This window comes from Pseudomonas sp. Pdm06 (assembly GCF_014851795.1).
GTDB lineage: Bacteria > Pseudomonadota > Gammaproteobacteria > Pseudomonadales > Pseudomonadaceae > Aquipseudomonas > Aquipseudomonas fluorescens_AA.
In genome coordinates this window covers 230,686-346,028 of sequence record NZ_JACVAH010000002.1, presented here as the reverse complement: position 1 = coordinate 346,028, position 115,343 = coordinate 230,686, and the positions used below count along the sequence as shown (strand labels likewise).

Here is a 115,343-nt window from a genome sequence, read left to right as displayed (position 1 = left end):
TTATAAGTTCGGAGCCAGAGATGAAACGTGTTTTAGATAAAGTTGATGAGAAAATTTTGGAAGAACTCACCCGAAATGCACGGTTGGCCCACAACGACATTGCCGCGAAAGTTAATTTATCCAGAAACGCAGTCAGGCTTCGGATTGAGCGATTGGAGCGCGATGGTTATGTCCGGGGGTACACAATTATTAAAGGTGTACCCTCAGCTGATGTAGGGCCCATTAATGCGTTGATCTTTGTTTATCGTCAGGATCGTATGCGGGATTCAGAAGTTGTTCGCTCCGTCGGGGCAATGCCTGAAGTCATTTCCTGCAATGTGATGAGTGGTGACTTCGATATTGTGTTGACGGTTCAGGCGATGAATGCAGATCGCATCCACAGGGTATGGAGTGAGATTTCTGCGCTGCCGGGCGTCCTGAATACCGTGACATCTTTTGTGCTATCCAGTACAAAGTAGCAAGTTGTACCGTTATGCGAGCATTTTGCTCGTAACAATGTTCTGTTTGCCATATTCGTAAAGTTAAGTTGGCGGATTACTATCTCCGCACCACAACATAACAATGAGAATCCTGTCGTGACTGAATACAAAATTGCGTTGCTTGGTTTTGGTGGTGTTAACCGCGCACTGACTCAGCTTATTGCCGATAAGAATTCGCGCTGGGCCGATGAGTTAGGTTTCACGTTGAAGATTGTCGGTGTCAGTGACCTTTACCTCGGCTCAATCATTAACAAAGACGGCTTGGATGCTCATGAATTGGCTGCAGTACCTGCTGCTAAAGGCGGCTTCAGGACGCTACCCGGCGGTAGTGCTGAACCGGCGAACGAAACCGTCATCCGTTTCTCAGGTGCGGATATTGTGGCTGAAGCAACCTTCACCAATCCTGTGGATGGTGAGCCGGCTACTACCTTCTGCCGCTGGGCGTTGGAGAAGGGCGTCAGTGTCGTGACCACCAACAAAGGGCCCGTGGCGCTGCATGCGCAAAGCTTGAAGACGCTGGCCGATAGCGCCGGTGCCCGCTTTGAATTTGAAGGTTCTGTCATGAGCGGAACCCCGGTTATCCGTTTGGCCAAGGAGTCACTGGCAGGCTCGGAAATCACCGGCTTCAAAGGGATCCTCAACGGCACGTCAAACTTTGTCCTCTCCAGCATGGAGACGGGGTTGGACTTCTCGAGTGCTGTCGCAAAAGCCCAGGAGTTGGGTTATGCCGAAGCCGATCCAACAGCGGATGTAGAAGGGCACGATGTGCGCTTGAAGGTCGTCATCCTCGCCAATGAACTACTGGGCGCAAAACTCAAACCAAGCGATGTCTTGTGCAAAGGGATCTCTGAAATCACGGCCAAGGATATCGCCGAGGCAACGAAAGTGAATGCCCGTTGGAAGCTGATTGGCAGTGCAGAGAAACGGAGCGATGGCTCGATTTCGGCCTCGGTGAGTCCACAGCTATTGCCATCGAGCGACGCACTCTCAGCAGTGAGCGGAGCCACCAACGCAATCACGTTCAGTACCGCCATTCTCGGTCCCGTCACCGTAGTGGGGGCAGGGGCAGGTCGTTTTGAAACCGCCTTCGCATTGCTCGCCGATATCGTGAGCATTCACAACCACAAAACCACGTCAGGTAAGTAATCATGAATAGCTTGAGTCTCTCGCTCGCTGCTGATTATAAGGCCATTACGGTGCTCAGCCCGTTTGACGGCAGCAAGGTGGGTGAAGTGGCAGACATACCTGCATCATCAGCCACCACGATAGTCGACACCGCTATTTCGGGTGCTTTGATTGCCAAGGATCTGCCGCGACATGAACGCGCGCGCATATTGGAAAAAGCCGCAGGCTCAGTCGAGCGTGACAAGGACGCCTTTGCCAAACTGATCGTCGCGGAGTCGGGAAAAACACTGAAGCAGGCGCGAAAGGAGGTGTTGCGCTGCGTCAACACCTTGAAGTTGTCTGCCGAAGAAGCCAAGCGTAATGCCGGTGAAGTCATCCCTTTTGATGCCTATGTCGGGTCTGAATCCCGTCAGGGGTGGTTCACGCGTGAAGCGTTGGGCGTAATCGTCGCCATCACCCCTTACAACGACCCGCTTAATCTGGTTGCGCATAAATTGGGACCTGCCATCGCAGGGGGAAATGCGGTCGTTCTCAAACCGTCTGAGCTCACACCGCTGTCAGCGATCAAGTTGGTAGAGTGTTTGATTGATGCGGGCCTGCCTCCGGCTGTCGTCACAGTTGCTACAGGCGGCGCCGCGCTGGGCAAGGCTCTTGTGGCCCACCGTGCGGTGCGCATGGTGTCGTTCACGGGCGGCTTTGTCACCGGTGAGCAGATCGCTCGCACAGCCGGCCTCAAGAAGCTGGCGATGGATCTTGGCGGTAACGCACCGGTCATCGTAATGGCTGATTGTGATTTGGATGAAACAGTCGACTCATGCGTGTCGGGCGCCTTCTGGGCAGCGGGTCAAAACTGCATCGGTACTCAGCGGATCCTCATCGAGGCCCCACTCTACGAAGTCTTCAAAACGCGCTTTGTTGAACAGACCCGGCAGTTGATCGTCGGCAACCCTGCTGACGAGCAGACGGACGTGGGGCCGATGATTACCGAGGCGTCAGCCAAGCGTACCGAAGAGGTGGTCAATGACGCCATTGCCAAAGGCGCCACCTTGTTGTTTGGCAATACGCGCAACGGCTCGCTCTATTCACCGACCGTGCTGGAAGGTGTCGACCGCCATTGCAAGTTGTGGTGCGAAGAAGTGTTCAGCCCGGTAGTCATCCTCCAGAGCGTCGCTTCCCTGGATGAAGCATTGGCACTGGCTAACGAACCTGAATACAGCCTGCATGCTGGGATCTTCACCAGCAATCTGAAGGTTGCAATGACCGCCGCTAAACGACTGGAGGCGGGCGGGGTGATGATCAACGACTCTTCCGACTACCGCTTTGATGCAATGCCTTTTGGCGGCTTCAAGTACGGGAGCATGGGCCGTGAGGGCGTACGTTTCGCTTACGAAGACATGACGCAACCCAAGGTCGTTTGCATAAACGGCGTGAGTGGAAGCTAAACAGCTCGCTCGACTCAACAATGAACCACACAACAATAAAGAGGAAACGAAATGCGCCCCGACAAGCACAATCTTTCGACATTATCTGCAGCAACGCTGGCTGTTCATGGCGGCAATGTCGCGGATGTCACCAGTGGCGCCGTCCGTACGCCATTGGTCATGGCGAACTCCTATCTCTTGCCGGAAGATCCAGCGACCATGGACTGGTCGAGCCCGGACGGGCTCGTGTACACACGCAATCAAGGCCACAACCAGGTTTGCCTTGAGAAGAAACTCGCAGCCCTGGAGGGGTGTGAAGACGCGGTTGTATTCGCGACCGGTGTCGCTGCGTTGCATTCAGTATTTTTTTCATTCTTGAAAAGTGGTGATCACGTCATTGTCAGTGACATCACCTACCAGGCGGTCTGGCGGCTTTTCGCCGAACTGCTGCCTGAACGTTACGGCATTGAGGCAACCTTCGTAGACGTCGGTGACCTGGAATCGGTACGTAACGCCATTCGCCCCAATACCAAGCTGATCCACACTGAAACGATCGCCAACCCCACCACGAAAGTTGCGGACATTGCTGCATTGGCTGAGATTGCACACGCCCATGGCGCGCTGATCTCTGTGGATGCCACGTTCACACCCCCTCCATTTTTCCGTGCGAGTCAACACGGCGTCGACTTCGTCATTCACTCACTGACCAAGTACATCAATGGTCATGGTGATGCCATGGGCGGGGTGGTGATCGGCTCCAATCCGCTGATCAACAAGATCAAGAATGATGCATTGGTTGACCTCGGCGCGACCATTTCGCCGTTCAACGCGTGGATGATCATGCGCGGCTCGGTCACGTTGCCTCTACGCTTGAAGCAATTGTTGAACACGGCCGAAAAGTTGGCTCAGTTTCTGGACAGCGATGATCGGATTGCCTACGTCTACTACCCCGGTTTGCCCTCCCACCCACAGCATGAGTTGGCGCGCCGGCAATTTGCGGGAAAGGGCTATGGTGCGGTGATGGCATTTGCCGTAGAGGGTGACCCTGATACCCAGAACCGCTTTGTGTCGAACCTGCGCATCATCACGTCGGCCGTTTCATTAGGGCATGACGAATCGCTGATCGTGCACGTAGGTGCAGAGGGTCGAGGTGGCTTTGACAAGTACCCCGAAGAGTTCCGCCAATACGGTCATTTGCGTTTTTCTGTAGGACTGGAAGACCCAGAAGACTTGATCAAGGATATTACGTTCGCACTGGACGCAACATTCAAGTGATTTGAATACGGGCGCTAAGTAACCAGGGTTTGGTCAACCCGTCTTTACCCCCGTACTCGCGGGGGTCTTTTTAATAACGTTGGCATAGTAGTTGCACCTGGCGCGAACGGTATTTGCGTTTTTATAGTTTGGGAGTTACTCATGGCTTGGATGAGTTTGATCATTGCGGGTTTACTTGAAGTGATTTGGGCTTTTTCGATGAAACAATCTGAAGGGTTTACGCGATTAGTGCCAACGGTCATTACATTTATCACCGTGATTGCCAGTTTCGCGCTTTTATCCTTCTCGATGAAGAGCTTGCCGCTGGGTACGGCGTACAGCATCTGGACGGGGATCGGCGCTGTGGGGGCTTTTGCGGCGGGTATTTTCTTCATGGGTGAACCCGCCACGCTGTTGCGAATTGTAGCTGCCGTATTGATTGTCAGTGGTTTGCTAATGATGAAGCTGGTGTCTGCTTGAGGGACGAGCATTTTGCTCGTGATAACGTTCAATTTGCCATATTCGTAAAGTCGCCGTACTCAGGTAACGTTCAAGTCGAGACGCAGGTCTCGCTAAATAATAATGAGTGTCACGGTCAATGCTGTCAGATGTTTACTGCCCTTAATCAAACTACAATATCTAGGGATGTAATTATGATTTCGCTAAAGAAGCTGTATTTAGTAATGGGCTTGGCGCTGTGCACAAGTGCTGTGTCGGCCAAAGAATACTCCACCTTGCGTTTCGGCGTAGATGCCAATTACGCACCGTTTGAGTCCAAGGCCGCCGATGGTAGCCTCAAGGGATTTGATATTGATCTGGGCAACGCGATTTGCGCCAAGCTTTCAGTCAAATGCATCTGGGTGGAAAGCGATTTTGATGGCCTGATTCCAGGCCTCAGGGCCGGCAAGTTTGACGGCATCCTGTCATCCATGACTGTGACGGCCACTCGCGAAAAAGCCATTGATTTTTCAAACGAGCTTTTCTCCGGGTTCACGTCCTATGTGTTCAAGAAAGGTTCGGGTCTGAACACAGATGTGGCATCACTCAAAGGCAAAACAGTTGGCTATTTTCAAGGCAGTATCCAGGAAGCCTACGCCAAGGCCGTGCTGGACAAAGCTGGGGTAAAAATCCAGTCCTATCAGAACCAGGATCAGGTGTATTACGACCTGGTAGCGGGTCGGCTGGATGCATCCCTTCAGGATGCGCTTCAAGCCCAACTGGGTTTTATCACCTCACCTCAGGGCGCTGAATACGAAATGAGCCCGTCGGTAGAGAGCCCTTATCTTCCCTCCAAAACAGCCATCGGCATCGCCAAGGGCAATACAGAGCTTAAGGCCTTGCTGGATAAAGCGATCCAGGCCCTTCACGACGATGGGACCTATGATTCGATCCAGAAGCAGCATTTTGGCGATCTGAATCTTTACAGCGGCAAATAACCATCCGGCGCTCGTCCGCTGGATGGGCGTTTTCGCTATAGGTTGTTGATCATGTTCGAAACACTATTAGGCGCATTGGGGCTCTCCGCATTCAGCCTGCAAGGCTTCGGCCCGTTGCTGCTCGAAGGCGCCTGGATGACCGTCAAGCTGTCCCTGTCCGCCCTTGCGCTCAGCGTATTGCTCGGGCTGATTGGCGCCAGCGCCAAACTGTCCAGCCTCAAGCTCCTGCGCTTGCCGGCGCAGCTCTACACCACGCTGATTCGTGGGGTGCCCGATCTGGTACTGATGCTGTTGATTTTCTACAGCCTGCAAACCTGGCTGACGGTCATCACGGTGGCATTGGGCTGGGAGTACATCGAAATCAATCCCTTCGTTGCAGGAATCATCACCCTTGGTTTTATCTACGGGGCTTATTTCACCGAAACTTTCCGTGGCGCCATGCTGGCAGTACCCCGTGGGCAGGTTGAAGCGGCTACTGCTTACGGGTTAAGTCGCGCTCAACGTTTTCGCTTTGTGGTATTCCCGCAAATGATGCGGTTTGCCCTCCCGGGGCTGGGTAACAACTGGATGGTAATTCTCAAAGCCACCGCATTGGTGTCGATCATCGGTCTGGCTGATTTGGTAAAGGCTGCCCAGGACGCAGGAAAAAGCACCTACCAATTGTTCTTTTTCCTGGTGCTGGCTGCACTGACCTACCTGATCATCACCAGCATCTCCAACTTCGTCCTGCGCTGTCTGGAAAAACACTACGCCGCGGGTTCACGGGAGGCGGCGCGATGATTGAACTACTGCAGGAGTACTGGAGGTCATTCGTCTACAGCGATGGCCAGCAAATCACGGGTCTGGCCATGACATTGTGGTTACTCAGTGCATCGCTTTTCATCGGCTTTATCGTGTCTATTCCATTGTCCATCGCACGCGTGTCACCCAGGTTTTACGTACGCTGGCCGGTGCAATTTTATACCTACCTGTTCAGGGGGACACCGCTCTATATCCAACTGCTGATCTGCTACACGGGGATCTATAGCTTGGCGGCAATACGTGCTCAGCCTGTGTTGGATGCATTTTTCCGCGATGCAATGAACTGCACCATTCTTGCCTTCGCTTTGAACACGTGCGCTTACACCACTGAGATATTTGCCGGAGCCATTCGCAACATCGCCCATGGCGAGGTCGAGGCGGCAAAAGCCTATGGCCTCTCGGGATGGAAGCTCTACGCATTCGTGATCATGCCGTCAGCCTTGCGTCGCTCGCTGCCGTATTACAGCAACGAAGTGATCTTGATGCTGCACTCAACCACGGTGGCATTCACCGCCACGGTGCCGGACATTCTCAAAGTCGCCCGTGACGCGAATTCTGCGACCTTTTTAACCTTTCAATCGTTTGGGATTGCGGCGCTGATTTACCTGGCGGTGACCTTTGCGCTGGTCGGTTTGTTCCGAATTGCCGAACGTCATTGGTTGGCTTTCTTAGGGCCGACTCACTGAGTCCTGTATCTGACAGGGCCGCCCCCGAACTCTTAGAGGATGATTGCGAACATGTACAAATTGACAGTTGACGGGCTACACAAAAGTTACGGTACCCATGAAGTACTCAAGGGTGTTTCCCTGCAAGCCAAAACTGGCGATGTCATCAGCCTGATCGGCGCCAGTGGTTCGGGAAAGAGTACGTTCCTGCGCTGTATCAATTTTCTCGAAACACCCAACGACGGTGCCATGAGTTTGGATGGCAAACCAATTTGCATGGTTAAAAATCATGCTGGATTACGTGTGGCGGATGACCGTGAGCTGCAACGACTACGTACCCGCTTGGCCATGGTCTTCCAGCATTTCAACCTGTGGGGGCACATGACCGTGCTGGAAAACATCACCATTGCCCCGCGGCGGGTGCTAGGGGTCAGCAAAAAAGACGCAGAAGATCGTGCGCGGCGGTACTTGGATAAAGTCGGCTTGCCTGCCCGTGTTGCCGATCAGTTCCCTGCGTTTCTTTCCGGAGGTCAACAGCAGCGGGTAGCGATCGCCCGCGCCCTCGCCATGGAGCCCGAAGTCATGCTGTTCGACGAACCCACCTCGGCGCTTGACCCTGAGGTGGTGGGCGAGGTTCTCAAAGTCATCCAGGGCCTTGCTGAAGAGGGGCGCACCATGATCATGGTGACCCATGAAATGGGGTTTGCACGCAAAGTGTCGAACCAGTTGCTGTTTCTTCATCAAGGACTGGTTGAAGAGCAGGGTGGACCTGAAATTCTGGATAACCCCAGAAGCGAGCGCCTGCAGCAGTTTCTGTCCAATGGGCTTAAGTGAATGCCTTGGCTATGACCGGCGGAACAAAGAACCACGCGGCCCCTGAGTGTTTGGGACGCATCGACGCGGCCATCGTCGACGTACTGCGCAGCAATGGGCGCATCACTTATAAAAAACTCGCCTCACTGGTGCACTTGAGCGAGAGCCCTTGTCAGCAACGCGTTCGCAAGCTGGAGAGGCTGGGCGTCATCCGCGGTTACGGGGCATTCATTGACGAGCATAAGCTATCGCCCGGTTTGTCACTGGTGGTTCTAGTGACCTGGCTGGAGAGCACTGAACTGCACCTCGAGAAACTGCTGGCCTATCCACAATTGGCCGTCATCAAGCCTTCATCGACGCACCTTGGTATCGAATAACAATTACAACACTCCAAGCCTATGGATAAACCATGATGATTGCGAACCTGAAGTTCAGTCATAAGGTATTGCTTGCGGCATCATTCGTTGTTGTCGCAGCGTTTTCGCTTTTTACGCTTTACAACGACTCGATTCAACGCAAAACAATCCGCACGAACCTTGAAAACCATCTCGAGGAAATGAGCAAGATCACGGCTGCAAGCGTTCAGTCCTGGCTCTCTGGGCGGATACTTCTGGTTGATCATATTGCCCAGACGGTTGCCAATGATCCCGCGTCGCAACACATCACGCGGCTGCTGGAGCAGAGGTCGTTGCTCTCGACGTTTACCTTCACTTATCTAGGCAGTCGTGACGGTAGTTTCGTCATCCGGCCAAAGGACGACCTACCCGCTGATTACGATCCTCGCACCCGACCTTGGTATACGGACGCAATGACTGTCGGTGGGACCACGCTGACCGAGCCGTACCTGGACGTGACGACGGGCCAACTGATGATGACCATTGCAACGCCGGTCAGTCACGATGGCCAGGCGCTTGGGGTGGTAGGCGGGGACCTGACACTTGAGACGCTGTCGACCATAGTCCGCTCGCTCGACCTGGGTGGAATGGGCTATGCCTTTCTGGTCAACGCAGATGGCAGGGTGCTGGTTCATCCCGAAAAAGAACGGGTGATGAAGCAATTGAGCGATATTTACCCGCTGAACACGCCATCCCTTAGCTCTCATATCAGCGAGACGGAGCAGGACGGAAAACCTCAAGTTTTGATGTTCTCGCCGATCAAAGGACTGCCTTCGGTGAACTGGTATATCGGTTTGTCCATCGACAAAAGCGAAGCTTATGGCGCACTTGGTGATTTTCGCACTTCCGCCATTTTGGCGATGGTTATTGCCGTGGCGACCACGCTGCTTCTGCTGGGCCTGCTTATTCGCGTACTGATGCGGCCCCTGAGATTGATGGGTACAACCATGCGGGATATCGCCCAGGGAGAGGGTGACCTTACCCGCCGCTTGGGTGCGCACTCGAAAGATGAGTTCGGAGAATTGGCCGCAGACTTCAACCTTTTTGTGGAGCGCATCCAGCACTCAATACGTGAGGTGTCTTTTGCCACCGAGCATGTCAATGAAGTGGCCAGGCGCGTGACGCAGACCTCCAGCGCCTCCATATCAAACTCGGACGACCAGGCCAATCGCACCAACAGTATTGCCGCGGCAATTAATGAGCTGGGTGCGGCGGCCCAGGAAATCGCATGCAACGCGGGTGACGCCTCCCTTCAGGCGTCGGATGCCCGACGCCAGGCAGAGGATGGCCGCGCGGTAGTGACACAAACGATAAATGCCATGGACGAGCTATCAGGAAAGATCCGCACCTCATGCAGCAACATTGAGGCGCTGAATGGTAAGACGGAAAATATCGGGCGGATTCTTGAAGTCATCAAAGGCATTTCCGAACAAACCAACCTGCTGGCACTCAATGCTGCGATCGAGGCCGCGCGGGCGGGTGAAGCCGGGCGTGGTTTTGCTGTTGTGGCTGACGAAGTCCGTAGCCTGGCTTACCGCACTCAGACCTCAGCCCAGGAGATCCATACAATGATTGCAGAGCTTCAGATGGGGGCACGTGAGGCGGTACTCACCATGAAAGAAAGCGAACGCTACAGTAAGGACGGTGTGATTATCGCCAACCAGGCCGGTGAGCGGCTGGGCAGTGTCAGTCAGCGCATTGGCGAGATTGACGGAATCAACCAGTCGGTAGCGACAGCAACGGAAGAGCAAACTTCAGTTATCGATTCACTGAACATGGACATCACCGAGATCAAAACCCTCAACCAGGAAGGGGTGGAGAACCTGCAGGCCACACTGCTTGCTTGTGCCGATCTTGAACGACAAGCCACACGACTCAAACAGCTGGTGGATGGCTTTCGAACTTAGGCCATCCCCACAAGGGCCGGCATTAAGTCATGTGCGGGAAAACAACAGCTTCAAGCCTGCTGCTCCAAATACTAAGGCGAGGGTACCTTCGATCCATCGGCGCGCCCTGCGATAACCCCGAATCATTGGAGCTGTTGAGAAAACGATCGCATAGCTGCAGAAAATTGTGATGCTCAAAACGGCACAGCCCGCCAGGATGATTAAAACCGTCTCAGGCGTCGCTTGTGGTCCCAGCCCCAGTGTCATTGTTGCGATCCAACCCAGCAAAGCCTTTGGGTTGGTAAGGTGCATAAGCAAGCCGCGCTGGTAGAGGCCAAAGCCAGAAACGGTTGGTGCTGCGGCTAGCGCCTTCTGAATTCGCTCATCAGAGCTCAGAGCAGATCGCCCAGCTTTTACAGCAAGGAACAGCAAGTACGCTCCGCCGACTATCTTGAGTACGAAGAGTGCCTGTGCGAATTGGAGCAGAATGGCTGATACACCTGTAGCGGCCATTGCCCCCCAGAAGAAAGAACCACTGATGACTCCAGTTGCCAGCATCAGCGCAGGCTTTCTCCCTTGGTGCATGGCAACGCCCATGATTCGCATGTTGCTGGGGCCAGGGCTGGCAGCTCCCACAATGTAGGCTGTGAATACCAGCAGTAAGTGGTGCAGATCAAATGACATTGTTAGCCTCTGGAAGAATGCATGACAGCCAGTAGCTTAAGTGGTTCCAACGTGCACGTCATTCCATCAGTTGCCCAAATCTGACCCGTTCGCCTCTAGCTCTTCTCGGAAATTTTTTGTTCGGTTCAGCCTTTTCAGGCATAACGCTTACCCCAAAACAGACTGTCGGTGTTCAAGGGGGATGATTCAGCCCCTGCAGTTTTAAATCCTACAACCAACCCTTGATCTGCGCGCGCACAGCCTGGGTAGAAATACCGTAGCGATCGTGTAACGTCGGAAGCGCACCAACATCGAGAAACGTGTCCTGCAACACTATTTGTCTGAACGTCGGCGTAACCTGGTGTTAAAGGCTCTCAGGGTCGCCAAAAAACATTTTGACTTGGCTCTAGGGCAGTAGTTACAGCCTGAAAAAATAGAATTGTGCCCCCAGTTTTGCCCCCATTTGCACCGGGTGTGCGAGCGATCGCGAATGGCGATTTCTGAAGCGGGGCGGGGTGGACGTGACTGGTATTCAGTGCGCCTCCGTATATTGGATGACCAACCAGAATCCGGCAAATCCTTGGTGGTTCGATGAGTCGATATGCGAACTACTTAGCCCGCCGAGATGAGACATATGGTGTGACATCTCTGTCTTCTACCGCCTGAAGCTTGAAGTACTGCCCTTTGGCTTTCAGCGCATGGATGATGCGACATTGGGCATAAGCGGTGCCGTATGAGGTGCTCGGGCCTTGGATGTTGAGTACCAATTCCCCTCCGTAGCTTCGCTCGTACCTCAATTCTCTCAAGGCTCCCGCCGCTTCACCATTTGCCTCGGCGATCTCGATCACCAATTCCCTTAAGGCCGATTGGTCGGTGTCTGGTAGCTCAGCGGAAAACTTGACCTGGCGTTGGCTTTGAAAGCCTCCGCCACTGGCCGAGCCTATTCGGTTAAATGTGATGTGGGCGAGCAGGACTACTTCCATGGTCTGAACCTTCTATGTGAGTCTTACTTCTTTGTCGTAGGGGGCAGCGTCAAGGCCAAGTGCCCCCCTGGGTTCTTTCTAATTCGCACCCAACAATGATTTACCGATTGCGTTGTAGCGGTGCGATGAGAAGGCCCCAAAGCGTCTCGGCACCGCCTTCTTGGGAAAGCTTCTGGTCTTGCCGAGTGTGGAACGCCATGCCGAAGGTCTTCAGGTACATGGATTGGTCGTCCGTATTTACGGTGAGCGCCTCGTTGTACGAGCCGCCGCCAAACGAGTCTCCATGGCTGTAGTAGATACCGGCGCCCATCTGGCCGCCGGTGAACACTGCCGCTTTTGCAACGTCGTGGCCGTCCTTGTAGATATTCGCAGAAAAGCGATTTGCATCTATCTGACGGAACACCCCTTCATACCCTGAGTTGCGCGCTTGGAGCTCCAGCAACGAGTTCTCAAAATAGCGGGCGATGTACTCGAAGCTGTCGAGCAAGAAGCGGTCTTTGTCCAGCTGGGTGAAGCTCTTAGCCATTCGAAGGTTACTCGACCTAGGGCCAGCCGGGGCGATAAGGGAGGGCGCTGAACCTCCATTGAAATCGTTGCGTTCGGCTCGCGGAGCAGTGTTCGGTTGGCCACGGCTGCGTCGCTCGGCGGCCTTCCGAACCTCCTTCGCAACCTGCAAGAATGCTTCGTCCCGATCAGGCCAAAGGGTCACTGGCTTACCATCTTGGGGCGTACCAAGCAGCTTGCCGAAGGGGGCATGATGCCAATCGCATGGGCGAAGAATCACAGGAATGACAGTCGCTTCTTTAGCGGCATGGCGCTCCATCGCGCGAGCCATCTCGATGTTGTAGCAATAGTCGGAAGCGATGAAATCAGGGCTTACCAGCAACAGGATAATTTCGTCGCTGTTGATGTGATCATCAATGGCAGCATCGATCTCTTGGCCTGCTCCGATTCTGCGGTCGTGCCAAGTCTCAATGACGCCTTGGCGCTTGAGCATCGAAAGCTGCTTTTCCAACTGGTCGCGCAGCGCCTCGTCAGCATGGCAATAAGAAAAGAACACGTTCGGCAAAAGGGTCACTCCTACTCGGATAGGTGCGATGTCGATCTTACGGGCAGCTTGGCTGCGAAGTACAGACGTGGGCTGGCTTGACTGCTGATAGGATGCCCTTCAGTTGAACCTGTCAGCCAAAAAACAACGGTGCTCGAGTCGTGACATGGTGGTAGATCATTTGGGCTCGCTCGTAATGAATGATGTGCTTGCCGTGAGGCGTTGGCCACACGAACTGACGGATCTCAAGTGGCGCAAATGTAAAGGAAGGTGGAAGGCCTAGGCGTCTCTTAACCGCGCCGTCAGCACTGTTGCATTGCTCGCAGATGATGACGGGAGCAAATGTGGTGATCCGATGAGGTTCTCCAAGAAGCGGTTTTCGTACGTAAAGGTCGGTTCCATGGTCATGGTGAGTATGGAGACCTACAGCCCAGCCTTCTCGCCTATGCGGTTTGTTCGGGTAAAGCATCGTCCAACGTAGCAATTGGTATCGTGTCCGTTCGCAGCACGGGCATCGCCAATGATCATCAAGCTTCGCCCATAGCTGGTGGCAATGGGCGCCATCAAAGCTCAGGTATTCCTTCCAGCTAGGAATGCGCCGGAGCAGATTGCTATTCAGCGTTTTCTCTCTGTTAGCATTCTTGATTTTGGTACCGTCGCAGGCCAAACAGTAGCCATTGGCCGAAAACTCGGGCTTGCAGGGACAGAGGTTTTTGGTCATCAGAGCGTCTCAGTCTGTCGTTGGGTTAACCCCGTGATGACCGCGCGCCAGGCATTTGTGCCGGAGTTACTGGCAGCCACCATCATTTGTAGCTGCTAACGGTATGCGGGTCTCTGAGGGGCTCATCTGTCCACGCAAGGCCAATGCAGAACTTCAGGGTCAAGGAGGCGTAGCTGATCACTGCATGTACTCCTCCTGCACTCACATCATCAACTGCTAGGTAGCACCATACAAGCAGATCACCAATCATCGCCCCCAACGCAGCCCTACAGGCAGTCAGCAAGCTACCTCCTTCGTTGATGAAGAACGTGTGCACTTCCCGCGACCTTCCAATGAGATGAAAGGATCGAAACGTCACCCTAAGCGTGAAGATGCTGACGATAGCGAATGCTATGAGCAGGTACACGTAGTAAGCCATGAGCTCGGGGGGCAGTAGCGCGGTCACCAAAACGCTCACCTCTTCTGGTGAGGTGGTCAGGAGTGGCAGTGACCCGATGAAGAACGCATAAATCACCCTCCCTCGATGCCCGCTGCCAGAATCCAAACTTGTCCTAGGTTTTCAGCAGCAAACGCATGTACCCCATTTGAATCGTATTTGCATTAATTGGAATGCGTGAGGCGTCAGTACCTGGACAGCCGCTTCAGTCCTTCAAGCATTTGCTCCAGGTAGCTTTGCGACCCAAGTGCGAACCCTGCTGCCAGCAGCGGGGCCCTGTACTCTTCGGTCGCATATTCGTGAGCGAAGCGGTTGATGGTCTCTGAATGCCAGGAAAGCCGGCCCAATGCGATTCTCTTGAAATCGTGGTTTTTCACCGCATCCGCGAGCGATTCTTCACTGACTCCGCGTTGCTCGCAGAAGAACAGGAAACTGAAAAACTCAAACCGTTCGTAAAGCAGCCCGTGATCCTGCAGACCTGCGAAGTCAGGCGCCCACCGAGGCGCAAGACGGTCATGGAGTCGGTTGCACAAGGGGGTAAGAGCTCTACTTTGGTCTTCGAAGCTCCTCCATAATTCAAGCAGGCCATTGGCTCCCTCAACGTAGAACGGTGATAGATCAACTCCCACAGGGAAAGGCATTTCGCGCCGGTTGATAAGGGTCGTGTTAAACAGCTCGTTTAGCTCGCTCAGGCGATTGGCCCGTACAAGTCCCATGCCATACGCATAGGTAACAAGTGCTATCGGGTAACTCTTCAATGCAAGTCCAGCTACCCAGCCTGACTGCTCGACCTGAGACGCAGCGTGCAGGCCCTTGATCGCATCCAAAACGATCGAATGCTCAACACCTGCACCCCATCGCCCTAACACTGCACAAAGGCGTGCTAGTGGTTCGATGGCCGCTTCGTATATCTCAACCAGATCGGTAAAGTCCTTGGACGTGCTGCCCTGAGGTCGTTCTGTGAATAGAGGAGCCAGATGGCTGATCGCTTGATGAGCCTGGCTTGTCACTAAATCATCGAGCTGAATCCTGTGTTCGGGTCTGGCCATAAAGCGTTTGGCCATAGCGAGAGTCAGCTCGATGCCGGCTGGGTTCTGCAGGCGGGATTGCTGGATGGTTTCCAGTTTGAGGTTCAGCCCATCGAAGAAGGTGTCGGCATCCAGGCCCGTCACGACGTTGGCGCGCCGCTGAGTGATGAGCTCTTGGCCACGCTCGCTCAATTTTCCTCGCGAAAGCCAGTAGGTCGGGTAGCGACGGGAGGGCGCCCTCAAAAACGCCGCCCTCAGCGCATGATCCCACTCACCTGACCAGCCCGCGACGATCAGCCCAAACTCATCGATGATGCGGTCAAGCAACGTATTGAACGCTGGCGGATACTTGCCCAGCTCCCCATCGGTATTGAGGATCCTGGCATCCTTGTAATCACCATGGATCTTCAGGATGTAGCAGGACGCATGAGTGAGTGGCTCCGCTCCTCCGAGGGTGTCTTCTGAGCTGACGACAGTTGGCTCAACGCCGACATCGCGCAGTGCATTTTCCATGAGTCGGTCGAAGTTCGTCGTGATGATCACGCGCACATAACCCGCTTTGACCATCGCAGCGATCGCTCGATGTGCGGGGGTAGGCAGTTTAAGGCCATCCTCTAACTCGTCTTCGCTAGGTTCCAGAAAGCCTTGAATGATCGCTCGCCGTTCAGTCTGGGTTGTCGCCAGGCGTTCGAGCAACGTGGAGTAATTGGGCTGCTCTCCTGTTTGACCTACGTACCACGCGAGCCAATCTTCCTGTTCGCCGGCACCAGACGCTATGCCCCATCGTTTCACCAGCTCCATGGTGATTTCCCAGCCGGTCGGTATTCCCGCCGAGCGTGATACCCCCGAGCCAAGAAGCACTGCGTAGACGCCTTTGTTTTCAAACATTGAAAACGCGATTTGGGCTGTTGAATCACTGATGGCAGCAGTCATGCACATTCCTAAATTTCAGCGGGGAGGTGAGGTTTCTGCGCGAGCATCGGCTTATCTAAGAGTAGTCAGATCCGTGTCGGTCGGTGGCAGCGACGGTGGCTGGTGACGACTTGCTGCATCTCCAGCCAATCGACCTATTTGCGGTGCAAGATAAGCCCATGATTGTCGGCGCTGATGCGATTTTGACCCAGGTTGCTGATTTTGACTGACCCACACGCTGCCTCCGAAATCACCCGCAAGGTAATCATTTCTTGAGTACTCGGGTGGGTCAATGAATTCCGGTAGCCGGCGTCAGAATCGCATCAGCGCCAACAACTTATGGAATCTTGATACCCAACGCATTCAGCGATGCCGTATCCATCCGGCCATTCACGGTCAGCCCGCTGTCCATCTGAAAAGCCATCAACGCACCACGTGTCGCCTTGCCCATCACACCATCAATGGGGCCTTGGTAATACTGTCTCACCATCAGTGCGGTCTGCACACGGGTGACCAGGTTGCTTTTCTGCTCATTGGTCGCGCGGTTCTTTGAAGTGCTCGAACTTATCCCGCTGGTAGTGCCAGACGACTGATAAAGGCTGTTGCTGCTTGAGGTGCTGCTCGAAGAGCTCGGCGTGCTGTAGCTTCGGGTACTGGCAGCGGGTGGGCTGTAGTAGCGAGGTGCGCTATAGCCACCCGAGCCGCTGTAGTGAGAACTATGCGAGCTGTGGGACCGGTGTGAACTGTGCGAGCGATGTGCCGCATAGATGTTGACGGTGTCTGGCGCATTGAGCGTATCGGCAAATACCGGGGGCTGTAGCTTGTCGTTGGGTTGCCAGTTCGCATCGGCGAGCGACAGATGGCCCGCCTGTGCCAGGGTGGTACCTGCCATTGGCAGCAAGCTGATCCCACTGATCAGGACTTTCCAGCGGTCGAGCAATTTCACTGTGAGCTCCTTGCATAGGCGCTAAAGGCCTCGGTCGATAGTAGTTGTACGCCGCGGCTCTGCCAGCGGTCGGTTTGGGATTTGAAGAAGCCAGAGCAATGTTTGACGGCAGCGCATTGTTGGCAGGTATCGATGAACAGATTCTTCCAGTCCGAGATGCTCTGGCGGGCGAAACGCGAGAGGTGGGCCGGGATCAGGCACAGGGGCAAGTTGTAGATCGAAACCGGCACTCCGCGGTTAAACAGGAAATACACGGCCTGGCTCAACGACTCTTGATAGTCCAGCGGGTCAACCCATAGTTCTTCGTAGTTCTTCCTGGCCAGGCCGGTACTTTCGATACCCATTAGCGCAACATGCCGCACGAAGGGCAAGTTCCTGAACACGTAGTGGGCGAGCTCGGGCAAGCGTGGCGTGGTCAGGCGATTGAGCACCACGCGTATCTCGATGATCTGGTTGGCCCGCGCCAGGTTGTAAAGACCTTGCAGGGTTTCGCTGAACGCGCCTGGAGCCTGCACCACATGGTCATGGTCTTCGGCATTGTCGGCATACAGCGGGATGCCCCAGCTCAACTGAGGGTGGCCGATGGCAGAGAGCGCTGCGATCCAGCTCGGGTCTTGGAACAGACGCCCGTTGCTGAGCACATGAATGGATTTCTGCGGCAAAACGGCTCTGCACTTGGCCAGGATTTCGAGCAGACCGTCGCGATAAAGCGTTGGTTCTCCGCCGCTGATTCCCAGATTTTCCTCGCCCGGGTCCATCAGGTCGATCAGCCGTAGGTTCTCCTCGATGTGCCAACGGTCATCGATATCTTTGGGCGGCTGCGAGCACATCAGACAGAGGCTGTTGCAACGATCGGTCATGAACAGCAGGTTGCTGTCTGAGCCTCGTCGATAGAGCACTCGCACCATCGCGTTGCCTGGTGTGATGGCAATGACATCGCCGGGCTGCACGACATTCGCATCTTTAGGGGTGTGCAGGTGTGGCCGCGCGCTGTCGAAGTCGCCGATCAATGGCTCCGGGATCAGGAATCCACCCACTGGTAATGAGAGCAGATGCGGGCTCCGTAGCCGTTCTTCGTTTGGCAGCCAAAGCAGCAGGTCACCGAACTCAGCGCTTCCAGCACAAACAGCCAGGCCTTGTTCGATGAACTCATCCAGAGTGATGACCTTGAGCAGTTTCGGCTCATTCAGGTGATGGATTTCGAAGTGGGTATCTTTGCGCAGCATCGCCATCAGCCCCTGTAACCCGGGAACCGGACATCGTTGTAAGAGCGCCTGTTCAACCAAGACAGCAGCACCCTCTGCACGTTGTCGTCGCCATCGCAAAGCAGGCCGAAAAGATGCTTCAACAGCCCCATGTTCTTCTTGCAGAAGCTGCTGAACACTCGGTGTCCGATCGGGTCAGCTTGGCGGGCATAGTGTTCGACGGGGTCAGCACCACAGTACGGGACAAGTGCGCAATCGGAGCAGCCCGGCAGCGCCTCTGCTACACCACTGGCGAGCAACGCATTCATAACGGGCGATGCGAGTAATTCAGACAAGGGTTGCTGCACGGTGCCGAGCCTCAAGCCGTCTTCACCCATCTCCAGCAACATTCGGGCTTCGTCCGAGGGATAGACGTCACCGTCATAGTTGTAGACCAGCGCCGCAGTGCCTGCGCCAGCGGGGGAGCGCAGGTCTACATAGCCGGAGGAGAAGGGTGTCAGGATATTCTTCAGCAACAAGCTCGCATAACTCTCTGAGAGGTATACGCCCTGTTGGTTGATATGCAGCAAATAGGCCAGTGCCTTCTTGTAGAAGGCCAGGTATCGCTCAATAGGGTAATCAAGTCGATGGGCACTCTTGGTGGCAAATCCATAAGGGCTCAGAGGCCGAAGTGAGATGCTGGAGAAGCCCTGGCTTACATACTCATCGATGATCGCTTCAGGTTGTTCGAGGCTTCTTGAAGTCAGCGTGGTCAGCGCGGAAACTGCATCATGGCCAAGGCGCTCACGGACCCACTGGATGCCTTTTACAGTGCGTTCGTAGGAGTCTCGTGACGGGGTAGGGCGGTTGGCATTGTGCAAGGGCGCCGGCCCATCGAGCGAGGTCGAAAACTGGATGCGATTTTGTTCTGCGAAGTCGAGTATTTCCTCCGTCAGGTGGTGCAGCGTGGTGGTAATGACGAACTGGATATCCCGTTGTTCGACCACGTTCCGTTCAACGACCCATTCGACAATCTGGCGGACGCGCTCGAAGGCCAGAAGCGGTTCGCCACCCTGAAACTCCACAGTCAGGGCGGGAGCGTTCGATTCGAACAGGCGATCGACCGCCGCCTGTGCATCCGCTTCCGACAGGTCGTGGCCGGATCCGCCCAGAGGGGCCCGCGACACCTGGCAGTACTGGCAGGTGTGGTTGCAGCGCAATGTAACCACGAACAAGTGCAGTGCAGGGCCCTGGAAGAGGAAGTCTTTGCGGCTGCGATACTGCGCGGCCATTTCCGGGAACGGGTCGTGGCGACCTGGTTCGTAGATGAAGTGGCGGGCCAGCAGGTCCTTGTAAAAAGGCGTACTTGCTTGAACGTCGAAGTAACTGAGGGCTCGTAATTGCGCGTCGTTCACGTGCATGTACTCACCGGTATCGGAGGTGAGTAGGATGTCACGGTCTTGTCCCGTGTTCATGCGCATGAATCGAAAAGGCAGCAAGCGGTAGTGCTTGGCGTCTGTCGCAATCAGTGTCACTGGGAAATCCCACATCCAGCGAGCGCGGCTCGGGCCAGGATTTCACGTAACCCTGCTGTTTCGCGGTTGATATGGTCGCGCAGGGCGAAGTCGTTCAGGTGCTGGAGGATCAGTGAGTGAGCCTGCTCCGGGGAAAGCGTTAACCTTGCTTCAGCGGGGTGGGCCGTGAGGCTAATTTGATTGCCTTCAATACCGATCTGGATTGCGACAGTGTCGGCCAGTGAATAAGCGGCGCGTTGCACCACGCTGAGCGGGTAGGCTGAGATATCGAGCTTCAGCGTGACTGGCCATGTCATCGGAACCGCTCCTTAAAATCCGTTGGGAACGTGTGGATATTGCCGCTTTCCGAGGCATTATGCCATCATAATTTTTTACATTTGCACGCATCTATTCAGTGTGAATGCGAAGAATCATCAAATGTTCATCGGCTGCATGTTCACCGTTTCGCTGAAAATCTCAGGCCGGTATAGCAACTCGCAGAGAGTCCGGTGAGCTATCCTCATCAATAGCCTGCTTGGCCTTAGGTTGGGGGCATCCTTTTCAAACCATCCAAAGCATGTCCTCAGATGTGCCCCCAATGTAGCAATCCACCGGAAATGAATGGAGCTCCATGGTTTGTGGAAAGGCAGAAATGATCAGCCGAACAGCCTGCCAGACGACGTCTAAAGACTCTCAGGGTCACCAAAAAACATCTGAATCCGCGAACGCAACCAGCGCTCCCCAGGATCATTGTCCTGAGACCCCCGCCAGGCCATATGCAGTTCGAAGCTGCGCACCGGTATGGGTGGGTCTTCGGCGCGTACGCCACCGGCGGCGGTCAGCGCGTCGGCGGTGTAGTCGGGCACGGTGGCGATGATGTCGGTGCCCGACAACAGGGTGCTCAAGCCGTTGAACTGCGGCACGGCCAGCACCACATGACGTTTACGGTCGAGTTTTGCCAGCTCTTCATCGATGAAACCGCTCAAGTCCCCCGCAAAGGAGACCAGGGCGTGGGGGCGGGCGCAGAATTCGTCCAGGGTCAGTCGTCCCGGCGCAGTGTCGGCCCGCAACACTTTGGGCATGCTGCGCCGCAGGACCTTGCGCTTGGCGTTGGCCGGGAGGTCGTCGGTGTAGCTGACGCCGATGGAGATTTCACCGGACGCCAGCAGGCCCGGCATCAGGATGTAGTTGACCCGGCGCACCACCAGCACAATGCCCGGCGCTTCGGCCCGCAGGCGTTTGAGGAGCATGGGCAGCAGGGCGAATTCGGCGTCGTCCGACAGGCCGATGCGAAACACCGAGGTGCTGGTGGCCGGGTCGAATTCCGCGGCGCGGCTGACTGCCGTGGAAATCGAATCCAGGGCCGGAGAGAGCAGGGCGAAGATCTCGACCGCCCGGGCCGATGGTTCCATGCTGCGGCCGGTGCGCACGAACAGTGGGTCATCGAACAGGCTGCGCAGGCGCGACAGTGCGGCGCTGATGGCCGGCTGACCAAGAAACAGCTTCTCGGCCGCGCGAGTCACGCTGCGTTCATGCATCAACGTTTCGAACACGATCAACAGGTTCAGATCGACACGCCGCAGGTCATTACGATTCATCTGGGGTCCTGGCAGATTCGGTAAGCTTGACGTGAACGGCCATATGGGAACAATGGCCGGCATGAATCTTACGGGGAAAGGCTGGTACTCTGCACCGGCTAATTGAGTTTTCTTAGGATGACTCCTACAGGAGTGGTTGGTTTTTCTTGCTGCGGAATCAATGACAGGCATGTCGACTATTAATAGCCACTGATGGTCTTGGCCACAAAGCCCGGATAGAGTTCGTGGCATTAGAGGTTACTTTGACGAGGTTTGCGATGTCCCGCACGATCCGTTTTCACAAGTTTGGTGGTGCCGAGGTGCTCAAATGCGAAGAGCATGCGGCGGCTCTTCCTGCGCCAGGAGAAGTGCAGGTCCGCGTCGAAGCGATCGGCATCAGTTGGTACGACACCTTGTGGCGCCAGAACCTGGCGTCCTCCCAGGCACGCCTGCCATCGGGCCTGGGCCATGAAATGGCCGGCGTGGTCACGGCCGTCGGCGACGGCATCGATGACTTGGCCGTGGGCGACAAGGTTGCCAGCTTTCCGGCCGAAAGCCCGAACGACTATCCGGTGTACGGTGAAGTCATCGTGCTGCCCCGCACCGCGCTGACCCGTTATCCCGACGTGCTCAGCCCGATCGAAGCCGCCGTGCATTACACGCCGCTGCTGATCGCCTATTTCGCCTACATGGACCTGGCTCGGGTCAAACCGGGGCAATTCGCCCTGGTCACCGATGCCAGTCATTGCGCCGGCCCGTCCTTTGTCCAGTTGGGCAAGGCCTTGGGAGTGCGGGTGATTGCGGCCACCAAGACGGCCGACGAGCGTGAATACCTGCTGTCGTTGGGCGCCGAAAAAGTCATCGTGACAGAAGAGCAGGATTTGCTGATGCAAATCAACAAGCTCACCGATAACCGTGGCGTCGACGTGGTATTCGATGGCCTTGGCGGGCCGCAGATGTCGCTGTTGGGTGATGTGCTGGCGCCCCGTGGCAGCCTGGTGTTGTATGGCTTGCAGGGCGGCAACCAGACGCCGTTCCCGGCCTGCGCGGCGTTCCAGAAGAACATTCAGTTCTTCGTGCACTGCATCGGCAATTTTACCGGCAAGCCGGAACTGGGCATCGTCCAGGACCAAGTGGCATTGCAACGAGCGTTGCGCGATATCAATCAACTGACCGCCGATCGCGTGCTGTTGCCACTCAAGACTCGGGTCTTCCCGTTCTCCGAGTTTGTCGAAGCGCACCGGTACATGGGTGAATGCCCTTGCCGTGAGCGCGTTGCCCTTCAGGTCGTCGACCCCGCCTGATACCTGTCTTGCGCAAGAGTCATCGCCGGGCTCTTGCGCTGCTCCGGTTCGATCTCCATCCCTCCTTTCCCACGCACTGGCGCTTGACGGCGGCGCGCTCGTGCCTCGCAAGCCCCCTCAAGCAACCTGTCCCGGTTCGCTCGAAGCAGAAACGGTTTGCCGGTGAACATCTGAACTGGTTTTTGCCCTCAATCTGTATCTTCTAATCATTATTTAAGTCCTGATAATTGAACGCTGATTTCCATATCAAGGAAGAAGTCGTGGTGCGGTGTAACTTTTTCGAAGGCTTTCATCCTTCAAGGCGCATTCAAGGTACAGCGAGCGTTAATTGGCACGGGGCTATCTATCGATCCTGGAGAAAACAGGGTGGGGTAGAAGGTCAATTAAAGTTCGGCAAGTTCCTTATTTCTCGTACTCATTGTCTGTGGGACGTTGTCGGAATTCTCCTAGGACGTACTGATAGCCCGGTAAGGCCCCGTGTTTTCAGGGTTCCCAGCGGCGGTACCCAGGAGCATGGGGTGACTTTCTGCGTATGTATCAAATAATTACGACAAGCAATGCTTGGGCGTATTGCTAATACTCTTTGAGTACTAGAACGATTCATTCAGACCAACACGTCGCGCGGTCACGTTGGTGCGGGTGCGGCGCCGATAGTTGAATTTCAGGTAAATGGCTATGAGTGCAATTCATGAGCAGGCAATGACTCACGTATATCAACAGATACTGCAACGATTGTTGGGTTTTTATTCCAGGGCCGAACGGACCGCGTTGCAGCTTTTGATCCAGCGCTTGATTGTCGCCGCCGGAGGCATCGATCGGATTGGCGATTATCGTGTGTTGACGGTCCAGAACGGGAGCCGGGAGAGCTTTTATGTACTGACCGCTTTGCGGGCCGCCCAGTTGAGCATCGCCGGCCGGCATCCGGTGACCTTCGCCTTGCGCGTCGCCACGCCGCGCCTGAGCGAAACCACCCAGGCGACGCTGGAGAACATCCACCGCTGCTACAGCGCACTGTTTGTCTATGACGATCCCCGGGTCGAATTGCTGATGGCGGATAACCGCGAGGTGTTGCCATTCAATCACCGCCAGCCCTTGTCGGTGGCGGGGCACGAGGCCAATCGCATGGACCTGCTGGCCTTGGGGCACCTTCGTTCGGTCGACAGCCCCCTGGAAATCGGGAACGACGGTTACCTGGCGATGGCCGAATTCTATCGGCACATGGCCCGCTGGGAGTCTGGCGTGGATTCGATGGTCAGCAGCGATACGCCGCGCCAGCAAAAACAGTTCATTTCAGGCCTGCGTCGCGCGGCCCGCAAAATCGGTCTGCCGACCGACAATATCGGTTGTTTCGACAGCCTCTTCGCGCACCTCGATACCTTGAGCAGTGACCTCTACGAGCATTTCTACGGTCCCGAGCGCCTTGGCGCCTGGAAGCCCGAGGGGCATTTCGAGGCCTGCCGGCGGATGAGCCACATCGGCATCGACGACCTGATCGTCGACCGCCTGGAGGGCACCAACTGGCCGCTTTTCAACGAGTTCCTGCGGGTGCAGACCGACGGCCTCATGCCCTCGGCGATTGAAAACGAATACCTCAGCCCGCTGCTGTCGGCCCATTTGCACGGCCTGCAGGCCTGCTACGTACAAGGGCGCAGCTACGAAACGGGATACAGCGACTACGTGCAGCGGGCGATCATGATCATGCATCGCAAGCAACTGCCGGAGCACGCCTGCGAGCAGGCTCGGGCGATGTTCGGCTCACCTTCGTCGGTTCCCGAGCGCCGCGCCTACGCCGCCCTCGAAGCGCAAAAGGTCCTGGGGCTCAGCGAAACGCAACTGGTGTGCATGCTGTTCGCGCCATTCGTGGGGCAGGGCGAGGGCCTGGAACACTTCCTGCGCTGTTGCCACCCCGGCATGCTGGTGGCGATGCCGGACCTGCACAAGGCCATGCAGGGCGCGGCGGTCGCCGATCAGATCGCGCAATGGATGGTCGACGTCAGTGGCCTGCCCATCGACATCCTTGGCAAGCTGTATCGGGCGAGCGTCACGGTGCCGGAACAACCGGAAGCGGTTCCGGAAGCCGACCTGCAGCAGGCCCTCGACGACGTTGAGACCGTAGAAGCCGGGCAGGCCGCCGATGAGCCGCACGAACGCTCGGCAAGGCACTGAGGAACGAGGTTTGATGGACTCGTCTACCTTGTCCCTGGTCGTGATGCCCGGCGTTGCGGCCTGGCCGACTGCAACCTATTCGCCTGGCGTGATTCCATGAAAGGTTGCCGGGAGACAGACTTCGCCTACCAGGCGGTTTATCGCTACCTGACCACGTTGATCAACGAACTGGAGGTCGATGCGCGGGTACGCCTGCCTTCGTTGCGGCAATTGGCCGAGCGTCTGAACGTGTCGATATCGACCATCCAGTACGCTTATTCGTTGCTGGAGAAGGAAGGGCGGGTCTACTCGATCGCCAAGTCCGGTTATTACGCGCTGCCGGCGCCCAGCATGACGACCCTGGATGGCGGAGACGATTTGCTCGAGAGCGTGTACGTCAATGCCCGGCGGCCCGGCATGCTGGTGCTCAGCACGGACGAGCCGGCATCGATGCAGCCGTTGGACAGCCCGATGCTGTTGCTCGAGCGCGAGCTGCTGCGCCAGTACCCACGTTCCTCGCAGACGCCCTCGCAACCCTGGGGCGAGCTGGAACTGCGCACCGCGCTGGCGGCCCGCTACACCTCTTCGCCGGCCCGTTGCTGGAATGCCGATGACGTCTACATCGGCGCCGATCTGCGGGGTGTGCTGGAGATCCTGATCGCCGTGCTGGCACTCAGGGGCGCCACAGTACTGATCGAATCGCCCTGCGACTGGGCGGTGTTGCGCCTGCTGCAAGCCGCCGACATCAACATCATCGAGCTGCCACTGCTGGCCGGCGGGGAAATCGACATCGAGCAGTTGGAGCCACTGCTGGAGAGCGAAACGGTGCGCCTGGTGGTGCTGTCGTCAGTCCTGAACATGCCAACGGGCTCGCTGGTTCCTGAAGAGAACCGTCGTGCCATCGCCCAATTGCTGGAACGGCATGGCACCTGGGTGCTGGAGAACGACAGTCATACAGACCTGGCGTTCGAGGCCGGGGCGACGCCTTTCCGGGATTTGCTCGACCCGGATCGGTTGATCGTCTACTCCACGTTCGAGAAGACCATCGGCCCAGAGGCGCCATATGGCTACGTGTTGTCGCGCCAGATGACCCTGCACCTGCAACGACATTTCCTGCTGCGCGCGTTTCGTCTGTCGCCAATTCGCCAGAAAGCCATCGCCCGGCTGTACAGCAACGGGCGGATTGACCAGCATTTGCTGGTGTTGCGGCGCCTGCTGCGCGAAAGCGCAGTTTCGACCGCACAATTGCTGCGCGAGCGACTGGGCGATAGCCTGCAATGGTCAGCCCCCCAAGGTGGCGCGACGATCTGGATGCGCTCGACGCGACGAGTTGATTTGCGGCGGGTTTTCCATCGGCTGCTGGCCCAGCGGATCGTCATCGCACCGGGGGAGTTGTTCAGCCTTCATGGCCTGTACGGGCAACATATGCGCCTGACCCATGCGCTCAATGGGCCCCAGGACCTGGATGCCGCACTCTGCGCGCTGGCTGACGCCCTGAGGCTCGAACAATCGTAATCGGCGGCGATGGATCGAACCCGTCGCGCCATGGTCGAACTGTCAGTAAACTGCACCCCATTTCCCGAGCCACTCCACTCAGAGGTTTTGCATGACAGTCAGTCCATTTGCGGGCAAGCCGGCACCGGCAGAGTTGTTGATCGATATCCCGCGACTGGTGACGGCCTACTACACCGGCCGACCCGATGCCTCGGTTGCGACCCAGCGCGTGGCTTTCGGCACCTCCGGTCACCGTGGCAGCTCCTTCGACCTGGGCTTTAACGAGTGGCACGTGTTGGCAATCAGCCAAGCGATCTGCCTGTACCGCGAAGCCCAGGGCATTAACGGGCCGTTGTTCGTCGGTATCGATACCCACGCGCTGTCGACTCCGGCGGGCGCCAGCGCGCTGGAAGTCTTCGCGGCCAACGGTGTGACCGTCATGATCGCCGAGGGGGATGAATACACCCCGACGCCGGCGGTTTCCCACGCCATTCTCTGCTACAACCGTGGCCGCACCTCGGGCCTGGCGGACGGTATCGTCATCACGCCGTCCCACAACCCACCGCAAAGTGGCGGCTACAAGTACAACCCCACCAACGGCGGTCCGGCCGATACCCATATCACCAAGTGGATCGAAGCCAAGGCCAACGAACTGCTGGCCAACCAGCTCGCCGGCGTCAAGCGAGTCAGCTACGAGCAGGCCCTGAAAGCCGATACCACCCACCGTCACGACTATGTCAACACTTACGTGGCGGACCTGATCAATGTCATCGATTTCGATGCCATCCGCAGCGCCGGGTTGCACCTGGGCGTCGATCCGTTGGGCGGCGCGGGCGTGCGCTACTGGCCGGCCATTGCCGAGCATTACCGCCTGGACCTGGACGTGGTGAACACCCACGTGGATTCCACCTTCCGTTTCATGACCGTCGACTGGGATGGGCAGATCCGCATGGACCCATCTTCCAGCCATGCCATGCAAGGGTTGATTGGCCTGAAGGAGCGTTTCGACGTGGCCTTCGCCTGCGACCCGGACCATGACCGCCATGGCATCGTGACGCCGTCCGGCGGCCTGTTGGCGCCGAACAATTACCTGGCGGTGTCCATCGACTACCTGTTTCAGAATCGCCCGCAATGGCGCGCCGATGCTGGCGTGGGCAAGACAGTAGTCAGCAGCGGCCTGATTGATCGTGTCGCCAAGCGCCTGGGGCGCCGGCTCTATGAAGTGCCGGTGGGCTTCAAGTGGTTTGCCGACGGCCTGTTCGATGGCTCCCTGGGCTTTGGCGGCGAAGAAAGCGCCGGCGCTTCGTTCTTGCGCAAGGACGGCGGCGTCTGGAGCACCGACAAGGACGGCCTGATTCCGGCGTTGTTGGCGGCTGAAATGACGGCGCGCACCGGTCGCGACCCGAGCCAGGCCTACCGCGCCTTGACCGACGAACTGGGCGAACCGTTCTCGGTACGCGTCGATGCCAAGGCCAACCCGCAACAGAAGGCCCTGTTGAGCAAGCTGTCGCCGGATCAGGTGACGTCTACCGAACTGGCGGGTGAGAAAATCCAGAGCATCCTCAGCCATGCACCGGGCAATGACCAGGCCATCGGCGGCCTGAAGGTCATGACCGAAAACGGCTGGTTCGCGGCGCGTCCGTCGGGTACCGAGGATATCTACAAGATCTACGCCGAAAGTTTCATTGGCGATGCGCACCTCAAGCAACTGGTGGCCGAGGCGCAAACGTTGGTGGATGGGGCGATCACCAGCAAGTGATACATGTGATGTGAGCTTGTGACGAGGGAGCTTGCTCCCGCTGAGCTGCGCAGCAGTCCCGCTTTTTTGGCGGTCGCTGCGCAACCGAGCGGGAGCAAGCTCCCTCGCCACAAGAGCAGCAGTGCAGGGTTTAGGCGAGGTCCACGAGCACGATTTCGCTGTCTTCAATCGCGGTGACCCGCAACATCCGTTCATCTTCAATCGCAACACCGTCTCGAGCTTGTGCACGCAACCCATTGATTTCTATCAATCCTGTGGCCGGCACAAGATATGCTCGTCGTCCGGCGTCCAGCCGGTATTCCGCACTTTCACCCGCCTTGAGATTGGCCGCTACCAGTCGCGCGTCGGCGCGAATGCGCAGGCTCTGGTCGTCGCCGGCCTTGCCACTGGCCAAGGTCACGAAGCCTTCGCGCGAGTCCTTGGGAAACGGTTTGGCGCCCCACGACGGTGCCAGACCTTCTTCGTTGGGAATGATCCATATCTGGAAAATGCGCGTGGCCGTCGACTCCAGGTTGTACTCGCTGTGGGCGATCCCGGTGCCCGCGCTCATGACTTGTACGTCGCCAGCCTCCGTACGGCCCTTGTTGCCCAGGTTGTCCTGGTGGCTGATCGCGCCTTCGCGCACATAGGTGATGATTTCCATATCCCGATGGGGATGTTGAGGAAAACCGCTGCCGGGGGCGATGACGTCGTCGTTCCAGACGCGCAGGTTGCCCCAGTGCATGCGTTGCGGGTCGTAATACTCGGCGAACGAAAAATGGTGATGGGCATCCAGCCAGCCATGGTTGGCGGCGCCCAACGTGGCGAAGGGTCTGAGTTCGAGCATGTTCGTGTCCTTTTCGCTGAGCGAAAGCGATGGTTGATGGCGCTATTCTCGCGAAGGAATTCATCGATAAAAAGCGTAAAAAACGCGTCAAACCTATCGCCTAACTAGATATGAATTCGTGAGCCAACTTTCACTTCATCGCCTAAACCCATGACTTAAAAGCTTTTGGGTGGAACCTGGCGGCAAATCCAGACACCATAGCCGTCATGGTTCATGAACACCGGAGTCCCCAGCGTGTCGCAACACACTCCCGATCTTCCCCCCGAACTCCTACCCCTGGCCCAGATGCCGCTGCTCAAGCGCCTGGCCGCCCGGCTCTTCGGCCATGGTCTGACGCGTCTGCGCGCCCAGCACCGAGCGTCCTGGTTGCACGGCCAGGCCGACGGCTTCCGCAGTGGTCATACCGCCGGTTTCGACTATGGCTATAAGGAAGGCAGGGCCGAAGGGCTCGAGGAGGGCCGCCAGGTCCTGTTGATCCGTGATTCGCGCAACACAGAGCATCCGGCACCGCAGGTGGACGACTTGCTGTTCGATGACTGGCGCCTGCCGCTGACCACCGAGTTGAAGAAACGCATCAAGGCCGACGTGGCACGATTGCTGCCGGCGCATGCGCAACCGAGTGCCGCGCAATGGAAGATGATTTTCAGCGATACGCCGTCTACCTCGGTGGTCGCCGGGGCGGGTGCGGGCAAGTCGACGACCCTGGTGCTGCGCATTGTGTTGCTGTCCCACTACCTGGGCTTCGAACTGGACTCAATGACCGTGGTGACGTTTACCCGGGAATCGCGCAAGGACTTCATCCAGAAATTGATCGAGGTGTTTGCCCTGTGGGGGCGAACCGTCAGCCTCAAGGAAGCGCGCGATCTGGTGCGCACCTTCCATTCGCGTATCTTGCCCATGGTCCGCAGCCTGCCCGGGTTCGAGCGGCTCCAGGCCTTCGAGACCCTGAGTCATCGCGCCGAAGCGGACGACGACGCCCAAGGCAATCCCTTTGAGTTACGCATCAACGATGTCCAGCGCCAGCAACTCAACGCCTGTTATTACAACCTTTACCAGCGGGACGCGCGTTTCCGTGAGCTGATCCAGCCGTTGTCCCGCCATGCCCTGCAACTCAAGGAGCTGGAGCGCGATCACCCGGATGTGCAAAAACGGGTGGCCGTGACCGAACTGGCGGCCCAGCGCGACGAAGAATTGTGCGATGCCGTCGAAGACCTGTGGTTTCACGCCGGTGCCTGGCCAATCAAAGGGATCGAGCCAAAACGACAAACGTTCGAAATCAATGGTTCGACATTCCACTGCCATGGCTACGCGCCCTCACTGGATGCCTGGGTGATGCTGGGTTTCGATCCGCGGGAAGACGCCCGGCTCAGTCGTCCGGGTGCCAAGTTGAGTATCCGCGCGGAGTGGGCGGTAAAGCGCACTTTGTTTCAAGCTTTCTGCCGTAAGCCACTGATATGGCTTGAAAGTTATGAAGCGTCAAAACGTGTGGTGGCATCCATGGCCGGCGATGCCAGCGCCGGCCCCGGGTTCGACTATAAGGTCAAGGGTGAACTGGGTTCGGCGCCATTGTTGGACTGTTTTGTCGCGGCGGCAGGCTTTATCGAGAACCTTGGCCTGGACGTCCCGGACGCCGTGGGCCGGATGGCCTTTGCCCAGGATGACCCCGATCGGTATTTCTTCGAGGCGCTGAGCCGTTACTGGCGGGCATTCGAAGACCATTTGCTCGATCAATCGCCGCCGATCATGACCTATAACCGTATGTTCGCGCTGTTCAGCGAACATTCGCCGGAAAATTTCAAGTTGCTGGGTGATGCCTTGCTCAGGCCGCTATCGCACCTGATGATCGACGAGTTCCAGGACGTATCGCCACAGATCGTCTCCTGGCTTCGCGCCAGTCTTCGGGAGGTCCGCAGCCGTGGTCCTGCGCTGCACGTGGGGCGCGGTGCCCAGCGTTCTTCCTTGTTGTGTGTCGGGGACGATTGGCAATCGATCTATGGCTGGCGCGGCAGTTCGCCGAGCTACTTCATAGCATTCAACAAGCAATTCCCCTCACCGGCGACAACTCGGGTGATGCTCACCGACAACTACCGCAGCCACCAACACATCATCGACGCGGCCGAGCACATCGTGCGCGCCGCTGCGGCTATCCCAGGCAAAAAAGCCAAGGCCAGTGGCGTGCCCCGATCGCTGAGCCCGGTCAATGTGCTGGATCGAGACGACGAAGGGCTGGTCCAGCGACTGGAAGAGCACTATCGCAAGGGCGATTCTATCTTGATGCTATATCGAAAAAGTAGCGATAAGCTGTTGATAGAAAAGCATATTCAACCAACAGTTAATGTCGATTCTAGCTTGCCGTACGACGCCCGGCGGCTCAGGCAAATGACCTACCACAGCGCCAAGGGGCTCCAGGCGGATGCGGTGTTCTTGTTGGGCGACTGCCAGCACCTGAGCAGTTCGCCCTACAAGAATCAGGTCTATCGCATGGCTGGGTTAGGTCAGGATGGAGACGCCGAACCCTACGACACGGCGCAAAAAGACGAAATCCTGCGCCTGGCGTATGTGGGCATCACTCGTGCCGTGCAACATTGTTATTGGTACGTCGATGCGCAGGATGGACAGGCGGCCAATGCACCTAAGGCTTCAGATCGTATTGCAGCGGACAAGCCCTTTTTCGCTGACCATCGTCGTGCCCGCAAAGGATGAAGCGGGGGGGGGGGCAAAAGCGATCAGAGGCCATAGAAAAGCGGCGCCTTCCCTGGAGAGGAAGGCGCCGCTTTCAAATGATCAGTACTGTTCCCTGTCAGGAAGCGAACCGCCGCAAGCCTACCGGTGGCACAAACGCTTCCAGCTCGGCCTCCACGGCCTCGATTATTCGTTCCACATCCGGCGCATTCATCACTGTCGCGCAGGGGATCCCCGCAATGGCGATCATCGTCTCGCCGCTGGCACGGTCAAATAGCCGGGCAACCATACTGCCTGGCGCATCCATGCTCGCTTCGAATCCCATGGGATGGAAGTGCCAGCGCATCAACTGGCAAGCGTTGGGGAACGTAACCTTGCTGAAAGATCCTTTATTCATGTGTTGCCCACCTTCTTCAATCGAGCGCTTCCTTTTGCTCATGTCAGGAAGGAAGAGCCATCATGGCTCTACCAGTGAGAACTAAAAATAGCACCTGAAAATGAAGCTCATGTGGATTTTTTCAGTCCGTTTTGCGATTGGTTCACTTTTTTTGATTTGGATCACGACTTAAGCGGCGATGCTCAGAATGCCATCACACTTGGTTGGGCGTGTCCTCGACTTCGTTCAACCGCTCTGGCACGCGGTATTTCAAGGCGATGACCATGGCCAGGACCGCCATCGCCAGGGCGGCGGCGAAGGTGGTGTGCAGGCCGTTCGTCACGGCCTCGGGGCTGGCGCGGGTGATGTCATTTGTCGCCGCTGCGCTCGCAAACACCGCGCCGAGCACGCAGGCTCCAGTGAAGAAACCCAGGTTGCGCGACAAGTTGAGCAGCCCGGCGATGACGCCTCGCCTTTGGGCAGCCACATCAGCCATGACGGCCGTGTTGTTGGCGGTCTGGAAAAACGCATAGCCCAGGGTCGTTACCACGATGGCGCTGATGTAGCCGGCGATGCCAAGGGCAGGGGGAACCAGTGACAGCATTAGGCAGCCGAGGGCCATGGTCGCCAGGCCGGCGAACCGCATGGGTTGCACGCCGAACCGACCCGCCAGGCGTCCGCCAGGCACCCCGGCCAGCGCCGCGACGGTCGGCCCTGCCGCCAGCGTCAACCCGACGAAAGTCGCTGGCAGTCCGAGGGTGATGGACAAGTAAAAAGGCCCGACCAGCAGCGTCGCCATCATGATCGTTGCGACCAGGGCGCTCGTCGCCAGGCCCGAGACCAATGACTTGTCGCGAAACACTGCCAAGGGAATCAGTGGCGACACGGCCCGGGACTGGACCCGAACGAACAGCGCGCCGCCCACGAGCGCGGCCAGTAGCAGCGCAATGTTCAACCCGCCAATGCTCCCGCGCCCGGCGGTCATGGCCAAGGCATAAGCGGCGAGCGTCAACGCCAACAGCACCGTGCCGGTCATATCGAAACGAATCGTTTCCGCCTTCGACGGCACTTGCCGCACCGGTAGCGAGTACCACGCGAGCCATAACGTCAGCAGGCCGAGGGGGATGTTGACCAGGAACAAGGCCTGCCAGCCGAACCCACTGATGAGTAGGCCGCCAAAGGACGGCCCAAGGGCGGTGCCCACCGCCGACAGCGTTGCCAGCAGCCCCATGGCGCTGGCGGTTTTTTCCTGGGCGACCGTTTCGCCGACCAGGGCCAGGGTCAACGTCATCATGATGGCGGCCCCCAGGCCCTGCAGCGCCCGACCTGCAATCAGCAGCCAAAGCGAAGGCGCCAGGCCGCAAAGCAGCGAGGCCAAGGTGAACAAGGCGATGCCGGCCAACAGGAGCTTGCGACGGCCCATCAGGTCACCCAAGCGGCCGACGCTGACAATCAGCGTGGTCATGGCGAGCAGATAGGCCAGCACCACCCATTGGACCTGCCGGAAGGAGGTATCGAGGGCCTGGGCCAGCGTCGGCAGCGCCACGGCAGCCACACTGGCGCCCAGGGAGGCCAACAGCGTCGAGAGCGCAAGGCTGGCCAGGGCCCAACGAGGTGAAGAGAACCGGCTCGCGGGTGCGGTTGCCGGCCGGCTTGGTTGCGTGTGGATGGGCTTCATCGTCTCACCTGTATCCGTGGCGCTCGAAATGGCGCTGTCGGAACGTTACAACCAGGCATAACATGGCGGAAGACGCAGCGTTTGCAGGTTATAGCTGCACCAGACGCCATCTATTCGATTCGAGACTTCGCCATGTCTTCGCCTGATCTCAATCTACTCGTCACCCTCGATGTGCTGCTCTCGGAAGGCAGCGTGGCCCGCGCCGCCCGACGGCTGCGGCTCAGTCCATCGGCCATGAGCCGGGCACTGGCGCGATTGCGGGAAACCACCGGTGACCCGCTATTGGTTCGGGCCGGGCGAGGGCTGGTGCCGACACCCCGTGCGCTGGAGTTGCGTGAACAGGTCAGTCAGTTGGTGCAACAGGCTCAGGCGGTACTGCGCCCGGTGACGACGCCGGATCTTGGGCGCTTGAGCCGTACCTTCACACTGCGCACCCGCGAGGGGTTCGTGGAGAACTTTGCCATCGACCTGATCGCCCGGATTCACGAGCAAGCGCCGGGTGTGCGGTTGCGTTTCGTGGAAAAGACCGACCGGGACAGCACGGCGCTTCGCGAAGGCACCGTGGACCTGGAGACCGCCGTCGTGGACAAGGACACCAGCCCGGAGTTGCGAACCCAGGCGTTGTTCAGCGACCGCTTGATTGGCGTGGTGCGCATGGGGCACCCGCTGAGCCACGCGGCGGTGAGCGCCGCCGGCTATGCAGCGGGTGGGCATGTCGGGGTCTCGATGCGTGGGTTGGACCATGGCCTTATCGACCAGGCCCTGGCGGCGCTGAACCTGTCCCGGGAAATCGTCACCACCGTGCCAGGTTTTTCCTCGGCGCTGGGGCTGACCCGCTCCAGCGACTTGATCGCCAGCGTGCCTGAGCGCTACACCACCAGCCTGCGGACCGGTCTGCACAGTTTCGCGCTACCGTTCTCGGTGCCTGGGTTCACGATCGCCATGCTCTGGCATCCGCGAATGGACGCCGACCCCGTGCATCGCTGGTTTCGAGGCTGTTTGCGGGAAGTGTGCGCAAGTAAACCGTAGAGGTTTAGTAGATATTCATTAATAGCACTTCGCCGGCACTTAGTTGACGAAAGTGCGACACCGCCGGCTAATGACTAGTTATCGCTATTTAATATTTAAATAGAGTTTTGTCCGACAATCTGCAACTCGGGCAGTTGAGTGCGCGCACTAGCGAGGCAGAAACCTATTGTTTATGGGCGTTAAGGGGCAGGGCGTGAAATTGAACGAAAAAAATTGCTAGACGTTTGATTTCCAATTGTGTCAGGTTTCTTACGTCCTCATTGGGCGAGTGATAGGACGATCTCGCCAGAGATCGTCTGTCTGACTAAATTGTTCCATTTGCAAACAAGGAAGTGTGTTTATGTCGAAAGTCAAAAGCAGCGCTATCGATTCTGCCGAACAACTGCTCTGGGCGCCGCAACTGGCGGCTCCCAGTAATGCGTTCAACCAGATCAATAGTTTCAGCCACCAATACGACCGCGGCGGTAACCTGACCGTCAACGGCAAACCGTCGTACTCCGTCGACGAGGCGGCCACGCAGTTGCTGCGCGACGGCGCGGCTTACCAGGACCGGGACGGCAGCGGCAAGATCGAGCTGACCTATACCTTCCTGACGTCTGCCTCTTCCAGCACCATGAACAAACATGGGATCAGCGGCTTCAGCCAGTTCAGCGCCCAGCAGAAAGGCCAGGCCGCCCTGGCCATGCAATCCTGGGCGGACGTGGCCAATGTCACCTTCACCGAGAAAGCCAGCGGTGGCGACGGTCACATGACCTTCGGCAACTACAGCGGCGGCCAGGATGGCGCGGCGGCGTTCGCTTATCTGCCGGGGACCGGCGCCGGCTATGACGGGACGTCCTGGTACCTGATCAACAGCAGCTACACCCAGAACAAGAACCCGGACCTGAACAACTACGGCCGCCAGACCCTGACCCACGAAATCGGTCACACCCTCGGCCTGGCCCACCCGGGTGACTACAACGCCGGCGAAGGCAGTCCGACCTACGATGACGCCACCTATGGCCAGGACACCCGTGGCTACAGCGTCATGAGCTACTGGAGCGAAAGCAATACCGACCAGAACTTCAGCAAGGGCGGCGTCGAAGCCTACGCCTCGGGTCCGCTGATGGATGACATCGCGGCGATCCAGAAGCTCTACGGTGCCAACACCACGACCCGTACCGGCGACTCGACCTACGGTTTCAACTCCAACACCGGTCGCGATTTTCTCAGTGCCACTTCGTCGTCGGACAAAGTGGTGTTTTCGGTATGGGACGCGGGCGGCCGCGATACCCTGGATTTCTCCGGGTTCACCCAGAACCAGAAGATCAACCTCAATGACGCCTCGTTCTCTGACGTGGGTGGCATGGTGGGTAACGTGTCCATCGCCAAGGGCGCCGTCATCGAAAACGCTATCGGCGGCTCGGGCAGCGACCTGTTGATCGGCAACTCGGTGGCCAACGAGCTCAAGGGCGGTGCCGGCAACGATATCCTGTGGGGCGCCGGTGGGGCGGACAAGCTCTGGGGCGGCTCGGGTTCGGACACCTTCGTGTTCGCCGCCAGTTCCGATTCGCGGCCGGGGGCAACCGACCAGATCCTCGATTTCGTCAGCGGCCTGGACAAGATCGACCTGACCGGTATCACCAAGGGCGCGGGCCTGCATTTCGTCAGCGCCTTCACCGGTGCGGCGGGCGATGCGGTGCTGTCGACGTCGGGTGGCAACAGCCTGCTGTCGGTGGACTTCTCCGGGCACGGCGTGGCTGACTTCCTGGTCAGCACCGTTGGCCAGGCGGCGGCCTCGGATATCGTGGCGTAAGGCTAAACCCCTGTAGGCGCTGCCGCAGGCTGCGATCTTTCAAGTGGTAGGAGAAAGATCGCAGCCTCGCTTCGCGCGACGCGCCTACAGGAACCTGGCCAGGATCAAGCGAATGCGTAGAAAATCGATGCCCTGTAGCGTTCAGGCAACCGTCGGGTTGCTCGCTACGCTGATGATGTTTTGTGGAGAAGTCGCCATGGCGCGCAGCCTGTTGTTAGCAGAACCCTCGCAGTTGGCCGGTCAATGGCTGGCCGTTTTGTCGAGCCCGCAGGACACCGCGCAAAGCCAGGCGATGCAGGACAAACCGTCCAACACTTGCCTTGTCGAGCTCAAGGCAGACCAGACCCTCGGTGGGCAAACCGATTGCCTGGGGCACTGGTTGGGGGATGAGCCGGTTCGTTGGTTTACCGAGCCCGACGGTCTTTCCCTGATCGGCAAGCAAGACTCCAGGACGCACCTGGGGTTGCGTCAGGAACATCATTACCAAATCACCTTGAAGTCCGGTTTGATACTTAGGCTTGAACGAAATAAGTCCCAGGGTGCTCATTAACGAGTTAGTACAGTTGCGCAATGATCGAAACACGCTTGCTCAAACAGGCGTGCGTGTCGGTATGGACCGAATAAACAATCAAAGATTGGTCAGTTGAACTAACGGCCAGTTCGCTGGCGAAGCCAACAACAAGGAAGGTTCATGAACAAGGCAAGGAGCGCTGCCTCGGCGCCGCTGTTTAAAGCGCTGGGCGATTATAAAAGTATTCTGATCAGTGTCGGTTGTTTTACCGCGCTGATTAACGTCCTGATGCTCGCGCCTTCGATTTATATGCTGCAAGTGTATGACCGCGGGCTGTCATCACAGAACGAAACCACCCTGGTGATGTTGTCGCTGATGGTGGTGGGTTTCTTTGTGTTCATCGGGCTGCTGGAAATGGTGCGCAGCTTCGTGGTCATCCGCATTGGCAGCCAGTTGGAAAGACGCTTCAACCTTCAGGTGTACCGGGCCGCGTTCGAGCGCAATCTGCGCCAGGGTGAAGGCAACGCCGGGCAATCCCTGGGCGACCTCACGCATATTCGCCAATTCCTCACCGGCCCGGCGCTGTTCGCGTTCTTCGACGCGCCATGGTTTCCCGTCTATCTGCTGGTGATCTACCTGTTCAACGTGTGGCTCGGCGTGTTCGCGTCCGTCGGCACGCTGTTGTTGATTGGCTTGGCATGCCTGAACGAGGCCATGACCAAAAAAGCCTTGGGGCAGGCCAGCGTCTACTCGCAACAGTCCAGCCAATTGGCCACCAGCCATTTGCACAACGCCGAAACGATCCAGGCCATGGGCATGCTCGCGGCACTGCGCAGCCGCTGGTTTGCCGTGCACTCACGCTTTCTCGGCCTGCAAAACCAGGCCAGCGATACCGGCGCGGTGATCAGTTCCCTGAGCAAGACCCTGCGCCTGTGCCTGCAATCGCTGGTGCTGGGCCTGGGCGCGTTGCTGGTAATCAAGGGCGACATGACCGCCGGGATGATGATTGCCGGGTCGATCCTGATGGGACGGGTGTTGAGCCCCATCGATCAGTTGATTGCCGTGTGGAAGCAGTGGAGCGGCGCCAAGCTGGCTTACCGCCGTCTCGATGCGCTGTTGCAAGCGTTTGCGCCCCAGGACGACGGCATGACACTGCCAGCGCCCAAGGGCCAAGTGAGCTTTGAACACGTGAGTGCCGGCCCACCGGGGCAACGCAACGCGACATTGCAGCAGGTCAGCTTCAGCCTGGCCGCCGGGGATGTACTGGGCGTGCTGGGGGCGTCCGGTTCCGGCAAGTCCACCCTGGCCCGGGTATTGGTGGGCGTGTGGCCGACCCTCGCCGGGACGGTGCGCCTCGACGGGGCTGACATTCATCGCTGGAATCGCGACCAACTCGGCCCCCACATCGGCTATCTGCCTCAGGACATCGAACTGTTCAGCGGCAGCATCGCCGAGAACATCGCCCGGTTTCGCGATGCCGATCCGCAAAAAGTCGTCGCCGCCGCGCAACAGGCCGGGGTTCATGAGCTGATTCTGCGCCTGCCCCAGGGCTATGACACCGTGCTTGGGGAGGACGGCGTTGGCTTGTCCGGCGGGCAGAAGCAACGGGTTGCGCTGGCCCGGGCGATGTACGACCGACCGAGCCTGGTGGTGCTCGATGAGCCCAACTCCAATCTCGACACGGTTGGCGAGGCCGCGCTCGCCGGTGCCATTGCGCAGATGAAGGCCCAGGGTACCAGCGTCGTGCTGGTGACCCATCGTTCCTCGGCGCTGGCCCAGGCCGACAAACTGCTGGTGCTCAACGAAGGCCGGCTCCAGGCTTTCGGGCCTAGTCAGGAAGTACTGCGGGCGCTGTCCGGCCAATCGGAGACACCACAACGGGACCGTCCCCAGGCACCCCCCAACGGGCTGAGCATGAGTCGCCAGTACCAAGCTGCCAACAAACCGGGTGGCGCATGAGCAAGGAATGCCAGATGAACCTCGAACAGGCTCAAGACGTTGAACGTCCGGAGCGCGACGCCCGTTTCTTCACCCGTATGGGCTGGGTGCTGGCGTTGGTGGGTGCCGGCAGTTTTTTCACCTGGGCCAGCCTGGCGCCGTTGGACCAAGGTATCCCCGTGCAAGGCACCGTGGTGGTTTCAGGCAAGCGCAAGGCGGTGCAATCGATGAGCAGCGGTGTGGTCAGCCGGATCCTGGTGCGCGAAGGCGAGGCGGTGAAGCAGGGCCAGCCGCTGTTCCGCCTGGACCAGACCCAGGCGGCCGCCGATGTGCAATCGCTGCAGGCGCAGTACCGGATGACCTGGGCCAGCCTGGCGCGCTGGCAAAGCGAGCGGGACAACCTGCTGCAGGTGAGTTTCCCGGCGGAGCTGAGTCGCGATCCCGATCCACGCCTGGCCCTGGTGCTCGAAGGCCAGCGGCAGCTGTTCAGCAGTCGCCGCGAAGCCTTCGCCCGGGAGCAGGCGGCGTTGCGCGCCAGCATCGAGGGCGCCACGGCGCAATTGGCCGGCATGCGTCGGGCCCGCGGCGACTTGACCGCCCAGGCCGAATCCCTGCGTCTGCAACTGGGCAACCTGCAGCCCTTGGCGGACAACGGCTACATCCCGCGCAACCGCCTGTTGGACTATCAGCGCCAGTTGTCGCAGGTGCAGCAGGAACTGGCGCAGAACAGCGGCGAAAGCGGCCGGGTGGAGCAGGGGATCGTCGAGTCGCGCCTGAAGTTGCAGCAGCACAACGAGGAATACCAGAAAGAAGTGCGCAGTCAGTTGGCCGATGCCCAGCTCAAAAGCGAAACCCTGCAACAGCAACTGAAATCCGCAGGGTTCGAGTTGCAACACAGCGAAATCCTCGCCACCGCCGACGGCATCGCCGTGAACCTGGGCGTGCACACCGAAGGCGCAGTGGTGCGCCAGGGCGACACGTTGCTGGAAATCGTCCCCCAGGGCACGCGGCTGGAGGTGGAAGGGCACCTGCCGGTGCACCTGATCGACAAGGTCGGCCCGCATTTACCGGTGGACATCCTGTTTACCGCCTTCAACCAGAACCGTACGCCGCGGGTGCCGGGGGAAGTCAGCCTGATTTCCGCCGACCAGATGCTCGATGAGAAGACCGGCGCGCCGTATTACGTGCTGCGCAGCAGCGTCAGCGACGTGGCGATGGACAAGCTCAACGGCCTGGTGATCAAGCCCGGCATGCCGGCCGAAATGTTCGTACGTACCGGCGAGCGCTCGTTGCTCAACTACCTGTTCAAACCGCTGCTCGACCGAGCCGGCTCTGCGTTGACCGAAGAATAAGGATGTCTGGCGGTATGAAGCGTTTCTATTGGATGGCCGTGCTGGCCGTTTCCGTGTGCGGCAACGCCTGGGCCATGGGGCCCTTCGAGTTCTACGAGCAGGCCCTGCGCAATGACCCTATCTACCTGGGCGCGATCAAGGAACGCGATGCGGGCCTGGAAAACCGCGCCATTGGCCGTGCCGGGCTGTTGCCGCACTTGGGCTACAGCTACAACAAGGGCCGCAACCAATCCAAGGTCACCTACCTCAATGACCGTGGCGCCAGCCAGCATGACGATCGCAACTACAGCAGCTACGGCTCCAGCCTGACGTTGCAACAACCCTTGCTGGACTACGAAGCGTACGCGGCCTACCGAAAGGGTGTGGCCCAGGCATTGTTCGCCGACGAAAGTTTTCGGGACAAGAGCCAGGCGCTGTTGGTGCGGGTGCTGAGTCAGTACACCCAGGCACTGTTCGCCCAGGACCAGATCGACATTGCCCAGGCCAAGAAAAAGGCGTTCGAGCAGCAATTCCAGCAGAACGAGCAACTGTTTCGCCAGGGCGAAGGCACGCGCACCGACATCCTCGAGGCGCAGGCGCGCTATGAGCTGGCAATCGCCGAAGAAATCGAGGCGCGGGACGAGCAGGACGCCGCCTTGCGTGAGCTCGGCTCGCTGATAGGCGTCCCGGCCTTGGATATCGGCGACCTGGCGCCGTTGCACGACACCTTCCAGACCTTTGCCTTGCAGCCGGCCAGTTTCGACACCTGGCACGAACTGGCGGTGAGCAACAACCCCAGCCTGGCGTCCCAGCGCCAGGCGGTGGATGTGGCGCGCTTCGAGGTCGAACGCAACCGCGCCGGACACCTGCCCAAGGTCAGTGCCTACGCAACAATGCGCCAGAACGAATCGGAAAGTGGCAACACCTACAACCAGCGCTACGACACCAACACCATCGGCCTGGAAGTCAGCGTGCCGCTGTATGCGGGCGGCGGTGTCTCGGCGTCGACCCGCCAGGCCAGCCGCAACATGGAACAGGCCGAATACGAGCTGGAGGCCAAGACCCGCGAGACGCTGATCGAACTGCGCCGTCAGTTCAGCGCCTGCGTGTCGGGGATGAACAAACTGCGCGCCTACCAGAAAGCCCTCAGCTCCGCCGAAGCGCTGGTGGTATCGACCCGGCAAAGCATCCTCGGCGGCGAGCGGGTCAACCTCGACGCGCTCAATGCCGAGCAACAGCTCTACACCACTCGCCGCGACCTGGCCCAGGCCCGCTACGACTACCTCATGGCCTGGACCAAGTTGCATTACTACGCCGGCACCCTCGGCCCGCAGGACCTGGCGAAGGTGGATGAGGCGTTTGTGTCCCGGGCGCCCATTCAATGAGCTGTGGCGAGGGAGCTTGCTCCCGCTCGAGTGCGGAGCGCTCGCAGGCTTTTTTGGGGCCGCTGCGCAGCCCAGCGGGAACAAGCTCCCTCGCCACAAAGGCAAAGGCAAAGGCCAAGGTCAAAGCAAGCCACTAGGCCAGGACAGGTCCCATCAGGCCGCGCACCCCCAGGATTTTTGCAACAACTAAGGATGGTTCGTGATGAAAATCGATAACAAAAAACACCCCAGGCCGGCAGGTCGCCTGTTTCTGCTCAAGGCCCTCAACCACGCCATGCTCTGCGCACTGGCGACCTTGGGCACGGCCCAGGCGGCGCCTTATGTCGAGGGCGGCAGGGCGGGTGACCCGGACAGCTGGCACAGCGGCGAATTCAACGCCGAATGGGGGCTGGGTGCGATCAACGCGCAGCAGGCCTACGCCGCCGGATACACCGGCAAGGGCGTCAAGCTGGGGATCTTCGACCAGCCGGTCTACGCGGCCCACCCGGAGTTCTCCGGCACCGGCAAAGTCGTGACCTTGGTCACCAGCGGCATTCGTGAATACACCGATCCCTACATCCCGGTAAAGGCCGGTGATCCATTCCGCTACGACGGTTCACCCACCGTCGGCTCGGACGGTAAGCTGGGGTCCCATGGCACCCATGTCGGCGGGATCGCCGCCGGCAGTCGCGACGGCAGCCCGATGCACGGCGTGGCGTTCGATGCGCAGATCATCAGCGCTGACAACGGCGACCCGGGGCCCGAAGACGGTATCATCCGGGGCAACGATGGCGCGGTGTACAAGGCCGGTTGGGACGCGCTGATCGCCAGCGGCGCACGGATCATCAACAACAGCTGGGGCATTGGTATCACCGACCGCTTCGACCAGGGCGGTCGCGATCCGGCGTTCCCGCACTTCACCGTGCAGGATGCGCAACTTCAATTCGATCAGATCAAACCGCTGTTGGGCACCAAGCCCGGCGGCGCCTACGAGGGGGCCATCGCCGCGGCCCGCAGCGGGATCGTGACGATCTTCGCCGCTGGCAACGACTACAACCTCAATAATCCCGATGCCATCGCGGGCCTGGCGTACTTCGTCCCGGACATCGCGCCGAACTGGCTCACCGTGGCGGCGCTGCAGGTCAACCCGGACACCGCCAGCGCCGATCCGTACACCATCAGTACCTTCTCGTCGCGCTGCGGCTACACCGCCAGTTTCTGTGTGTCGGCACCGGGCACCCGGGTCTACAGCGCGGTGATCGGCGGTACCCGTGCCGACGACCTGACCGTGGGCTACGCCAACAAGAGCGGCACGTCCATGGCCGCGCCCCATGTCGCCGGCAGCGTGGCAGTGTTGATGGAGCGTTTCCCCTATATGACCGGCGCCCAGGTTGCGAGTGTGTTGCGTACCACCGCCACCGACATGGGCGCGCCGGGCGTCGATTCGCTGTACGGCTGGGGCATGATCAACCTCGGCAAGGCCATCGACGGTCCGTCTATGCTGGTGACCGAGCAGGACATCCCCGCGGAGTTTCGCATCGATGGCGCCTATGGTTCCGGTCAGTTCGTGGCGGACTTGCCGGGCATCGGCGCGATCATCGATGCCGGCAAACCCACGGAACGGCTGTGTAGCGGCATCCAATGTGGCCTGGACGTTTGGCGCAACGACATTGCCGGTCACGGCGGGCTGACCAAGGAAGGCATCGGCACCCTGGTGCTCACCGGCGAAAACACCTACAGCGGGCCGACCCTGGTCAATCAAGGGCGACTAGCGATCAATGGCTCGCTGGCGTCGGCGGTTACCGTCAACGACGGCGGTATCCTCGGCGGCAACGGGCGCATCGCCAGCCTGACCGCCAGCCGCGGCGGCAGCGTGGCGCCGGGCAACTCCATCGGCACCTTGCAAGTGGCCGGCGACGTGACGTTCCAACCCGGCTCGAACTACGCAGTGGAAGTCTCACCCACCTCCAGCGACCTGATCGTGGCGGGTGGCAAGGCGTCCGTTGACGGGGCGACGGTGTCGCTGTCCTTGGAAAACAGCCCGACACTGCTGACGGCTGGCGAAGTGAAAAGCCTGTTGGGCAGGCAGTTCGATATCTTGCAGGCCGCTGGTGGCATTGATGGGCGTTTCGCTGAAGTCTTGCCCAACTACGCGTTTCTGGGGGGCGATCTGGCGTACAGCGCCAGCGGCATTCAACTGGCGGTCGAGCGTAACGACGCGTCATTTGCCAGCCTCGGCTTGACGCCCAACCAGCGCTCCGTGGCCACTGCCGCCGAGCGATTGGGCGCTGGCAACGGGTTGTACGAGGCCTTGCTGCTGGCACCCAGCGCCGCCGTGGCACAGCAGGCGTTCCAGCAGTTGTCCGGTGAAATCCATCCGGCCATCGGCACGCTGCTGATCAATGACAGCCGTCAATTGCGCGACGCCGTGGGTGATCGCCTGCGCCAGGGCGCGCTTTACGACGCCGGTACGCCGACCGATGCCAGCAGCAATGCCTGGTTCAAGGTGCTGGGGGCTTGGGGCAAGAACGAGGGTGGGCATGATCAAGCCAGTACCACCAGCTCCATCGGTGGATTGCTGGCCGGTGTCGATGGCCTGATCGGCGACCAGACACGCCTGGGCTTCGTCACTGGCTACAGCGACAGCTCGTTGAGCATGGGCGATGGCACCCATTCTTCGGCCAAGGCCGACAGCTATCACCTGGGTGTCTATGTGGGGCATGAGATCGACGCGCTGCGCCTGACCGTCGGCGGCGCCCACAGTTGGCATCGCATCGACGTCAAGCGTGACCTGCAATGGGGCGACGTCAATGGCCGGGAAAAAACCAAGCGCGATGCCCGGACCACCCAGCTCTTCACCGAAGCGGCGTATCGCCTGGACGGGCAAGCGGTGGCCCTGGAACCGTTCGCCAACCTGGCTTATGTGCACTTGGACAGCGACAGCTTCCATGAGAAAGGCGACAACGCCGCCCTGCACGGTGGCGACGACCGCCGCGATGCCGTGCTCTCGACCCTGGGCCTGCGGGCCAGCCACACCCTGGCGCTGTCGGATCAACAGCAACTGCAACTGTCCGGCTCCCTCGGCTGGCAGCACAACCTGAGCCATACCACGTCCGAACAGGACCTGGCCTTCGCCGGCAGCAGCAATACCTTCGCGGTGCAGAGCGTGTCCATGGACCGTAACGCCGCCGTGGTTGGCGCCCGTGCCGGGCTCGCAGTCGCCAAGGATGTGCGGGTCAATCTGGACTACAACGGCCTAATCGGCTCCCGGGATAAAACCCACGGCGTGGGCCTGACCCTGGATTGGCAGTTCTGACCAAGAAGAAGGGCTGGACATACCCCTGTGGCGAGAGAGCTTGCTCCCGCTGGAGTGCGAAGCGCTCCCCAGGGCGGCTGCTACGCACCCGAGCGGGAGCAAGCTCCCTCGCCACAAAAACTGTACCTCCCGGTTCTAGCATTCCAACAACAAAAAGAGAGCAACAACCATGGGTATCTACGACTACAAGAACCTCGGCACCACCGAATCCAAGGCATTGGTCAGCGACGCAATGGCGATCATGCTGTACTCCTACCACAACCTCGACCACGGCTTTGCCGCCGGGTACCAGCACAACGGTTTCGGTGCCGGCCTGCCGGCGACCCTGGTCACCGCATTGCTGGGGGGCACCGACTCCCAAGGGGTGATTCCCGGTGTGCCGTGGAACCCTGATTCGGAAAAACTGGCCCTGGAGGCGGTGCAGAAGGCAGGTTGGACGCCCATCAGCGCCACGCAATTGGGCTACGCCGGCAAGGTGGATGGCCGCGGGACGTTTTTTGGTGAGAAAACCGGCTACACCACCGCCCAGGTCGAGATCCTCGGCAAGTACGACAGCGCGGGTCACCTGCAGGAAATCGGTGTGTCGTTTCGCGGCACCAGCGGCCCTCGGGAAAACCTGATTGGCGATTCCATTGGCGACGTGATCAACGACCTGATGGCCGCCCTAGGCCCAAAGGACTATGCGAAAAACTACGCCGGCGAAGCCTTTGGCAACCTGCTGGGGGACGTCGCGAAGTTTGCCCAGGCCCATGGCCTGACGGGCGCGGACGTGCTGGTCAGCGGCCACAGCCTGGGCGGTCTGGCGGTCAACAGCCTGGCGGACTTGAGCGCCAGCCAATGGTCGGGGTTCTACGCCGATGCCAACTACATCGCCTACGCTTCGCCGACCCAGAGCGGTACCGACAAGGTCTTGAACATCGGTTACGAGAACGATCCGGTGTTCCGCGCCCTGGACGGTTCGACGTTCAACCTCGCGTCGGTGGGCGTGCACGATGGGCAACAGGAGTCGGCCACCAACAACATCGTCAGCTTCAACGACCACTACGCTTCGGCGGCATGGAACGTCTTGCCGTTCTCCATCCTCAACATCCCCACCTGGATTTCCCACCTGCCCAGCGGCTACAGCGATGGCATGGGCCGGATCATGGGCTCGGCGTTCTACGACCTCACCGAAAAAGACTCCACCATTATCGTCGCCAACCTGTCAGACCCCGCCCGGGCCAATACCTGGGTGCAGGACCTCAACCGCAACGCTCAAACCCATACCGGCAGCACGTTCATCATCGGCAGCGACAGCAACGACCTGATCCAGGGCGGCCAGGGCAACGACTATCTGGAAGGCCGCGCCGGCAACGACACCTTTCGCGATGGCGGTGGTTACAACGTGATACTGGGCGGGCAGGGCAGCAACAGCCTGCAACTGCAGCAGTCGGTGAAGGATTTCAGTTTCGCCCATGACGGAGTTGGGACGCTGTACCTGCGCGATGCCCATGGCGGGATCAGCATCACCCGCGACATCGGCACGCTGGTCAGTAAGGAGTCCGGGTTGTTCTGGGGGTTGCTCAAGGATGAGGTGAGCCACGGCGTCACCGTCAATGGCCTGGTGGCGGGCGGCAACCTGACGGCGTATGCGTCTTCGGTCAAGGGCAGTGCGGCCAACGACACCTTGGTGGCAAGCGCGAAGGGTGACTGGCTGTTCGGCCAGGACGGCAACGATGTGCTGGTGGGCGGCGCGGGTAACGACACCTTCGTCGGCGGTGTGGGCAACGACCTGATGCAATCGGGCGGTGGCAGCGACACCTTTCTGTTCAATGGTGCGTTCGGCCAGGATCGGATCAGCGGTTATGAGGCGGGGGACAAACTGGTGTTCCTCGGCGTACCCGGTGCCGGGGCAGGGCATGACTACAGTGAGCACCTCTCACAAGTGGGCAATGACACGCTGCTCAAGGTCGGTGACAGCTCCGTGACCCTGGTGGGGGTTGGTATCGGTCAGGTTGGCGGCGAAGGGATCGTGTTCGCCTGAGATCGCTATCGCGAGCAAGCCCGCTCCCACAGTGGTTCACAGGCGTACGCAGGATTTGTGTTCACCGCCGGACTTTGTGGGAGCGGGCTTGCTAGCGATGGCCGCCTGCCAGGCGAGTCACTGGAAATCAGTCTTCCTTGCGAATGGTCGCCACATCATCGGCGCGGACACGGACTTTCCTGCCGGAAATATCCTCGAATTCGTAGAAGCCGTCGGCGGTACGGGTGTTAGGGGTGTCCTTGGTCAAATACTGGGTACCGTTTTGCAAGGTCACTACCGTGGGCGACGCGCAGCCAGCCAGAGCCATAAATGCCACGGCGACCAGGGGTACGCCCAGAAACCTGATGTTCATAACCATAACCTCTCAATCAAAAGGACACGGAGCAACTGATTCGACCGCGCCATCACATTAGCTAACCGCCATTGGTCTCGCTTGCCGTAGGAAAGTTCATCGCTAGGTGAAGGATTTCACGTTAAATATAGGAGACCGTTCATCTTTTGCGGTTGCCTGAGTGGTTTACAGCTGTTATCTGTATGCATAACCAGTATCTCCGACACCCTTGGCGTTTCTTCCCGTGGCAACCCGTTCTCTCGACGATCCGTATTACTACCTGAACAACTTCCAGCAAGTGCTCGCGTGGTTGAGCCAGCGTTATGCGGACGTGCTCAGCCACGAAGAGCAGCGCTTCATCGACGATTTCGCAGCGCTGCCCCGTGCTTCCCAAGGCTTGTTGGTGCGGATGGTGATGCGCAAGGGGCTGCGGTTTCGTCATAGCAAGCTGAGTTACCCGGAAATCGGCGACATTGGCGCCGCCGTCGCGCCGCTATTGGCCTTGGGATGGGTCGAGGAACAGGCCCCCATCGGGCTCGTTGAACTGTTCGACGTGCTGCTCAAGGCGGAAATCCTTCTGTGCCTGGGGCACCTGATCGAACACCCCAAGGCGAAAAAGGCCGAATGGCTCCAGGCCCTGGATAATCACCCCAGCCCGCTCCAGCCTTTTCGTACCTGGTGTCCGGAGCTTGACGAGCGCCTGTACAGCCTGACGATCATGCCTCTGTGCGACAGGCTGCGCTTGATGTTCTTTGGCAACCTCTACCAGGATTGGTCGGAATTCGTCCTGGCGGACCTGGGCATCTTCACCTACGAAACCGTTGAGTTCAGCGCCGAGTCACGGGGCTTGCGCAGTCGTGACGACGTCGATGCCTGTCTGTTCCTGCACGACTGCCAGCAGCGCTTCGAAGCCGGCGAGCCCCTGGAAGATATCGTCGCCCAGGTCAACGAACTGTCCTTGGAGAATCCGTGGCTGGAGCGACGCCAGGGCAAGTTGTTGTTCCAGATCGGCCAGCATGGCGAGCGTATCGGCGATTTCGCCTTGGCTTTGTGCATCTATCGCGATTGCACCTACCCGGGCGCGCGGCTGCGGATGGTCCGGGTATTGGAGCGAATCGGCGAGTATGCCCTGGCCCTTGAACTGGGCGAGGCGGCGGCGCAGACACCACAGAGCGCTGCCGAAACCCAGGCCTTGCTTCGGATCGTGCCTCGCCTGCGGCGCAAGCAGGGCGGCCCGCCAGTGCCACGGGTCATGGCCCGGGAAGTGGAGCGCCTTGAACTGCATCTGCCGCGCGTCGATCCGGGCCTGTCGGTGGAATACCACGTCCAGGCCCACCTGCACGATGAAACCGCGCCGGTGCATTACGTCGAGAACAGCCTGATCAATTCACTGTTCGGCCTGCTGTGCTGGCCGGCGATCTTCGCGCCGTTGCCGGGCGCGTTTTTCCACCCGTTCCAGCGCGGGCCGGTCGACCTGCTCAATGAAGATTTCCACGCCCGTCGCGCCGAGTTGTTCGCGGCCTGCCTGGCAGAGTTGGACGATGGCCGCTATCGGCAGACCATCGGGCGTCGTTACATTGAAAAATGGGGCGTGCAATCGCCTTTCGTGTTCTGGGGCGCGTTGTCCGAGCCCTTGCTGGAACAGGCCCTCGATTGCTTGCCGGCCGAGCACCTCAAGCACTGGTTCCAGCGGCTGCTGCTGGACATCAAGGCCAACCGCGCCGGCATGCCGGACCTGATCCAGTTCTGGCCGCAACACAAGACTTACCGCATGATCGAAGTCAAAGGCCCCGGTGACCGCCTGCAAGACAACCAACTGCGTTGGCTGGAGTTCTGTCATGAGCACCAGATGCCCGTCGCCGTTTGTTATGTGCAATGGGCAGAGTCTGCCATCGCGAGCGAGCTCGCTCCCACAGAAGACGAGCCACCCCAGATCATCGGTGGGAGCGAGCTTGCTCGCGATGGGCGCACATGAGCCCGACACCCAGTTACAGCATCGCCGTGCGGGCGCTGTGTGAGTTCACCGCCAAGGTGGGCGACCTCGACCTGCGCTTCACCCCCTCGCCGACAGCCCTGGAAGGCATCGCCGGCCATCGCACCGTTGCCTCGCGGCGCACCGAAGGTTATCAGGCTGAAGTGGCCCTCGAAGGTCACTACCAGACATTGACGGTCAAAGGCCGGGCCGACGGCTACGACCCGGTCCGCCAGTGCCTTGAAGAGGTGAAGACCTATCGGGGCGACCTGAGCAAGCAGCCGGCCAACCATCGCCAGTTGCATTGGGCCCAGGCGAAAATCTATGGCTGGCTGATGTGCCAAAAGCTGCAGTTGCCGCACATCGACGTGGCCCTGGTGTATTTCGACATCGTCAGCGAAAAGGAAACCTGCCTCACCCAACGCTTCGAGGCGGCCCAGTTGCAAGCCTTCTTCGAAGCACAATGCGCGCTGTTCCTGGCCTGGGCCGAGCAGGAAATGGCCCATCGGCAGGCGCGTAACCTCGGCGCGCAGGCCCTGGTCTTTCCCCATGCGGGTTTCAGGCCCGGGCAACGGCACTTGGCCGAATCGGTGTTCAAGGCAATCAGTACCGGCCGCTGCCTGATGGCCCAGGCGCCCACCGGCATCGGCAAGACCGTCGGCACCTTGTTCCCGATGCTCAAGGCGTTGGCGCCGCAACAACTGGACAAGGTGTACTTTCTCACGGCGAAAACCCCGGGGCGCAAGCTGGCCCTGGATGCGGCACGCGTGATTACCCGCAGCGCGCCGTCGATGCCGCTGCGGGTGCTGGAAATGATCGCCCGGGACAAGGCCTGCGAACACCCGGACAACGCCTGCCATGGCGAATCCTGTCCGCTGGCCCGAGGTTTCTATGACCGCCTGCCGGGCGCCCGGGCGGCGGCAAGCCAGGTCTGCTTGCTGGATCAGGCGGCATTGCGCGACATTGCATTGGCCCATGAGGTGTGCCCGTATTACCTCAGCCAGGAAATGGCCCGTTGGGCCGACGTGGTGGTGGCCGACTACAACTATTACTTCGACTTCAGCGCCTTGCTCTTTGGCCTGGCCCAGGCCAATGGCTGGACAGTCGCGACCCTGGTGGACGAGGCCCATAACCTGGTGGAACGCGGACGGCAGATGTACAGCGCGACCCTTGACCAGGCCACGTTGAGCAGCGTGCGCAAAACCGCCCCCGAACCGCTGAAGAAATCCCTGGAGCGGGTCAATCGCCAGTGGAACGCCTTGCATACGCCCCAGGTAGCGGCCTATCAGGCCTATGAAAAACTGCCGGAAAAGTTGCTCCAGGCCTTGGCCACCTGCACCACCGCCATCGGCGATTACCTCAACGATCACCCCCAGGGCCTGGACAGCGGCTTGCAGGCGTTCTACTTCGACGCCTTGCAGTTTGGCCGGGTGGCGGAAGCCTTCGACGAGCACTTTCTGTTCGACATCCACAAGCGCGAACTCGGCCGCCAGCGCAGCCTGTCGACGCTGTGCCTGCGCAACGTGGTGCCGGCCGCGTTCCTGCGGCCCAGGCTGACGGCGGCCCGCAGCACCGTGCTGTTTTCCGCGACCCTGAGCCCTCGACATTACTACGCAGACTTGCTGGGAACGCCGGGCGATACGGTGTGGATCGATGTCGAATCGCCGTTCAAGGCCGAGCAGTTGGACGTACAGGTGGTCAGCCGCATCTCCACCCGCTTTGCCCATCGCCAGGCGTCCCTGGAGCCGATTGTCACGTTGATGGCCCGCCAGTTCAGCGAGCGCCCGGGCAACTACCTGGCCTTTTTCAGCAGCTTCGATTACTTGCAGCAAGTGGCCGGGCTATTTGCCGAGCGGCACCCGCAGATCGCCCTCTGGACGCAATCGCGGGGCATGGGCGAAGCGCCCCGGCAGGCGTTTCTCGAACGATTCATGGAACACAGCCAAGGCATTGGCTTTGTGGTGCTGGGTGGCGCGTTCGGCGAGGGCATCGACTTGCCGGGTTCACGCCTGATCGGTGCGTTCATCGCGACCTTGGGGCTGGCGCAGTTCAACCCGGTCAATGAGCAGATGAAGCAACGCATGGCGGCGATCTTCGGCGATGGCTATGACTACACTTACCTGTATCCCGGATTGCAGAAGGTCGTACAGGCGGCAGGCCGCGTGATCCGCACCCAACAGGATCGCGGGGTGGTGATGCTGATCGATGATCGGTTTGGCGAGGCCAGGGTGCAGCACCTATTGCCGCGCTGGTGGTCAGTTACCCAAGAGGCCCACAAATCCCCTTGTGGGAGCGAGCTTGCTCGCGATGGCAGACTGTCAGCCTGCATTGATGCAAACTGATCCACCGCTATCGCGAGCAAGCTCGCTCCCACAGGGTGGAAGGCTTGAGGATTTTTCCTGGCGCCTGACTTGTTCCATAATCCGTAAAAATCCACACGGATGCCCCGGCCAGATGCTCGATAATGCCCCCAAGACCCCGCTCATGAACGAAGAACAGCGTTTTCGCCTGCTCATCGACGCGGTGGTCGACTACGCCATCTACATGACCGACCCTTCGGGCATCATCACCAGTTGGAACTCCGGGGCCAGGCGTTTCAAGGGCTACGAGGAAGCCGAGATCCTCGGTCAGCATTTTTCCCGTTTCTACACCGACCAGGACCGCGCCGCCGGCCTGCCGCAACGGGCGCTGGACACGGCCGTGCAGGAGGGGCGTTTCGAGGGCGAGGGCTGGCGGGTGCGCAAGGACGGCACGCTGTTCTGGTCCCATGTGGTGATCGACCCGATCATCGACAGCCAGAGTGGTACCTTGCTCGGCTTCGCCAAGATCACCCGCGACCTGACCGACCGCAAGATGGCCGAGGAAACCCTCAAGCAAAGCGAGCAGCAGTTTCGCCTGCTGGTGCAAAGCGTCACCGACTACGCCATCTACATGCTCGACCCACAAGGTCAGGTCACCAACTGGAACCTGGGGGCGCAGCGGATCAAGGGGTATCTTCCGGTGGAAGCCATCGGCCGGCATTTCTCGATGTTCTACACCCCCGAGGATCGCGATGCCGGCGAGCCGCAGCGCGCGTTGAGCATCGCCGCCAGCGAAGGGCGTTTCGAGAAAAAGGGCTGGCGCATGCGCAAGGATGGCACGCGCTTCATGGCCCACGTGGTCATCGATGCGATTCGCAGCGATACCGGCACGCTGCTGGGGTTTGCCAAGATCACCCGCGACATCACCGATGCCACCCAGGCCCAGCTGGCCCTTGAACAGGCCCGCGAGGCGTTGTTTCAATCCCAGAAACTGCAAGCCATCGGTCAGCTTACCGGCGGTATTGCCCATGATTTCAATAACTTGTTGACGGTCATTCTTGGCAACCTGGAAATCGTGCGCAAGCGCATGCCCAGCGAGCCGAAACTCACTCAGTTGCTGGACAATGCGACCCAAGGCGCGCTGCGCGGTGTTTCGCTGACCCAACGCATGCTGGCGTTTGCCCGGCGGCAGAAACTGACCTACGAATCGGTCGAGCTGTCGGCCCTGGTACAGGGCATCAGCGGCCTGCTGCAAAGCTCCCTGGGCCCGTCGATACACATCCAGACCCGTTTCGCCGAGACGCTGTCGCCGGTGCTGGCCGATGTCAATCAACTGGAACTGGCGATTCTAAACCTGGCGACCAACGCCCGGGACGCCATGCCCCATGGCGGCCAGATCGTCATTGCCGCCGAGGAGCGGCAAGGGGCTGATGCCGGGCCGGACCAGCCGATGGCCCCCGGACGCTACATCTGCCTGGCGATGACCGATGAAGGCGAGGGCATGGACGACGCCACGCTGGCCTCGGCCGTGGACCCATTTTTCACCACCAAGGGCGTCGGCAAGGGCACGGGGTTGGGGCTGTCCATGGTGCATGGCCTGGCGGAACAGTTGGGTGGCCGCCTGATACTCAAAAGCCAGAAAGGCCTGGGGACCACCGCCGAATTGTGGTTGCCAGTGGCCGGCGATGCGGCCCCTGGCAAAGCGGCGATCGAAGAGGCGCCGCCGCCGGTCCACGAGTTGAAAGTGCTGGTGGTCGACGATGACAGCCTGGTGTTGACCAGCACTCGCTTGTTGATCGAAGACCTGGGGCATCGGGTTCTTTGCGCCCCATCGGGGGCTCAGGCGCTGGAGCTGTACGAGCGCAACCCGGACATCGATCTGGTGATCACCGACATGGCCATGCCGCAGATGGACGGCGCGCAGTTGGCGAAATTGTTGCGCGACCGCCAACCGACCTTGCCCATCATCCTGGCCACCGGCTATGCCGAACGCCTGGAAGGTTTCGCCACGCAACTGCCTCGGTTGATCAAGCCATTCAAGCAGATTGACCTGATGCAGATCATTGGGCAGACGATGAAGTAAACAGGAATGCAAGGCCCGGCTCCTGTGGCAACGGAGCTGTGTAGGAGCTGTCGAGTGCAACGAGGCTGCGATCTTTCCCCAGACACTTGAGTCCCAAGCGAAAGATCAAAAGATCGCAGCCTTCGGCAGCTCCTACAGCACAAGAGCAGGCGCTTATGGCGCCTATTCAGTGTTCTTCTTGAACCCACGCAAATTCATCGCACACAAGCAAAACTGCAACACGATCAATGCATACGCATGGGTATGCAGCCCCCAGACCACCCATAGAATATTGCTCGCGATAAAACAACTGAATCCCGCCACCCTGCGGCGGGGTTGGCGTGAGCCGATCAACCAGGCGGCCAGCACCGTGACGAGCATCGCCGGCCATTGCACCCATCCCAGATAATCCACGCAGCGGTCCTCTAGCCCTTTACACATTAAAGACCTTGGCGGTCGGGCAGCGTTTCCTCGGACTTCGCTGCACCTGTGGTCCATTGGCTTGAACTTGCCGCGTGCCGGGTTCTTCTAATGAGTCCGAATCATCATCGAGGCACCGCCTGCGCAATGCCCAGAATACTCACCGGGCCTACCCCGGAAGAAGAACTGACGGAACACAACGCCAAACTGTTCGGCTCGCCCAAGGAGCGACTGGACTTCTATCGCCGGGAGATCCAATACGAAACCAGCATCCTGGCCAATCGAACCGATGCTTACCTGGCGGCCCAATCCTTCCTGGTGATCGCCTTTGCCTCGTGCATGGCCAACCTGAACCCGGAGTGGGGCAAGTTGTTCACGCTGATCGTGCCGCCATTCCTGGCCTTGTTGGGATTCCTGAGTTCGCTCAATGCCTGGCCGGGCATCAAGGCGGCCTACGAGATCATCGATCACTGGCATTTCAAGCAGAGCGAACTGTTGCGCGCCGAACCCTTGATGGGCCTGGCCTATGACGAATCGCCGCTGTTCAGCGAGCGGGAGTCGACCCACAAGGGCTACCGCAAGTCGTTGCTGTTTTCGTTGCGTACCCCTTGGATCTTCGCCACCTTCTGGGTATTGCTGGGGGCGTACTCGGTCTATATCCAGCTGAGCAATCCAGGCGGTTGAGGCACACTCGCCTCAACTCGACTGCTTACGGCGCTCATACCATGCCAACGTGGGCTGGGTGGTGACGCCATGCACCAGAATGCTCAGGGCCACCACCGACAACGTGAGGTCGATGCACAGTTGCGCCACCGCTGGCGGCAGGTCATGGTTCAGGGCGAAGAACAGATAAAACAGGCTGCCGATCCCGCGAATGCCAAACCAGCCGATCAGCAGCCGTTGCGGTCCGTCGAGCAATCGCCGCCAGGGCACCACCAGCACACTCAGCGGGCGAATCACGAAAAACAGCAGGGCACCGATCGCCACGGCTCGCCAGTCCCAATGGCTGGCCAGCACGACCCCCAGCAGGGTCACCAGGAACACTTCCATCGACCGCTCCACCAAGCTGCCGAACGCCAGCATGTCGCTCATCATCACCCCAGCGGCCAATTGACCATCGTCCAGCGTCTCGGTATCGCCCACAACGGCCTGTCGGGGCTCGACGGTTTCGTGGCCCACCACCGGCTGCACCAGGTGTTCTGCCGGTAGCGCCCCTTCATCAGTGGATTGGACCTCGGCCTGACGCAGCCCCAGGCCGGCGGCGAACACCGAGAGAAAACCATAGCCCTGGATCCACTCGGCCACGACATAGGCCAGGGCAATCAGCGCCAGGGCCAGGTAATCGTTGGGGGACAAGGTGCTGTCGGCATTCCTGATGCGCATCGACAAGGTCAGCTTGCCGATGCCGCGGCCCATCCAGTAGCCGACCAGCAACCCGGCCGGCACGGCCCAGAGGACGTTGCGCAGCAGCCATTCACCGAGAAAACCGCTGCCGTCCTCACGCAACATCAACAAGCCGAGGATCACAAAGGGAAACGCCGTACCGTCGTTCAGTCCCGCCTCACCTGACAGGCCAAACCGCACCCGGTCGTCATCCCGGGCATCGTTGACCTGCACCAGCGCCGCCAGTACCGGGTCGGTGGGCGCCAGCATCGCGCCGATCAGCATCGACACGCCCCAACCCAGGCCCAACAGATAGTGCAACGCCAGGCACAGGCCGGCGATGCACAGGATCATCACCGGCCCGGCCAGCCCATAGGCCACGCGCCAGGTACGGTCCTTGAGGGGCAGGCGCAACTTGAGGCCGCTGACGAACAGCGAAAACACCACCGCGATTTCCGTGAGGTGTTCCATCCAGACCGACGAGTCGCTGATGTCCAGCTTCAGCACGTCCAGCCCCAGCGGCCCGATGGCGACTCCCAGCACCAGGCACATCGCCGAGGTGGTGACCGGCATCCAGCGCAGATAAGAGGAGGTCAGGGCCAGGGTCAGCAACACCGCGCCGAGCACCGCTACCCATACTGTGAACGTCATCGTTGCTCCTTGGATAGCGACTGGTGGCTCTCAGTATTCGAGGCCCGGAGCGAAGCGAGGGTTCCCACCAAAGCAGCAGGCCTCCGTTTATCCGCCTGCCATTTAATCCAACGGAATTTTTCGCCGTTCCCCGCGCTCTGCAACAGAAGAGACGTTCTGATTCAGCGTCCGCCAAGAACCCGAGAGGCCCTTATGACTGCGCTGACACCCCTCCAATCCCAGCCGGCCACCGTGCACCCCGTCATCCATAATGGACAGGTGCGCCAATGCTATGAACGGCTGTTCCAGGGCCCCGACGATGCCGACAAGCAAGCCGTCGCCCAAGCGTTCCTCCAGCAATGCATCGCCAAAGCCGAGGCGCTCCCCCAGGAGATGCCCTCTGATCCCACGGCGCTGCAGGCCTGGGTCGAACAACACAGCGCCGGCGTGGCCCGGCAATACGCTGACTACCTGGAGCGGCGCAAGAACGGCGGCCCGCGGGAGTTTTTCAGCGGCAAGGCCCATGCCCTGTACTTCATTCAGGCCGTGGCCCCGACCAAACGGGTGGACGGTGCCTGGCTGTATGGCGTGGTCAAGCACTGGCACGACCACCGTTTCGAAGGGTTGCTGTGCACCTACCTGGAAGAACTGGGGGACGGTCATCCCGCGCAAAACCATGTGGTGCTGTATCGCAAGTTGCTCGCCGAACACGACCTGTCGGACGCCCCGGACATCGACGACGATCTGTATCTGCAAGGCGCCGTGCAACTGGCCCTGGGCTATGCCGGCGACGAGTACCTGCCGGAGGTCATCGGCTACAACCTGGGCTACGAGCAATTGCCCCTGCATCTGTTGATCAGCGCCTATGAGCTGAGCGAACTGGACATCGATCCGTACTATTTCACCCTCCACGTCACCATCGACAACGCCAGCACCGGCCATGCCCACAAGGCCGTGCAAGCGCTGCTGCAACTGATGCCGATGGAAGCGGACCGCGAGGCCTTCTGGCAGCGAGTCACGCTGGGCTATCGCCTCAACGACCTGGGGCAGGGTAGCCGGGCCATCATCGGCTCGTTCGACCTGGAGCGCGAAGTGCTGGACATGCTCGAACGCAAACGCCCATTCGGTCAGCACATGCATTCCGATTACTGCAAATTCGAAGGCAAGACCGTCAACCAGTGGCTCTCGGCGCCGGGCCAGTTGGAGGGGTTCCTGACGGCCATGCAGAACAAAGGCTGGATCAAGCGCCATGAAGACCCGCAACACAGTCGCTTCTGGACGCTGATCGACGGCGCAGGCGCGGCCATGTTCGGGGTCTTCAGCCCCTACGAAAAACAGCTGCTGCATGACTGGATCGCCGGTGACTGGCTGGACGAGGGCGTGAAGTCCGGCGCCCGGCGTGCTCCGGTTGCGGCTTGCGCCCCCGCGACGCCGATGGATGATCCCGATGTGCAAAACCTGCAACAGGCGCTGCAAGGCCGCACGCCGGACGAGCAGATGCAAGTCCTGATGCCCTGGCTCTGTGCCCGCTGCCACAGTCATCCGGCCGGGTTGCTGGCGACTCGCCGGTTCATCGAACTCAAGTCCGCACTTCGCTAGGGAGCCCTGCATGAATGAAGAAGAACGCCTGTCCGAGCCGGATCTTGCATTGCTGCAACTGGGCCGACGCCTGCAAGCCGACGGCTATCGTTTCATCACCCCGACCCCGTTGACCCATGAACGGGTCAACCAGCGTCCCGGTAATGAACGCGCCAAGACCTTGCGGGACGTGTTCGGCTGGTCGCGGCCATTTGCGCCGGGGCTGATCAGCACCGACGAACAGCGGCAACTGCAAGACGCCCAAGTGCTGGAAGCACACGACGGCTTGTTGCGTAGCCGGGTGCGCTGGTCGAGTCTGGATGGCTTGCTGTTTGCCCATTCGCAGTTTCCCACGCAAGCCAGCGATGCGGTGTTCTTCGGCCCTGACAGCTATCGTTTCGCCCAACTGATCCATACTCACCTGCAACAGAACTTCACGGCCGTGCAGCGCGCCGTGGACATTGGTTGCGGCGCGGGTGTCGGGGCCATCGTGATTGCCCGCGCCCGTCGTGAAGCGCAAGTGCTGGCCGTGGACATCAACCCCCAAGCCCTGCGCCTGAGCGCCGTGAACGCCGCGCTGGCGGAGGTGGCCAACGTCGAGGTCGCCCGCAGCGACGTGTTGCAGGACGTGCCAGGCCAGTTCGACCTGATCGTCGCCAACCCGCCGTACATGGCCGACCCCTCCGAGCGCGCCTACCGCCATGGCGGCGGCACACTGGGCGCCGGGCTGTCGCTGCGCATCGTCGAGCAGGCCTTGCCCCGGCTCACACCTGGCGGCTCGCTGGTGCTCTACACCGGCGTGGCCATGGTGGATGGGCGCGATCCGTTCCTCGAAGCGCTGGGGCAATGGCGTGACTCGGCGGATTTCGGCTGGACCTACAAGGAATTGGACCCGGACGTGTTCGGTGAGGAACTGCTCACGCCGGGTTATCAGGACGTGGAAAGGATCGCCGTGGTGGCGTTGGTTGTAACCCGCATTGGCGCAGGTCTGGGCGGGGCTATCGGAGGGACTATCGATGAACAGACGCATGAAATTCGGCGTTGAAGAGGAGTATTTCATCACTGACCTGAGCACCCGTTGCATGCCGGGTGAACCCCCTGCGGAGGCTGTCGCCGCGTGCCAGGCCGAGCTGGGCAAGCATTTCGCCCATGAAATGTTCCAATGCCAGGTGGAAATGGCCTCGCCCATCTTTCGCAGCCTGCCCGAGGCTGCCGACTACCTGAACCAGGTGCGTACGGGCCTGAACCAGCGCCTGGCGCCCTATGGCCTGGGCCTGCTCAGTGCCGGTTCACACCCGATGGCCACCCAGGTGCTGCAACCCACCGACGAGCTGCATTTCCAGCAACTGTTCGATGATTACCAGCGGGTGGCGCGGCGCAGCGTGCTGTCGGGCCTGCATGTCCACGTGGAAGTCCCGGCCACGCAGGATCGGGTGCGGATCATGAATGAGGTCCTGCCGTGGTTGCCGATGTTCCTGGCCATGAGCGCGTCATCGCCATTCTGGAACGGTGGCTACAGCGGCTTCAGCAGCTATCGACAAGTGGCCTGCGATGAATGGCCGCGCATGGGGGTGCCAGAGTATTTCGAAGATGAATCGGCGTTCGGCGGCTACGTCGACATGCTCATGCGCACCGGGTCCATTCGCCAGGCCAGCGATTGCTGGTGGGTGATACGGCCTTCGTCGCGTTATCCCACGTTGGAGCTGCGCATTTGCGATGCCTGCCCGCGGGCGGACGATGTCCTTTGTCTGGTCTCGCTGTTTCGCCTGATGGTGGCCCATGCCGTGACGCAGCGCCGGCCCGGTGCCCACTATAGCCAGATGTCCCAGTGGATCCTCAAGGAAAACCGCTGGCGGGCCAAGCGCCACGGGATTCTCGCGGAGTTTATCGTCGAGGGGCAGGAGCAGCCGATGCTGATCGGTGAGTGGCTGACCCTGGCAGAGCAGACTTTCGGTGAGACCGCGGCCGAGCTGGGCGTTCAGGACGTGTTCAAGCAGGCCCGCGCGATTGTCCAGGAAGGCACCAGCGCCGATCGGCAAATCGTGCTCTACGAACAAGGCCTGCTACTGGGCGATTCGGTCGAACAGGCCTTGAGCCGGGTGGTCGATCAGTTGCTCGCGGAAACCGCCGGGAGGCCGGTTGCCGACCCAGCCTTGCAACAGGTGTCAGGTGGTCCATGAGCAGCAAGACCCTGGCTGACTACAACCGCATGCGAGATTTCGCCGCCACCCCGGAACCGGCGGCGAAACGTTCGCGCAAGTCGGCAAAAACCGCCCACGCCTTGCAGTTCTGCATTCAAAAGCACGATGCCTCGCGGCTGCACTACGACTTTCGGCTGGAGCTCGACGGCGCGCTCAAGAGCTGGGCGGTGCCCAAGGGGCCCTCCCTGGACCCCAAAGCCAAACGTTTGGCCGTGCATGTCGAAGATCATCCGCTGGATTACGCCACATTCGAGGGCAACATCCCTGAAGGTCACTACGGCGCCGGTGACGTGATCGTCTGGGACCGGGGCGTCTGGATTCCCCAGGGGGATCCCCACGAGGCCTACGAAAAAGGCCGGCTCAAGTTCGAGCTGCAAGGCGAAAAGCTCAGCGGCCTGTGGAACCTGGTACGCACCCATATGCCCGGCAAGCAGGAACAGTGGTTCCTGATCAAGCATCAGGACCAGGCCGCCCGTCCCGAAAGCGAATACGACGTGGTCCAGGCCGAGCCGGACAGCGTGCTCAGCGATCGCACCCTCGTGCCCAAGCGTCGAGGCAAGGCTGCCGCCAAAGCGGTGAAACAACCGGAAAAAGCCGCGCGGCCGGAATCGCCGAAACGCGCCTCGAAAAGCACCCTCAGCGGTGCGGTCGCCGGGCCGCTGCCAGAAACCCTCAAGCCGGAACTGGCGACCCTGGTGGAAAGCGCGCCCGACGGCGAATGGCTCTATGAGATCAAGTTCGACGGTTACCGGGTCATGGCGCGGATCGAAAACGGCGACGTCAGGCTGCTCACCCGCAACGGCCATGACTGGACCCACAAATTGCCAAGACAGGCCGAGGCCTTGGCCGCGCTGGGGTTGGAATCGGCCTGGCTCGACGGCGAGATGGTCGTCGCCAACCAGCAGGGCGTACCGGACTTCCAGGCCTTGCAAAACGCCTTCGAGGCCGGCAGCAGCGGCCAGATTGCCTATTACCTGTTCGATGTGCCTTATCTCAATGGCATGGATTTACGCAACGTGCCGGTGCAAGAGCGCCGGGCCGCATTGGCCGCCGTGTTGGAGCCCAACGAAAGCCCCTTGCTGCGCTTTTCCGATGCCTTTGAAGAACCCCCTGACGCGCTGCTCGACAGCGCCTGCCAGATGCAGATGGAAGGGCTGATCGGCAAGCGCGTCGGCAGCGCCTATGTGTCCCGGCGCAGCAACGACTGGATCAAGCTCAAATGCAAGAATCGACAGGAGTTCGTGGTGGTGGGCTTCAGCGACCCCAAAGGCGCCCGCAGTGCCTTCGGTGCCTTGCTGCTGGGGCTGCATGATGCCGACAGCGGCCAGTTGCGCTACGCCGGCAAGGTCGGCACCGGCTTCAACGAAACCACCCTTAAGAGTATCTACCAGCAATTGCTGCCCCTGGAGACGAAAAAGGCCGCCGTGGTGAACCCGCCCACCGGCTACGAAGCCAAGGGCGTGCACTGGCTGGAACCGAAGCTGCTGGCCGAAGTGGCCTTTGCCGAAATGACTAAGGAAGGCTCGGTGCGCCATGCGGTCTTCCATGGCTTGCGCAACGACAAGCCGGCCAAGGACATTACCCAGGAGCTTGCCAAACCCGTGAAAAAAACCACTGCGGCGAAAAAAACCAGCACCCAGGATGAACCCGACGCGAAACCGCACAAGGCAAAGACCAGGACAAAAGCCAAGGCCCCGGCCATGGACGGCAAGGTCCGCATCACTCACCCGGAGCGGGTCATCGACGCCAGCAGTGGCACCACCAAGCTGCAGTTGGCCGAGTATTACGCCAGCGTTGCCGAATTCATCCTGCCGGAACTGGAAGATCGCCCGGTCGCCTTGGTCCGGGCGCCGGACGGCATCGCCGGTGAGCTGTTTTTCCAGAAGAACCCCGAGCGCCTGGCGATTCCCGGTATCACCAGCCTGGACAAGGAACTGACCGGGCAGCCGGTGATGATCATCAACAACGCCGAGGCGCTGATCGGCGCGGTGCAGATGAGCACGGTGGAACTGCACACCTGGAATGCCACGTCTGTCGATCTGGACAAGCCCGACCGCTTCGTCCTCGACCTCGACCCAGACCCGGCGCTGCCCTGGAAAAGCATGGTCGAGGCGACGCAGCTCACCTTGTCGGTGCTCGATGAACTAGGGCTCAAGGCGTTCCTCAAGACCAGCGGCGGCAAGGGCATTCATGTGGTGGTGCCGTTGACACGCAAACTGGGCTGGGACGAGGTCAAGGGCTTCAGTCATGCGATTGTCAGTCACATGGCCAAGCTGCTGCCGGACCGTTTTTCGGCGGTGTCCGGGCCGAAGAACCGGGTAGGGCGGATCTTCATCGATTACCTGCGCAATGGGCTGGGCTCCACGACCATCTGCGCCTACGCCGCCAGGACCCGGGAGGGGTTGCCGGTGTCCGTGCCGATATTTCGTGAGGAGGTGGCTGAGCTCAAGGGGGCGAACCTGTGGAATGTGCACAATGTTCATGAGCGTCTGGCGCAGGTGGGTCATGAGCCCTGGGCTGGGCTGAAGAAGACTCGGCAGAGTATTACGGCTGAGATGCGCAGGCGTATCGGTATGAAGAAAGGTTAAGGTGTCGCGGCTATACGCCGCAGTTCCTTTGTGGGAGCGAGCTTGCTCGCGAAGAGGCCAGCAAGCTCAATATCCATGTCACTGAACCACCGCCATCGCGAGCAAGCTCGCTCCCACAGATCATCTCAAGCCGCTGTCATCGGTGATGTACCCCCCGAAAACGCATTCAGCCCACCGGGACACGCAAATATTCCGGCTGCAGGTAGTTGAACCAGAGCAGGATCATTTCCACCAGGATCGTCACCAATACCAGCAGGCCCACGCCCCAGACACTTGCCGAATACAGCAGGCCCTGTTCCTTCTTGAGGCCCATGAACTTGGGCAGCCCGACGAACAGCAGGAATGTCGAGTAGGCCGATGCCAGCAACAGCACCGCCACGGCCAACCAGCGGCTCGGGTAAAGCCCGAAGACTCCGGCCAGGAAATACGGCGTTGCGGTATAGGCGGCGAAACCGATGCATTGGTTGACCGTCGGGCGCGCTTCGAAGGTGCGGGACATCCAGCGGATGAACAGCCCCATCAACGTGACGCCGACGACGATGGTCAGGTACAGCAGCACGCACAATTGAAGCGCGCTGGTGCTGCTGAGCCGAACCGTTTCGTTTTCGGCCAGGCTCCATCCGGTCCAGGTGGTGCCGATGAACAGGCACACCGCGGGAATCAGCGCGAGCAGCAGCAAATGAGCCAGGTAATGGCGTGGATGTGCCTGTTCCTGCTCGCGTATGTCGGCCCAGACGAATTCGGGCTGTGTGAACAGTTTGACGAAAGGTGCGGACATGACGACCTCCTGATCAGGATGGCCTCTGCATGAGGCCCTTACTGGGTTTGAGGCACAGGAAAAGACCGGGGTTTCATTTATTTCCTGTTCCTGGTAACCGACCGTTTCCGGTACGCGAAGACATGCGCTTCCCGCACAAGGTCTGGCGTTTCGAGCGAGTCGCTCGGATGCGTCATGGGCGACTGGCCGGGCACAGTCCACTGTGGGAGCGAGCTTGCTCGCGATAGCGGTAAACCAGCCGCCATTGATGTTGCCTGACCTGCCTCTATCGCGAGCAAGCTCGCTCCCACAGGTATTAGGGGCAAGGCCCATTGGCTGAGTGCTCCCTCGCCTCAGGTAAAACACTGCGCCATGCTTAAAGCATCGGCTTGCCCCCGGTAATCCCATAACGGGCTCCGGAGATGTAGCTGCCTTCGTCCGAGGCCAACAGCACATAGATCGGCGCCACTTCAACCGGCTGGCCGGGGCGGCCAAGGGGTGTCTGGGAACCGAAATTCTGCACTTCTTCCTCGGGCATGGTCGCCACGATCAGCGGCGTCCAGATCGGTCCCGGCGCCACGCTGTTCACGCGAATGCCCTTGGGCCCGAGCATCTGCGCCAGGCCACCGGTGAAGTTGGCGATGGCGCCTTTGGTGGCGGCATAGGCCAGCAACGTCGGCTTGGGCATGTCGGAATTGACCGAACTGGTGTTGATGATCGAGCCACCAGGCTTCATGTGCGGAACAGCAGCCTGGCAGATCCTGAACATCGCCGTGATGTTGATATCGAAGGTACGCACCCATTCTTCGTCGGGGATGTCCTCGAGGTTTTCGTGGGTCATCTGAAACGCGGCGTTGTTGACCAGGACGTCGATATGACCGAAGCGGGTAACGGTTTCATCGACGATCTTGCGGCACAGGCCTTTGTCCGCCAGGTCACCGGGCAACAACAGGCATTGACGCCCAGCCTGCTCGACCCAGCGTGCGGTTTCCCGGGCGTCTTCATGCTCGTCCAAGTAGGCAATCGCCACATCCGCACCTTCACGGGCGAAGGCAATGGCAACGGCGCGACCGATGCCGCTGTCGGCGCCGGTGATCAGGGCGATCTTGTTCGCCAGTCGTCCGGAGCCGGTGTAGCTCTGTTCGCCGCAGTCCGGGTAAGGGTCCATTTTGCGCTGGGTGCCGGGCACCGGCTGGCTTTGTTTCGGGAAAGGCGGGAAAGGGTAATCGACCATCGTCGTTCTCCAGGTGGGTTGCGATGGAGGGTGGACTTTGGGTTTTCGGGCAGAGTTCGGTCGGATTGTCCGGCCAGTCGATGAGCGTGACAGTGGTCGTTTCGTCGGTGAAGGGTGGGCTGTGGCGAACATTGGACGAGCCTGTATTCTCCAATGTCAGTACCGGTGTCGTTAAGGAGCAGGGCAATGTTCAGCCACATACAGATCGGCGCGCGCGACCTGCCGACAATGGTCGCTTTTTATGATGCCGTCCTCGGTTGCCTGGGGCTGGAACGCATCGAGGGCGAAAACGATTCGGGCCCGCCGGGAGAAGGCTGGCGTCAGCCCGGCAAGTATTGGCCGCAGGTTTTTGTCCAGTTGCCTTTCAATGGCCTGCCCGCGACCTGGGGCAATGGCATGCAAGTGAGCTTCGCCGCCGATTCCCCGCAAACCGTCCGCGCTGCCTGGGAGCAGGCGATGGCCATGGGCGGTACCGACGAAGGTCCACCGGGTCCGCGGCCGCAGTATTGCGAAGGCTATTTCGGTGCGTATTGCCGCGACCCGGAGGGGAACAAGCTGTGCTTTGTCTATGCGCCGGATATGCATGAATAAAGCTCAAACCCTTGTGGCAAGGAGCTTGCTCCCTCACCACAAGGGACATTGGCAGTTGAATCAGCCCCTGGCTTTCAGGCTGCGCTCCATCCGTGCGAGGCCTTCCTCCAGCAATGCCCGCGGGCAGCCGAAGTTCAGGCGCACGAACTGCCCGGCATCGTCAGCAAAATCCAGCCCGGCACTCAGCCCGACCTTGGCTTCTTTCAAGAAAAATCCTTGTGGGTCATCCAGCCCCAGCCCGGAGCAATCCAGCCAGGCCAGGTAAGTACCCTGGGGCACGGTCATGGTGATGCCCGGCAGACGGGTGCTCACCGCTTCGACCAGGTAATCGCGGTTGGCTTGCAGATAGGCTTTCAAGGCCTCCAGCCATGGGCCGGCTTCGCTGTAGGCCGCACGGGTCGCTTCCAGGCCGAAGGCATTGACGCTGTCGACCATGCCGGCCCGCGCGTTGTTGACCCGCTCGCGCAGCTTGGCGTTCTGGATAATGGCGAACGATGTTTTCAGCCCGGCGATGTTGTAGGCCTTGCTGGCGGACATCAAGGTGATGGTGCGCTCGGCAATCTCCGGGCTGAGGGAGGCGGTGGGAATGTGCACGCGGCCGTCGAAGCACAGTTCTGCATGGATTTCGTCGGAGATGATCCAAGCGTCCTGCGCCAGGCAAATGTCCGCCACGGCCTTGAGTTCTTCGCGGCCAAACACCTTGCCCAGCGGGTTGTGGGGATTGCTCAGCAACAGGGCGCCGCCGCCCTGCAACGCTTCGCGCAACGCGGCCAACGGCGTATGGAATTCACCCTTGACCGGGGTGAACGGCAATTCCACTTTGTTCAGCTGCCAGTGACCGGGGGCGTGGCGCAGCGGAGGGTAGTTGGGCACCTGCACCACGACATTCTGTTGGGGGGCCACCAGGGCATGCAGCGCCATGTTGAAACCCGGTTCGACGCCAGGCAGGAACACGATCTGCTGAGGCTCGACGCGCCAGGCGTACTTGCTCCACAGGTCAGCGACGATGGCCGCGCGCAGATTGTCCTGGGCGACGCTGTAGCCCAGCATCGGATGCTCGAGGCGCTTGTGCAGCGCGTCGATGACCACCGGCGGGGCGGGGAAGTCCATGTCGGCCACCCACATTGGCAGCACATCGGCCGGGTAGCGGCTCCATTTGGTACTGCCGGTGCCGTGGCGCTCCAATACGGTGTCGAAATCGAAAGTCATGGGGGTTCCATCAGTCAGTCATGAGATGGCGCACATCATAAAGCAAAGACCGCTGAGAAAAGCTTGATGGCGCAGTGCCACCAATTGATGATAATCAGTTAAAGTTCCCTCTCGAAACGCCGCTAAGCCGTTAGCGGCACTCGGTAACGGACCTCCAAGTCTTTGAAAAGGACGACCCCCATGACATCGCCCGTGCGCTTTAACGATCACCACCGTAAAGCCGACCGCATCATGCTGGGGCTACTCTGGCTCACGTTGCTGTATTCCCTGAGCCTGGCATTCCTGCACTCGACGTTCACCCAGGCGCTGCTGGTGGGGGCGACCACCTGCGTGGCGAGCACCGCGCTTTATCGCGTCCTGGCCGGCACCCGGGCCATGCGCTGCGTCATCGCGGTGGCGCTGATGGTCATGGCGGCCTTGCACATCAACCAGACCCAAGGCGTGATCGAATTCCACTTCGGGATCTTCGTGCTGCTGGCCGTGTTGACGTTCTACCGTGACTGGCTGCCGATTGTCGTTGCCGCCGCCACCATCGCGGTTCATCACCTTGGTTTTCACTGGCTTCAACACCAGGGTTATCCGGTATTCGTCATGGACACCCACGGTGGCTGGTCGATGATCTTCCTCCACGCGTTCTACGTGGTGGTGGAAAGCGTGATCCTGATTTACCTGGCGAACCAGAGCCTGGCCGACGCCACGGAAAACCAGGAGGTGCTCGACAAGGTACTGGCGGCAGCCGCGCAGTTGAGCCACGGCGCCGACAGGCAGCGCAGCGACGGCGTCAAGGTCTCTTCGAGCGAGCGTTTCGATCATTTCCTCCAGCAGGTCACCCAACTGGTGGACGGCGTGGTGCGCGACACCCGCAACCTCTCAGACCTGGGCCAGGACCTGTCCCAGGTTGGCCAGACCCTGGAAACCGGTGCCCGTCACCAACTCGACGAAGTGGCACAGATGAGTGGTGCGATCAGCCATCTGGTCGAGGCCATGGAAAACATCGCCGGCCATGTCGACCAGACCCTACAGCGCGCCGGCCAGGCCAACGAGCAGGTCAACCGCGGACGCAGCACGGTTGACCAGACCCGGGAAGAGATCGTCGAGCTGGCAGGGCGCATCAACCTGACCAACGAAACCGTACAGGTCCTGGCCGACCAGGCACAGCAGATCGGCCAGGTGCTGGATGTGATCAACGGCATTGCCGAGCAGACCAACCTGCTGGCCCTCAACGCCGCCATCGAGGCGGCCCGGGCTGGCGAGCAGGGCCGCGGGTTCGCGGTGGTGGCCGACGAGGTCCGCACCCTGTCACAAAAGACCTCGACATCCACCACCGAGATCCAGCAGATCATCACCAAGCTGCAGCAAGGCAGCCGCCAGGCCGCCGTCGCGATGCAAGACAGCCGCGATGGGGTGGAGCGCTGCGTGTCCGCCAGCCAACTGGCTTCGCAACTGTTGCACGCCGTCGTCGAAGACATCGCCGTGATCAATCATTTCAACGACCTGATCGCCAGCACCACCCAGGAACAATCCAAGGCGTCGATGGGCATCAACCAGCGCCTGCAAAGCGTGCAGGCCGTGGCTGAGCGCAACGCCGACAATATCGGCATCCTGACCCGCAGCAGTCAGTGCTTGCCGCCGTTGGCAGAACGGTTGGCGGTGTTGGGGCAGGCGTTTCATGGGAAGCCGCTTTAAGCGACTGGCTGCCCCCTCGACCGAACCCGCAGCAAGCGCGTAACACGAATGTATCTCTGTGTATCCAGGGACATGGCCGATACGAACCGTTGCATTCAAGCCCGTCGCTGACACATCCGCGATACCTGGCCAACGTCAAATGGGACCCATCGAGACAGCCCAAGCCGTCTCACCGGCTCACCCCACGTCGTTCGCAAGGAGCTTCACATGGACATAAACCCTACCTCCGCTTCCCGCCATCGCCGCCTGCTCGCGCCAACCCTTCTGGCGTTGGCAATGATGCAGCTTGGCGCCTTGGGATTGACCTCGTCCCAGGCCAGCGCGGCCGATGGGCCGGCGAGCACTGTCGGCGCGATCACCCCCGGCAGCCACACGTCGTTCGGCCCGCTCAAGCATGTCAAGGCTGGGTTGCTGGACGTTGCCTATGCCGAGGTCGGTCCCGCCGATGGGCCGGTGGTGATCCTGTTGCACGGTTGGCCCTACGACATCCATAGCTATGCAGATGTGGCGCCGGCGCTGGCGGATAAGGGCTATCGCGTGTTGATTCCCTATGCCCGCGGTTATGGCGATACGCGCTTCCTGTCTGCCAAGACCCTGCGCAACGGCCAGCCTTCTGCGCTGGCAAGCGACCTCATCGATTTCATGGACGCACTGAACATCAAGCAGGCCGTGCTGGGCGGTTATGACTGGGGCGCACGCACCGCTGACATTGTCGCGGCCCTTTGGCCGGAGCGGGTGAAGGCGCTGGTGGCGGTGAGTGGCTACCTGATCGGCAGCCAGGAGGCCGGCAAGGCACCGCTGCCGCCGGCTGCGGAGTTGCAGTGGTGGTATCAGTTCTACTTTGCGACAGAACGTGGCCGCCTGGGTTACGAGAAAAACACCCACGACTTCGCCAAGCTGATCTGGAAGCTGGCGTCGCCGCAGTGGAACTTCGATGACGCGACGTACGACCGAAGCGCCGCCGCCTTGCAGAACCCCGATCATGTCGCGGTTTCAATCTTCAACTATCGCTGGCGTCTGGGCCTGGTCAAGGGCGAAGCCAAGTACGACGGGCTGGAAAAGAAACTGGCAACGTTCCCGTCGATCGGCGTACCGACCATCACCCTGGAAGGCGACGCCAACGGCGCTCCCCATCCACCCGCTGAAGCCTATGCCAAGCGCTTCACCGGCAAATATGAGCATCGCCTGATCGACGGCGGCATCGGTCACAACCTGCCCCAAGAGGCGCCGCAAGCGTTCGCCCAGGCAGTGATCGACGCCGATCATCTTCAATGATGCTGCGTTCCCGGCATCTGCAGTGAAGGGTTGCCTGAAACAACGGTTTTTCCTGCCAAGGGTTGCCCCTTGAAAACACCTTGGATCAGGCAACTATGTCGGCGGATCCGGCAAGCGGATTGGCGTTTCGCTCCACATACTCTCGCGGCCCGGAGGCCCTGCCACAGCTGTATCGCAGTGGCAGGGCCTGCTGAAGGCGGTCGAAAACATGTGTGCGAGTGCTTGATATGGAAAACAATACTGTCCGTTTTGCCTGCAACGGCTGCGGGATTTGCTGCAAAGGTCGGCTGATTCCACTGACGTTGGACGAGGCGAGGCAATGGTTGCAACGCGGACATGAGGTGGCGGTCGTGCTGGAGGCGTTCGATGAGTCGACCTGGCCTTCGGAGCCACGACAATTCGCCCATAGCGCCCAAAGAGCCGTGGAAGTCACCAGTGGCGATGCCCGGATCCGAGTCGTTGCGGTGTTGGCCGGCAATGCCCTGACCCAGTGCGGCAATCTCGGCGACGACGGTCGTTGCGGCATCTATGAAGAGCGGCCGTTGGTCTGTCGAATCTACCCGATGGAAATCAATCCGCACATTGCCTTGCGTCCAGCCGACAAGATCTGTCCTCCCGAAGTCTGGGAGACGGGGGAGGTCTTGTTTACCGACCGCGTCGTCGATCCGATCCTGGCCGATCAGATCGAACGTTCCCGCCAGGCGGACCGGGACGATGCCCAGGCCAAGATTGCGCTGTGTGAAGCGCTGGGCATGAACGTCGCCGCCTGGAAGGGCAACGCGTTGGCGGTGTACCTGCCTGATCGGGCGCAGTTGGTTGAAGCGATCATTCGCTACGACCGCGCCCCCGAGGCACCGACAGGCCTGAACTGGAAAGTGCGGGTCGAAACGCCGGCCCTGGCCCAACGACTGCTGCAAGCAGGTGTCGCGTTGGATGATCAACGGTCGACCGGCTATATCTTCCAAGGGCTTTAGTTTTCGAGCCAAGCCATCATTTTGTGCACTCTCAACCCGCGAAACATCTTGTAATACCTGGGCTTGAGTGGCTTACGCCGGTTGCAGCTCGTTGAATCGTGCAAGAATTTGCGCCAATCAGGCAAGCGGTTCGAACCGCCGACCCAGCATACTGCGCCCATATTGATCAACGACTTGCGGTGATGCCGAGCAGTGTTCGGCATCACCGCAAGTCGTGGGCCCGATGTTGCAAGGAGTGAAGTGTGCACACCGATTTCAAAAGCGACAAGGGCGCCAGCGACCTCAGTCGCCTGGCCGGCTCGGTCAGCCGGCTTGTGCCCAGCGAGGGTGACCAGATGACCGCCATTGCCGGTTTGAGCCTGCATCGGCGCAAGGCAATCACCGCGCCTATGCACTGCATCTACGGCCTGGGCATTGGCGTGACCTTGCAAGGCCGCAAGCAAGCCATGATCGGGGACGAGATACTGACTTATGCCCCCGGCCAGTCCATGGTGACTTGCGTGGACCTGCCGGTCATTTCCCACGTCTCCCAGGCCAGCGTCGCCAAGCCGTTCCTGGGCATGATGTTGAGATTCGACAGCACGATGGTGATGCAAGTGGCCGAGCGCATGCAGCTGTCACAACGCATGAAAGACGACGCGTTTCGACCGATTACCGTACAGGCGCTGGATGCCGGGGTGCTGGATGCCCTGAGGCGTTTGATAGACCTGCTGGACGAGCCGCAGTTGCTCGAGACCGTGGCCCCGCTGATCAAGGAAGAGGTTGTCGCTCGCCTGTTGAACGGTGCCCATGCGCCGCAGCTGCTGCATGTCATCGCCGCCGGTTCACCCAGCCAACACATTGCCAAGACGGTCGCCTGGCTGAAACTGAATTTCCGCCAGGCGTTGCGCATGGACGACCTGGCGGCACAAGCGCACATGAGTCCTTCCACTTTCCGCCAGCATTTTCGGACCGTGACCGGAATGAGCCCGTTGCAGTACCAGAAGCAACTGCGGCTGCAGGCTGCTCGGCAATTGATGTTGAGCCAGAAGGTCGACGCGAGCAGTGCAGGGGGGCTGGTGGGCTACGAAAGTGCCTCGCAGTTCAGCCGTGAATACAGCCGCCTGTTTGGAGAGCCCCCGCAGCGGGACATCAAGCGGATTCGCTTGTGATCGTGAGGCTTGCCTGGCATTGCGGCCAGGCAGCCTCAAGCGCCGCTCACGCCAACTTGAACGGCAATTCGCGCAACGGTTTGCCCGTCAGGCTCGCCACGGCATTGGCAAACGCCGGGGCCAACGCTGGCAGGCCGGGTTCGCCCATTCCCGTGGGCGGCTCGGCGCTGGGCACGATGTGGACGGCGAATTCCGGCATGTCGGTAATGCGCGGCACGCTGAAGTCAGCAAAATTGCTCTGCTGCACGACACCGTCTTTCAGGGTGATGGCGCCACCGGGCAGGCACATCGACAGGCCCATCAGCGCCGCGCCCTGGACCTGGGCCTCGACACTGCGTGGGTTGACGGCCAGGTTGCAGTGCACGCCAGCGGTCACGTTGTGCAGCACCGGGCGGCCATCCTGCACCGAGGCCTCGACCACATAAGCCACCACCGAACTGAACGACTCGTGGACCGCCACGCCCCAGGCACGGCCCGCCGGTAGCTGGCGCTTGCCGTACTCGCTCTTGTCCACGGCCAATTGCAGCGCCGCGCGATGGCGTGGGCTCTGGTCGCCAAACAACTTCATCCGGTAGGCCACCGGATCCTGTTTGGTGGTGCGGGCGATCTCGTCGATCAGTGTTTCCATCACAAAAGCCGTATGGGTGGAACCGACGCTGCGCCACCACAGTACGGGAACGTTGAGTTTCGGGTGATGCACCGTCAGCCGCATGGGCAGCGGATACGGGTCGCGCAGGCCCTCGGTGGCGGTCGGGTCGATGCCATTTTTCACCCGCCCGCCAAACACGGTGCCGGTGATGATCGATTGGCCAACCAAGGCGTGGTCCCAGGCGAGAACCTTGCCACTGTCATCAAAACCGATGCGCGCACGGTGCAGGTGCATGGGGCGGTAGTAGCCGCCCTTGATGTCGTCTTCCCGGCTCCAGAGTGTGCGGATAGGCGCATCGACCCCGGCGGTGCGGGCGGCCTTGGCCACTTCGCAAGCCAGTACCACGAAATCGTTGGTGGGTACGCCGCGCCGGCCAAAACCTCCGCCAGCGGTTTGCACGTTCACCTGGATCTGCTCGGGCTTGAGGTCCAGCACCTTGGCGGCGGCCGCCGCATCGCCGCCGGGGAATTGTGTGCCGACCCACAACTGAGCGCCATCGCCGGCAAGCTGCACGGTGCAATTGAGCGGTTCCATGGGGGCATGGGCGAGGTAGGGGAACAGGAACTCGGCCTCCAGTCGATGCGGCGCCGTGGCGAGTGGCGTCATGTCGGCATCGAAGTGCAACGGGCCGGGCTGGCTGGCCAGCTCGCGGTATTGAGCCAATTGTTTTTCGCTGTCCACCTTTTCCACAGCGGACGCGTTCCATTCCACCTTCAGCACATCGCGTGCCAGCTTCGCCTGCCAATAACTGTCGGCGACTACCGCGACACCTTCGGCGCCGCCATCCAGCGGTACGCGCAACACGGCCTTCACGCCTTTGGTGGCCCGCGCCGCGCTGTCGTCCAGAGCAGCGATTCTGGCGCCGAACACCGGTGGCCGGGCGACGACCGCCGTGAGCTGCCCCGGCAGGTGCATGTCGATGCCGAAATCCTGCTGGCCGCTGCTCTTGGCCTTGGCATCGATGCGTGTGGTGGCCTGGCCGATGATGCGGAAATCCTTGGGGTCCTTGAGCGTGATCTGCTCAGGTACAGGCATCGCCATCGCGGCTTGCGCCAGTTCGCCGTAGCTCGCTTTACGGCCCGCCGGGCCGAGCACCATGCCGGCCTGGGTACTCAGGCTCGCCACGTCCACGTTCCAGCGTGCGGCGGCTGCACTCAGCAGCATGGCGCGCGCACGGGCGCCAAGTTCGCGGTACTGGGTGTAGCTGTTCTTGATCGTGTTGGAACCACCCGTGAGGTGGATGCCGAAGGCCGGGTCCATGTAGGCCGCGTCGTTGCTGCCGTTGCGACTGCGCACCAGGCTCCAGTCGGCATCCAGTTCTTCGGCGAGAATCATGGGCAGGCCGGTCTGCACGCCCTGGCCGAATTCCAACCGATTGATGGTGACCGTGACCTCGCCATTGGGCGCGATCTGCACGAAGGCGGAGGGTTGCTGGGTCGGTTTGAGCGGCGCTGCGACGGCGCCATTGGCTTCCTGCGCCAGGGCCAGGTGTGGAAACGCACCCAAGGCCAGCCCGCCGATGCCGACGATCTTGAGGAAGCTGCGCCGGGGCAGGGCAGCGGGGCCGTCAGCCTCGTCACGTTCAAGCATATGTTGCAAGGCGCGGGGGAGCTCGTTCGGGAAGATCTCGTTCAGCATGGTCAGCTCCGATCAGGCAATGGCTTTGGCGGCATCAGCCACCGCGGCGCGGATTCGGGCGTAAGTGCCACAGCGGCAGATATTGCCGGCCATGGCCGAGTCGATCTCGGCCGCCGTGGGCTGCTTGCCCTTGGGCTGGGCCTTGAGAAAAGCCGTTGCGCTCATGATCTGGCCACTCTGGCAGTAGCCGCATTGCGCCACGTCGTGTTTGACCCACGCCTCGTGCACGGCGCTGCCCACCGGATCACTGCCGTTGGTTGCCGCTTCGATGGTGGTGATCTTCTTGCCGACGGCGGCGGCGATGGGCGTCACGCAGGAACGAATGGCCTGGCCATCCAGGTGCACGGTGCAGGCGCCACACAGCGCCGCGCCGCAGCCGAACTTGGTGCCGGTCATGCCCAGCGTGTCGCGCAGGGTCCAGAGGATAGGGGTGCCAGGGTCGACGTCGACTGTGTATTCACGGCCGTTGATGTTCAGGGCGCTCATAGGGGGACCAGCTCCAGATGGTTTGGCTCTGGTTAACTATAGGAAGGAATGGTTGGAGTGGGTTGCACGATTCGGGCTGATTATTGCCTGATCATGCGAATCAGCGTGCCCCATGGAGGTGCACGCTGTTGTGTCCGCGCAACCGCGCGGGAGAAAAGGAGCCGCAGGCAGGAGTGCTTCCGGCTCCTTCCTTCTGCACGGTTACATCAACGGAATGCTGTAGCTCACGAACAGGCGATTCTGATCCTGGTCGCGGGCAATATCGCTTCGCGACATCCCGTTGCGCCAGCCGAAGCCGACATTCTTCAACGCGCCGCTCTGGATCACATAGTCCAGGGAGATATCACGCTCCCATTCACTGGCGTCCCGGCCGCTGGCCGTCTGGATGTTATCGCCCTTGAGGTACATCACCGACGCCTTCAAGCCTGGAACGCCAAGTGCTGCGAAGTCATAGGCATATTGAGCAAATGCAGTGCGCTCGCCGGCCTGGATGAACGTCTGGATGGTGCGGTCGGTGTAGAGGTAAAGACTCGCGCCGCCTTCACCTTTGCCCACCAGGCCGCCCTGGTTCAGTTGTGTAAAGTTGCTGTCTTCGGAAACACGCTGATAACCCGCGGTAATGGCATGGCCGCCCAACGAATAAATAAACGCTGCGCTCCAGGTATCGTTGTCGATTTCGCCACTGCCGTCCTTGGTAAAGCCGCCGAGTTTGTAACCACTGGCGCGACCGGCGGCGCTGCTGTTCTTGCCATCGGACGTGGTCTTGAAGTAACGCAGGTCGGTTTTCAACGAACCGTATTCACCCAACGGTAATACATGCAGCAAACCGGCGAAGTGCTGTTGATAGTAGTCTTCAAGATTGGCGTAGTAATACTGCGCGGTCAGATCCTTGGTCAGTTTGTAATCGCCACCGGCAAAGGTGAATTTATTGCTTTCCTGGGTGCCGCCGGCAACGGCCAGGCCGGCACTGTCGCTGGACGCACGCCCTGTGGCGTGCTCCAACTGGCCAGCGGTGAAGGTCAGGTTGTCGATTTCATTGCTGGTGACTTGCCCCCCCTCGAACGTTTGAGGCAACAAACGGCCATCGTTGGAGACCAGGATCGGCAATTTCGGCTGTAAGGTGCCGTACCGCAGCTCGGTCCTGGAGACGCGCATCTTCGCCGTGGCACCGAGACGCGCCCATTGGTCCGCCGCCTTGTCCCCATCATTGGGAAACATCGAGCCACCGACATGACGGCCCGCGCCACTGTCGAGCTTCAGGCCCAGCAACCCGATAGCATCCAGGCCGAACCCCACGGTGCCGTCGGTGAATCCCGACTGATAATTGAGCATGAAGGCCTGGCCCCATTCTTCGGTCTTCGAAGGCGCGGCGGCTCCATCACGGTTATCGTTGTTGAAGTAGAAGTTGCGCAAGTTCAAGTTGGCTTTGCTGTCGCTGATAAAATCAGCCGACGCCAATGGACTCAGGACCAGACTCACACCGCCAGTTAAAAGACTCAGTGTTTGCAATAGGGCTTTCATCAGGGCGAACTCCACCGCGGAATCACTGTTCCGGGCATATTGAAAGGGCAGCAGGAAGCCTTCAGCCGATCAGTCGATTGGCCGAGGCGTGAATAAAAAACGTTAAGAAACTTCAATCAATGGAATGGGGCAGTGGTTTCAAACCTCCGAGGAGCACCTTCAGAACAGCACCATGAAAGTCCTTGGGTTATCAGTCGATCAATCCGTGAGCGTCATAAAAAGGATAGGGCCCGGGATACTCACCCAACACGCCGTTATGGGTCACCAGTCCCTGAGCATCCCAGTGATGCAGCAAATACCCGGGCGGCTCCAGATTGAAGTGCGCTGGAGCGGTTTGCTGTAGATCCAACACGATTTGATGGGAGACGCCAGGGCATACACAGCTCAGGCTGCCACCGAAACGCCGCTGCATCGGCCGATGCAAATGCCCGCACAGCAAACGCTCAACCTGTGGGTGGCGGGCGATGACCTGCTCCAATGCCGGCGCGTTGATAAACGGTTCTCGATCCATGTGGCCGATGCCGCTGATAAACGGTGGATGATGCAAAACCAGTAACGTTGGCGCGTCGGGGCGGGCGGCCAGCTGTTCATCGAGCCAGCGCAACTGGCTGTCCAGCAAGCGGCCGCCATGGGCACCGGGAATGGTGCTGTCCAGGCCGATCAGGCGCAGTGGATGCTCCTCGACGACCCAATCCAAGGGGGTTCCGGCCAGGCTTGGCAAGTAGTCGTGATTGGCAAATGCCGCCCGTAGATGCTCGCGGTTGTCGTGGTTACCGGGCACCAAGTAGCAAGGCATGTGCAGGCGCGCCAGTTCGGGGTGCAGCACGGCATATTCATCAGGGCGACCGAAGTCGACCAGGTCGCCACTGATCACTACAACGTCGGGACGCGGCACGCGGGTATTCAAATGATCGATCGCACGACGCAACGCGGCGAGGGTATCAACCACACCATAGGTCAGCTTTCCCCCGGCTTTAAGATGCAAATCACTGATTTGCGCAACAAGAAACGGACGCTTCAAGACAAACCCTCTGAAAATACGAATGTCACGATGACAGGGTGAACAGCACTTGCGGCTCGACGGCCAAGGCGATCAGGGCACCCGGGGCGTGGATGACGCTGTCGGTGCTGTCTACCAGCAATGGCTGGGCGGCACCGACCTCCACCAACAGGCGGCTTTGGGCACCCTGGAAAAACTGGCCCACCAGGCGCCCGTGCAGATGCCCCTCGCTGTCCATCACCCGCAAATGCTCGGGGCGGCAATAGACGGTGGCAGGGCGGCCAGCCCCCCGCCATGGCAACTCTCCGCCATGGACTTTCAAGCCTTGGGGCGTGTGTTCGAGCACTGGAAAAGCGTTGAGGTTGCCGACGAAACTGGCGACGAACGTGTTGGCCGGTTGTTGGTAGATGTCCCTTGGGCTGGCCAACTGCGCGACGCGACCGTGCTCCATGACCAGAATCCGATTGCCCAAGGCCATGGCTTCGCCCTGGTCATGGGTGACGAACACCGCCGTAATGCCCAGATGGCGTAGCAACTGATCCAATTCGCTGCGCAGGCGCTCGCGCAACTGCGCGTCCAGTGCCGCCAACGGTTCGTCAAGCAGCAATACCCGAGGCTTGGGCGCCAGGGCGCGGGCCAGGGCGACCCGTTGGCGTTGACCGCCGGACAGCTCGTGGATGCTGCGCTTGCCATGATCCTCAAGCCCCACCAGCTCCAGCAACTCCGAGCAACGCTTGTTTCGCTCTGCAGGTGCCATGCCGCGAATTTTCAAGCCATAAACGATGTTGCCGGCCACATCCAGGTTGGGAAACAACGCATAGTTCTGGAACACCATGCCCACGTCGCGTCGTTCGATGGGCAGGCGGGTGACGTCGCTGTCGCCAAAAAACACCTGCCCCGCATCCGGACGCTCAAGACCGGCGATCAAGCGCAAGGTCGTGGTTTTACCGCAACCGGATGGGCCGAGGATCGCCAGGGTTTCCCCGGCATCGATGGTCAGGTCCAGATCATGTACGGCAACGGTGCCGTCCGCGAACGCCTTGCGGCAACCCGCCAGGCGAATGGTGGTTCCGGTCATCGTTTTTCTCCACGGGAAAGGCGGGCGCTGATGGCCTGCAACGCAATCAACAGCGGCACGATCATCAACAGGAATATGAGGGTGTAGGCGCTGGCCACTTCCAGCCTGGCCGAGGCATAACTGTCAGCCAGGCCTACCGGCAATGTTTTGGTCATCGGGGTGTGGAGCATCCAGGTCAGGTTGAACTCGCCCAACGACAGCGTGACGACCATCAAGACCCCGGCGAGGATCCCCGCCCGGCAGTTGGGTACCACCACGCTGAAGAATCGTCGTAGCGGCCCGGCGCCAAGGCTGGCCGCGGCTTCTTCCAGCACGGGCAAGTGCTGACGTTGCATCACCGCCATCACCGGGCGCACCAGGAACGGCAAGGTGAACAGCACATGGCCGACGAGAATGAACAGCCAGCTGCTGCGAAAGTCACCGAATTGCCCATAGGTGAGCAACAACGCCAGGGCGCTGGCCAAGCCTGGCATCGCCACCGGCAGCACCATCAGTTCTTCGAACGCACGGCTGAAGCGGTTGTTCATCCGTAACAGCGCGTAGGCCGCCGGAACCCCCACCACGCAGACGCACAGCGCACAGGCCACGGCCAGTTGCAGGGATAGCCAGACCGTTGGCGAATAAGCCTGCCAGACCTGCTGCAACCAATCGAACGTCAGGCCACTGGCGACGCCCTGGAAATAATTGCGCGTCAGCCCGGCCAGCAGCGACATCAGCACGGGCACCAACATGAATGCGCAGACCAGCAGGGTAAACACCAGTTGGCCGATAAACAGTGTTGAGCGCTTCACAAGACGGTCCTCGAGTTTTTCGCCAGCCGCCGGGCCAGCAGCAGTACCGCCCAGGTCAGCGCCCCCAGCACCACCGACAGCGCAGCGGCCACGGCGAAATTGGCGTAGTTGGTGAACACGTTGTAGATCGCCACCGGGGTCACGTTCAGACGGGTGCCGAGGGTGAAGGCTGTGCCGAACGCCCCCATGGAGGTCGCAAAGCAGATCGCCCCGCACGACACCAATGCCGGTGCCAGGCCCGGGACGATGACATCACAGACCACCCGCCAATGACCGGCCCCCAGGGATTGAGCGGCTTCTTCCAAGCTACGATCCAGGCTCTCGCAAGCGGCCATCACCGTGAGAATGACCCGCGGGATCGAGAAGTACAGGTAGCCGATACAAAGGCCCATCAGCGAGTAGGCGAAGATCCAGCGTTCACCCGCCAGCTCGAGCCCGAGGCTGGCGAACAACCCTTGGCGCCCGGCCAGCAGAATCACCAGGAAGCCGACCACCACGCCGGGGAATGCCAGCGGGAAGGTCAACAAGGCAACCAGCAGCGAACGGCCGAAGAAGCGTTGGCGGCTGAGAAAAAAACCACTAATGCCGCCCACCAGGAGCGCGGCGAGGGTCGTTGCCAAGGCCAGCAGGCAGGTCTGTGCCAGACTGCCCAGGTATTGCGCACTGCTCAGTACCTGCCAATAGCCGCTTTCGCCGCCGTCGCGATGTTGCCCGCCCAGCACGATCAGATGCGCCAGCGGCAACAACCAGAATGCGAACAACACCGCCGCCGCAGGCGCCAGGGCCCAAGCCGCGGTCAGCCGCAAACGCGGCGCCGTGGCCTGGCCCGAAGGGACTCCCCGGGCTTTTAATACCGAGGCGGTCACTTACTTGACCTCTTTCAGATAACGCGCGGAAAAGGCTTCCTGTACCGCCGCCATCTGCTGGTAGTCAACCACGCCGGCCCGTGCGTAGTCGCTGTCTGGCAGGAACTGCGCAGCGATGTCGGCAGGCATCTTCGTCGCCCGTACCGGTCGCAGGTAGGCCTTGGCCCAGAGCGCCTGGCCCTGGTCGGACAGGACGAAATCCAGGACCTTCTCGGCATTGGCCCGATGCGGCGCGTTGCCGACGATGCTCATGACGTAGGGCACGCTGATGCTGCCTTCCCTGGGGATCACGAAAGCCACGTTGGCCTTGTCCTTGTAACGTGCCCGATAGGCGTTGAAGTCGTAATCCACCAGGATCGGCAACTCCCCGGACAACACCCGCGCATAGGCGGTCTGCTTGGGCACGATGGGCGAGTTTTTCGCCAGTTTCTGGAAGTAATCGATCGCTGGGGTGAAGTCATTGAGGCTGCCGCCCATGGCCTGGTTGATCGCCACCGCGGAAACGTAGCCGACAAATGCGCTGGATGGATCAAGGTAGCCGACCATGCCTTTGTACTCGGGATTGAGCAGATCGCCCCAGCTTTGCGGGACAGGCAAGCCACCCAAGGCATCGACGTTGACCATGATGCCCAAGGTGCCGGAGTGAATGGCAAACCAGTGCCCCTGTGGATCTTTCAAACCGGCCGGAATCTGTTCCCAACCCTTGGGTTGATAGGAGCCGACCACCCCGGCTTTTTGTGCCTGCAAACCGAAGGTCACGCCGTAATACACCACGTCCGCCACGGGTGCGGCCTGCTCGGCGACCAGTTGCGCCAGGGCCTGCCCGGAGTTCTTGTTGTCCAGTGGGACCTGCACGCCAGTGGTATCGGCAATGGCCTTGAGTTGTGTGCCCCAGTCGGCCCATTCCGGTGGGCAGTTGTAGCAAATCGCCGTTTCGGCGGCCTGGGCCAGGCTGGCAACGCCGCAAAACAGCAACGTCGCCAGGGTTTTACTGAAGCGGATCATCAAGTGTCTCCTCGTAGGATTGAGTACTTTCGCCCGGCCGGATATGGCAGGGCAGGCAATGGGAAACCGGTGTGGCGCCGGCGATCTGCGCCAGCAATTGATCGATTACGGTGCAGGCCAAGGTCTCGATGGGCTGAACCACACTGCACAACGTCGGGTGCATTTGAGTGCCAAGGGCGATGCCATCGAACCCCATGACCGAGAGCTGCTGGGGCACGTGCCAACCATTGCGACGCAATTGCGCAATCAGGCTGATCGCCAACAGATCGTTGGAGCAAACCAGCGCGCTGAGCGCCTGCGGACCTTGGAGGAAGGGCGCGATGGCCGCGAAGTCAGCCTGGGTATGGGCGGGCATTTCAATCACCGGCAGGCTGTCGAGGCCGGCCTCGCCCATGGCGTCGCAATAACCGGCGTAACGCAGGCGAGCACGGTCCGATTGCAGGGCCGGGCCGGCAACCATGCCAATGCGACGATGCCCGGCTTCCAGCAGATAACGAGTGGCGAGGGCCATGCCGGCGCGGTTGTCCACCGACACGGCGCTGTAGTGCGGATTGCCCGGTTGGTGATAGGCCAGCACAAAAGGCGTGTCCTCGCTGTCCAGGCTTTGCAGCACGCGGTTGCTTTCGGCGTCGGTTACCGTGAGGACCAGGCCATCGACCCGCTGGCGCAACAACTCCTCGACCACCACGCTTTCGCGCTCGCTGCTGTAGTCGGTCGTCGCCAGGAGCAGGTTGTAGCCGCGCAAACGCGCAGCGCGCTCCATGGCCTGGAATTGTTCGGCGAACACCGGATTGAGCAGGTTGGGGACCACCACGCCGATCAGCTTGGTCACTTGCAGGCGCAACTGACGACCAAGACGATTGGGCCGAAAACCCAACTGGCGTGCGGCGGCGAACACCTGCTCGCGGGTCGCCGGACGCACCACTTCAGGGGAGGCAAAGGTGCGGGCTGCGGTTGCCCGCGAAACCCCTGCCAAACGTGCCACTTCTTTCAAATCAGTCATTGTCACTCGCTTGAGATCGATCTCATTGGCGAGGACAGTACCCAGGGCGCGTGGCATTTCGGCGACACAGTGATGACGATTTGATGTCAGTGACGAATGTCTATCGTGGATGGCTATTCATTGAGCGGATTGCATGTTCAGCCCATGCCTGCTGTAAACCCGTACTGCCTGGCAGACCACACCACCGCCAACGTCAGCAGCAGGAGAACGACCAGGACCGGCGCAAACGCTACGACCCCCAGGTGGTCGAGCAGAATGCCGCCGACGATCCCGCCGCCGGCAATGGCCAGGTTCCAGGCCGTGACCAGCATTGACTGGGCCAGATCCGCCGCATCTCCGGCTGTCTTGGCGATGGCCGTCTGGAACAGCGTCCCAGCCCCTCCGAAAGCGATTCCCCAAGCGGCCACGGCGATATACACCGCCGCAGGCCTGTCGCTCATTGCCCCTAGCATCATTGCCGAGAGGGCGAACAGCACCGTACCTGCGAGCGTCAACGCCCGCAGATGGCGATCGATCAGCACGCCGACCACCCAGATCCCCAGTAACGACGCGACGCCAAAGACCAACAGGACCAGATCCGTCCGCTCGCCCAGGCCTGCCGCCGTCAAAAACGGAGCGATGTAGGTAAAGAGAATGTTGTGCGCCAGGACAAAAGCCAGTACCACGAACAGCACCGAGCGAACGCCCGGCAGGGTGAAGACCTGGCCCAAGGCAAGACGTTTGTTGGAGGCCTGTCCGGGAAAGTCAGGCACCTTGAGTCGTACCCAGACCATCAAGGCCACGGCGAACAGGCTCATGATGGCGAAGCTCATTCGCCAGCCGACCAGATTGCCGAGCAGCGTGCCAGCCGGCACGCCCAGGGACAACGCCAAGGGCGCGCCCACCATGGCGATTGCAATCGCTCGACCTTTCTGGCTTTCGGGCACCATGCGGGCGGCATAACCGGCCAACAAGGCCCACAGCAGCCCCGCCGATACGCCACCCAGCAAGCGCGCGACAATCGTCAAACCATAATGGGTAGAAAACGTCGTGACGGTATTGGCAACGGCGAAACCGGCGATTGCCGTCAGCAAGAGCGATCTGCGTCGCATGCCTTGGGTCGCGGCGGTCAATGGAATGGCCGCCAGCAAGGAGCCTATCGCGTAGACCGTTACCAGTTGGCCGGCGAGGGCTTCGGAGATCGCCAGCCCTTCGCTGATCTGTGAAAGAAGCCCGGCGGGCAAGGCCTCGGTGAGGATGGTCACGAACGCCGCCAGTGCGAGGGCAAACAGTGATCCGATGGGGAGCGGCGCAGTGTCTTGAATGACCTCGGCATCGGCATCGATAGGGGGGTTGGCAATCGTCATGTGTCACCTGCTTGGAGCGCTCCTGACCCGCCGGGACGACGCGGTCAATCGCAGATTGATAAGTGTCGACTACGGTAGGTGCCCCTCTTTATCGAGACAAGAATGCTAGAGTGCACAACACATCGGAAAAAATGTCCGCAATGGGAGGCTGGCGTGGAATCACTGAGCGGGATTGATTTTTTTGTGCGCGCGGCCGAAACCCGCAGTTTTTCAGAGGCGGGCAGGGCGCTGGGCATTTCGTCTTCGGCGGTGGGCAAAAGCGTCGCCCGGCTCGAGGAGCGGCTGGGCGTGCGGCTGTTTCATCGCAGCACGCGAAGTATCACGCTGACGGCCGAAGGAGCGCTGTTTCTCGAACGTTGCCGGCGCATTCTCTGCGAAGTCGAAGCGGCCGAACAGGAACTGTCGCAAACCCGCAAAGCGCCACGGGGCAAACTGCGCGTGAGTCTGCCCCTCGTTGCGGACCTGGTCATGCCGACGCTGATCGCCTTCATGCGGCGCTACCCCAGTATTGAACTGGACCTGGATTTTTCCGACAGGCTGGTGGACATCATCGAGGAGGGTTTCGATGCGGTCATTCGGACCGGAGAGCCGAACGACTCCCGGCTGATGTCCCGTCCGTTGGGCCCGTTCAAGCTCGTTGTGGTCGGTTCGCCCCGGTACTTCGCCGAACACGGCACACCGCACGTACCGACGGATCTTCTGCGCCATGCCTGCCTGTTATACAAGTTTCCCAGTACTGGCAGGATGCAAGTCTGGCCGGTAAACGGGGACGGGGAGCCGGAACTCAACCTGCCGGCGAACCTGGTCTGCAACACCACCGAGGCGTTGCTGCACGTGGTGCATGATGCGCTGGGGATTGCCTGCGTGCCGGATTTCACTGTGCGTGAGGCCATCGCGGCCGGTGAGCTGGTCACCGTCCTGGACGACTTCAACAGGCATCAGAGCACCTTCCGCATGCTCTGGCCCTCAAGCAAACACCTGGCGCCGAAACTGCGGGTGTTCATTGATTTCATGAGCAGTGAGTTGTTCAAGTGACGCTTGGAAGCTTTTGTGGCGAGGGAGAAAGCTCCCTCGCCACAGGATCGTGCTGTTCTCGAAGTTCTTGTGGCCCTGTAGCTCAGCTCGCTCCCACAGGAGGAGTGTGCTGGTCCTAGCTGCAGTCTTTCTGTTTGCACGGGTGCGCGTCCTGGGCACGCCACTCCTTGACCAGCTGTTGCCTGGGTCGGGCGTAGCGCTCCTCCAGGATAGCCACCTCGACTATCCGGTCCGTTCGGAATAGACGATAGTCGCCGCGCAGTTCGCACCAGCCTGCGATGTACCGCTGCGCCTCGACGAACCCCAGCATGATCGGCCAGAGGGTTCGTTGCGTCTGCTCCCCATTTTCGTCCTTGTAGACGATCTGTATTTTGCGTTGCTCGCGAAGCGCCAGCCGGACCTGCGCCAGATCCAGCGCCGCCGGGGCGCCTTGATTGCGACTGACATAAATCGTGTCGTTGTCCAATGTTCGCCGCATGTGCGGCGGCAGGACACTGTCGATTTTTGCCAGTGCGTTTTGAACGGCGTGGGCCAGGCCTTCATCGGTTTGGCGGCTGACCCATTGCGCGCCGGCCATCAGTGCCTGGATTTCTTCCTCGGTGAAACTCAAGGGCGGCAACAGAAAACCCGGGCGCAAGATGTAGCCAACACCGGGTTCGCCAACGATGTCCGCCCCTATCGACTGCAACGTGATGACGTCCCGTCGGATGGTACGCAATGAGACATTCAGTTCACGGGATAGCGTGACACCGGAAACCGTCCCGCGATGACGCCGAAGCACTTGCATGAGGTCGAATAATCTATGGCTTCTTGACACGTTTCAGTCCATGGCCACGAGGGCCTTGCCACGGAGTTTCCTGCCTCCCTCGATAGCCGCGATAAGCTGGATCGCATCGCCGAGAGGCACCACCTCCGCTACAGGAAGCCGGAAGTTGCCATTCTGGGCGGCGCGGGCGAGCGTGTCGAGGACGTCGGGGCGCGGTGTGCAGATGACCGGTTTCAAGCGCTTGTCAAAGAACGAGCGAATGAACTTGCCGGGGCTTGGGTTCAGGTCAAGCAGTACGCCGCCTTTGCGCAGCAGGTTGAGGCCGACCGGCAGGGACAGGGTGGCCGCCGTGTCATACACCACATCGAAACGTTCCGGCAGCTTGGAGAGATCGGTTTTGCGATAGTCATAAACCGTATCGACCCCCAGCTGCCGCGCCCGCTCCAGCGTCTCTTCACTGCAAGAACCGGTGACAGTGGCCCCGACCATGCGGGCTATTTGCACGCAGGCTTCACCGACCGCGCCACTGCAACCGTTGATGAAGACACGCTGGCCCGCGCTCAGCCCGGCCTTGTCCCGCAGCCCGTTCCAAGCGGTCATTCCCGGCGTCCCGAGGCAAGCGGCCTGCTCGAAGGAGACGTCATCGGGTTTGCTGGCCAGCAGCGATTCCTTCGTGACCACGGCTTGCGCCAGCGCACCACTTTCCTTGAAGCGAGCGAGACCAAAAACAGCATCACCCACTTTAAACCGCGTCACGTCGCTGCCCACCGCCATGACGGTGCCGGAGAAATCCATCCCCATGGCCCGGGGGAAGGCCCTGCCCGTGACGATCTTCATCTGGCCGCCGCGCAACTTCCAGTCGATAGGATTGATGGCAGCGAAGCTGATTTTCACAGCGACTTCGCGCGGGCCCGGTGAAGCCAACGTGAATGACTCGAGTTTCATCACATCCGGCCCGCCGTAATTTTGATACTGGATACGCTTCATAGCTGACGCTTACTCTGGATGATTGATGAGATAGAAGTAGGGCCGGGGGCAGGGGCGCTGTTTGCAGCGCATCGTTGAGCCTGCGGCCAATCACTTCACTCTAACCATCGACAGGGTCAGTTTTTGTCACCATTGTTTTTTTGCAGGGCACCGGCCTGGCGCGGGAAGGCATCGTCCGGTTTCACTTCGAACTCAGTTGGATCGGCGTCGTCTCGATCAATCGTCTGGAGAGGATCATCGACTGGGTTTGCTCTACGTACCGTTTGAAATGCGCAGACCCGATGTGGGAGAGGTAGGCTTGCTCGTCAGCGTAGATTTCGAAGAAGTGGAGCAAGTGAGGGTGGTCCTTATCCGCCACCGAATAGATGGCAATCACCCCGGGCTCCACGCGCGCGGAGATCTCCATCTCTTCCTTGACGATCTGGGTATAGCGTTGCAGTTGCTCCGGATCGATCTCGAGCTGTGCGACACGCACCACCACCGTGGATGGAAATGTCTGCGCGCTGGTCCCGCCGGATGCAAGCAGGCAAAGCACCATCGCGCATTTGGAAAACCATTGACGAATGTTCATGAAAAACTCCTGGCAAGGGCTGGGTAAATTCAGTGATTCACCCACTGGCGGCACTCTGTGGGCGACGGTTTTTCGGGCTCACAGCTTCATGATGTCTGGCAGTTGGCTGGCAAGCACATCAATGATGTGCCGCAGTCGCATAGGCAGTTGCCGCATCTCGGGTGACACGGCATGACACTCCATCGTGGTGGGCGGGTGCGTTTCCAGGAGCTGAACGAGGACGCCCGCGCGCAAGCGATCACGCACCAGCCATGAAGGCAGCCAGCCAATGCCCATGTCGGCCTCGACCGCATCGGCGATTAATGAAAGGTCATTCAAACGAATGCGAGGGGAAAGGGACACCGTCTTGAGTTGACCATCGGTATCCGTAACGGCCCAAGGCTGCGTGTAATCGCGCCGGTGATACAGCACCGCGTCGTGGCCGAGCAATTCTGGCAGGTTGCGGGGCTGCCCGTTTTTGGCCAGGTAACCTGGCGATGCGCAGAGCAGTTTTTGCTGGACCGCCAGACGTTGGGCGCGCAGACCGCTGAGTTGCGCCAGGGGGCCAAAGCGAATCGCAAGATCGAAGCCTTCGGCAATCAGGTCTACGGACTGGTCGCTGAAATGCAATTCAAGTTCCAGCTTGGGATGCTGACGGGCCTGTTCCAGCAAGATCGGGCCGGCGCAGTATTGGCCGAACAGGACCGGCATCGTTACACGCAGGCGCCCCGTGATCTCTTGCTGGCCCGATTCCAGCAGGGACTGAGCCGAGCGGACTTCTTCCAAGGCGCGAAGGCAATGTTCGTAGTACACCTGGCCGGCCTCGGTCAGGCTTTGGGCCCGGGTGGTCCGATGGAACAGGCGCACGCCCAGCCGCTCTTCCACCCGACCAATCGCTTTGCCCACCGCCGATCGCGTCAGCGACAGCTGTTGCGCCGCGCGGGAAAACCCACCGGCGTGCACGACTTCGACGAACAGCGCTACGCCATCCAATGGATCTCTCATACAGCCCTGGCTCCTGGATTGGTTCCCCTGATTCAACTCTGATGGGAAAAAATATCGGTAATGGAGATTATTATTCCACTATAAGCTACAGCTTCATTGATATTGGTGTCCAGGCGGCGCCAGTGCGTGGACTTCGCCTGAGCCATGTATCCGACCAAGGAGCCGTACCATGAAACTGCTTTGTCTCGACATTCCTCAACCTGGCGCCAGTCTTGAGAAATATCAGCCGCACTTGCTCGACGAAGCCCGTCACGCCTGGCAGCTCTACAAGGGCGGCATCGTGCGCGACTTCTATTTTCGCCAGGATCGCCCAGGTGTGGCGATCATCGCCGAGGCCGACAGCGTGGAATCCGCCAGGGAGGCGTTGAACGCATTTCCCCTGGCCAAGGCCGGGCTTATCGAATGGGAGATCATTGCGCTCGGTCCCTTCATGAACTGGGAAATGCTCTTCGCGCCCGATAACGCCTGACGACTATTGCGGCGCAGGCACCGTGAGCAACGCACCTGTCTTCTTCGTTTCAACCAAGGGCCCAAGACCATGACCCAGCAAGCTTCTGAGCTCAACCCAGTCCTTTTTGTCGTCACCAGCAACGCGGTAAAGGGCGCGTCAGGCCTTCCCACCGGTTTCAACCTGGCCGAGGTCACGCATCCATTGGCGAAATTGCACGAGGCGGGCATTCGTGTCGAATTGGCCTCCATCAATGGCGGTGCCGCGCCCTTGGACGGGCTGGAGGATATGAGTGATCCGGTCATTGCCCGCTATTGGGCCGATACCGATTTCCGCCATGCGCTTGAGCACACCTTGCCCATGAATGAGGTGGAGCCCGCACGCTACTCGGCCATTTTCTTCGCCGGTGGCCACGGTACGATGTGGGATTTTCCCGATAACGTTGCCGTACAGGCGGCGATCCGCGAAATCGACGCGGCCGGCGGCATCGTTTCGGCGGTCTGTCATGGGCCGGCCGCCTTGGTCAACGCACGTCGAGCCGACGGTAGCCTGCTCGTGGCCGGTAAGCGGGTCGCCGCCTTCACCGACAACGAAGAGGAGCAAGTGCAGTCCACCCACGTTGTGCCATTCCTGTTGGCGTCGACGCTCACCAGACGCGGCGCGCATCACCAGCAGGCGGCTAACTGGGCCGACAATGTGGTCGTCGACGGTCGTCTCATCACCGGTCAGAACCCGCAGTCCGCCGCCAGCCTGGGCGAAGCACTGCGAGATGCGCTGTTAGCGTGATGACTTATGAGTAGGGCGCGCGATATGAAACTGATCTGTGTTGAAGAGCACGTGCTTGACCCCGCCATGGGGATCGCTACCCAGGCCCTCGTGCGTGCCGAGGCGCCCTATCTTTCGGACTGGGGCTGCCGGGTGGTCGATGGCGTACAGGTAGCGGCCCCCAGCCGACCGCATGTTATTGCGCCCAGCGAATCAGCTCGCAAGGCGCTGGAAACAGGCGAGTCACGCTTGCTCGATATGGACTCGGCGGGCATCAGCATGCAGGTGCTTTCCTATGGCGGGTTTCCTCAGCTGTTGCCCGCCTCGCAAGCCATCGAGCTGTGTCGTGCCGCCAATGACAAGCTGGCAGAGACGGCGCAGGCTCATCCCGATCGTTTCAGCGGTTTTGCCACGCTCCCGTGGCAGGCACCCGAGGCGGCGGCGCGTGAGTTGGAGAGGGCGGTGAAGACGCTGGGCCTCAAAGGCGCGCTGATCAATGGTCGTCCTGGGGACACCTTCCTCGACGATGCCCGCTATGCCCCGATTTTCGTCGCCTTCAATGAGTTGAACGTGGCGCTGTACGTCCATCCGGGGCTGCCGCTGCCTGCCGTTCAAACAGCGTATTACGGCGGGTTCGAGCGCGAACTCAGTGCACGCCTTTCGATGTTTGCTTGGGGATGGCACAACGAGGCGGGTATTCAAGTCGTGCGGATGTTGCTCGCGGGCGTGTTCGACCGGCATCCCAATGTGCAAGTCATCAGCGGGCATTGGGGCGAAATGGTGCCGTTTTTCCTGCAGCGCCTGGAGGACGCTATCCCCCAGGATGCCAGCGGCCTGAAACGGCCCATCGGCCAGACTTACCGCGAGCATGTCTACGTTTCGCCCAGTGGCATGCTCACGCTCCCGCATTTCCAGTTCATCCACGCGCTCATGGGGGCGGAGCGCATTCTGTATTCCATCGACTATCCCTACCAGAGCCTGGATGGCGCCCGCGCTTTCCTCGATAGCCTGCCCATCACTGAAGCGGACAAGGCGCTCATCGCCCACGGTAACGCCGAGCGGTTATTGGGCCTATGACGCGAATCGTGGCGAATGCCTGAACTGCCTGGTCGAGAGGGCGCCTGTTCAGCTCAAGGGGCCTTGTTCTCGACCAGGCAGTTTCCGCCATCCACCACGATGACTTCGCCCGTGAGGTAGCTCGCCTCTGAAGACGCAAGGAAAGCCACCAATGCCGCCACCTCTTCGGGACGTCCGGCCCGGCCCATCGGCGTGTAACCGGCCGCCTTGGACTCCTCGGCAGTGGTCGACCCAGTAGTGATCCAGCCGGGAGCGACGCTGTTTACCGTGATCCCTTGCTGGGCGACTTCCAGCGCCAGGCTCATGCTCATTCCGACCATCGCGGCCTTCGCGGCGCTGTAAGCCGCTTCACCGGGGTTACTGCAGCGGGTGCCGGTCGTGGAGCTGATGTTGACGATGCGCCCGTATCGGCGCGCCCGCATGCCGGGCAGAACAGCCCGAGTCAGCAGAAAAGCCGTGGTGAGATTGCGCGCCAGTGTCAGGTTCCAGGTGTGCAGGTCCATGATCGCCAGCTCGGAAAAGCACTCCGGACTGCCTTGCATGGCCATGCCCGCGTTGTTCACCAGAATATCGACCTGCCCCCAGACGGACTCTGCCCACACCATGAACTCACGCACCTGGTTTTCATCGGTAAGATCGATGGCCCGCCCTTCGACTTCGAACCCTTCGGCACGCAATTCCGCGACGCGCTCAAGGATGCGTGCACTGCTCGCGGTGATGATCAATCGGGCGCCGGCGGCGCCCAGCCTGCGCGCGATCGCCATGCCGATGCCGATCTCACTGCCAACCCCACTGATGAGTGCCACAGGGTTCTGTCCAGTTGCGTTTGGCATGGTGCCTCCAGAGGGGGGGGGGAAGTGATTGCCAGGTGTCGGAGCGCTATATAAACATCCTGATCAACGCCCGAACAGCGCCGTCATTCCCAACAAGCGCTTTTGCCGCCAAGCCGGTGCGCTGGTAGGGAAAAGCACCTCGTCTGGCCGGAAGCGGGCGAGACCGCAGGCCGCGGCGATGCGCTGGCGTTGCTGGCCGCGGACAAGGGCTTGCTGAAAGCAGTGTTCGCTATGGGCCAATCCCAGCATATAACGAGTCCCCACTTGAAAGTGTCCGCCGTTGGCTTGCCACCATCGTTCGATTGCCTGCGGATCGGGCCAGGGCAGGTTTTCATCGGGGTCCATGGCGACATTGGGATCGTCAGGGTTGTCGTTCGGGCCTGCATCGAAATCCGGCAGGGCCTGCAATTCCAGATCAAGCAACGCCAGGTCAGCGCCGCTGATCAGGCTGAAGGCTTCACCGGCGACGCGGGCATAGGGCGGGTCGCTCATCTGCTGGATCAACCAGGGCACGCTGACCGGATCGCCCAGCAATCCAAGGGCCTGGAGGCCGATGCGCCGATCCCGGGGATCCTGTACCAACTGCCGTATCCAGGCGATGCTGGATTCGCGTTCTTGCCAAGCCAGCAGTACGCAGAGCGCGCGGTACTGGAACTCGCCCGGTTGCTCGGCGAATGAGCGTAGAGGCTCCAACGCCTGCTGGTCGCCCATTTGGACAGTGGCCCAATTGGCCCAGAAGCGCGTGGCGGCGTCCTCATGCTGGCGGTGGGCACGAATCGTCGGGAACAGGTCACGCCGGCGCAATTCGCCAACCGTGCGGGCGGCACGTGCCAGCACGCTCGGGTCGGCATCGGAAAGTCCGGCCAGCAGGGCGGGGCCGGGGTCGCGGCGATGCATGCCGCAGGCCGCAAGGCCGAGACGGCGAAACAGCGGCTCGGGGGAGGCGAGCATACGTTCTATCCACGGAGACACCCGTTCCCAGTCGAGCCAGCCCAGGGCCATCAGGTAACCGCGCTCCGTTTCCAAGGCACTGCGCAACTGCTCGCTGAGCCGCGACAGCACTTTGCCGTTGGCCGCCTCGAAAGCCAGCACCACGCTGGCGAACATCTCGCCGATGGCGTGTGGGCCGAGTTGGCCCAGCAGCGTTTCCAGCCCCGCTGGGCCGGCGATACGCAGGCCATCGAGATGGGCGTCGATGCGGTTGTCGAGCGTGCCGAGGTGGTCCAGATCGTAGTGTGGCGCACGTACGGCATAGTCCCTTAGGACCGCGAGGAAACTGGCCTCTTCGGTGTGTTGGTCGAGAATCGGTGACAAACTTTCCATGTATTTCTCTGCATTCGTCTCAAGGACTGGGTATGCGTGTCCAATTCGCTCCGTCAAAAGCGGCAAGGTGTCGTTCACCGGATGACCATAGGCACTGCTCATTCGCGTCGAGGTATCTGAAGGTCTGATCACCGGGAAGTCCTGTCTCGACCTTCTCCAGCTTGTCGCCTTGTAGCGTATAGAGGGCTTTGGTGGTTGACAGCCAGAGTTGATCATTGAACCAGGCCATGTCCCAGAAGGTATCTTCAGTGAGTTCATGCTCAACGAGCTCCCAGCGGTCGAGACGACCTCGCATGACGATGCCCAACTGGCCGGAGATGTAAACCACGCCATCGGGCGCGCAGAGAACGTTTTCCAGAATGATGTTGGTCGGGCTTTCGCTGCGCTGCCAGGTACCCTGCCAGCGGTACCAGATTTCGCCCTGGTTACCGGTGGCATAGATTTCATCTTCATTAAAACCGTCGATGGACTCGAAGCCACTGAGGCTGTCGGCGGTCGGGTCTTCGACCACCCCTTTGTCGCAGCGCTGCCAGACTCTGTCCTTTCGAACATAGACTTGGCGGCCGAAGCCGGTGGCGTAGACATTTGCACCGATAGGGCGGATGTCGCGCAGCAAGCCGTGCTTGCTGGGTTTTTCCGCGACCATATCCTCATAGGCTTGCCCGTCAGGCGCAGCGCGATGAACGCGACCATCGGCACACAGCGTCAGGATTTCGGGAGGTGCGCCGCGAACAGCGCAGATACCGGCGCAGATCCCTTGAACATAATAGTTGTCCCATCCTCCGGTCCATCGAAAAACGCGGGTGCCGGGCTCGCGTTTGGAGTAGGCGAGTACATAGACGCGGTTTTTATCAAAGACCGCTACTCGGCTCAGCGTCCAATCCAATGTTTGAGTCATGTCGTCCCTGCTCCAATTGAGCTACCAAGCACTGATAGTGACCTCTGGGATCATTTCGTGGGCCAGCTCTTTCTGATTGTCTTGAAGGTTGGGTGGGTGAGTCCTCACTGGGGTTTTGTCCCTGACTCCCACCGTATTCTTGTGGTAAGCGTCTAGCTGCGCTTCCAGGCATTTCTTTGAGCATTTCGATTTCGGAAAGGTTTGCTGGAGCGCCCGCACGCCCGCTCCACGGGATTGGCCATAGTTCCAGGCGTAATCCTTTTGAGCGGGCGGCGCGCGCTCTATCGCGGCCTGTTCCAGCTTGCCTTGGGCTGCATGCATGAAGCCATGATCCCCTTCATAACGTCCGCTTCCGTCCTGAGGGCATTGCACGCAAATGCACGGTGCGTCTTTTTCGTCGTAGTTGGGGAATTGAGGAAGCGGCGTCTGGCGATTCGTGCCTGGCACTGTAAAACTGTGGGCTTCAACGAGATGGTGGCCAGTTTCGCCAGGACAACAGGCTACTTCACTGTTCTGCGCCTTGGAGTCCGCCTGTTTCTTGGAGACCAGCAAACACTTTTTTGCGGCCGTACAGGCCTTGTCGCCACACCGTTCGGCTTTGGTCTTCAACTCCCCACATGCCTTGTTTTTCCTGGCGACTTCTTTCTTGCAACGCTCCACGGGCGCCGTCGCAGAGGCGTCGGTATAAGCCCATGGAGGCGTATTTCCGGGTTTGGACGCATGGTTGTGAGTCATCAAGTCTAAATGCCTGACGACATTTTCCCCTTCGAACTTCACGTCCATCGACCAGGCAATGAAGTACACCTTTCCCTTGATCTTGCTGGTCACCACGCCTTTCTTCGGCGCATTCCCGGCTTCATCTCCCGTACTGGTCTTGAAACAACTCTTGTCTTTGAGCATCACCTCTTTGCCGGTGATTTTGACCGTTCGTGTCCCCCTGGTCGTATCCTTCGCCATGCCGGTATTGGGGTAGGGGATCGGTACCCCCAGTGGGGTGGGCGGAGCCTGGGGCGGGGTGAAGCAGACATCCGGGAAGCAGGCGATCGACTTGCCCGCTGCCGACTTGCAGGAGACTTCCATATTGTTGGCGTAGACTTCATTCGCCATCAGGCAGCCCTCACAGTCTGATAACTGAGCAGCGCGACGGCACGCTCGCCGGCGTCGTTGCCAAGATGGCAGAAGATATTCGGACCTTCGCCGTAGCCCTTGCGACTGGCGGCCAACGCCACGGCGAGCATGGCCGGGCCGATGGCGGCGCCGACTTCGCCGATGCAGTCGGCCGGATGCCAGAGATGGAAGAACTCCTTGCGCACGCGCAGGGTCCGGCTGAGGGCCAGCGAGGCTTCCTTGAAGTAGTACTGCTCGCCGGAGATGTCGGTGAGCCGATAATCCATTTGCTCCAACCCACAGCCGGCTTCGCCAAGGGCTGCCCGTACAGCTTGTGTCAGGCCTTCGGCGCGCAAGGGAATGTCTTCGGCCTCCACGGTGGCCTTCTCCATACCGAACCCCAGGCCGATGCAAGCCAGTTGCGGCGTTGCGCTGGCCACCGGAGCAGCCAGTACCACAGCCGCAGCCCCTTCGCCGGGAATAAAACCGTTGGAGTTCTCGCTGGTAAGCAGGCGCTCGCGCTCTTCGAAGGCGGCCAGGGTCGGTCCGCAAAGGAAGGAGTCGACGCCGGCGACCAACACGTGGCGATGGCCGCCTTGATAGATCAGCGTGCGTGCATTCAGCAGGGCCACGGCGGCGCTGACCCGGCCGCGGGCGATGATGGTGGAATCCGGGTGAAAGCGCAGGCCCAGTTCCGCTTCGATGTCCTGCAACAGTCTTCTATCGAGGCCATCCAGACGGCCGGGGCGCTCGGCTTCAGCCACGCCCAGCAGCAGCGGGGTCTTTTCCGGGTCAACCCCGGGGGTGCTCTGTAACGCCTCGGCGATGGCGCGGGCGGCCATCTTGAGCAACTTGATGCGGCCGCGCCAGGGCTGCTCCAGAGGTACGCTGGCGGCAATCAACCACTCGCCACCTTGGTCGATGAAGCGGGTTTCCTGGAAATTGTCGATGGCGCAGCGGATCGCCGCGCAGCTTGCGGGTGCAGTGAGGCCGACAGCGCTGACCATGCCGGAGCCGATGATACAGAGCGCGGTCACCAGTCCGTCTCCTCGGGCGCCTGCTTGGCTTTTACCAGGGAGGACAGCGACGGGTAGTAATCCTTGCCCAGTTCACGGGCGCGCCACCAGCCCGTGGACATCGTGCCGACCAGCACCTGGGCGATCTCGAACAGGTTGCGCTGCAGGGGACGGGACACTCGCCAGGTCAGTTGCACCTGGCGTGCGTCCGTGTCGATCAGCAGGGTATCGATCACCGCCTGCACAGTCTCATGGCCGCCTTTTTTCAGGAAGAAAGTCACTGGCACGTCCATTTCGGGGATGCGAAAGCTCGCGTGCTCCCGGGGCGTGAGGTTGAGCAGCAGCACGTCCTCGCCGCCACGCGGGTAAGGAATCTGCTGGTCGTCGGGGGCCGCCTGGAAGTAGCGACGGTCGAAATCCTGCGGCAGAAACGGAAAGCAGTCGGCCAACCAGGCTTCGTCGTAAGTACCGGCAAACCGGACGCGTTGCGGCCAACTACGGCCAATGGGACCGAGCGCCATGGGGCGAAAGTCGCCGGAGGGGCTGTCGATCGGCTTGCCCAGCTCCTCGGTATTGGGCATTGGCTTGCCGGCGATTTGCGCACTGTCGATGCTGCCTGGAAACCAACCGCAACCACTCGGATTGTCCGGATACCCATGCAGCATGTCCGGCTTGTTGGCCATGGGATGGGAGCCTCCGTAGGCCTGGGCATAAGAGATGTCCTGCTCGGTAAAGGGCTGCGGCAAACCGGGAGAAACACCCAATAGCCCCGGTTGCCATCGGCGGGGCCCGAGGACGGAAAAGGCCTTGCTCATCTGACCGACGCGAATGCCTGCGGCCAGTTGCGTCACGGGCCGCCCGCCTGGGGCATAGGCCTTGCCGCGTACCAGCACATCGCAGAATGGCTTGATCGGGGCGAAGTCCATTTCCTGCAGTGGGGCACTGAGGCCAGGTTCGCCGACGAATGCATCGGCCATCAACAACGGTTGCTGGGTGTCGGCGAGGGTTGCCGCCCGACCGTCCAGGGGCAAATTGAACGTGCCTTTGGCCACGATCACCAGGGATTCGCGGCCATCGGGCTCCATGCCCTGGGTGTAGGCAGCAAGCAGCTTGCTGGCGTTGAGCAGCTCCATGAGTCGACTACCTGTCTAGTTGATCTGCACCGAACCGCCCTTGATGCGGTTCACGCCGGATGATCGGCTTGAGAGGTAGGTCCCACGGATCAGCACCTTGCCTTCGCGGGTGAGGGTAATGCTGGCCTTGCCGCAGCGCAGGACGATTTCTCGCTCCGCGGTGAACTCCAAGCGTTCGCCGTCCAGGTGGGCGACGGCCGGCGTCGAGGTTTGCGGCAGGCGCTGGATGCGGCCGATCACCAGCGGCCGGGTCAGGTCGCCGGCCTCGAACATCAGCGCGACCTGGGCCCCGATATCCTCGCGACTGAGGGGGGTGGTGGTACGCGCGGGGAGGCCGCCGTCAGCAGGGCAGCCGGGAAACGCCACGACCGGGGCGTCCGCCTTGGGCACATCCAGCAGCAGGCCAATCACGACGCCATCCACGCGGGCCGGCGTGGCAGTGGAAGAGGGCAGGTAGTATTCGACAGTCATCACGCACGCTCCATGGCTAGTTCTGCAGAATCTTCTGGCCTTTGACGACCACGTTCTTGTTGGCCTTGATCTTGATCGCGCCGGAGCCGTCGATGGTGATGTTCTTGCCGCTGATCATGATGGTGCCGTCCTTCTTCATGGTGATGCTGGCGTCGCCCGTCGTCAGGCTGATGGAATCGCCAGCGGTGAGGGCAAAGTGCTTGCCGACGTCCAGGCTGTCGTTCTGATTGATGCTGGTATTGCGGTTCTGGGCAACGTCGCGGGACTCGTTCTGGCCGATCTGGGTACTCTGGTTGCCGTTGATCTCGATGCCTTCGTTGCCCTGGACCGTTTCGTTACGGTTGCCGCTGATGCCGATGGTCTCGTTGCCACCCACGTCCTCGGTCCGGTTGCTGGCAATGCTGATTTTTTCGTTGGCGCCGACTTTTTCCGTGCGGTCGGCACCGATGGTGATGGTCTCGTTGCTGCCCACCTTCTCGGTGCGATTGGCGCCAATGGTGATTTTCTCGTCGCTGCCGACATCCTCGGTGCGGTTCACACCAATGGAGATGGTTTCGTTATTGCCGACCTTTTCCTTGCGATCCACACCAATGGTGATGGTTTCGTTGTTATCGACGGTTTCGGTGCGATCGTGTTTGACGTGCACGGTCTCGTCGTTGTCGATGGTCTTGCGGCGGTCATGGCCAACCCAGTGGGTCTCGTCGTTCTCGACCTCGATGTCCTGGTTTTTCTCGGCGTGGATAAACAGCTGCTCGGCGCCTTTCTTGTCCTCCATGCGGATTTCATTGAAGTTGGCCGGCGAGCCGCCCTTGCTTGAACGACTTTTCACCCCGCTCTGGGTGGCATTGGCGGGCAGCCCATAGGGCACGGTCTGTTCGGCGTTGTAGACGCGGCCGGTGATGATCGGCCGATCCGGATCGCCTTCGAGGAAACTGACGATCACTTCCTGACCGATCCGCGGGAGCTGCACGGATCCCCAGTTCTTGCCGGCCCAGGCCTGTGAGACGCGAATCCAGCAGGAGCTGTTTTCATTGGACTGGTCATGGCGGTCCCAATGGAAATGCACTTTGACCCGGCCATACTGGTCGGTCCAGATCTCCTCGCCACTGGGGCCCACCACCACGGCGGTCTGCGGTCCGCGGACGATGGGCATCGGCGTGAGGGGCAGAGGACGGAAGGCCTGGTTGGCATCCATGCAGTCCAGCTCGCTGACGAACTGTTCGGCGACGTCCGACTGCCCGCTTTCATAGGCATCCTGACGAATCTGATAACGGGCGGCCACCACCAGATACTCACGGTTCTGGTCCGCACGGTCATATCCCGTCAGCGAGAACACATGACCGCAACCGATGCCGCGGGCGCGTCCGCGCAACTGCACACGCTCGAACTGACTGTGAATGGCTTCGATGCGAGTACGCGCATAGTGATCGCCATCGTTGCTCTGGACGTATTCACCGGGGTAGTCGTAGAGCGGGTAGTCGGCGTTGGTGTGGTTGCGCGGTACGCTGGAGCGCACCTCGAGGCTGGCGCGCGGGCGCAGGAAGTCGTAGTCGTTCAGCGCCAGCGAGCCGGGTTGGACTTCCCGTGCCAGTTGCCAGTCGTAGAAATGATCGCGCTCACGCATTTGCCGATCGGGCGGGTAGAAGGGCACCGAGGCATAGTCCGCCGCCGTGGAGTGGGCACCATAGGCATCGGCCAGCACCAGCACATGACGGCTTTTTTCATGGCGAAAGTAGTAATAGATGCCTTCCTGCTCCATCAGTCGACTGACGAAGTCGAAGCTGGTTTCACGGTACTGCACGCAATATTCCCACTCGCGGTAGCTGCCGCTCAGGCTGTCTTCGAAATCGGAGAAGCCGAGGTCACGGAACACCTGCTTGATGATGTCCGGCACTGTCTTGTTCTGGAAAATCCGGCAGTCGGAGGTGCGCGTGAGCAGCCAGAACCAGGGCCGCAGGCTGACGCGGTAACCGGCGAACTGGCCGTGCCCGGTCAACTGCCGGCAACTGCAGACGATGCCGTGGAAATAGCGCTTTGCGCCGTCGTACAGCTCCAGGGTCAGACCCATCGGCTTGCCCAGCAACTGGTCGAACGTGATCGCCCGGTCTTCGGAGGTGAGGTCCAATTCGTAGTGGAACAACCGTCCCAGCTCTTCGCTACCGTCCATGCTTTGCAGCAACAGGACATCGCCACCGAGGGGACTGTCGACCTGCACCAAACGGTTGTTTTGCGTGATTGCCATGAGCGGCTTCCTTGGCTCGGGTACGGGCGTCAGTTGGCCGTCGTAAGAAAGGTGGCGCCGTAGGCAAGGGCGCCGCCAAAGGGAACATGAAGGGAAATCAAGCTCAACGTTTGCTGCACATCCACCACAGAGGTGATCTCCTTATCGGTCTTGCGGTCTTCAATTAGCGTGAACGTACGAGCAGAACTGGGACGTGCGGATTGACGTTTGCAGGGAGCCATTTTATGGCACCTCTGACCCACCAGAAACGTTCCAACATACCCCTGATGGGGCGGATACTGAGGTCAAGATAGGTGAGTGAAAGGCCGTTTGCTTAGTTTTATTAGCTATACATTCGATTCCAAATAAGAATAAACAATGAAATGGAGATGAGCCTGTCGATAAGTAGGAGGCACTCAGCCATCAAGCCGTTTCTGACAAGAATGTCAGGAAGCGGTCAGCCTCCAGACACCTTCGCTGTCTAGACTCATTGAGTTGCCCCGCTGCTGCAGAGGAGTCACCTGATGCGTTTGCTCATTGTCGAGGACGAAGAAAAAACCTCCTCCTACGTCCATCGTGGCTTGACCGAGCTTGGCTATATTGTCGACGTCGCGACCAATGGCATCGATGGGCTGCATTACGCGCTGGAATGGGACTACGACGTGGTAATCCTGGATGTGATGCTGCCGGGCAAGGACGGCTATGACGTGCTGCAAGGACTGCGCCTGCAAAAGAAAACCCCGGTCATCATGTTGTCGGCCAGGGGGACGGTGGATGATCGCATTCGCGGCCTGCGCGAGGGTGCCGATGATTACCTGGGCAAACCTTTTTCATTTGCCGAGCTCGTCGCGCGCGTCCAGGCCTTGATCCGTCGCCGCACAGGTGACACGGCCGACCTGACGCATCTGCGCATCGACGACCTGGAGGTCGATCTGCAAGCGCGCAAAGTGACCCGGGGAGGGCTGCGGCTGGACCTGACGGCCAAGGAGTTCTGTCTGTTGAGCCTGTTGGCGCGGCACCAGGGCGAGATCCTTTCCAAACTGATGATTGCCGAGCAGGTCTGGGACATGAATTTCGACAGTGACGCCAACGTGGTCGAGGTCGCGATCAAGCGGGTCCGCGCCAAGGTGGATGCCCCGTATCCGCGCAAGCTGCTGCATACCGTTCGCGGCATGGGGTATGTATTGGAAAGCCGAGAGGTAGATGGCAGGCAAAGTGGTACGCCTTGATGAAACGTTCGATTGCCAAGCGGCTCGCCCTGATGTTCGCCCTCGCTGTCCTGCTGATCATGTCGATCAGCGCGACGCTGTTGCGCTGTTCCTTGAAGCAATCGCTCGATGAGCAGATGCAGAACGAGTTGATCCTGCGCCATTCCGTGCTCGACCCGGTGCTGGCGAAATACGATTCGCCGACGTTCTGGGTCGGCTTGCGCCAGAAGCTCGACGGCCTGACGCCCGCGGATGAACGGGTTCGTTATTGGATCCTGGTTGATGACCCGGCCTTCAGTTATGGCGGGGCGATGCCAGACGGCCAGGATTGGTCGACGCGCTCCGATGGGCTTTTTACCCTCGATCTCCCTGAGCGCGAGCGTCCCATGATGGTGTTGCTCAAGACCATTGCGGCCATGGCCGACCGTCCGGAACTGCGCTTTATCGTGGGGCTGGATTCAACGCCCTTCAGGAAGACCCTGGACCACTTCACCAAAATACTGATCCTGACCTCGGCGTTGGGCATCGGGCTGGTTGCACTGCTCGGTTACTGGATCGCGCGCTTCGGCCTGGGGCCGGTGAGGCGCTTGAGCCGTCAAGCCAATAGCCTGCCGCCGGGGGATTCGAAACAGCGACTGGACACCGAGGCGCTGCCGGGCGAATTGCAGGAACTGGCGGTGTCGTTCAACGGCGCCCTGGCTCGCCAGGAAGCGGCCTGGTGCCAACTCGAAGGGTTCAATGCCAATGTCGCCCATGAACTGCGAACGCCCTTGACCAACCTGATCGGACAGACCCAGGTGGCATTGGCCCATGGGCGTGAGGTGAGCGAGCTTCAGGACTTGCTGCAGTCGAACCTCGAAGAGCTGGAGCGGATGGGCACCATCGTCAACGACATGCTGTTTCTGGCCGGCGCCGAGAGCGGCCAACGGGCAACCGAGCTCAGCGATGTCTCGCTTTATGAAGAGGCGGCGAAGACGGTGGAGTATCTGGAGCCGGTATTGCACGACAAACAGCTGAGCGTGGTGATCCAGGGCGACATGCGCGTGTGCATCGACCGACGCCTTTTTCACCGTTCCCTGGCCAATCTGCTACAGAACGCGGCGCGGTACGCGGTGCCGACCAGCACTGTCACGGTAAGCCTGGTCAACCACGGCATGCAGGTCGAGGTGAGCGTTTCCAATGCCGGCGAGCCTATCGACACCGTGCACCTGGAGCGTTTGTTCGAGCGTTTCTACCGCGCCGACGCCGCCCGGGCGCGAAGCGATGCGCACCATGGCCTGGGCCTTTCCATCGTGCGTGCGGTAGCGTCCATGCACGGTGGGCGCGTGTTCGCCCACAGCGAGAATGGGCTCAACACCTTCGGATTTTCCTTGATGAACCAGGCGGCGTCTTAGTCGTCGCCCCGCGAGTAAAACCCGCCCGCGTTTGACATCTTCCCGTCAGCCAGCAGTCACCTTGACGTCAGTCGCCCCCGCCTAGAGTGCTACGACCATCCCAACGAGGACAGTGTCGTGGAGTCCACTATGAAAACTCAAAACCTGTCGATTGCCGGCCTGCTGGTCGTCATCGCCCTGAGCGGTTCGCCACTGCTCGCCAAAGAACAAACGCAAGTCCCGGCCTACGAATATGGCATGCCGCTGGACATCGCCAAGGTCATCCGTATCGAGGCACCGACATCGCCGATGTGCGAGGTCGTGCAAGCGAAGATGACCTACTTGAATACCCAAGGGGCAAAGAAACACGTCAGCTTTCTGCAGTTGGCCGAGGCGTGCTCGAAACAGTGACCGTCCGGCGATGCCGGTTCATTCTTCAGACAGGGACCATCACCATGTGGAATAGCACAACAACACCCGTCATTGGCCGTATGAGCACCATGAGCCGGCTTGGGAGACTGGCGAAAAACCTTGCCGCTGGCGTCGCGCTGCTCAGTGCGGTGAGTATCGAGGCGTCCACGCGTATTGCACCGAAACCAGACTGGTCGACCGGCGACATACCGTCCCAGAAAGGTCGGATTGTCCTGATTACCGGTGGCACCAGCGGCATGGGCTACGAGGATGCGCTGGCCTTGGCGCGCGCCGGCGCCGAAGTCATCATCGCCGCGCGCAACCCCGAGCGTGGCGCACAGGCCATTGCGCGTATTCGCCAGTCGGTGCCCGACGCCAAGGTGCAGTTCGAGGCCGTGGACCTGGCCGATCTTTCATCGGTGCGCGGCCTGGCCCAGCGGCTCAATCAGCGACTGCCGCGCCTCGACGTGCTGATCAACAACGCCGCCGTCATGGCGCCTCCCGAGCGGGGGACTTCCGCTGATGGCTTTGAACTTCAACTGGCCACCAACTACCTGGGGCACTTCGCGCTGACCGGCCTGTTGGTGCCGCTCTTGCGTCAAAGCGAGGATGCCCGGGTAGTGAGCCTGTCGAGCATTGCCGCAGCGCGCGGCGCGATGAACCTCGATGACCTTCAGAGCGAGCAGAAATACGACCCCTACGCGGCCTACGCCCAATCGAAACTGGCCGTGCTGCACTGGGCCTTTGCCTTGCAGCGGCGCAGTGACGCCGAAAACTGGGGCATTCGCAGCATCGCGGCGCACCCCGGCGTTGCCGTTACCGAGTTGGTCGAACGGGGGCCGGGCCTCGACAGCGAGTTCGGTCGGCGCTGGGCAAAGGACCGCGACGCGTACCACTCAGCGGCACAAGGGGCGTTGCCCACGTTGTATGCCGCCACGGCTGCCCAAGCCGCAGGCGGGGCTTATTACGGCCCGACCGGTGACGGAGAAAGGCGCGGTCCGCTGGGGTTCGCCAAGACCCCGCCTGCCGCGAGCGCGGAGGCGGACGCCGAGCGGCTCTGGGCTGTCTCCGAGCGCCTGACCGGCGTGACCTATCGCTGATGCGCCCCTGGGCGCGGGCGTCCGTCCCGCGCTTGACCTTTGCCTTATTGCCGTCTCCCCGGAGTCCCTATGAGTACGTCTTCCTATGTGCACCGGCTGAGCCTCGCCCTGAACGCCCGCGACGGCGAGTTGCGTCCGGCGCTGTGCGGGTTCCTGCTGTTTCTTTGCCTCTTCACCGGTTACTTCATGCTGCGTCCGATCCGTGAGTCGATGGGCATCGCAGCCGGGGTGGAAAATTTGCAATGGCTGTTTACCGCGACCTTCCTGGTCATGCTGGCGGCCGTGCCGTTATTCGCCTGGCTCAGCGCCCGAGTGCCGCGCCTGCGCCTGATCGATTGGGTGTACGGCTTCTTTGGCTTCAACCTGCTGATGTTCGTCGAGCTGTTCCAGTTCCAGCCCGACAGTATCTGGCTGGCCCGGGTCTTTTACGTCTGGATCTCGGTCTATAACCTGTTCGTCGTCTCCGTGGCCTGGAGCCTGATGGCGGATGTATTCGACAGCGAGCAGGCCAAGCGTCTGTTTGCCTTCATCGCCGCCGGGGCCAGCGTTGGCGGCCTGCTGGGGCCGACCCTGAGCGCGCTGCTCATTGGTCCCTTTGGCGCCTCGGGGTTGATGTTGCTGGCGGCCTTGTTGCTGGGTGCCACGCTGGTGTTGAAACGAGCGTTGATGGGTTGGCGCGAAAAGGGCGGGGCTGGCCGTCACGGCGCCGCGCCGACGCAAAGCCCCCGGCAGCCACTGCAGGGCAATCCGTTCAGCGGTTTTACGGCGGTGCTCAGGTCGTCTTACCTGTTGGGAATTGCCGGGTTTGTCGTGCTGTTGGCGACGGTCAGCACCTTTCTCTACTTCGAGCAGGCGCGCCTGGTGGCCGAGCTCTATCCGGATCGCGCGGCGCAAGTGCGGATCTTCGGCACTATCGACCTCATCGTGCAGGCCGGTGCGTTGCTGTCCCAGCTGTTCATCACCGGCCGTATCGCGCCGAGGCTGGGGGTGCGTGCCTTGCTGGCCATCGTGCCGCTGCTCATGTGCATCGGCTTCCTCGGCCTGGCGTTGGCGCCGGGGTTCGCTCTGCTGGCAGCGCTGATGATCGTGCGACGGATCGGCGAGTACGCGTTCGTCCGGCCGGGTAGGGAAATGCTGTTCGCCCCCTTGGATGCCGAGAGCAAATACAAGGCCAAGAACTTCATCGATACCGTGGTCTATCGCGCGGGTGACGCCCTGAGCGGCTGGGCCAAGAGCCTGCTCGACCTGTTAGGGCAGGGCGCCGGTCCGGCCGCGATGATTGGCGCCTGTTGCGCGTTGCTGTGGGGGTACTTGGGCTGGCATTTGGGGCGGCGGGCGGACAATGCCGCGTCCCGGGAGCTGCGCTTGGCGGCCATCGCGGCCAGGGCATGAAGACCGTGCCCACCAAGATCAAACCTACTTTATTGTCCGGCGCATCGTTGCGGCGAGTGAAAGGTGATGCGGATGAGTCTGAAAAACAAGGTACTGGCGGTCGGTGCGGTGATTGCCTTCTTGGCATTCTCCAGCGTGTTTGCGGGCAAAGAAAACGCCTTGGTCGGGACATGGCGCATGGTCAGCGCAACCGTTGAGAGTCAGGGCAGCCGATCAGAGGCTTATGGTCCCAATCCCCATGGCTGGCTCGTGTTCACGCCAGAGCTGACGTTTGTCGAAGTACTCACTGATCCGCGCGTGCCGGTGTTTCGATCCAATGCGCGTGGCGAAGGCACCGATGAGGAGAACCGGGCCGCAATGGCGGGGAGCATCGGTTTCTTCGGGCGATACACCGTCGACCAGAACGGTGAGTTCACGGGCAATACTGTCCAAGGCTCTACGTTCCCGAACTGGGTGGGCGCTGTGCGTACCCGGGACGACTTGCAGTTGAAGGTCGACGGTGACCAGATGGTGGAGGATTTTCGCCGCCCGGATGGGGCGAAGGTTCACATCGTCTGGGAGCGTGTGAAGTGATGTGCCCGAGGGCATTCGGGCACATCTGCCATCGCAGGCACCGAAGCCCGGGGCACTGCGAGAAAAGGGTGTCTAGGTACGCAAAGCACTTTCAGGCGATTCGCCAAACCCAACGATCGCCTTGGTTTCCAGGTATTCCTCAAGGCCGAAGACGCCGTACTCACGGCCATTGCCCGAGCGCTTGTAGCCCCCGAATGGCGCCATGGGGTTCCAGGCCGGGTAGTTCAGGAGCACTTGCCCCGCGCGAATTCGAGAAGCCACCGCGCGCGCCAATTCAAGATCCTGCGATTGAACATGAGCACCAAGCCCATAGACCGTGTCGTTGGCGATAGCGACTGCCTCGTCGATGGTTTCGTAGGCAATAATGCACAGCACCGGCCCGAAGATTTCTTCCTGGGCGATCCGCATGGCGTTATCCACCTCGGAAAAAACAGTCGGGCGGGTGTAGAAGCCTTTTTCAAACCCCGGCACGCGTCCGAGCCCGCCGCAGAGCAGTTTTGCGCCCTCATGCAGTCCGGTCTCGATCATGGCTTGCACGCGATTGAACTGGGCTTCATTGGCGATGGGGCCCAGTACCGTTTCCGGTGATTGCGGGTCACCCACGATGATCCCGTTGGCGGTGGCGGCCGCCAGCGCTTCGACCTCCGCCAGTCGGTCCTTGGGCACGATCATCCGGGTGGGGGCGCTGCAGGATTGTCCGACGTTGCGCAACGCCGTCATCACGCCCAATGGGACGGCTTTGGCAAAGTCGGCGTCGGGCAGCAGGATGTTCGGGGATTTGCCGCCCAGTTCCTGGCCGACCCGTTTCGCCGTCGCGGCGGCCGCCTGGGCCACCAGCGCCCCTGCGCGATTCGAGCCGGTAATCGAGATCATGTCGATATCGGGATGTGCGGCCATCGCAGCCCCGACGACATGGCCGCTGCCGTTCACCAGGTTGAAGACACCCGGTGGAACGCCCGCGTCATGGACCACTTGCGCAAACAGCAGGGCACTCAGCGGCGACAGTTCACTGGGCTTGAGGACCACCGTGCAGCCGGCCGCCAGCGCCGCGGCGACTTTTGCGGTGATTTGATAAAGCGGCCAGTTCCACGGGGTGATGAGGCCGCAGACGCCGATGGGTTCGCGTTGGATCGCGGTCCCGTTCTCGACGGTCTGGAAACGATAGGTGGACAGCAGGTCGCGGGCGACCCGGACGTGCTCGGCTGCCAGGGGCACTTGCATTGCCCGTGCAGAACCGATGGCTGCGCCCATTTCCAGGGAGATCGCCTGGGCAAACTCTTCTTTGCGCTCAAGGATAAGCTCATGGAGCTTGCCCAGCACCTGCGCACGCGCCGCCGTGGAAGTGACAGACCAACCGGCAAACGCGGCACGCGCCGCCGCGACCGCCCGATCGACATCCTCGGCAGACCCGCTGGCGACCTGGGCGACGACCTCTTCGGTCGCCGGATTGACCACCGGCAAACTGGCCGGGCTGACCGGCGCACACCAACCGCCATTGATATAAAACAGCTGGGCGGTTTGCGGATCAACGCTGTAGCTATTCGAAGATTGAGTAGTCATCCAAGGTGTTCCTTTAGAGCGGTATGTCGAGCCTGCTCAATAAGCTAACAAAGCAGCCCAGACAAAAGATGCCGTTGTTCAAGTGCGCAAAGGAGAATCTGCCGTATCTGCCGGGCTAACTTGGCATTACCCCGGGGCGAGGGCCATCGCTTCGATTTCGATCAGGTAGCCATGATGCAAGGCCGGCACGGGCACTACCGCTCGCGCTGGCCGATGCTCGCCCAGGTAACGGGCGTAGATTCGATCGAACGCAGGCCAGTGTTCGATACCTGCGACATAGACCGTGACCTTCAGCAGGTCGCGCGTGTTCCGGCCCGCCGCGCTGAGGATCGCCACCAGGTTATCGAGGGCGATGGCGGCCTGGACCTCAAAGGGTTGCTCGGCACTGTGGACGCCATCGGCGCGTATGGGCAGTTGCCCGGACACATACAGAACGCCCTGGTGCACGACCGCCTGGGCGTAATGTCCACCCGGCGCCGCGGCGTTGGCCGTGCTGATCAACTGGATCGAACCTGCTTGATTACCAGCCATGCAAGCGACTCCAGGTGTGCACGCCACCCTCGGCGTCAACCGCGTGATAGTCCGGGAATTGCGCGCCTGTGGCACAGGCATGGTTGGGCAAGATGCGCAGGCGGCTACCGATGGGAAAGCGCGCGGTGATGTCGACACCCTCAGCCATTTCAAGCGAGACAATGCCGTGCTCCTGATTGGCTCCCGTGAGCAACGCGCCCTCGATCCAATCGCCGGCGTCGGTGCAAACCTGGCCATAACCAAAGTCCCGCTGTTGGCGCTGCGTGCCGCGGTCACGGCTCATGGCCATCCAACCGGCGTCGGTGATGATCCAGCCTTTGTCTTTCTGATGACCGATGACGGTGGTCAGCACGCTCAGCGCCAACTCGTCGGCCTGGCAGATACCGATGTTGTGCATCACCAGATCGAAGAACACATAGACACCGGCGCGCACTTCAGTGACGCCTTCCAGGTTCAGTGCCGACAAGGCCGTAGGCGTCGAGCCGATGCTGACCTCCGGGCAGGCGAACCCGGCTTCGCGCAGTCGTTGGGCCGCTTTGACGCAAAGAGCGCGTTCCTGTTCGGCCAGGGCTTGTAGCGCTTCAGGGGTGTCGAGTTCATAGCTTGAGCCGGCATGGGTCATCACCCCGCGAAGCGGCATGCCACCCTCGCTGAGTATCCGTGCGACTTCAAGGAGTGAATCGTCTTCGAAGTGCAGGCCGGATCGATGGCCGTCGCAGTCGATCTCGATCCAGACGTCGAAACGTTCGTGGTGTTGCTGGCCAAAGGCGACGATGGCCTGGGCAGCGGCAAGGCTATCCGTGAGGAGGCTCAACTGGCAGCCTTGGCGCCGCAGCAGCAAGGCCTGGGGCAGCTTGCCTGGCGTGATGGCGACGGCATAGAAAACGTCACGAATGCCTTCAGCGAAACAGAACTGGGCTTCCTTCAAGGTCGAAACCGTGACGCCGCTGGCACCCGCGGTGAGCTGCGCCTGGATCACGGGGAGGCATTTACTGGTTTTGATATGCGGGCGCAGACGCACCCCCAAGGCATCCATGCGTTGTTGCATGCGCTGGATATTGCGCTGCATGCGCGGCATATCCACGAGCGCGGCGGGGGTATCGAGGGCGGTAAGAGAGGCTGACATAAGGAGGACTCGAATGGCTGGGTACAGGGCCCACTCTACAAAGCCGTCGTGAAGGTGTGCTTCAATGAGGTGTCATCAATCATTAAGTAGAATTGAATGATCTCCATCGAGGACCTGCGTCTGGCCGTGACGCTGGCGCGCTCCGAATCGTTGAGCGCCGCCGCCAGAATCCTGAATGTCTCACCCCCAGCGCTGTCCATGCGCCTGCGCAAATTGGAGACGCTACTCGGCCTGACGCTGGCCAATCGCGATGCCCGGCGCCTGAGTCTCACCGCCGATGGCGAGCGTTTCTCCCGGGAAAGCGCGTGTTTGCTGGAACAGTTGGAAGCGCTCCCGGAATCCTTCAAGCAACGAGACGAGCAGTTGGTTGGCACACTCAGGCTGGCGGCGCCGTTCGGCTATGGGCGGCAACGCATTGCACCGCTGTTGGCGCGTTTCGCCAGGTTGCATCCTCAGTTGTGCCTGCACCTGGATTTACGCGAAACACCATGGCCTGATCGCCATGACAGCGACGCGGTGATCCACATCGGTCACCTCAATGACAGCCTGTGGGTCGCCAGGCTCCTCACGTCAAATGACCGATGGTTGTGCGCAAGCCCTGCCTATCTGGAGCAGCACGGCACGCCGTCGTCGCCTGAGCAACTTGCCGGGCACCGCTGCATTTGCATCCGTGAAAATGATGAAGATGTCACGCTGTGGCACCTGCGCAAGGGGCAGGGGCGTAGAACCCTGCGCATCGAGCCCGCGATGCTGAGCAACGATGGCAGCGTGGCTCGACGCTGGGCCGAGCAAGGCCTGGGGCTGGTGCTGCGTTCGCAATGGGATGTCAGTGACGCCATTGCCGACAAGCGTCTGGTTCGGGTGCTGGCGGATTGGCAATTCGACAGTGCGCCGATCAACCTGTTGGTGCCTTCACGAAAACTGCGTAGCCCGCGTGTGCAGGATTTGGTGGCGTTTCTGGAGGAGGCATTGAAAGTATGACCAGCGAACTGCTCGCGAAGGTGGTTTCATAGTCAATGAGACGTTGAATGTGCCGGCCTCATCGCGAGCAAGCTCGCTCCCACAGCGTACTAAGCACATATTGTTGTCTGCCAAAAAAACAGTGTGGGAGCGAGCTTGCTCGCGATAGCGATGGTCCAGCCAAGTAAATGCCGGGACGTGTCCCGCCAAACAGATAAGCAAAACCTCCAATCCGAAGCGCTCCGCAAAGTCTGCTGAACACGTCCCGCAAAACGGTGGTTTGTACCAGGCGACCTATACTTTTAACCGTTTATGCACGGTTTCTTGGTGTTGTAATAACACCATGATTCAGCGTGGCACTGATGCTTCCAGAACGGAGTAGCGGCTTGCCCTGGTCGCCACCCTCAGTGCAGGGCCGATGCACCCGCGACCACCTGAAGAAGTCGTACCTTCAAATCCCCGGCCTTCATGGACATCCCTAAAATGCCAGCACCGTTAATTTCCGTAGAGACGAATTCTGAGCTTCCAACACACGCTGACGTTGTCGTGATCGGCGGCGGCATTATCGGATCCTTCACGGCCTATTACCTGGCCAAGCGCGGCATGAAGGTCGCGCTGGTGGAAAAAGGCCGCGTGGGTGCAGAGCAATCGAGCCGAAACTGGGGCTGGTGCCGTCAGCAGAATCGAGACGCTCGCGAACTGCCGCTGTCGACCAAGAGCCTGGACCTTTGGGAGCAGTTCGCAGCAGAGACCGGTGAAGACACAGGCTTCAGAAGGTGTGGCTTGCTCTATCTGAGCAACAACGAGAAAGAGCTGGCCGGTTGGGCGAAATGGGGGGAGTTTGCCCGTACCGTCAATGTGAAAACCCACATGCTGACGGCGGAGCAGGCCGCTCAACATGGCCGGGTCACCGGCAAGCCCTGGAAAGGCGGGGTCTTTTCACCTACCGACGGCACGGCAGACCCATCCCGCGCCGCCCCGGCGGTCGCACGGGCCATCATTAAACTGGGCGGCACGGTGCACCAAGGCTGCGCCGCCCGTGGCCTCGAGACCGAGGGTGGCCGGTTGTCTGCCGTCGTCACCGAGAAGGGCACCATTCGTACCAAGCTCGCGGTGCTCGCCGGTGGCGCATGGGCGTCCTCTTTTTGCCGTCAGTACGGCATCCGGTTTCCCCAGGCGTCCATTCGCCAGACGATACTGTCGGTTTCCAAGAACGCCCAAGAGATACCGGACGCGCTCCACACGGATGAAGTCTCCATGACCCGTCGCTCCGATGGCGGGATCACGCTGGCCATCAGTGGTCGAGGGCGTGTCGACCCTACCTTGCAATTGCTGCGTTTCGCCCCGCAGTTCCTGCCGATGTTCCAGCGCCGTTGGCGCAAGCTGGCCCCCGGTGGCCTGGAGGGCTTTCAATCGGGGCACGAGGGCTTGGGGCGCTGGCGGTTGGACCAGCCGACGCCGATGGAGCGCATGCGAATTCTGGATCCGAAGGCAGACGCCTCGACGGTCGAGTTGACTTACAAGCGCGCGGTAGACCTGATCCCGATGCTGAAAACCTCATCGGTCACCGCAGCCTGGGCAGGTTATGTAGACAGCACGCCGGACGGCGTCCCGGGCATCGGCGAGATGGCGAGCCTGCCTGGCCTGGTGCTGGCGGCGGGGTTCAGTGGCCATGGCTTCGGCATCGGCCCGGGTGCGGGCCATTTGATCGCCGATATTGTCTGTGACATGCCCCCGCTGGTTGATCCGCGTCCCTATCACCCGGACCGTTTTCAATCTTCGGCCTGGGGCAAGGTCGCGGAGTTCTGAGGCGCTGGAAACTCACCCGCAAAACAATGAACGGGCGCATCCTCAGGGGATGCGCCCGTTTTCGTTTGCAGGCGTAGATTCTGCCGCCTGTGGGGTTTCCAGTGGTTTTTTACGCACCATAAACGGCCGTAAATGCCGTGAAAACGGCGCAAATGCCCGGCCATGGCGCATCCCGCACAGTCTGCTGAGCAGGCCCCGAAAAACGGTGGTTTGTGCCAAGCGACCTATACTTTTAACCGTTTATGCACGGTCTCATGATGCTGTAATAAATCCGTGATGCAGCGTTGCACCCAGGCTTTCGGAACGGCGCAACCGCTTGCCCCTCATGACCTCAACCATCACTCAGGACTGCACTCATGAGCTTCCTTCGCCCCAAGTTCATTACCTTTGACTGCTACGGCACGTTGACCAACTTTCAGATGGGAACCATGACGCGCGAACTGTTCGCCGACCGGGTCCCTGCCGGGCAGATGGACCAGTTCGTCAAGGATTTCTCGGCCTATCGCCTGGACCAGGTGATGGGTGACTGGCGGCCCTATGATGAAATTCTCAAGACTGCCCTGGCCCGGGTCTGCAAGCGTTGGGGCGTCGAGTACAAAGGTGAAGGTCAGCTCTACTACGATGCCGTCCCGACCTGGGGGCCCCATGCCGACGTACCGGCCGGCCTGTCGAAAATCGCTGACAAGATTCCCCTGGTGATTTTCTCCAACGCGATGGACGAGCAGATCATGTCCAACGTCGACAAGCTCGGCGCACCGTTCCATAAAGTCTTCACGGCTCAACAAGCCCAAGCCTACAAGCCGCGCCTGGCGGCCTTCGAATTCATGCTCGATAACCTCGGCTGCGGGCCGGAGGATGTCCTGCACGTGTCCTCGAGCTTCCGTTATGACCTGATGTCGGCCCACGACATGAAGATCAAGCACAAAGCGTTCGTGGCCCGTGGTCATGAACTGCCTGGAAACGCTGGCTACAACTACCACCAGATCCCGGACATCGGCGGATTGGCCGGCCTGGTCGGTCTCTGAGTCTTTGGACGTTCTTCAAGGCATAAGGGGTTAGACATGGGCAGTGAGTCTTATTGGCTCGATACCGCACCGGCATTTACCGGTGCCCAGCTCGGTGCGTTGCCCGGGCAGGTCGATGTGGCCATCGTCGGTGGTGGTTTCACTGGCCTGGCCGCAGCCCGGGCCCTGGCCTTGAAGGGGGCCAATGTAGCGGTGCTGGAAGGCGGGCGGGTCATTGGCGAGGCGTCGGGGCGCAATGGCGGCCAGTGCAATACCGGCGTGGCCCAGGACTACGCGGCCCTGAGCGCCAGCCTCGGTGCCGATAAAGCGCGCGCCTATTACCAGGCTTACGAAAGTGCCGTGCAGAGCGTCGTCTCGCTGGTGGAGCAGGAGCAGATCGCCTGCAACTTCACGCGCAATGGCAAGCTCAAGCTGGCGGCCAAGCCCATGCATTACGAAGGTTTGGCTCGCACCTGCGAGTTGATTCGGCGCGAGGTCGATGCCGAGGTCGAATTGCTGTCTGCGCAAGAGACCCGCGCAGAGGTCAACTCGGCCCAGTTCCATGGTGGCTTGTTGCAGCGCAACGGCGTGCAGATGCACGTCGGGCGCTTCGGGGTCGGGTTGGCCGAGGCCGCCGCCCGTCACGGCGCATTGATTTTCCAAGGCGTGTCCGTCACGGACTGGAAAGCCAGTGCCGGCGGCTATCGGGTCAATACCACCAAGGGATCGCTACAGGCCACGCAGGTCCTGCTGGCCACCGGCACCTCTCAGCAGGGTGGGTTGGGCTGGTATCGGCGGCGGATCGTGCCGGTGGGCAGTTTCGTGATCGCCACCGAGGTGTTGCCGCAGGCGCTGATCGACAGCCTGCTGCCGGCACGCCGCTCCTATGTCACCAGCCGCATGATCGGTAACTACTTCCGCCTGACTCCGGACAACCGTCTGCTGTTTGGCGGGCGGGCACGGTTTGCCATGTCTGACAGCGTGTCCGATGCCAAGAGCGGCAAAGTCTTGCACGCGGCGATGGTGCAGATGTTCCCGCAACTGGCCCAGGTGAAGGTCGATTATTGCTGGGGCGGATTGGTGGACATGACCTCCGATCGGCTGCCCCGGGCCGGCCAGCACGGAGGCATTTATCACTCCATGGGCTACAGCGGCCATGGTGTGCAGATGTCGGTGCACATGGGCCAAGTCATGGCCGATGTCATGGCGGGCAAGGTCGAGGCCAACCCTTGGCGCGAACTCGATTGGCCGGCGATCCCCGGTCATTTTGGCAAGCCCTGGTTTTTGCCTCTGGTCGGTGCCTATTACCGCCTTCAAGACTATTTGCACTGAGTTGCGGGAGACGCTTCACGTTTCAACACATTGCGTTAATCGCGAGCAATCGAGCCTTATCATTTCCGAAAGGTAGAACTGACATGACTGACAAAAAAAACAGTATCGACACCCAGCTGATAACAGGTACGGAAAGTCTGCGCATTTTCGAAGGGCTCAATCGCGGCATGTCACGCCGCAATGCATTGCAAATGCTGGGATTGGCCGGGGTGGCCGTGGCGGGCGCGGGCAGCCTGTTCGGCACCGCCGGCAAGCTGTTCGCCGATGAGGAGGCCGCCCCTGGCAAAGGCAAGCCTGGCGGGCGCATTCGCGTCGCAGGCTCGACCAGTTCCACCGCCGACACCCTCGATCCGGCCAAAGGTTCATCGTCCACCGATTATGTGCGCCATTACATGTTCTATAACGGGCTGACGCGTTTCGACAGCCACATGGTGCCGCAACTGGAACTGGCCGAGCGTATCGACACCACCGATGCCACGCTTTGGGTGATCAGCCTGCGCAAGGAAGTGACCTTCCACAATGGCAAGGCCCTGACCGCCGCCGACGTGGTGTTTTCGCTGCTGCGGCACAAGGACCCGATCACCGGTTCCAAGGTCCTGCCGCTGGCGTCGCAGTTCGCCGAAGTCAAAGCCGTCGGCCCCCATGAAGTGCAGATACAGTTGAGCGGTCCCAACGCTGAGCTGCCGTCGATCCTGGCCGTCTCGCACATGTTGATCGTTCCCGAGGGCACCAGCGATTTCAGCCAGGGCATCGGTACCGGTCCGTTCAAGGTCAAGGAGTTCAAGCCCGGGGTGCGCTCCATTGGTGTGCGCAATACCAACTACTGGAAACCCGGCTTGCCGTACCTGGACGAGATCGAATTCATCGGCATTGCCGACGAATCGTCACGGATCAACGCCCTGTTGTCGGGGGACGTGCACATCGTCAACGAGGTCAACCCACGCTCGACGACTCGCATCAAGGCCAGCGCCAAGCACCAGGTCATCGATTCACCGTCGGGCAACTACACTGACCTGATCATTCGTCAGGACCAGATGCCGGGCCAAAGCCCGGAATTCACCCAGGCCATGAAGTTGCTGCTGGACCGGGAACAGATCAAGTCGGCGATCTTCCGCGGCTACGCCAGGATCGGCAACGATCATCCGATCGCACCCGGGGCACGTTTCCACAATGCCGAGTTGCCACAACGGGCCTACGATCCGGAGCAAGCCAAGTTCTTGCTCAAGAAGGCCGGCATGCAAGACATCAGCATGCCGCTGATGTGCTCGCCAGCGGCGACCGGCTCGGTGGACGTCGCGGTATTGCTGCAGCAGTCCGCCAAGGAGGCGGGACTCAAGCTCAACGTCAACCGCCTGCCGAGCGATGGCTACTGGTCCAACCATTGGGCCAAGCACCCACTGAGCTTCGGCAACATCAACCCGCGGCCCAATGCCGACATGCTGTTCTCGCAGTTCTTCCAGTCGAGCGCACCGTGGAATGAATCCGGTTGGAAAAACGAACAGTTCGACCAGCTGTTGGTGCAGGCCCGAGGTGAAACCGACGAGGCCAAGCGCGGCAAGATGTACGGCGACATGCAAGTGCTGGTGCATGAGCACTGTGGCATCGGCGTACCGGTATTCATCAGCAACATCGATGGCGCCGATCAGCGCGTAAAGGGCTATGGCGCCAACCCCCTGGGCGGTTTCATGGGCTACATGTTTGCCGAGCAAGTCTGGCTGGACGCCTGATGACCGTCGGGTTTGGGCCATATTGCATGAGGGTCGGATGATGAACAGCAACACACTCTGGTTGATCGGCCGCCGCCTGGGGGCGGCGGTCGTGACCTTGTTGATTGTCTCCATGGTGGTGTTCGCCATCACGGCAGTGCTGCCGGGGGACGCGGCGCAACAGGCGCTGGGGCAGTTCGCCACACCGGAACAGGTGGCGGCCCTGCGGATGAAAATGGGGTTGGACCAGCCCGGTGTGTTGCGTTACCTGCATTGGCTGACGAGCCTGCTCAGCGGTGACTTGGGGATGTCGATGTCCAATGCCATGCCGGTCGTCGACTTGATGGCCGGCCGGGTCCCCAACACCTTGATGCTGGCGGCTGCCACGGCGTTGGTGTCGGTGCCTGTGGCCTTGACCCTGGGTATCGGTTCGGCGATGGGGCGAGGCGGGCGTATCGACAGCTTCCTGAGCTTCTTCACCTTGACCATGGTGGCGGTGCCGGAGTTTCTGGTCGCCACCTTGGCGGTGCTGATATTCGCGGTGAACCTGGGCTGGTTGTCGGCACTGTCCTACGCCAGTGACATCACCTCACCCTGGCAATTCATGCGCACCTACGCCTTGCCGGTGATGACGCTGTGCTGCGTGATTGTCGCGCAAATGTCGCGCATGACCCGGGCGGCGGTGATCGATCAACTCGACAGCCCTTACGTGGAAATGGCCCGGCTCAAGGGCGTCAGCAATATCCGGATCGTCCTTCGACATGCCTTGCCCAATGCCATTGGTCCCATCGCCAATGCCATTGCCCTGAGCCTGTCCTATCTGCTGGGCGGGGTGGTGATCGTGGAAACGATCTTCAACTACCCCGGCATCGCCAGCCTGATGGTCGATGCCGTGACCAACCGCGACATGGCCCTGGTCCAGGCCTGCACCATGTTGTTTTGTACGGCGTACCTGGCGTTGGTGTTGATTGCCGACCTGTGCGCGATCCTTTCCAACCCGAGGCTGAGAAACCAATGAACAACCTCATTGTGAAGTCCCC

At 60.5% G+C, this 115,343-nt stretch carries 100 protein-coding genes and 2 pseudogenes (2 of these 102 only partly in view); 56 read left to right on the top strand and 46 right to left on the bottom strand.

Translation table 11 applies throughout. The features are described 5' to 3' along the window. The 13 genes and pseudogenes from thrC to IB266_RS31040 all read left to right on the top strand — a co-directional run. On the top strand, window positions 1-6 hold the end of the coding sequence (thrC, locus tag IB266_RS04680) for a threonine synthase (RefSeq protein ID WP_192260351.1). Its footprint begins 1,398 nt before the window's first position; 6 of the gene's 1,404 nt are visible here — the last part of the coding sequence; its start codon lies off the left edge, out of view; the stop codon is at window positions 4-6. A 14-nt stretch (window positions 7-20) separates the two neighbouring features. Beyond that, window positions 21-458: an Lrp/AsnC family transcriptional regulator gene (locus IB266_RS04675; protein ID WP_192260350.1), complete on the top strand. Its 438-nt coding sequence runs from the start codon at window positions 21-23 to the stop codon at window positions 456-458. Between the two features lie 117 nt (window positions 459-575). Further along, window positions 576-1,625 carry a homoserine dehydrogenase gene (locus IB266_RS04670; protein ID WP_007896168.1) on the top strand — a complete coding sequence of 350 codons (1,050 nt, stop codon included), beginning with the start codon at window positions 576-578 and terminating at the stop codon, window positions 1,623-1,625. Window positions 1,626-1,627: 2 nt separating this feature from the next. After that, complete coding sequence (locus IB266_RS04665) at window positions 1,628-3,046, top strand: aldehyde dehydrogenase family protein (protein WP_060742429.1); 1,419 nt, start codon at window positions 1,628-1,630, stop codon at window positions 3,044-3,046. 51 nt (window positions 3,047-3,097) lie between these two features. Beyond that, window positions 3,098-4,300, top strand: a complete 1,203-nt coding sequence (locus IB266_RS04660; protein WP_192260349.1) for a trans-sulfuration enzyme family protein — start codon at window positions 3,098-3,100, stop codon at window positions 4,298-4,300. Window positions 4,301-4,441: 141 nt separating this feature from the next. After that, window positions 4,442-4,759: a DMT family transporter gene (locus IB266_RS04655; RefSeq protein WP_192260348.1), complete on the top strand. Its 318-nt coding sequence runs from the start codon at window positions 4,442-4,444 to the stop codon at window positions 4,757-4,759. Between the two features lie 173 nt (window positions 4,760-4,932). Beyond that, the gene (locus IB266_RS04650) at window positions 4,933-5,715 is read left to right on the top strand and encodes a transporter substrate-binding domain-containing protein (RefSeq protein WP_192260347.1); all 783 of its coding nucleotides are present in this window, start codon (window positions 4,933-4,935) and stop codon (window positions 5,713-5,715) included. A 51-nt stretch (window positions 5,716-5,766) separates the two neighbouring features. Continuing rightward, window positions 5,767-6,495: an ABC transporter permease gene (locus IB266_RS04645; RefSeq protein ID WP_060742425.1), complete on the top strand. Its 729-nt coding sequence runs from the start codon at window positions 5,767-5,769 to the stop codon at window positions 6,493-6,495. Continuing rightward, the gene (locus tag IB266_RS04640) at window positions 6,492-7,202 is read left to right on the top strand and encodes an ABC transporter permease (protein ID WP_007896174.1); all 711 of its coding nucleotides are present in this window, start codon (window positions 6,492-6,494) and stop codon (window positions 7,200-7,202) included. The genes IB266_RS04645 and IB266_RS04640 overlap by 4 nt, the downstream gene beginning before the upstream one ends. A gap of 51 nt (window positions 7,203-7,253) precedes the next feature. Beyond that, window positions 7,254-8,015 (top strand): ABC transporter ATP-binding protein, encoded by a 762-nt coding sequence (locus IB266_RS04635; RefSeq protein ID WP_041021173.1) that lies wholly within the window; start codon window positions 7,254-7,256, stop codon window positions 8,013-8,015. Between the two features lie 11 nt (window positions 8,016-8,026). After that, window positions 8,027-8,371, top strand: a complete 345-nt coding sequence (locus IB266_RS04630) for an Lrp/AsnC family transcriptional regulator (protein ID WP_192260346.1) — start codon at window positions 8,027-8,029, stop codon at window positions 8,369-8,371. 32 nt (window positions 8,372-8,403) lie between these two features. Continuing rightward, window positions 8,404-9,438, top strand: a pseudogene (locus IB266_RS31045) (cache domain-containing protein); the annotation flags it as partial. Beyond that, window positions 9,436-10,296 carry a methyl-accepting chemotaxis protein gene (locus tag IB266_RS31040; RefSeq protein ID WP_412548288.1) on the top strand — a complete coding sequence of 287 codons (861 nt, stop codon included), beginning with the start codon at window positions 9,436-9,438 and terminating at the stop codon, window positions 10,294-10,296. The pseudogene IB266_RS31045 and the gene IB266_RS31040, both read left to right, overlap by 3 nt. Before the next feature lie 27 nt (window positions 10,297-10,323). Here the strand turns inward: IB266_RS31040 and IB266_RS04620 are convergent, their stop codons facing one another. The 11 genes and pseudogenes from IB266_RS04620 to IB266_RS04575 form a co-directional block, all read right to left on the bottom strand. Continuing rightward, window positions 10,324-10,959, bottom strand: a complete 636-nt coding sequence (locus IB266_RS04620; protein ID WP_192260345.1) for a LysE family translocator — start codon at window positions 10,957-10,959, stop codon at window positions 10,324-10,326. A gap of 208 nt (window positions 10,960-11,167) precedes the next feature. Continuing rightward, window positions 11,168-11,296: pseudogene (locus tag IB266_RS30640) on the bottom strand (transketolase family protein); the annotation flags it as partial. Window positions 11,297-11,546: 250 nt separating this feature from the next. Next, window positions 11,547-11,921 carry a hypothetical protein gene (locus IB266_RS04615; RefSeq protein WP_192260344.1) on the bottom strand — a complete coding sequence of 125 codons (375 nt, stop codon included), beginning with the start codon at window positions 11,919-11,921 and terminating at the stop codon, window positions 11,547-11,549. Window positions 11,922-12,021: 100 nt separating this feature from the next. Then, window positions 12,022-12,990 carry a toll/interleukin-1 receptor domain-containing protein gene (locus IB266_RS04610; protein ID WP_192260343.1) on the bottom strand — a complete coding sequence of 323 codons (969 nt, stop codon included), beginning with the start codon at window positions 12,988-12,990 and terminating at the stop codon, window positions 12,022-12,024. Window positions 12,991-13,772: 782 nt separating this feature from the next. Next, window positions 13,773-14,204: a hypothetical protein gene (locus IB266_RS04605; protein WP_192260342.1), complete on the bottom strand. Its 432-nt coding sequence runs from the start codon at window positions 14,202-14,204 to the stop codon at window positions 13,773-13,775. A gap of 107 nt (window positions 14,205-14,311) precedes the next feature. Next, window positions 14,312-16,087, bottom strand: coding sequence for an SIR2 family protein (locus IB266_RS04600; protein WP_192260341.1), 1,776 nt, complete (start codon window positions 16,085-16,087; stop codon window positions 14,312-14,314). A 316-nt stretch (window positions 16,088-16,403) separates the two neighbouring features. Next, a complete protein-coding gene (gene hxsA, locus IB266_RS04595; protein WP_192260340.1) occupies window positions 16,404-17,012 on the bottom strand; it encodes a His-Xaa-Ser repeat protein HxsA in 609 nt (202 codons plus the stop codon). Next, window positions 17,009-18,244 (bottom strand): His-Xaa-Ser system radical SAM maturase HxsC, encoded by a 1,236-nt coding sequence (gene hxsC / locus IB266_RS04590; protein WP_192260339.1) that lies wholly within the window; start codon window positions 18,242-18,244, stop codon window positions 17,009-17,011. The genes hxsA and hxsC overlap by 4 nt, the downstream gene beginning before the upstream one ends. Continuing rightward, window positions 18,244-19,731, bottom strand: a complete 1,488-nt coding sequence (hxsB, locus tag IB266_RS04585) for a His-Xaa-Ser system radical SAM maturase HxsB (protein ID WP_104502855.1) — start codon at window positions 19,729-19,731, stop codon at window positions 18,244-18,246. Before hxsB ends, hxsC begins: the two co-directional genes overlap by 1 nt. Beyond that, the gene (hxsD, locus tag IB266_RS04580) at window positions 19,728-20,027 is read right to left on the bottom strand and encodes a His-Xaa-Ser system protein HxsD (RefSeq protein ID WP_192260338.1); all 300 of its coding nucleotides are present in this window, start codon (window positions 20,025-20,027) and stop codon (window positions 19,728-19,730) included. The genes hxsB and hxsD overlap by 4 nt, the downstream gene beginning before the upstream one ends. Window positions 20,028-20,393: 366 nt before the next feature. Beyond that, complete coding sequence (locus IB266_RS04575) at window positions 20,394-21,308, bottom strand: LysR family transcriptional regulator (RefSeq protein WP_014338228.1); 915 nt, start codon at window positions 21,306-21,308, stop codon at window positions 20,394-20,396. A gap of 257 nt (window positions 21,309-21,565) precedes the next feature. Between IB266_RS04575 and IB266_RS04570 the strand changes: the two genes are divergently transcribed. The 4 genes from IB266_RS04570 to pgm all read left to right on the top strand — a co-directional run bounded on the left by IB266_RS04570 (window position 21,566) and on the right by pgm (window position 27,989). Then, window positions 21,566-22,591 carry a zinc-dependent alcohol dehydrogenase family protein gene (locus IB266_RS04570; protein ID WP_060742421.1) on the top strand — a complete coding sequence of 342 codons (1,026 nt, stop codon included), beginning with the start codon at window positions 21,566-21,568 and terminating at the stop codon, window positions 22,589-22,591. A gap of 675 nt (window positions 22,592-23,266) precedes the next feature. Further along, window positions 23,267-24,757, top strand: coding sequence for a hypothetical protein (locus IB266_RS04565; protein ID WP_192260337.1), 1,491 nt, complete (start codon window positions 23,267-23,269; stop codon window positions 24,755-24,757). 96 nt (window positions 24,758-24,853) lie between these two features. After that, complete coding sequence (locus IB266_RS04560; RefSeq protein WP_192260336.1) at window positions 24,854-26,251, top strand: PLP-dependent aminotransferase family protein; 1,398 nt, start codon at window positions 24,854-24,856, stop codon at window positions 26,249-26,251. 91 nt (window positions 26,252-26,342) lie between these two features. After that, a complete protein-coding gene (gene pgm / locus IB266_RS04555) occupies window positions 26,343-27,989 on the top strand; it encodes a phosphoglucomutase (alpha-D-glucose-1,6-bisphosphate-dependent) (RefSeq protein WP_192260335.1) in 1,647 nt (548 codons plus the stop codon). Between the two features lie 130 nt (window positions 27,990-28,119). Here the strand turns inward: pgm and IB266_RS04550 are convergent, their stop codons facing one another. After that, the gene (locus IB266_RS04550; RefSeq protein ID WP_192260334.1) at window positions 28,120-28,815 is read right to left on the bottom strand and encodes a pirin family protein; all 696 of its coding nucleotides are present in this window, start codon (window positions 28,813-28,815) and stop codon (window positions 28,120-28,122) included. Window positions 28,816-29,049: 234 nt separating this feature from the next. Between IB266_RS04550 and IB266_RS04545 the strand changes: the two genes are divergently transcribed. Beyond that, window positions 29,050-31,518 carry a UvrD-helicase domain-containing protein gene (locus tag IB266_RS04545; protein ID WP_192260333.1) on the top strand — a complete coding sequence of 823 codons (2,469 nt, stop codon included), beginning with the start codon at window positions 29,050-29,052 and terminating at the stop codon, window positions 31,516-31,518. 97 nt (window positions 31,519-31,615) lie between these two features. Here IB266_RS04545 and IB266_RS04540 read toward each other — a convergent pair whose 3' ends face one another. Both IB266_RS04540 and IB266_RS04535 read right to left on the bottom strand, forming a co-directional pair. Then, window positions 31,616-31,894, bottom strand: a complete 279-nt coding sequence (locus tag IB266_RS04540) for a DUF1652 domain-containing protein (RefSeq protein WP_003201764.1) — start codon at window positions 31,892-31,894, stop codon at window positions 31,616-31,618. 193 nt (window positions 31,895-32,087) lie between these two features. Then, window positions 32,088-33,551: an MFS transporter gene (locus tag IB266_RS04535; protein ID WP_192260332.1), complete on the bottom strand. Its 1,464-nt coding sequence runs from the start codon at window positions 33,549-33,551 to the stop codon at window positions 32,088-32,090. 132 nt (window positions 33,552-33,683) lie between these two features. Here IB266_RS04535 and IB266_RS04530 point away from each other — a divergent pair, with 132 nt between their 5' ends. The 8 genes from IB266_RS04530 to IB266_RS04495 all read left to right on the top strand — a co-directional run bounded on the left by IB266_RS04530 (window position 33,684) and on the right by IB266_RS04495 (window position 46,858). After that, a complete protein-coding gene (locus tag IB266_RS04530) occupies window positions 33,684-34,580 on the top strand; it encodes a LysR family transcriptional regulator (RefSeq protein WP_192260331.1) in 897 nt (298 codons plus the stop codon). Between the two features lie 340 nt (window positions 34,581-34,920). Further along, window positions 34,921-36,375 (top strand): serralysin family metalloprotease, encoded by a 1,455-nt coding sequence (locus IB266_RS04525; RefSeq protein WP_192260330.1) that lies wholly within the window; start codon window positions 34,921-34,923, stop codon window positions 36,373-36,375. A gap of 112 nt (window positions 36,376-36,487) precedes the next feature. Then, window positions 36,488-36,925, top strand: a complete 438-nt coding sequence (locus IB266_RS04520; protein ID WP_225613408.1) for an AprI/Inh family metalloprotease inhibitor — start codon at window positions 36,488-36,490, stop codon at window positions 36,923-36,925. Between the two features lie 141 nt (window positions 36,926-37,066). Then, window positions 37,067-38,845 carry a type I secretion system permease/ATPase gene (locus IB266_RS04515; protein WP_192260329.1) on the top strand — a complete coding sequence of 593 codons (1,779 nt, stop codon included), beginning with the start codon at window positions 37,067-37,069 and terminating at the stop codon, window positions 38,843-38,845. After that, window positions 38,842-40,176 carry an HlyD family type I secretion periplasmic adaptor subunit gene (locus IB266_RS04510; RefSeq protein WP_060742410.1) on the top strand — a complete coding sequence of 445 codons (1,335 nt, stop codon included), beginning with the start codon at window positions 38,842-38,844 and terminating at the stop codon, window positions 40,174-40,176. Before IB266_RS04515 ends, IB266_RS04510 begins: the two co-directional genes overlap by 4 nt. Window positions 40,177-40,190: 14 nt before the next feature. Beyond that, on the top strand, window positions 40,191-41,540 hold the full coding sequence (locus IB266_RS04505) for a TolC family outer membrane protein (RefSeq protein WP_060742409.1): 1,350 nt from the start codon (window positions 40,191-40,193) through the stop codon (window positions 41,538-41,540). Window positions 41,541-41,814: 274 nt separating this feature from the next. Next, on the top strand, window positions 41,815-44,835 hold the full coding sequence (locus tag IB266_RS04500; protein WP_412548287.1) for an autotransporter domain-containing protein: 3,021 nt from the start codon (window positions 41,815-41,817) through the stop codon (window positions 44,833-44,835). Between the two features lie 169 nt (window positions 44,836-45,004). Further along, complete coding sequence (locus IB266_RS04495; protein ID WP_192260327.1) at window positions 45,005-46,858, top strand: polyurethanase; 1,854 nt, start codon at window positions 45,005-45,007, stop codon at window positions 46,856-46,858. Window positions 46,859-46,985: 127 nt separating this feature from the next. Here IB266_RS04495 and IB266_RS04490 read toward each other — a convergent pair whose 3' ends face one another. Beyond that, entirely contained in the window at window positions 46,986-47,210 is a 225-nt protein-coding gene (locus IB266_RS04490; RefSeq protein ID WP_060743223.1) for a YgdI/YgdR family lipoprotein, read from the bottom strand. Window positions 47,211-47,433: 223 nt separating this feature from the next. On the opposite strand from IB266_RS04490, the gene IB266_RS04485 reads away from it, so the two are divergent. From IB266_RS04485 to IB266_RS04475, 3 genes are all read left to right on the top strand, one after another. Further along, window positions 47,434-49,164 carry a VRR-NUC domain-containing protein gene (locus tag IB266_RS04485; RefSeq protein WP_192260326.1) on the top strand — a complete coding sequence of 577 codons (1,731 nt, stop codon included), beginning with the start codon at window positions 47,434-47,436 and terminating at the stop codon, window positions 49,162-49,164. Continuing rightward, window positions 49,161-51,503: an ATP-dependent DNA helicase gene (locus IB266_RS04480; protein WP_192260325.1), complete on the top strand. Its 2,343-nt coding sequence runs from the start codon at window positions 49,161-49,163 to the stop codon at window positions 51,501-51,503. The genes IB266_RS04485 and IB266_RS04480 overlap by 4 nt, the downstream gene beginning before the upstream one ends. A gap of 112 nt (window positions 51,504-51,615) precedes the next feature. Continuing rightward, window positions 51,616-53,544: a PAS domain-containing sensor histidine kinase gene (locus IB266_RS04475; protein WP_192260324.1), complete on the top strand. Its 1,929-nt coding sequence runs from the start codon at window positions 51,616-51,618 to the stop codon at window positions 53,542-53,544. Between the two features lie 162 nt (window positions 53,545-53,706). Here the strand turns inward: IB266_RS04475 and IB266_RS04470 are convergent, their stop codons facing one another. Continuing rightward, on the bottom strand, window positions 53,707-53,937 hold the full coding sequence (locus tag IB266_RS04470; protein ID WP_060742403.1) for a hypothetical protein: 231 nt from the start codon (window positions 53,935-53,937) through the stop codon (window positions 53,707-53,709). A gap of 153 nt (window positions 53,938-54,090) precedes the next feature. Between IB266_RS04470 and IB266_RS04465 the strand changes: the two genes are divergently transcribed. Beyond that, window positions 54,091-54,627 carry a hypothetical protein gene (locus IB266_RS04465; RefSeq protein WP_092199857.1) on the top strand — a complete coding sequence of 179 codons (537 nt, stop codon included), beginning with the start codon at window positions 54,091-54,093 and terminating at the stop codon, window positions 54,625-54,627. Between the two features lie 12 nt (window positions 54,628-54,639). Here the strand turns inward: IB266_RS04465 and IB266_RS04460 are convergent, their stop codons facing one another. Beyond that, window positions 54,640-55,977, bottom strand: a complete 1,338-nt coding sequence (locus IB266_RS04460) for a cation:proton antiporter (RefSeq protein WP_192260323.1) — start codon at window positions 55,975-55,977, stop codon at window positions 54,640-54,642. Window positions 55,978-56,169: 192 nt separating this feature from the next. On the opposite strand from IB266_RS04460, the gene IB266_RS04455 reads away from it, so the two are divergent. Genes IB266_RS04455 through ligD form a run of 4 tightly spaced genes read left to right on the top strand, consistent with a single transcriptional unit; the run spans window position 56,170 to window position 62,323 of the window. After that, the gene (locus IB266_RS04455) at window positions 56,170-57,555 is read left to right on the top strand and encodes an iron-containing redox enzyme family protein (protein WP_192260322.1); all 1,386 of its coding nucleotides are present in this window, start codon (window positions 56,170-56,172) and stop codon (window positions 57,553-57,555) included. Between the two features lie 10 nt (window positions 57,556-57,565). Further along, a complete protein-coding gene (locus IB266_RS04450) occupies window positions 57,566-58,579 on the top strand; it encodes a methyltransferase (protein ID WP_192260321.1) in 1,014 nt (337 codons plus the stop codon). Next, complete coding sequence (locus IB266_RS04445) at window positions 58,551-59,714, top strand: carboxylate-amine ligase (protein ID WP_192260320.1); 1,164 nt, start codon at window positions 58,551-58,553, stop codon at window positions 59,712-59,714. Before IB266_RS04450 ends, IB266_RS04445 begins: the two co-directional genes overlap by 29 nt. After that, window positions 59,711-62,323, top strand: coding sequence for a DNA ligase D (gene ligD, locus IB266_RS04440; RefSeq protein WP_192260319.1), 2,613 nt, complete (start codon window positions 59,711-59,713; stop codon window positions 62,321-62,323). Before IB266_RS04445 ends, ligD begins: the two co-directional genes overlap by 4 nt. 166 nt (window positions 62,324-62,489) lie before the next feature. Here the strand turns inward: ligD and IB266_RS04435 are convergent, their stop codons facing one another. Together IB266_RS04435 and IB266_RS04430 are read right to left on the bottom strand one after the other, a co-directional pair. Next, window positions 62,490-63,101: a Yip1 family protein gene (locus IB266_RS04435; protein ID WP_192260318.1), complete on the bottom strand. Its 612-nt coding sequence runs from the start codon at window positions 63,099-63,101 to the stop codon at window positions 62,490-62,492. Window positions 63,102-63,456: 355 nt separating this feature from the next. Then, on the bottom strand, window positions 63,457-64,314 hold the full coding sequence (locus IB266_RS04430) for an SDR family oxidoreductase (RefSeq protein ID WP_192260317.1): 858 nt from the start codon (window positions 64,312-64,314) through the stop codon (window positions 63,457-63,459). Between the two features lie 186 nt (window positions 64,315-64,500). Here IB266_RS04430 and IB266_RS04425 point away from each other — a divergent pair, with 186 nt between their 5' ends. Then, window positions 64,501-64,905, top strand: coding sequence for a VOC family protein (locus tag IB266_RS04425; RefSeq protein ID WP_192260316.1), 405 nt, complete (start codon window positions 64,501-64,503; stop codon window positions 64,903-64,905). Window positions 64,906-64,965: 60 nt separating this feature from the next. Here IB266_RS04425 and IB266_RS04420 read toward each other — a convergent pair whose 3' ends face one another. Beyond that, complete coding sequence (locus IB266_RS04420; RefSeq protein ID WP_192260315.1) at window positions 64,966-66,114, bottom strand: MalY/PatB family protein; 1,149 nt, start codon at window positions 66,112-66,114, stop codon at window positions 64,966-64,968. A gap of 180 nt (window positions 66,115-66,294) precedes the next feature. Here IB266_RS04420 and IB266_RS04415 point away from each other — a divergent pair, with 180 nt between their 5' ends. From IB266_RS04415 to IB266_RS04400, 4 genes are all read left to right on the top strand, one after another. Further along, window positions 66,295-67,800 carry a methyl-accepting chemotaxis protein gene (locus IB266_RS04415; RefSeq protein ID WP_192260314.1) on the top strand — a complete coding sequence of 502 codons (1,506 nt, stop codon included), beginning with the start codon at window positions 66,295-66,297 and terminating at the stop codon, window positions 67,798-67,800. Between the two features lie 207 nt (window positions 67,801-68,007). Continuing rightward, entirely contained in the window at window positions 68,008-69,075 is a 1,068-nt protein-coding gene (locus tag IB266_RS04410; RefSeq protein WP_192260313.1) for an alpha/beta fold hydrolase, read from the top strand. Between the two features lie 227 nt (window positions 69,076-69,302). Next, window positions 69,303-70,049 carry a YkgJ family cysteine cluster protein gene (locus IB266_RS04405; RefSeq protein WP_192260312.1) on the top strand — a complete coding sequence of 249 codons (747 nt, stop codon included), beginning with the start codon at window positions 69,303-69,305 and terminating at the stop codon, window positions 70,047-70,049. A gap of 242 nt (window positions 70,050-70,291) precedes the next feature. Next, window positions 70,292-71,200: an AraC family transcriptional regulator gene (locus IB266_RS04400; RefSeq protein WP_192260311.1), complete on the top strand. Its 909-nt coding sequence runs from the start codon at window positions 70,292-70,294 to the stop codon at window positions 71,198-71,200. Between the two features lie 46 nt (window positions 71,201-71,246). Here IB266_RS04400 and IB266_RS04395 read toward each other — a convergent pair whose 3' ends face one another. The 10 genes from IB266_RS04395 to IB266_RS04350 all read right to left on the bottom strand — a co-directional run bounded on the left by IB266_RS04395 (window position 71,247) and on the right by IB266_RS04350 (window position 82,583). After that, on the bottom strand, window positions 71,247-73,487 hold the full coding sequence (locus IB266_RS04395) for a xanthine dehydrogenase family protein molybdopterin-binding subunit (protein ID WP_192260310.1): 2,241 nt from the start codon (window positions 73,485-73,487) through the stop codon (window positions 71,247-71,249). A 12-nt stretch (window positions 73,488-73,499) separates the two neighbouring features. After that, window positions 73,500-73,973 (bottom strand): (2Fe-2S)-binding protein, encoded by a 474-nt coding sequence (locus tag IB266_RS04390; protein WP_192260309.1) that lies wholly within the window; start codon window positions 73,971-73,973, stop codon window positions 73,500-73,502. Window positions 73,974-74,174: 201 nt separating this feature from the next. Beyond that, a complete protein-coding gene (locus IB266_RS04385) occupies window positions 74,175-75,494 on the bottom strand; it encodes an OprD family porin (protein WP_192260308.1) in 1,320 nt (439 codons plus the stop codon). 190 nt (window positions 75,495-75,684) lie between these two features. After that, window positions 75,685-76,515, bottom strand: coding sequence for a phosphodiesterase (locus tag IB266_RS04380; protein ID WP_192260307.1), 831 nt, complete (start codon window positions 76,513-76,515; stop codon window positions 75,685-75,687). A 25-nt stretch (window positions 76,516-76,540) separates the two neighbouring features. Next, window positions 76,541-77,572, bottom strand: coding sequence for an ABC transporter ATP-binding protein (locus IB266_RS04375; protein ID WP_192260306.1), 1,032 nt, complete (start codon window positions 77,570-77,572; stop codon window positions 76,541-76,543). Beyond that, window positions 77,569-78,363, bottom strand: coding sequence for an ABC transporter permease (locus IB266_RS04370; protein WP_192260305.1), 795 nt, complete (start codon window positions 78,361-78,363; stop codon window positions 77,569-77,571). Before IB266_RS04370 ends, IB266_RS04375 begins: the two co-directional genes overlap by 4 nt. Beyond that, a complete protein-coding gene (locus IB266_RS04365) occupies window positions 78,360-79,169 on the bottom strand; it encodes an ABC transporter permease (RefSeq protein ID WP_192260518.1) in 810 nt (269 codons plus the stop codon). Before IB266_RS04365 ends, IB266_RS04370 begins: the two co-directional genes overlap by 4 nt. Before the next feature lie 60 nt (window positions 79,170-79,229). Then, window positions 79,230-80,234, bottom strand: coding sequence for an ABC transporter substrate-binding protein (locus IB266_RS04360; protein WP_192260304.1), 1,005 nt, complete (start codon window positions 80,232-80,234; stop codon window positions 79,230-79,232). After that, window positions 80,218-81,237, bottom strand: coding sequence for a LacI family DNA-binding transcriptional regulator (locus IB266_RS04355; protein ID WP_192260303.1), 1,020 nt, complete (start codon window positions 81,235-81,237; stop codon window positions 80,218-80,220). Before IB266_RS04355 ends, IB266_RS04360 begins: the two co-directional genes overlap by 17 nt. 137 nt (window positions 81,238-81,374) lie before the next feature. Beyond that, window positions 81,375-82,583 carry an MFS transporter gene (locus tag IB266_RS04350; protein ID WP_192260302.1) on the bottom strand — a complete coding sequence of 403 codons (1,209 nt, stop codon included), beginning with the start codon at window positions 82,581-82,583 and terminating at the stop codon, window positions 81,375-81,377. A gap of 153 nt (window positions 82,584-82,736) precedes the next feature. On the opposite strand from IB266_RS04350, the gene IB266_RS04345 reads away from it, so the two are divergent. After that, window positions 82,737-83,618 (top strand): LysR family transcriptional regulator, encoded by an 882-nt coding sequence (locus tag IB266_RS04345; RefSeq protein WP_060742384.1) that lies wholly within the window; start codon window positions 82,737-82,739, stop codon window positions 83,616-83,618. A gap of 115 nt (window positions 83,619-83,733) precedes the next feature. On the opposite strand, the gene IB266_RS04340 is transcribed toward IB266_RS04345, so the two are convergent. The 4 genes from IB266_RS04340 to IB266_RS04325 form a co-directional block, all read right to left on the bottom strand. Beyond that, on the bottom strand, window positions 83,734-84,435 hold the full coding sequence (locus IB266_RS04340; RefSeq protein ID WP_318646570.1) for a YafY family protein: 702 nt from the start codon (window positions 84,433-84,435) through the stop codon (window positions 83,734-83,736). Between the two features lie 3 nt (window positions 84,436-84,438). Beyond that, complete coding sequence (locus IB266_RS04335; RefSeq protein WP_192260300.1) at window positions 84,439-85,371, bottom strand: NAD(P)-dependent alcohol dehydrogenase; 933 nt, start codon at window positions 85,369-85,371, stop codon at window positions 84,439-84,441. A 181-nt stretch (window positions 85,372-85,552) separates the two neighbouring features. Next, a complete protein-coding gene (locus tag IB266_RS04330) occupies window positions 85,553-85,942 on the bottom strand; it encodes a putative quinol monooxygenase (protein ID WP_192260299.1) in 390 nt (129 codons plus the stop codon). 78 nt (window positions 85,943-86,020) lie between these two features. Further along, a complete protein-coding gene (locus IB266_RS04325; RefSeq protein WP_192260298.1) occupies window positions 86,021-86,926 on the bottom strand; it encodes a LysR family transcriptional regulator in 906 nt (301 codons plus the stop codon). Between the two features lie 169 nt (window positions 86,927-87,095). Between IB266_RS04325 and IB266_RS04320 the strand changes: the two genes are divergently transcribed. From IB266_RS04320 to IB266_RS04310, 3 genes are all read left to right on the top strand, one after another. Next, on the top strand, window positions 87,096-87,395 hold the full coding sequence (locus IB266_RS04320; RefSeq protein WP_192260297.1) for a superoxide dismutase: 300 nt from the start codon (window positions 87,096-87,098) through the stop codon (window positions 87,393-87,395). A 69-nt stretch (window positions 87,396-87,464) separates the two neighbouring features. Next, complete coding sequence (locus tag IB266_RS04315; RefSeq protein ID WP_192260296.1) at window positions 87,465-88,160, top strand: type 1 glutamine amidotransferase domain-containing protein; 696 nt, start codon at window positions 87,465-87,467, stop codon at window positions 88,158-88,160. Window positions 88,161-88,184: 24 nt separating this feature from the next. Further along, window positions 88,185-89,216 (top strand): amidohydrolase family protein, encoded by a 1,032-nt coding sequence (locus IB266_RS04310; protein WP_192260295.1) that lies wholly within the window; start codon window positions 88,185-88,187, stop codon window positions 89,214-89,216. A 53-nt stretch (window positions 89,217-89,269) separates the two neighbouring features. Here IB266_RS04310 and IB266_RS04305 read toward each other — a convergent pair whose 3' ends face one another. From IB266_RS04305 to IB266_RS04265, 9 genes are all read right to left on the bottom strand, one after another. After that, window positions 89,270-90,049 (bottom strand): SDR family NAD(P)-dependent oxidoreductase, encoded by a 780-nt coding sequence (locus tag IB266_RS04305; protein WP_192260294.1) that lies wholly within the window; start codon window positions 90,047-90,049, stop codon window positions 89,270-89,272. A gap of 63 nt (window positions 90,050-90,112) precedes the next feature. After that, window positions 90,113-91,372, bottom strand: a complete 1,260-nt coding sequence (locus IB266_RS04300) for a TIGR02270 family protein (RefSeq protein WP_192260293.1) — start codon at window positions 91,370-91,372, stop codon at window positions 90,113-90,115. 19 nt (window positions 91,373-91,391) lie between these two features. Then, window positions 91,392-92,270 carry a hypothetical protein gene (locus IB266_RS04295; protein ID WP_192260292.1) on the bottom strand — a complete coding sequence of 293 codons (879 nt, stop codon included), beginning with the start codon at window positions 92,268-92,270 and terminating at the stop codon, window positions 91,392-91,394. A 21-nt stretch (window positions 92,271-92,291) separates the two neighbouring features. Then, window positions 92,292-93,377 carry a PAAR-like domain-containing protein gene (locus IB266_RS04290; protein WP_192260291.1) on the bottom strand — a complete coding sequence of 362 codons (1,086 nt, stop codon included), beginning with the start codon at window positions 93,375-93,377 and terminating at the stop codon, window positions 92,292-92,294. After that, window positions 93,377-94,417, bottom strand: a complete 1,041-nt coding sequence (locus IB266_RS04285; protein WP_103309686.1) for a beta-ketoacyl synthase N-terminal-like domain-containing protein — start codon at window positions 94,415-94,417, stop codon at window positions 93,377-93,379. Before IB266_RS04285 ends, IB266_RS04290 begins: the two co-directional genes overlap by 1 nt. After that, a complete protein-coding gene (locus tag IB266_RS04280; RefSeq protein ID WP_060742377.1) occupies window positions 94,411-95,526 on the bottom strand; it encodes a DUF2169 domain-containing protein in 1,116 nt (371 codons plus the stop codon). Before IB266_RS04280 ends, IB266_RS04285 begins: the two co-directional genes overlap by 7 nt. Before the next feature lie 15 nt (window positions 95,527-95,541). Further along, the gene (locus IB266_RS04275; protein ID WP_060742376.1) at window positions 95,542-95,997 is read right to left on the bottom strand and encodes a DUF6484 domain-containing protein; all 456 of its coding nucleotides are present in this window, start codon (window positions 95,995-95,997) and stop codon (window positions 95,542-95,544) included. Between the two features lie 16 nt (window positions 95,998-96,013). Continuing rightward, window positions 96,014-98,239: a type VI secretion system Vgr family protein gene (locus IB266_RS04270; RefSeq protein ID WP_192260290.1), complete on the bottom strand. Its 2,226-nt coding sequence runs from the start codon at window positions 98,237-98,239 to the stop codon at window positions 96,014-96,016. A gap of 29 nt (window positions 98,240-98,268) precedes the next feature. Continuing rightward, window positions 98,269-98,460, bottom strand: coding sequence for a hypothetical protein (locus tag IB266_RS04265; RefSeq protein WP_192260289.1), 192 nt, complete (start codon window positions 98,458-98,460; stop codon window positions 98,269-98,271). 282 nt (window positions 98,461-98,742) lie between these two features. Between IB266_RS04265 and IB266_RS04260 the strand changes: the two genes are divergently transcribed. The 6 genes from IB266_RS04260 (at window position 98,743) to IB266_RS04235 (ending at window position 104,275) form a co-directional block, all read left to right on the top strand. Further along, on the top strand, window positions 98,743-99,447 hold the full coding sequence (locus IB266_RS04260; protein ID WP_192260288.1) for a heavy metal response regulator transcription factor: 705 nt from the start codon (window positions 98,743-98,745) through the stop codon (window positions 99,445-99,447). Then, entirely contained in the window at window positions 99,447-100,820 is a 1,374-nt protein-coding gene (locus IB266_RS04255; protein ID WP_192260287.1) for a heavy metal sensor histidine kinase, read from the top strand. The genes IB266_RS04260 and IB266_RS04255 overlap by 1 nt, the downstream gene beginning before the upstream one ends. Window positions 100,821-100,949: 129 nt before the next feature. Next, window positions 100,950-101,210 (top strand): DUF2790 domain-containing protein, encoded by a 261-nt coding sequence (locus IB266_RS04250; protein ID WP_192260286.1) that lies wholly within the window; start codon window positions 100,950-100,952, stop codon window positions 101,208-101,210. An 89-nt stretch (window positions 101,211-101,299) separates the two neighbouring features. Next, the gene (locus IB266_RS04245) at window positions 101,300-102,310 is read left to right on the top strand and encodes an oxidoreductase (protein WP_192260285.1); all 1,011 of its coding nucleotides are present in this window, start codon (window positions 101,300-101,302) and stop codon (window positions 102,308-102,310) included. Between the two features lie 69 nt (window positions 102,311-102,379). Next, window positions 102,380-103,702 carry an NTP/NDP exchange transporter gene (locus IB266_RS04240; RefSeq protein WP_192260284.1) on the top strand — a complete coding sequence of 441 codons (1,323 nt, stop codon included), beginning with the start codon at window positions 102,380-102,382 and terminating at the stop codon, window positions 103,700-103,702. Between the two features lie 72 nt (window positions 103,703-103,774). Next, complete coding sequence (locus tag IB266_RS04235; protein ID WP_092164524.1) at window positions 103,775-104,275, top strand: lipocalin-like domain-containing protein; 501 nt, start codon at window positions 103,775-103,777, stop codon at window positions 104,273-104,275. A gap of 72 nt (window positions 104,276-104,347) precedes the next feature. On the opposite strand, the gene IB266_RS04230 is transcribed toward IB266_RS04235, so the two are convergent. The 3 genes from IB266_RS04230 to IB266_RS04220 form a co-directional block, all read right to left on the bottom strand. Next, complete coding sequence (locus IB266_RS04230; RefSeq protein WP_192260283.1) at window positions 104,348-105,835, bottom strand: aldehyde dehydrogenase family protein; 1,488 nt, start codon at window positions 105,833-105,835, stop codon at window positions 104,348-104,350. A 126-nt stretch (window positions 105,836-105,961) separates the two neighbouring features. Further along, a complete protein-coding gene (locus tag IB266_RS04225; RefSeq protein ID WP_192260282.1) occupies window positions 105,962-106,366 on the bottom strand; it encodes a RidA family protein in 405 nt (134 codons plus the stop codon). After that, entirely contained in the window at window positions 106,356-107,492 is a 1,137-nt protein-coding gene (locus IB266_RS04220; RefSeq protein WP_192260281.1) for a DSD1 family PLP-dependent enzyme, read from the bottom strand. Before IB266_RS04220 ends, IB266_RS04225 begins: the two co-directional genes overlap by 11 nt. Before the next feature lie 96 nt (window positions 107,493-107,588). Between IB266_RS04220 and IB266_RS04215 the strand changes: the two genes are divergently transcribed. The 7 genes from IB266_RS04215 to IB266_RS04185 all read left to right on the top strand — a co-directional run. Further along, window positions 107,589-108,473 carry a LysR family transcriptional regulator gene (locus IB266_RS04215; RefSeq protein ID WP_192260280.1) on the top strand — a complete coding sequence of 295 codons (885 nt, stop codon included), beginning with the start codon at window positions 107,589-107,591 and terminating at the stop codon, window positions 108,471-108,473. 462 nt (window positions 108,474-108,935) lie between these two features. Beyond that, entirely contained in the window at window positions 108,936-110,261 is a 1,326-nt protein-coding gene (locus IB266_RS04210) for an NAD(P)/FAD-dependent oxidoreductase (protein ID WP_192260279.1), read from the top strand. Window positions 110,262-110,617: 356 nt separating this feature from the next. Then, window positions 110,618-111,286 (top strand): haloacid dehalogenase type II, encoded by a 669-nt coding sequence (locus IB266_RS04205; protein WP_092164513.1) that lies wholly within the window; start codon window positions 110,618-110,620, stop codon window positions 111,284-111,286. A gap of 36 nt (window positions 111,287-111,322) precedes the next feature. Continuing rightward, complete coding sequence (locus IB266_RS04200; protein ID WP_192260278.1) at window positions 111,323-112,597, top strand: NAD(P)/FAD-dependent oxidoreductase; 1,275 nt, start codon at window positions 111,323-111,325, stop codon at window positions 112,595-112,597. Between the two features lie 83 nt (window positions 112,598-112,680). Continuing rightward, window positions 112,681-114,324 carry an ABC transporter substrate-binding protein gene (locus IB266_RS04195; protein WP_192260277.1) on the top strand — a complete coding sequence of 548 codons (1,644 nt, stop codon included), beginning with the start codon at window positions 112,681-112,683 and terminating at the stop codon, window positions 114,322-114,324. Between the two features lie 40 nt (window positions 114,325-114,364). Continuing rightward, entirely contained in the window at window positions 114,365-115,321 is a 957-nt protein-coding gene (locus tag IB266_RS04190; protein WP_060743220.1) for an ABC transporter permease, read from the top strand. Beyond that, window positions 115,318-115,343, top strand: partial view of an ABC transporter permease gene (locus IB266_RS04185; RefSeq protein WP_053121195.1) — the start only. The gene runs 850 nt beyond the window's last position; the window shows 26 of its 876 coding nt (coding positions 1-26); its start codon is at window positions 115,318-115,320; the stop codon falls past the right edge of the window. The genes IB266_RS04190 and IB266_RS04185 overlap by 4 nt, the downstream gene beginning before the upstream one ends.

Excerpts from the sequence above, each read along its gene's own strand:
- IB266_RS04675 (WP_192260350.1), top strand. The coding sequence starts at position 21 with ATGAAACGTGTTTTAGATAAAGTTGATGAGAAAATTTTGGAAGAACTC.
- IB266_RS04665 (WP_060742429.1), top strand. The coding sequence starts at position 1,628 with ATGAATAGCTTGAGTCTCTCGCTCGCTGCTGATTATAAGGCCATTACG.
- IB266_RS04660 (WP_192260349.1), top strand. The coding sequence starts at position 3,098 with ATGCGCCCCGACAAGCACAATCTTTCGACATTATCTGCAGCAACGCTG.
- IB266_RS04655 (WP_192260348.1), top strand. The coding sequence starts at position 4,442 with ATGGCTTGGATGAGTTTGATCATTGCGGGTTTACTTGAAGTGATTTGG.
- IB266_RS04650 (WP_192260347.1), top strand. The coding sequence starts at position 4,933 with ATGATTTCGCTAAAGAAGCTGTATTTAGTAATGGGCTTGGCGCTGTGC.
- IB266_RS04645 (WP_060742425.1), top strand. The coding sequence starts at position 5,767 with ATGTTCGAAACACTATTAGGCGCATTGGGGCTCTCCGCATTCAGCCTG.
- IB266_RS04640 (WP_007896174.1), top strand. The coding sequence starts at position 6,492 with ATGATTGAACTACTGCAGGAGTACTGGAGGTCATTCGTCTACAGCGAT.
- IB266_RS04635 (WP_041021173.1), top strand. The coding sequence starts at position 7,254 with ATGTACAAATTGACAGTTGACGGGCTACACAAAAGTTACGGTACCCAT.
- IB266_RS04630 (WP_192260346.1), top strand. The coding sequence starts at position 8,027 with ATGACCGGCGGAACAAAGAACCACGCGGCCCCTGAGTGTTTGGGACGC.
- IB266_RS04620 (WP_192260345.1), bottom strand. The coding sequence starts at position 10,959 with ATGTCATTTGATCTGCACCACTTACTGCTGGTATTCACAGCCTACATT.
- IB266_RS04615 (WP_192260344.1), bottom strand. The coding sequence starts at position 11,921 with ATGGAAGTAGTCCTGCTCGCCCACATCACATTTAACCGAATAGGCTCG.
- IB266_RS04600 (WP_192260341.1), bottom strand. The coding sequence starts at position 16,087 with ATGACTGCTGCCATCAGTGATTCAACAGCCCAAATCGCGTTTTCAATG.
- hxsC (WP_192260339.1), bottom strand. The coding sequence starts at position 18,244 with ATGGCGATGCTGCGCAAAGATACCCACTTCGAAATCCATCACCTGAAT.
- hxsD (WP_192260338.1), bottom strand. The coding sequence starts at position 20,027 with ATGACATGGCCAGTCACGCTGAAGCTCGATATCTCAGCCTACCCGCTC.
- IB266_RS04575 (WP_014338228.1), bottom strand. The coding sequence starts at position 21,308 with ATGAATCGTAATGACCTGCGGCGTGTCGATCTGAACCTGTTGATCGTG.
- IB266_RS04570 (WP_060742421.1), top strand. The coding sequence starts at position 21,566 with ATGTCCCGCACGATCCGTTTTCACAAGTTTGGTGGTGCCGAGGTGCTC.
- IB266_RS04565 (WP_192260337.1), top strand. The coding sequence starts at position 23,267 with ATGAGTGCAATTCATGAGCAGGCAATGACTCACGTATATCAACAGATA.
- IB266_RS04560 (WP_192260336.1), top strand. The coding sequence starts at position 24,854 with ATGAAAGGTTGCCGGGAGACAGACTTCGCCTACCAGGCGGTTTATCGC.
- pgm (WP_192260335.1), top strand. The coding sequence starts at position 26,343 with ATGACAGTCAGTCCATTTGCGGGCAAGCCGGCACCGGCAGAGTTGTTG.
- IB266_RS04550 (WP_192260334.1), bottom strand. The coding sequence starts at position 28,815 with ATGCTCGAACTCAGACCCTTCGCCACGTTGGGCGCCGCCAACCATGGC.
- IB266_RS04540 (WP_003201764.1), bottom strand. The coding sequence starts at position 31,894 with ATGAATAAAGGATCTTTCAGCAAGGTTACGTTCCCCAACGCTTGCCAG.
- IB266_RS04535 (WP_192260332.1), bottom strand. The coding sequence starts at position 33,551 with ATGAAGCCCATCCACACGCAACCAAGCCGGCCGGCAACCGCACCCGCG.
- IB266_RS04530 (WP_192260331.1), top strand. The coding sequence starts at position 33,684 with ATGTCTTCGCCTGATCTCAATCTACTCGTCACCCTCGATGTGCTGCTC.
- IB266_RS04525 (WP_192260330.1), top strand. The coding sequence starts at position 34,921 with ATGTCGAAAGTCAAAAGCAGCGCTATCGATTCTGCCGAACAACTGCTC.
- IB266_RS04520 (WP_225613408.1), top strand. The coding sequence starts at position 36,488 with ATGCGTAGAAAATCGATGCCCTGTAGCGTTCAGGCAACCGTCGGGTTG.
- IB266_RS04515 (WP_192260329.1), top strand. The coding sequence starts at position 37,067 with ATGAACAAGGCAAGGAGCGCTGCCTCGGCGCCGCTGTTTAAAGCGCTG.
- IB266_RS04510 (WP_060742410.1), top strand. The coding sequence starts at position 38,842 with ATGAGCAAGGAATGCCAGATGAACCTCGAACAGGCTCAAGACGTTGAA.
- IB266_RS04505 (WP_060742409.1), top strand. The coding sequence starts at position 40,191 with ATGAAGCGTTTCTATTGGATGGCCGTGCTGGCCGTTTCCGTGTGCGGC.
- IB266_RS04500 (WP_412548287.1), top strand. The coding sequence starts at position 41,815 with ATGCTCTGCGCACTGGCGACCTTGGGCACGGCCCAGGCGGCGCCTTAT.
- IB266_RS04495 (WP_192260327.1), top strand. The coding sequence starts at position 45,005 with ATGGGTATCTACGACTACAAGAACCTCGGCACCACCGAATCCAAGGCA.
- IB266_RS04490 (WP_060743223.1), bottom strand. The coding sequence starts at position 47,210 with ATGAACATCAGGTTTCTGGGCGTACCCCTGGTCGCCGTGGCATTTATG.
- IB266_RS04480 (WP_192260325.1), top strand. The coding sequence starts at position 49,161 with ATGAGCCCGACACCCAGTTACAGCATCGCCGTGCGGGCGCTGTGTGAG.
- IB266_RS04475 (WP_192260324.1), top strand. The coding sequence starts at position 51,616 with ATGCTCGATAATGCCCCCAAGACCCCGCTCATGAACGAAGAACAGCGT.
- IB266_RS04465 (WP_092199857.1), top strand. The coding sequence starts at position 54,091 with ATGCCCAGAATACTCACCGGGCCTACCCCGGAAGAAGAACTGACGGAA.
- IB266_RS04460 (WP_192260323.1), bottom strand. The coding sequence starts at position 55,977 with ATGACGTTCACAGTATGGGTAGCGGTGCTCGGCGCGGTGTTGCTGACC.
- IB266_RS04455 (WP_192260322.1), top strand. The coding sequence starts at position 56,170 with ATGACTGCGCTGACACCCCTCCAATCCCAGCCGGCCACCGTGCACCCC.
- IB266_RS04450 (WP_192260321.1), top strand. The coding sequence starts at position 57,566 with ATGAATGAAGAAGAACGCCTGTCCGAGCCGGATCTTGCATTGCTGCAA.
- IB266_RS04445 (WP_192260320.1), top strand. The coding sequence starts at position 58,551 with ATGAACAGACGCATGAAATTCGGCGTTGAAGAGGAGTATTTCATCACT.
- ligD (WP_192260319.1), top strand. The coding sequence starts at position 59,711 with ATGAGCAGCAAGACCCTGGCTGACTACAACCGCATGCGAGATTTCGCC.
- IB266_RS04435 (WP_192260318.1), bottom strand. The coding sequence starts at position 63,101 with ATGTCCGCACCTTTCGTCAAACTGTTCACACAGCCCGAATTCGTCTGG.
- IB266_RS04430 (WP_192260317.1), bottom strand. The coding sequence starts at position 64,314 with ATGGTCGATTACCCTTTCCCGCCTTTCCCGAAACAAAGCCAGCCGGTG.
- IB266_RS04425 (WP_192260316.1), top strand. The coding sequence starts at position 64,501 with ATGTTCAGCCACATACAGATCGGCGCGCGCGACCTGCCGACAATGGTC.
- IB266_RS04420 (WP_192260315.1), bottom strand. The coding sequence starts at position 66,114 with ATGACTTTCGATTTCGACACCGTATTGGAGCGCCACGGCACCGGCAGT.
- IB266_RS04415 (WP_192260314.1), top strand. The coding sequence starts at position 66,295 with ATGACATCGCCCGTGCGCTTTAACGATCACCACCGTAAAGCCGACCGC.
- IB266_RS04410 (WP_192260313.1), top strand. The coding sequence starts at position 68,008 with ATGGACATAAACCCTACCTCCGCTTCCCGCCATCGCCGCCTGCTCGCG.
- IB266_RS04405 (WP_192260312.1), top strand. The coding sequence starts at position 69,303 with ATGGAAAACAATACTGTCCGTTTTGCCTGCAACGGCTGCGGGATTTGC.
- IB266_RS04395 (WP_192260310.1), bottom strand. The coding sequence starts at position 73,487 with ATGCTGAACGAGATCTTCCCGAACGAGCTCCCCCGCGCCTTGCAACAT.
- IB266_RS04390 (WP_192260309.1), bottom strand. The coding sequence starts at position 73,973 with ATGAGCGCCCTGAACATCAACGGCCGTGAATACACAGTCGACGTCGAC.
- IB266_RS04385 (WP_192260308.1), bottom strand. The coding sequence starts at position 75,494 with ATGAAAGCCCTATTGCAAACACTGAGTCTTTTAACTGGCGGTGTGAGT.
- IB266_RS04375 (WP_192260306.1), bottom strand. The coding sequence starts at position 77,572 with ATGACCGGAACCACCATTCGCCTGGCGGGTTGCCGCAAGGCGTTCGCG.
- IB266_RS04360 (WP_192260304.1), bottom strand. The coding sequence starts at position 80,234 with ATGATCCGCTTCAGTAAAACCCTGGCGACGTTGCTGTTTTGCGGCGTT.
- IB266_RS04355 (WP_192260303.1), bottom strand. The coding sequence starts at position 81,237 with ATGACTGATTTGAAAGAAGTGGCACGTTTGGCAGGGGTTTCGCGGGCA.
- IB266_RS04350 (WP_192260302.1), bottom strand. The coding sequence starts at position 82,583 with ATGACGATTGCCAACCCCCCTATCGATGCCGATGCCGAGGTCATTCAA.
- IB266_RS04335 (WP_192260300.1), bottom strand. The coding sequence starts at position 85,371 with ATGAAGCGTATCCAGTATCAAAATTACGGCGGGCCGGATGTGATGAAA.
- IB266_RS04330 (WP_192260299.1), bottom strand. The coding sequence starts at position 85,942 with ATGAACATTCGTCAATGGTTTTCCAAATGCGCGATGGTGCTTTGCCTG.
- IB266_RS04325 (WP_192260298.1), bottom strand. The coding sequence starts at position 86,926 with ATGAGAGATCCATTGGATGGCGTAGCGCTGTTCGTCGAAGTCGTGCAC.
- IB266_RS04320 (WP_192260297.1), top strand. The coding sequence starts at position 87,096 with ATGAAACTGCTTTGTCTCGACATTCCTCAACCTGGCGCCAGTCTTGAG.
- IB266_RS04315 (WP_192260296.1), top strand. The coding sequence starts at position 87,465 with ATGACCCAGCAAGCTTCTGAGCTCAACCCAGTCCTTTTTGTCGTCACC.
- IB266_RS04310 (WP_192260295.1), top strand. The coding sequence starts at position 88,185 with ATGAAACTGATCTGTGTTGAAGAGCACGTGCTTGACCCCGCCATGGGG.
- IB266_RS04305 (WP_192260294.1), bottom strand. The coding sequence starts at position 90,049 with ATGCCAAACGCAACTGGACAGAACCCTGTGGCACTCATCAGTGGGGTT.
- IB266_RS04300 (WP_192260293.1), bottom strand. The coding sequence starts at position 91,372 with ATGGAAAGTTTGTCACCGATTCTCGACCAACACACCGAAGAGGCCAGT.
- IB266_RS04295 (WP_192260292.1), bottom strand. The coding sequence starts at position 92,270 with ATGACTCAAACATTGGATTGGACGCTGAGCCGAGTAGCGGTCTTTGAT.
- IB266_RS04290 (WP_192260291.1), bottom strand. The coding sequence starts at position 93,377 with ATGGCGAATGAAGTCTACGCCAACAATATGGAAGTCTCCTGCAAGTCG.
- IB266_RS04280 (WP_060742377.1), bottom strand. The coding sequence starts at position 95,526 with ATGGAGCTGCTCAACGCCAGCAAGCTGCTTGCTGCCTACACCCAGGGC.
- IB266_RS04275 (WP_060742376.1), bottom strand. The coding sequence starts at position 95,997 with ATGACTGTCGAATACTACCTGCCCTCTTCCACTGCCACGCCGGCCCGC.
- IB266_RS04270 (WP_192260290.1), bottom strand. The coding sequence starts at position 98,239 with ATGGCAATCACGCAAAACAACCGTTTGGTGCAGGTCGACAGTCCCCTC.
- IB266_RS04265 (WP_192260289.1), bottom strand. The coding sequence starts at position 98,460 with ATGGCTCCCTGCAAACGTCAATCCGCACGTCCCAGTTCTGCTCGTACG.
- IB266_RS04260 (WP_192260288.1), top strand. The coding sequence starts at position 98,743 with ATGCGTTTGCTCATTGTCGAGGACGAAGAAAAAACCTCCTCCTACGTC.
- IB266_RS04255 (WP_192260287.1), top strand. The coding sequence starts at position 99,447 with ATGAAACGTTCGATTGCCAAGCGGCTCGCCCTGATGTTCGCCCTCGCT.
- IB266_RS04250 (WP_192260286.1), top strand. The coding sequence starts at position 100,950 with ATGAAAACTCAAAACCTGTCGATTGCCGGCCTGCTGGTCGTCATCGCC.
- IB266_RS04245 (WP_192260285.1), top strand. The coding sequence starts at position 101,300 with ATGAGCCGGCTTGGGAGACTGGCGAAAAACCTTGCCGCTGGCGTCGCG.
- IB266_RS04240 (WP_192260284.1), top strand. The coding sequence starts at position 102,380 with ATGAGTACGTCTTCCTATGTGCACCGGCTGAGCCTCGCCCTGAACGCC.
- IB266_RS04235 (WP_092164524.1), top strand. The coding sequence starts at position 103,775 with ATGAGTCTGAAAAACAAGGTACTGGCGGTCGGTGCGGTGATTGCCTTC.
- IB266_RS04230 (WP_192260283.1), bottom strand. The coding sequence starts at position 105,835 with ATGACTACTCAATCTTCGAATAGCTACAGCGTTGATCCGCAAACCGCC.
- IB266_RS04225 (WP_192260282.1), bottom strand. The coding sequence starts at position 106,366 with ATGGCTGGTAATCAAGCAGGTTCGATCCAGTTGATCAGCACGGCCAAC.
- IB266_RS04220 (WP_192260281.1), bottom strand. The coding sequence starts at position 107,492 with ATGTCAGCCTCTCTTACCGCCCTCGATACCCCCGCCGCGCTCGTGGAT.
- IB266_RS04215 (WP_192260280.1), top strand. The coding sequence starts at position 107,589 with ATGATCTCCATCGAGGACCTGCGTCTGGCCGTGACGCTGGCGCGCTCC.
- IB266_RS04210 (WP_192260279.1), top strand. The coding sequence starts at position 108,936 with ATGCCAGCACCGTTAATTTCCGTAGAGACGAATTCTGAGCTTCCAACA.
- IB266_RS04205 (WP_092164513.1), top strand. The coding sequence starts at position 110,618 with ATGAGCTTCCTTCGCCCCAAGTTCATTACCTTTGACTGCTACGGCACG.
- IB266_RS04200 (WP_192260278.1), top strand. The coding sequence starts at position 111,323 with ATGGGCAGTGAGTCTTATTGGCTCGATACCGCACCGGCATTTACCGGT.
- IB266_RS04195 (WP_192260277.1), top strand. The coding sequence starts at position 112,681 with ATGACTGACAAAAAAAACAGTATCGACACCCAGCTGATAACAGGTACG.
- IB266_RS04190 (WP_060743220.1), top strand. The coding sequence starts at position 114,365 with ATGAACAGCAACACACTCTGGTTGATCGGCCGCCGCCTGGGGGCGGCG.